Origin of the sequence: Anabaena sp. CCY 0017, from assembly GCF_963920885.1 — a bacterium.
GTDB lineage: Bacteria > Cyanobacteriota > Cyanobacteriia > Cyanobacteriales > Nostocaceae > Nodularia.
The window spans coordinates 1-115,343 of sequence record NZ_CAWUDG010000003.1; the positions used below are offsets into that span (position 1 = coordinate 1).

At 40.8% G+C, this 115,343-nt stretch carries 105 protein-coding genes, 4 pseudogenes and 1 riboswitch (1 of these 110 running past the window's edge); of the genes and pseudogenes, 51 read left to right on the top strand and 58 right to left on the bottom strand.

Going from position 1 to position 115,343, the window contains the following annotated elements:
• The 4 genes from ACM0OW_RS04455 to ACM0OW_RS04470 all read left to right on the top strand — a co-directional run bounded on the left by ACM0OW_RS04455 (position 1) and on the right by ACM0OW_RS04470 (position 3,124).
• A complete protein-coding gene (locus tag ACM0OW_RS04455; protein ID WP_414548842.1) occupies positions 1-321 on the top strand; it encodes a hypothetical protein in 321 nt (106 codons plus the stop codon).
• Between the two features lie 142 nt (positions 322-463).
• Entirely contained in the window at positions 464-628 is a 165-nt protein-coding gene (locus tag ACM0OW_RS04460; RefSeq protein WP_414548843.1) for a hypothetical protein, read from the top strand.
• Positions 629-827: 199 nt separating this feature from the next.
• The gene (locus tag ACM0OW_RS04465) at positions 828-2,060 is read left to right on the top strand and encodes an MFS transporter (RefSeq protein ID WP_414548844.1); all 1,233 of its coding nucleotides are present in this window, start codon (positions 828-830) and stop codon (positions 2,058-2,060) included.
• A gap of 215 nt (positions 2,061-2,275) precedes the next feature.
• Positions 2,276-3,124 carry an N-acetylmuramoyl-L-alanine amidase family protein gene (locus ACM0OW_RS04470; protein WP_414548845.1) on the top strand — a complete coding sequence of 283 codons (849 nt, stop codon included), beginning with the start codon at positions 2,276-2,278 and terminating at the stop codon, positions 3,122-3,124.
• Positions 3,125-3,285: 161 nt separating this feature from the next.
• Here ACM0OW_RS04470 and ACM0OW_RS04475 read toward each other — a convergent pair whose 3' ends face one another.
• The gene (locus ACM0OW_RS04475; RefSeq protein WP_414548846.1) at positions 3,286-3,423 is read right to left on the bottom strand and encodes a hypothetical protein; all 138 of its coding nucleotides are present in this window, start codon (positions 3,421-3,423) and stop codon (positions 3,286-3,288) included.
• Positions 3,424-3,669: 246 nt separating this feature from the next.
• Between ACM0OW_RS04475 and ACM0OW_RS04480 the strand changes: the two genes are divergently transcribed.
• From ACM0OW_RS04480 to ACM0OW_RS04490, 3 genes are all read left to right on the top strand, one after another.
• A complete protein-coding gene (locus tag ACM0OW_RS04480) occupies positions 3,670-5,406 on the top strand; it encodes an Hsp70 family protein (RefSeq protein ID WP_414548847.1) in 1,737 nt (578 codons plus the stop codon).
• A gap of 1 nt (position 5,407) precedes the next feature.
• Positions 5,408-6,922 carry a hypothetical protein gene (locus ACM0OW_RS04485; protein WP_414548848.1) on the top strand — a complete coding sequence of 505 codons (1,515 nt, stop codon included), beginning with the start codon at positions 5,408-5,410 and terminating at the stop codon, positions 6,920-6,922.
• Between the two features lie 297 nt (positions 6,923-7,219).
• Positions 7,220-8,272, top strand: a complete 1,053-nt coding sequence (locus ACM0OW_RS04490; protein ID WP_414548849.1) for a pentapeptide repeat-containing protein — start codon at positions 7,220-7,222, stop codon at positions 8,270-8,272.
• Positions 8,273-8,336: 64 nt separating this feature from the next.
• Here ACM0OW_RS04490 and ACM0OW_RS04495 read toward each other — a convergent pair whose 3' ends face one another.
• The 9 genes from ACM0OW_RS04495 to psaA form a co-directional block, all read right to left on the bottom strand.
• Positions 8,337-9,215, bottom strand: coding sequence for a WD40 repeat domain-containing protein (locus ACM0OW_RS04495; RefSeq protein ID WP_414548850.1), 879 nt, complete (start codon positions 9,213-9,215; stop codon positions 8,337-8,339).
• A gap of 13 nt (positions 9,216-9,228) precedes the next feature.
• A complete protein-coding gene (locus ACM0OW_RS04500) occupies positions 9,229-12,063 on the bottom strand; it encodes an NB-ARC domain-containing protein (RefSeq protein ID WP_414548851.1) in 2,835 nt (944 codons plus the stop codon).
• A 58-nt stretch (positions 12,064-12,121) separates the two neighbouring features.
• The gene (locus ACM0OW_RS04505; RefSeq protein ID WP_414548852.1) at positions 12,122-12,268 is read right to left on the bottom strand and encodes a plasmid partition protein ParG; all 147 of its coding nucleotides are present in this window, start codon (positions 12,266-12,268) and stop codon (positions 12,122-12,124) included.
• Between the two features lie 183 nt (positions 12,269-12,451).
• Positions 12,452-13,618 (bottom strand): 8-amino-7-oxononanoate synthase, encoded by a 1,167-nt coding sequence (gene bioF / locus ACM0OW_RS04510; protein WP_414548853.1) that lies wholly within the window; start codon positions 13,616-13,618, stop codon positions 12,452-12,454.
• A gap of 392 nt (positions 13,619-14,010) precedes the next feature.
• Positions 14,011-14,655 carry a Holliday junction branch migration protein RuvA gene (gene ruvA, locus ACM0OW_RS04515; RefSeq protein ID WP_414548854.1) on the bottom strand — a complete coding sequence of 215 codons (645 nt, stop codon included), beginning with the start codon at positions 14,653-14,655 and terminating at the stop codon, positions 14,011-14,013.
• Entirely contained in the window at positions 14,652-15,401 is a 750-nt protein-coding gene (locus ACM0OW_RS04520; protein WP_414548855.1) for a sucrose-phosphate phosphatase, read from the bottom strand. The genes ruvA and ACM0OW_RS04520 overlap by 4 nt, the downstream gene beginning before the upstream one ends.
• Positions 15,402-15,696: 295 nt before the next feature.
• Positions 15,697-17,085, bottom strand: coding sequence for a cytochrome P450 (locus ACM0OW_RS04525; RefSeq protein WP_414548856.1), 1,389 nt, complete (start codon positions 17,083-17,085; stop codon positions 15,697-15,699).
• A gap of 188 nt (positions 17,086-17,273) precedes the next feature.
• On the bottom strand, positions 17,274-19,505 hold the full coding sequence (psaB, locus tag ACM0OW_RS04530) for a photosystem I core protein PsaB (RefSeq protein WP_414548857.1): 2,232 nt from the start codon (positions 19,503-19,505) through the stop codon (positions 17,274-17,276).
• Positions 19,506-19,636: 131 nt separating this feature from the next.
• Positions 19,637-21,895 (bottom strand): photosystem I core protein PsaA, encoded by a 2,259-nt coding sequence (psaA, locus tag ACM0OW_RS04535; RefSeq protein WP_414548858.1) that lies wholly within the window; start codon positions 21,893-21,895, stop codon positions 19,637-19,639.
• A 545-nt stretch (positions 21,896-22,440) separates the two neighbouring features.
• Here psaA and ACM0OW_RS04540 point away from each other — a divergent pair.
• The 4 genes from ACM0OW_RS04540 (at position 22,441) to ACM0OW_RS04555 (ending at position 29,955) form a co-directional block, all read left to right on the top strand.
• A complete protein-coding gene (locus ACM0OW_RS04540; RefSeq protein ID WP_414548859.1) occupies positions 22,441-24,135 on the top strand; it encodes a hypothetical protein in 1,695 nt (564 codons plus the stop codon).
• 222 nt (positions 24,136-24,357) lie between these two features.
• Positions 24,358-25,875 carry a thioredoxin-like domain-containing protein gene (locus ACM0OW_RS04545; RefSeq protein WP_414549177.1) on the top strand — a complete coding sequence of 506 codons (1,518 nt, stop codon included), beginning with the start codon at positions 24,358-24,360 and terminating at the stop codon, positions 25,873-25,875.
• Positions 25,876-26,067: 192 nt separating this feature from the next.
• Positions 26,068-26,484, top strand: coding sequence for a KGK domain-containing protein (locus ACM0OW_RS04550; RefSeq protein WP_414548860.1), 417 nt, complete (start codon positions 26,068-26,070; stop codon positions 26,482-26,484).
• A gap of 348 nt (positions 26,485-26,832) precedes the next feature.
• Positions 26,833-29,955: a plasmid replication protein, CyRepA1 family gene (locus ACM0OW_RS04555; RefSeq protein ID WP_414548861.1), complete on the top strand. Its 3,123-nt coding sequence runs from the start codon at positions 26,833-26,835 to the stop codon at positions 29,953-29,955.
• An 81-nt stretch (positions 29,956-30,036) separates the two neighbouring features.
• On the opposite strand, the gene dusB is transcribed toward ACM0OW_RS04555, so the two are convergent.
• Complete coding sequence (gene dusB / locus ACM0OW_RS04560; RefSeq protein WP_414548862.1) at positions 30,037-31,089, bottom strand: tRNA dihydrouridine synthase DusB; 1,053 nt, start codon at positions 31,087-31,089, stop codon at positions 30,037-30,039.
• 56 nt (positions 31,090-31,145) lie between these two features.
• Positions 31,146-31,961 carry an Rpn family recombination-promoting nuclease/putative transposase gene (locus tag ACM0OW_RS04565; protein WP_414548863.1) on the bottom strand — a complete coding sequence of 272 codons (816 nt, stop codon included), beginning with the start codon at positions 31,959-31,961 and terminating at the stop codon, positions 31,146-31,148.
• Between the two features lie 542 nt (positions 31,962-32,503).
• Between ACM0OW_RS04565 and dnaK the strand changes: the two genes are divergently transcribed.
• Entirely contained in the window at positions 32,504-34,408 is a 1,905-nt protein-coding gene (gene dnaK / locus ACM0OW_RS04570; RefSeq protein ID WP_414548864.1) for a molecular chaperone DnaK, read from the top strand.
• 347 nt (positions 34,409-34,755) lie between these two features.
• Positions 34,756-35,406: an acetoacetate decarboxylase family protein gene (locus ACM0OW_RS04575; protein ID WP_414548865.1), complete on the top strand. Its 651-nt coding sequence runs from the start codon at positions 34,756-34,758 to the stop codon at positions 35,404-35,406.
• A gap of 71 nt (positions 35,407-35,477) precedes the next feature.
• On the opposite strand, the gene ACM0OW_RS04580 is transcribed toward ACM0OW_RS04575, so the two are convergent.
• Positions 35,478-37,079, bottom strand: a complete 1,602-nt coding sequence (locus ACM0OW_RS04580; protein WP_414548866.1) for a helix-turn-helix domain-containing protein — start codon at positions 37,077-37,079, stop codon at positions 35,478-35,480.
• Positions 37,080-38,058: 979 nt separating this feature from the next.
• On the opposite strand from ACM0OW_RS04580, the gene fdxB reads away from it, so the two are divergent.
• From fdxB to ACM0OW_RS04625, 9 genes are all read left to right on the top strand, one after another.
• Entirely contained in the window at positions 38,059-38,352 is a 294-nt protein-coding gene (fdxB, locus tag ACM0OW_RS04585) for a ferredoxin III, nif-specific (protein ID WP_414548867.1), read from the top strand.
• Between the two features lie 754 nt (positions 38,353-39,106).
• Positions 39,107-40,078, top strand: coding sequence for a cytochrome c oxidase subunit II (locus tag ACM0OW_RS04590; RefSeq protein ID WP_414548868.1), 972 nt, complete (start codon positions 39,107-39,109; stop codon positions 40,076-40,078).
• A 175-nt stretch (positions 40,079-40,253) separates the two neighbouring features.
• Entirely contained in the window at positions 40,254-41,903 is a 1,650-nt protein-coding gene (gene ctaD / locus ACM0OW_RS04595; protein WP_414548869.1) for a cytochrome c oxidase subunit I, read from the top strand.
• A 185-nt stretch (positions 41,904-42,088) separates the two neighbouring features.
• Complete coding sequence (locus ACM0OW_RS04600) at positions 42,089-42,676, top strand: cytochrome c oxidase subunit 3 (protein ID WP_414548870.1); 588 nt, start codon at positions 42,089-42,091, stop codon at positions 42,674-42,676.
• A gap of 151 nt (positions 42,677-42,827) precedes the next feature.
• On the top strand, positions 42,828-43,310 hold the full coding sequence (locus tag ACM0OW_RS04605; protein ID WP_414548871.1) for a hypothetical protein: 483 nt from the start codon (positions 42,828-42,830) through the stop codon (positions 43,308-43,310).
• Between the two features lie 23 nt (positions 43,311-43,333).
• Positions 43,334-43,501 carry a hypothetical protein gene (locus ACM0OW_RS04610; protein ID WP_414548872.1) on the top strand — a complete coding sequence of 56 codons (168 nt, stop codon included), beginning with the start codon at positions 43,334-43,336 and terminating at the stop codon, positions 43,499-43,501.
• A gap of 5 nt (positions 43,502-43,506) precedes the next feature.
• Positions 43,507-44,118, top strand: coding sequence for a cupin (locus tag ACM0OW_RS04615; RefSeq protein WP_414549178.1), 612 nt, complete (start codon positions 43,507-43,509; stop codon positions 44,116-44,118).
• Between the two features lie 51 nt (positions 44,119-44,169).
• Positions 44,170-44,634, top strand: a complete 465-nt coding sequence (locus ACM0OW_RS04620) for an ArsC/Spx/MgsR family protein (protein ID WP_414548873.1) — start codon at positions 44,170-44,172, stop codon at positions 44,632-44,634.
• A gap of 255 nt (positions 44,635-44,889) precedes the next feature.
• A complete protein-coding gene (locus tag ACM0OW_RS04625; protein WP_414548874.1) occupies positions 44,890-45,258 on the top strand; it encodes a four-helix bundle copper-binding protein in 369 nt (122 codons plus the stop codon).
• 77 nt (positions 45,259-45,335) lie between these two features.
• On the opposite strand, the gene cysK is transcribed toward ACM0OW_RS04625, so the two are convergent.
• Positions 45,336-46,295, bottom strand: coding sequence for a cysteine synthase A (gene cysK, locus ACM0OW_RS04630; RefSeq protein ID WP_414548875.1), 960 nt, complete (start codon positions 46,293-46,295; stop codon positions 45,336-45,338).
• Positions 46,296-47,250: 955 nt separating this feature from the next.
• On the opposite strand from cysK, the gene ACM0OW_RS04635 reads away from it, so the two are divergent.
• From ACM0OW_RS04635 to ACM0OW_RS04660, 6 genes are all read left to right on the top strand, one after another.
• Complete coding sequence (locus ACM0OW_RS04635) at positions 47,251-47,676, top strand: hypothetical protein (protein ID WP_414548876.1); 426 nt, start codon at positions 47,251-47,253, stop codon at positions 47,674-47,676.
• A 41-nt stretch (positions 47,677-47,717) separates the two neighbouring features.
• Positions 47,718-47,984 (top strand): hypothetical protein, encoded by a 267-nt coding sequence (locus ACM0OW_RS04640; protein ID WP_414548877.1) that lies wholly within the window; start codon positions 47,718-47,720, stop codon positions 47,982-47,984.
• 2 nt (positions 47,985-47,986) lie between these two features.
• On the top strand, positions 47,987-48,298 hold the full coding sequence (locus ACM0OW_RS04645; RefSeq protein WP_414548878.1) for a hypothetical protein: 312 nt from the start codon (positions 47,987-47,989) through the stop codon (positions 48,296-48,298).
• 241 nt (positions 48,299-48,539) lie between these two features.
• Positions 48,540-48,923, top strand: coding sequence for a hypothetical protein (locus ACM0OW_RS04650; RefSeq protein WP_414548879.1), 384 nt, complete (start codon positions 48,540-48,542; stop codon positions 48,921-48,923).
• A complete protein-coding gene (locus ACM0OW_RS04655) occupies positions 48,920-49,924 on the top strand; it encodes an LLM class flavin-dependent oxidoreductase (RefSeq protein WP_414549179.1) in 1,005 nt (334 codons plus the stop codon). Before ACM0OW_RS04650 ends, ACM0OW_RS04655 begins: the two co-directional genes overlap by 4 nt.
• Complete coding sequence (locus ACM0OW_RS04660) at positions 49,917-50,288, top strand: hypothetical protein (protein WP_414548880.1); 372 nt, start codon at positions 49,917-49,919, stop codon at positions 50,286-50,288. Before ACM0OW_RS04655 ends, ACM0OW_RS04660 begins: the two co-directional genes overlap by 8 nt.
• A gap of 105 nt (positions 50,289-50,393) precedes the next feature.
• Here the strand turns inward: ACM0OW_RS04660 and ACM0OW_RS04665 are convergent, their stop codons facing one another.
• From ACM0OW_RS04665 to ACM0OW_RS04725, 13 genes are all read right to left on the bottom strand, one after another.
• Positions 50,394-51,065 (bottom strand): Coq4 family protein, encoded by a 672-nt coding sequence (locus ACM0OW_RS04665; protein ID WP_414548881.1) that lies wholly within the window; start codon positions 51,063-51,065, stop codon positions 50,394-50,396.
• Between the two features lie 338 nt (positions 51,066-51,403).
• Complete coding sequence (gene hypB / locus ACM0OW_RS04670; RefSeq protein WP_414548882.1) at positions 51,404-52,255, bottom strand: hydrogenase nickel incorporation protein HypB; 852 nt, start codon at positions 52,253-52,255, stop codon at positions 51,404-51,406.
• 2 nt (positions 52,256-52,257) lie between these two features.
• Positions 52,258-52,587: a hydrogenase maturation nickel metallochaperone HypA gene (gene hypA, locus ACM0OW_RS04675; RefSeq protein ID WP_414548883.1), complete on the bottom strand. Its 330-nt coding sequence runs from the start codon at positions 52,585-52,587 to the stop codon at positions 52,258-52,260.
• Positions 52,588-52,841: 254 nt separating this feature from the next.
• Positions 52,842-53,939 (bottom strand): hydrogenase expression/formation protein HypE, encoded by a 1,098-nt coding sequence (gene hypE / locus ACM0OW_RS04680; RefSeq protein ID WP_414548884.1) that lies wholly within the window; start codon positions 53,937-53,939, stop codon positions 52,842-52,844.
• A gap of 49 nt (positions 53,940-53,988) precedes the next feature.
• Entirely contained in the window at positions 53,989-54,204 is a 216-nt protein-coding gene (locus tag ACM0OW_RS04685; RefSeq protein WP_414548885.1) for a tautomerase family protein, read from the bottom strand.
• 84 nt (positions 54,205-54,288) lie between these two features.
• A complete protein-coding gene (gene hypD / locus ACM0OW_RS04690) occupies positions 54,289-55,428 on the bottom strand; it encodes a hydrogenase formation protein HypD (RefSeq protein WP_414548886.1) in 1,140 nt (379 codons plus the stop codon).
• A 75-nt stretch (positions 55,429-55,503) separates the two neighbouring features.
• The gene (locus ACM0OW_RS04695) at positions 55,504-55,764 is read right to left on the bottom strand and encodes a HypC/HybG/HupF family hydrogenase formation chaperone (protein WP_414548887.1); all 261 of its coding nucleotides are present in this window, start codon (positions 55,762-55,764) and stop codon (positions 55,504-55,506) included.
• 60 nt (positions 55,765-55,824) lie between these two features.
• Entirely contained in the window at positions 55,825-58,167 is a 2,343-nt protein-coding gene (hypF, locus tag ACM0OW_RS04700) for a carbamoyltransferase HypF (protein ID WP_414548888.1), read from the bottom strand.
• 74 nt (positions 58,168-58,241) lie between these two features.
• The gene (locus ACM0OW_RS04705) at positions 58,242-59,420 is read right to left on the bottom strand and encodes a hypothetical protein (protein WP_414548889.1); all 1,179 of its coding nucleotides are present in this window, start codon (positions 59,418-59,420) and stop codon (positions 58,242-58,244) included.
• A gap of 77 nt (positions 59,421-59,497) precedes the next feature.
• Positions 59,498-60,331, bottom strand: a complete 834-nt coding sequence (locus ACM0OW_RS04710; RefSeq protein WP_414548890.1) for a NifU family protein — start codon at positions 60,329-60,331, stop codon at positions 59,498-59,500.
• A gap of 136 nt (positions 60,332-60,467) precedes the next feature.
• The gene (locus tag ACM0OW_RS04715) at positions 60,468-60,692 is read right to left on the bottom strand and encodes a hypothetical protein (protein WP_414548891.1); all 225 of its coding nucleotides are present in this window, start codon (positions 60,690-60,692) and stop codon (positions 60,468-60,470) included.
• Positions 60,693-60,700: 8 nt separating this feature from the next.
• Positions 60,701-60,967 carry a hypothetical protein gene (locus tag ACM0OW_RS04720; protein WP_414548892.1) on the bottom strand — a complete coding sequence of 89 codons (267 nt, stop codon included), beginning with the start codon at positions 60,965-60,967 and terminating at the stop codon, positions 60,701-60,703.
• 32 nt (positions 60,968-60,999) lie between these two features.
• A complete protein-coding gene (locus tag ACM0OW_RS04725) occupies positions 61,000-61,977 on the bottom strand; it encodes a hypothetical protein (RefSeq protein ID WP_414548893.1) in 978 nt (325 codons plus the stop codon).
• Between the two features lie 499 nt (positions 61,978-62,476).
• Between ACM0OW_RS04725 and ACM0OW_RS04730 the strand changes: the two genes are divergently transcribed.
• Both ACM0OW_RS04730 and ACM0OW_RS04735 read left to right on the top strand, forming a co-directional pair.
• Positions 62,477-63,439, top strand: coding sequence for a hydrogenase (locus tag ACM0OW_RS04730; protein WP_414548894.1), 963 nt, complete (start codon positions 62,477-62,479; stop codon positions 63,437-63,439).
• Between the two features lie 203 nt (positions 63,440-63,642).
• Complete coding sequence (locus tag ACM0OW_RS04735; RefSeq protein ID WP_414548895.1) at positions 63,643-65,238, top strand: nickel-dependent hydrogenase large subunit; 1,596 nt, start codon at positions 63,643-63,645, stop codon at positions 65,236-65,238.
• Positions 65,239-65,372: 134 nt separating this feature from the next.
• Here the strand turns inward: ACM0OW_RS04735 and ACM0OW_RS04740 are convergent, their stop codons facing one another.
• On the bottom strand, positions 65,373-66,047 hold the full coding sequence (locus ACM0OW_RS04740) for a DUF1294 domain-containing protein (protein WP_414548896.1): 675 nt from the start codon (positions 66,045-66,047) through the stop codon (positions 65,373-65,375).
• Between the two features lie 136 nt (positions 66,048-66,183).
• Here ACM0OW_RS04740 and ACM0OW_RS04745 point away from each other — a divergent pair, with 136 nt between their 5' ends.
• The 3 genes from ACM0OW_RS04745 to ACM0OW_RS04755 all read left to right on the top strand — a co-directional run bounded on the left by ACM0OW_RS04745 (position 66,184) and on the right by ACM0OW_RS04755 (position 68,578).
• Positions 66,184-67,245, top strand: a complete 1,062-nt coding sequence (locus tag ACM0OW_RS04745) for a WD40 repeat domain-containing protein (RefSeq protein ID WP_414548897.1) — start codon at positions 66,184-66,186, stop codon at positions 67,243-67,245.
• 255 nt (positions 67,246-67,500) lie between these two features.
• Positions 67,501-67,923, top strand: coding sequence for a hypothetical protein (locus ACM0OW_RS04750; protein WP_414548898.1), 423 nt, complete (start codon positions 67,501-67,503; stop codon positions 67,921-67,923).
• Positions 67,924-68,116: 193 nt separating this feature from the next.
• A complete protein-coding gene (locus tag ACM0OW_RS04755) occupies positions 68,117-68,578 on the top strand; it encodes a hydrogenase maturation protease (protein ID WP_414548899.1) in 462 nt (153 codons plus the stop codon).
• A 65-nt stretch (positions 68,579-68,643) separates the two neighbouring features.
• Here ACM0OW_RS04755 and ACM0OW_RS04760 read toward each other — a convergent pair whose 3' ends face one another.
• The 3 genes from ACM0OW_RS04760 to ACM0OW_RS04770 are packed head-to-tail and all read right to left on the bottom strand — an operon-like array spanning position 68,644 to position 70,774.
• Positions 68,644-69,018 carry a hypothetical protein gene (locus tag ACM0OW_RS04760; protein ID WP_414548900.1) on the bottom strand — a complete coding sequence of 125 codons (375 nt, stop codon included), beginning with the start codon at positions 69,016-69,018 and terminating at the stop codon, positions 68,644-68,646.
• A gap of 18 nt (positions 69,019-69,036) precedes the next feature.
• A complete protein-coding gene (locus ACM0OW_RS04765; RefSeq protein WP_414548901.1) occupies positions 69,037-70,323 on the bottom strand; it encodes a SagB/ThcOx family dehydrogenase in 1,287 nt (428 codons plus the stop codon).
• Positions 70,310-70,774 (bottom strand): ankyrin repeat domain-containing protein, encoded by a 465-nt coding sequence (locus ACM0OW_RS04770; RefSeq protein ID WP_414548902.1) that lies wholly within the window; start codon positions 70,772-70,774, stop codon positions 70,310-70,312. Before ACM0OW_RS04770 ends, ACM0OW_RS04765 begins: the two co-directional genes overlap by 14 nt.
• A gap of 775 nt (positions 70,775-71,549) precedes the next feature.
• A riboswitch (cobalamin riboswitch) is annotated at positions 71,550-71,757 on the top strand.
• Between the two features lie 21 nt (positions 71,758-71,778).
• Between ACM0OW_RS04770 and ACM0OW_RS04775 the strand changes: the two genes are divergently transcribed.
• The 3 genes from ACM0OW_RS04775 (at position 71,779) to ACM0OW_RS04785 (ending at position 74,599) form a co-directional block, all read left to right on the top strand.
• A complete protein-coding gene (locus ACM0OW_RS04775; RefSeq protein ID WP_414548903.1) occupies positions 71,779-72,207 on the top strand; it encodes a DUF1636 domain-containing protein in 429 nt (142 codons plus the stop codon).
• Positions 72,208-72,363: 156 nt separating this feature from the next.
• Positions 72,364-73,212 (top strand): class I SAM-dependent methyltransferase, encoded by an 849-nt coding sequence (locus tag ACM0OW_RS04780; protein ID WP_414548904.1) that lies wholly within the window; start codon positions 72,364-72,366, stop codon positions 73,210-73,212.
• Between the two features lie 250 nt (positions 73,213-73,462).
• Complete coding sequence (locus tag ACM0OW_RS04785) at positions 73,463-74,599, top strand: transporter substrate-binding domain-containing protein (RefSeq protein WP_414548905.1); 1,137 nt, start codon at positions 73,463-73,465, stop codon at positions 74,597-74,599.
• Between the two features lie 77 nt (positions 74,600-74,676).
• Here the strand turns inward: ACM0OW_RS04785 and ACM0OW_RS04790 are convergent, their stop codons facing one another.
• The 12 genes and pseudogenes from ACM0OW_RS04790 to ACM0OW_RS04845 form a co-directional block, all read right to left on the bottom strand.
• Positions 74,677-74,976 (bottom strand): 2Fe-2S iron-sulfur cluster-binding protein, encoded by a 300-nt coding sequence (locus ACM0OW_RS04790; protein ID WP_414548906.1) that lies wholly within the window; start codon positions 74,974-74,976, stop codon positions 74,677-74,679.
• A 274-nt stretch (positions 74,977-75,250) separates the two neighbouring features.
• Entirely contained in the window at positions 75,251-75,622 is a 372-nt protein-coding gene (locus ACM0OW_RS04795; protein ID WP_089092826.1) for a HesB/IscA family protein, read from the bottom strand.
• A 67-nt stretch (positions 75,623-75,689) separates the two neighbouring features.
• A complete protein-coding gene (locus tag ACM0OW_RS04800) occupies positions 75,690-76,490 on the bottom strand; it encodes a HesA/MoeB/ThiF family protein (RefSeq protein WP_414548907.1) in 801 nt (266 codons plus the stop codon).
• Between the two features lie 10 nt (positions 76,491-76,500).
• Positions 76,501-76,818 carry a nitrogenase-stabilizing/protective protein NifW gene (gene nifW, locus ACM0OW_RS04805; protein WP_414548908.1) on the bottom strand — a complete coding sequence of 106 codons (318 nt, stop codon included), beginning with the start codon at positions 76,816-76,818 and terminating at the stop codon, positions 76,501-76,503.
• Positions 76,815-77,033: a CCE_0567 family metalloprotein gene (locus tag ACM0OW_RS04810; RefSeq protein ID WP_414548909.1), complete on the bottom strand. Its 219-nt coding sequence runs from the start codon at positions 77,031-77,033 to the stop codon at positions 76,815-76,817. The genes nifW and ACM0OW_RS04810 overlap by 4 nt, the downstream gene beginning before the upstream one ends.
• A 293-nt stretch (positions 77,034-77,326) precedes the next feature.
• Positions 77,327-77,803: a NifX-associated nitrogen fixation protein gene (locus tag ACM0OW_RS04815; protein WP_414548910.1), complete on the bottom strand. Its 477-nt coding sequence runs from the start codon at positions 77,801-77,803 to the stop codon at positions 77,327-77,329.
• A gap of 19 nt (positions 77,804-77,822) precedes the next feature.
• Positions 77,823-78,212, bottom strand: a complete 390-nt coding sequence (gene nifX, locus ACM0OW_RS04820) for a nitrogen fixation protein NifX (protein ID WP_414548911.1) — start codon at positions 78,210-78,212, stop codon at positions 77,823-77,825.
• Positions 78,213-78,383: 171 nt separating this feature from the next.
• A complete protein-coding gene (gene nifN, locus ACM0OW_RS04825; protein WP_414548912.1) occupies positions 78,384-79,712 on the bottom strand; it encodes a nitrogenase iron-molybdenum cofactor biosynthesis protein NifN in 1,329 nt (442 codons plus the stop codon).
• A gap of 183 nt (positions 79,713-79,895) precedes the next feature.
• Positions 79,896-81,275, bottom strand: a complete 1,380-nt coding sequence (nifE, locus tag ACM0OW_RS04830) for a nitrogenase iron-molybdenum cofactor biosynthesis protein NifE (protein WP_414548913.1) — start codon at positions 81,273-81,275, stop codon at positions 79,896-79,898.
• A gap of 195 nt (positions 81,276-81,470) precedes the next feature.
• Positions 81,471-81,800, bottom strand: a complete 330-nt coding sequence (locus ACM0OW_RS04835) for a Mo-dependent nitrogenase C-terminal domain-containing protein (protein WP_414548914.1) — start codon at positions 81,798-81,800, stop codon at positions 81,471-81,473.
• A 237-nt stretch (positions 81,801-82,037) separates the two neighbouring features.
• Positions 82,038-83,573 (bottom strand): nitrogenase molybdenum-iron protein subunit beta, encoded by a 1,536-nt coding sequence (gene nifK, locus ACM0OW_RS04840; RefSeq protein ID WP_414548915.1) that lies wholly within the window; start codon positions 83,571-83,573, stop codon positions 82,038-82,040.
• 194 nt (positions 83,574-83,767) lie between these two features.
• Positions 83,768-83,929 (bottom strand): annotated as a pseudogene (locus ACM0OW_RS04845) (nitrogenase molybdenum-iron protein alpha chain); the annotation flags it as partial.
• 541 nt (positions 83,930-84,470) lie between these two features.
• Between ACM0OW_RS04845 and ACM0OW_RS04850 the strand changes: the two are divergent.
• The 3 genes and pseudogenes from ACM0OW_RS04850 to ACM0OW_RS04860 all read left to right on the top strand — a co-directional run.
• Positions 84,471-85,832: pseudogene (locus tag ACM0OW_RS04850) on the top strand (site-specific integrase); the annotation flags it as partial.
• Positions 85,833-85,969: 137 nt separating this feature from the next.
• Positions 85,970-86,362, top strand: coding sequence for a mCpol domain-containing protein (locus ACM0OW_RS04855; RefSeq protein WP_414548916.1), 393 nt, complete (start codon positions 85,970-85,972; stop codon positions 86,360-86,362).
• Positions 86,355-87,083: a hypothetical protein gene (locus tag ACM0OW_RS04860; RefSeq protein ID WP_414548917.1), complete on the top strand. Its 729-nt coding sequence runs from the start codon at positions 86,355-86,357 to the stop codon at positions 87,081-87,083. The genes ACM0OW_RS04855 and ACM0OW_RS04860 overlap by 8 nt, the downstream gene beginning before the upstream one ends.
• 140 nt (positions 87,084-87,223) lie before the next feature.
• Here the strand turns inward: ACM0OW_RS04860 and ACM0OW_RS04865 are convergent, their stop codons facing one another.
• Positions 87,224-87,430, bottom strand: a complete 207-nt coding sequence (locus ACM0OW_RS04865) for a hypothetical protein (RefSeq protein ID WP_414548918.1) — start codon at positions 87,428-87,430, stop codon at positions 87,224-87,226.
• A 320-nt stretch (positions 87,431-87,750) separates the two neighbouring features.
• Here ACM0OW_RS04865 and ACM0OW_RS04870 point away from each other — a divergent pair, with 320 nt between their 5' ends.
• The 3 genes from ACM0OW_RS04870 to ACM0OW_RS04880 all read left to right on the top strand — a co-directional run bounded on the left by ACM0OW_RS04870 (position 87,751) and on the right by ACM0OW_RS04880 (position 92,610).
• Complete coding sequence (locus tag ACM0OW_RS04870) at positions 87,751-90,726, top strand: diguanylate cyclase domain-containing protein (RefSeq protein WP_414548919.1); 2,976 nt, start codon at positions 87,751-87,753, stop codon at positions 90,724-90,726.
• Positions 90,727-90,803: 77 nt separating this feature from the next.
• Positions 90,804-91,784, top strand: a complete 981-nt coding sequence (locus ACM0OW_RS04875) for an alpha/beta fold hydrolase (protein WP_414548920.1) — start codon at positions 90,804-90,806, stop codon at positions 91,782-91,784.
• A 244-nt stretch (positions 91,785-92,028) separates the two neighbouring features.
• Positions 92,029-92,610, top strand: a complete 582-nt coding sequence (locus ACM0OW_RS04880) for a hypothetical protein (protein WP_414548921.1) — start codon at positions 92,029-92,031, stop codon at positions 92,608-92,610.
• A 317-nt stretch (positions 92,611-92,927) separates the two neighbouring features.
• Here ACM0OW_RS04880 and nifD read toward each other — a convergent pair whose 3' ends face one another.
• The 7 genes from nifD to nifB form a co-directional block, all read right to left on the bottom strand.
• Positions 92,928-94,310 (bottom strand): nitrogenase molybdenum-iron protein alpha chain, encoded by a 1,383-nt coding sequence (gene nifD, locus ACM0OW_RS04885; protein WP_414548922.1) that lies wholly within the window; start codon positions 94,308-94,310, stop codon positions 92,928-92,930.
• Positions 94,311-94,439: 129 nt separating this feature from the next.
• On the bottom strand, positions 94,440-95,321 hold the full coding sequence (gene nifH / locus ACM0OW_RS04890; RefSeq protein WP_414548923.1) for a nitrogenase iron protein: 882 nt from the start codon (positions 95,319-95,321) through the stop codon (positions 94,440-94,442).
• Between the two features lie 279 nt (positions 95,322-95,600).
• A complete protein-coding gene (locus ACM0OW_RS04895; protein ID WP_193998000.1) occupies positions 95,601-95,954 on the bottom strand; it encodes a group I truncated hemoglobin in 354 nt (117 codons plus the stop codon).
• Between the two features lie 194 nt (positions 95,955-96,148).
• A complete protein-coding gene (gene nifU / locus ACM0OW_RS04900; RefSeq protein WP_414548924.1) occupies positions 96,149-97,051 on the bottom strand; it encodes a Fe-S cluster assembly protein NifU in 903 nt (300 codons plus the stop codon).
• 139 nt (positions 97,052-97,190) lie between these two features.
• A complete protein-coding gene (gene nifS, locus ACM0OW_RS04905; protein WP_414548925.1) occupies positions 97,191-98,393 on the bottom strand; it encodes a cysteine desulfurase NifS in 1,203 nt (400 codons plus the stop codon).
• Complete coding sequence (locus ACM0OW_RS04910; protein WP_414548926.1) at positions 98,390-98,743, bottom strand: 4Fe-4S binding protein; 354 nt, start codon at positions 98,741-98,743, stop codon at positions 98,390-98,392. The genes nifS and ACM0OW_RS04910 overlap by 4 nt, the downstream gene beginning before the upstream one ends.
• A gap of 111 nt (positions 98,744-98,854) precedes the next feature.
• Positions 98,855-100,297: a nitrogenase cofactor biosynthesis protein NifB gene (gene nifB / locus ACM0OW_RS04915; RefSeq protein ID WP_414548927.1), complete on the bottom strand. Its 1,443-nt coding sequence runs from the start codon at positions 100,295-100,297 to the stop codon at positions 98,855-98,857.
• Positions 100,298-101,493: 1,196 nt separating this feature from the next.
• Between nifB and ACM0OW_RS04920 the strand changes: the two genes are divergently transcribed.
• On the top strand, positions 101,494-102,441 hold the full coding sequence (locus ACM0OW_RS04920) for an NAD(P)-dependent alcohol dehydrogenase (RefSeq protein ID WP_414548928.1): 948 nt from the start codon (positions 101,494-101,496) through the stop codon (positions 102,439-102,441).
• Here the strand turns inward: ACM0OW_RS04920 and ACM0OW_RS04925 are convergent.
• The gene (locus ACM0OW_RS04925; protein ID WP_414548929.1) at positions 102,432-103,841 is read right to left on the bottom strand and encodes a serine/threonine protein kinase; all 1,410 of its coding nucleotides are present in this window, start codon (positions 103,839-103,841) and stop codon (positions 102,432-102,434) included. The genes ACM0OW_RS04920 and ACM0OW_RS04925 overlap by 10 nt on opposite strands.
• A gap of 365 nt (positions 103,842-104,206) precedes the next feature.
• Here ACM0OW_RS04925 and ACM0OW_RS04930 point away from each other — a divergent pair, with 365 nt between their 5' ends.
• Entirely contained in the window at positions 104,207-104,590 is a 384-nt protein-coding gene (locus ACM0OW_RS04930) for a hypothetical protein (RefSeq protein ID WP_414548930.1), read from the top strand.
• Positions 104,591-104,756: 166 nt separating this feature from the next.
• Here ACM0OW_RS04930 and ACM0OW_RS04935 read toward each other — a convergent pair whose 3' ends face one another.
• The gene (locus tag ACM0OW_RS04935) at positions 104,757-105,608 is read right to left on the bottom strand and encodes an HIT domain-containing protein (RefSeq protein WP_414548931.1); all 852 of its coding nucleotides are present in this window, start codon (positions 105,606-105,608) and stop codon (positions 104,757-104,759) included.
• Positions 105,609-106,544: 936 nt separating this feature from the next.
• Between ACM0OW_RS04935 and cysE the strand changes: the two genes are divergently transcribed.
• From cysE to nifT, 6 genes and pseudogenes are all read left to right on the top strand, one after another.
• Positions 106,545-107,297 (top strand): serine O-acetyltransferase, encoded by a 753-nt coding sequence (cysE, locus tag ACM0OW_RS04940; RefSeq protein WP_414548932.1) that lies wholly within the window; start codon positions 106,545-106,547, stop codon positions 107,295-107,297.
• 2 nt (positions 107,298-107,299) lie between these two features.
• Positions 107,300-107,554 (top strand): Asr1405/Asl0597 family protein, encoded by a 255-nt coding sequence (locus tag ACM0OW_RS04945; RefSeq protein WP_414548933.1) that lies wholly within the window; start codon positions 107,300-107,302, stop codon positions 107,552-107,554.
• 59 nt (positions 107,555-107,613) lie between these two features.
• Positions 107,614-107,811, top strand: a complete 198-nt coding sequence (locus ACM0OW_RS04950) for a DUF2949 domain-containing protein (RefSeq protein ID WP_414548934.1) — start codon at positions 107,614-107,616, stop codon at positions 107,809-107,811.
• Positions 107,812-108,254: 443 nt separating this feature from the next.
• Positions 108,255-109,385 carry a homocitrate synthase gene (nifV, locus tag ACM0OW_RS04955; RefSeq protein ID WP_414548935.1) on the top strand — a complete coding sequence of 377 codons (1,131 nt, stop codon included), beginning with the start codon at positions 108,255-108,257 and terminating at the stop codon, positions 109,383-109,385.
• Positions 109,375-109,663 (top strand): annotated as a pseudogene (locus ACM0OW_RS04960) (nitrogen fixation protein NifZ). Before nifV ends, ACM0OW_RS04960 begins: the two are co-directional and overlap by 11 nt.
• A complete protein-coding gene (gene nifT / locus ACM0OW_RS04965) occupies positions 109,638-109,841 on the top strand; it encodes a putative nitrogen fixation protein NifT (protein WP_414548936.1) in 204 nt (67 codons plus the stop codon). The pseudogene ACM0OW_RS04960 and the gene nifT overlap by 26 nt, the downstream one beginning before the upstream one ends.
• Before the next feature lie 385 nt (positions 109,842-110,226).
• Here the strand turns inward: nifT and ylqF are convergent, their stop codons facing one another.
• From ylqF to ACM0OW_RS04990, 5 genes are all read right to left on the bottom strand, one after another.
• Complete coding sequence (ylqF, locus tag ACM0OW_RS04970) at positions 110,227-111,111, bottom strand: ribosome biogenesis GTPase YlqF (RefSeq protein WP_414548937.1); 885 nt, start codon at positions 111,109-111,111, stop codon at positions 110,227-110,229.
• A gap of 148 nt (positions 111,112-111,259) precedes the next feature.
• Positions 111,260-111,628 carry a VOC family protein gene (locus ACM0OW_RS04975; protein WP_414548938.1) on the bottom strand — a complete coding sequence of 123 codons (369 nt, stop codon included), beginning with the start codon at positions 111,626-111,628 and terminating at the stop codon, positions 111,260-111,262.
• Between the two features lie 16 nt (positions 111,629-111,644).
• A complete protein-coding gene (locus tag ACM0OW_RS04980; RefSeq protein ID WP_414548939.1) occupies positions 111,645-112,109 on the bottom strand; it encodes a CYTH domain-containing protein in 465 nt (154 codons plus the stop codon).
• A 283-nt stretch (positions 112,110-112,392) separates the two neighbouring features.
• The gene (locus ACM0OW_RS04985; protein WP_414548940.1) at positions 112,393-112,560 is read right to left on the bottom strand and encodes a hypothetical protein; all 168 of its coding nucleotides are present in this window, start codon (positions 112,558-112,560) and stop codon (positions 112,393-112,395) included.
• A gap of 335 nt (positions 112,561-112,895) precedes the next feature.
• Positions 112,896-114,722 carry a tetratricopeptide repeat protein gene (locus ACM0OW_RS04990; RefSeq protein ID WP_414548941.1) on the bottom strand — a complete coding sequence of 609 codons (1,827 nt, stop codon included), beginning with the start codon at positions 114,720-114,722 and terminating at the stop codon, positions 112,896-112,898.
• A 417-nt stretch (positions 114,723-115,139) separates the two neighbouring features.
• Here ACM0OW_RS04990 and ACM0OW_RS04995 point away from each other — a divergent pair.
• Positions 115,140-115,343: pseudogene (locus ACM0OW_RS04995) on the top strand (RloB family protein); its annotated part runs 153 nt beyond the window's last position; the annotation flags it as partial.

Genomic DNA, 115,343 nt, shown 5'->3' on the forward strand with positions numbered 1-115,343 from the left:
ATTATTAGCGATCGCTTGTTTTTTGTCCAAACTCACAAAATCGCGTTGCTCCCGATCGCACTGTTGTTTGGTTATCTGGTAAGCTGGGCTAAACCTAATTGGTTTTTACCGTTCACAATTATTGGCTATTGGCTCTCCAATGTGTTGGGAATTGTGATGATGCAAATGGGAGCAATGGATATGTTCCTCACAGAAGAGAAGCGGAACCTCAAAAGAGATTTACTGCTGGGTTTGGGTGGTTCAACTGTTTATACGGTAGTTGTTGGGCTGCTAGTCTATTTTCATATCCTGGAAATACCTGCATTTCTGCTAAATCCCTGATACTCCAGGACTATTTCATTCTAAATGTAGGCGCTATATTGAAGTCACTATTGAAACTCGTTATTACATTTCTTCATTTTAACAGCCCCAGAATTTGCCACGTGTATTCGTGGATATTGGGGTGTTGAAAATAAAGTCCACTATGTTCGAGGCTTTACCCAGGGCTTGGATGCATCAAGGAGGGCGATCGCACGCTTCGCAACTGTCTCAAATCAGCGATCGCACTTCTCATGATGGAGTTGATGTCGGCGTTATGCCAAAGGTAGCCGCAAAGCGATCGCTCTGGGAAAGTTTAAGAAAGCATTAACTTTAAGTTAACTTACTAAAGTTGCCTGGTGTAATTACTGGAAAATACGCAAACTAATCCCTAATACTGAAGCTGTCATGCATTCAAAAATGCAGTATTTGGGTCATTTTCCAAAATACTGCGTATAGGATTGCTCGTAGTGCCAGAGGCAAGAACGCCTGCGTAAACAAAAATTTTACTTATCTATAAAGATAAATTAATGACAAAAAAATTGCTCTCTGCCAAGATAATTCCAGCAGCATTAAAGTCAAGAAACTATCGTCTTTTTTTTATAGGACAAGGAATATCCAGAATTGGTACTTGGATGACGAATGTTGCAACTGTTTGGCTAGTTTATCAGTTAACACATTCAGCATTGATGCTAGGAATAGTAGGATTTATTAGTCAAATTCCTTGTTTTTTTTTGACACCCTTTGCTGGGGTTATACTTGACCGATGCAATATTCATAAGCTTTTAATTTTAACTCAAAAACTCGCAATGCTTGAATCACTGATTCTAGCCATCTTAACTTTAAGCAATTCTATTAATATTTGGTATATTGTTGGTTTAAGTTTATTTCAAGGTTTAATTGACGCTTTTGATTCACCTACTAGAGATACATTTATCAAAGAGGTAGTAGATAAACAAGAAGATTTACCTCATGCAATTGCACTAAATTTTGTCCTTGTCACTGGGACGCGATTAATTGGGCCTGCTGTTGCAGGTATTATTATTGTCAGCTTAGGAAGTGGATATTGTTTTTTGATTGATGCGATTAGTTACGTAGCTGTCATTTTTGCCTTATCGAGTATAAAGCTTCAGCCCCAGATAGTAGCTACCCAAAAGGCTAATTTTTGGCAGCAATTTAAAGAAGGATTCGCTTACACCTTCGCCAGTATTCATATTCGAGCCATATTACAGATGCTGGCATTATTTAGTCTGTTTGCAATGCCTTATCCTACAATCGTACCAATTGTTGCCAGTGAAATTTTACATGGTGATGCCAGTACTCTTGGTTTCCTAACAGCAGCAGCAGGACTTGGAGCGCTATTTGGAGGAATTTATCTGAACATTCGTCCCATTGAACTACATTCAGGAAAATTGATGCTGTTTGCTACAGCAATTTGTGGCCTTGGACTAATTGGTTTTGGTAGCTCCAATGTACTCTGGTTTTCTCTGTTAATGTCATTAGTTATTGGTTTTAGTGGCATTCTAGAAATTGCCTCTAGCAATACAATATTACAAACAATTGTTGAGAATGACAAACGCGGACGGGTGATGAGTTTATTTACAGTGACATTTGTAGGAATTCAACCTTTTGGCAATTTATTGATAGGTAGTTTAGCTCATAAAATTGGCGCTCCTAATACTTTAATTATCTCTGGTAGCTTTTGCCTAATCGGAGCTTTTTTGTTTGCTAAACACTTTCCTAGTTGGATACCTAAGCCATGATATCACCTTCTTGACTTGGTTAAAAAGTCATGGGTGCGATATGCCAAAGGCATTAAGCTTCGCTTATCGCATTTCTGGTGATGGGTGATGTGGGCGATCGCTCTCCGGATCTCCGAAAGGCTTAAGTTGCACTTAACTTGCTAAAGTTGCCTTGTGTACGTAAGGGAAAGTACGTAACGTGTAGCTACACAACTAGCAATTTTTCCAAGGATGATATGGGAACCATCTTTCTTTCAGCCGGTCATGGCGCTGGTGATCCTGGCGCAGTAGCCGGAGGTACTAAAGAAGCCGCAGAAATGAAGTTGACATGCGATGCAGTTGAGAAAGAATTAAAATCTAGAGGTTTAAAAGTATCAGTTGTACCTGAATTAAGAGTCAGACCAACGATTGATTGGATTAATAGACAAGCTAAACGCGGTGATGTGGCTTTAGAGCTTCATGCTGATGCCTTTAGCAATATCTCCGTAAGAGGTGCTAGTAGTTTTTATATTCGTAACAATGATGAGCGTAGACAAAATGCCAAATTGCTGTTAGAGGCTATGGTGTCTCAAGTTCCTGGTCTATCTACTCATGGTCAAGGAGTTAAACCAGATACACAAGCTGCTGTACGTAGATTAGGTTTTTGTTGTGATGTGAAAGTACCTTCACTCCTCATAGAATTGGGGTTTATCACTAACGCTGATGATAGAGCGCTCATACAAAATAAACGTGATTTATATGCAACAGGTATTGCAAATGGTTTAGATGCTTGGATAAATAAAAATGAGAAAATTATCCCACCTCCATCTTTTTCAACCATTAATGTTGATGTAAATGGTCAAGTATATGAAGGTAAGGGAGTTATAGTTAACAATAATGCGTATATACCTCTTGACTGGTGGGATAGTCTAGGTTCTATTAATGGGGTGGAAATTGATATCACTGAGTTATCGCCTAATATTAATCGTGTTAGTCAAGGCGACATAACTTACATAAAGGCTGTTGACCTTCAGGTATTTAACATATCTATTGGTTGGGAGGATGCGACAAGAACAGTTATTCTCACGTTGAAAGATCCAGGCTAGGAATTGTAGTGATCGCGCTTTTAGTGATGAGGTTGGTGTAGGCGATCGCACTTCTGATAATGGGGTTGATGTGAGCGATCGCATTTTTGATGATGGGTTAATGTAGCGATCGCACTCTGAGCAACTATGTCAAATAAGCGATCGCACTCTGAGTAATTATGTCAGATAGGCGATCGCACTTTTGATGATGAGGTTGATGTGAGCGATCGCATTCCTGATGATGGGGTTAATGTGAACGTTCTGACAAGAGTAGTAGCAAAGAGATCGCTCTCCCTGTCTCCGAAAGGCTTAAGTTGCACTTAACTTGCTAAAGTTGCCTTGTGTCAGTTGGGGAAAGTACGCAAACTGTAAAATGTAACAATCCCATCAAACTTTACAAATAAAAAGTTACAAGGAATTTAAAAAACTGCAACAAGAACCAGCTAATCTATTTAATTAAATTAATAAAGTAGATTTAAGTTTTTAATTAGCTATATATGCACGTTTCATATTATTAAGTGCATAAGCTAATTTCAGTTACACCTATTTAATAATGGAAAGGAAACATGACAATTGATAATCAATCTATTAGCCTAGTTATTGGAATTGATTTTGGAACATCAAGATCCGGCTATGCTTATGCTTTTACTGATGATACCAGAATTTATGGAAAAATCGATTGGTCAGGTGCGCCAGCCCCTTATCCAAAAACCCAAAGTCATCTCTTATACTCTCCAAATAGGGAAGTAATAGCTTGGGGTTTTGATGCTAGAAAAAAATTGGCAGAATTACAAAAAGACGCTGATAAACACAACTTTTTTCAAAACTTCAAAATGCAATTACGAGAGGGTAAACAAAAAAATGCAAATGGGCCTGTAATAACTACAAATAACGGAAAGGAATTTGCTGTAATTGATTTAATAGCAGATTATCTCAGACTACTTAAAGACCTTGCACTGAAAGAAATCAAAGAAGCAACTAAAGGATATTTACGTAACGAGCAAATTAGATGGTGTTTAACCATACCAGCTATATGGACAGATGCTGAGAAACAATTGATGCGATCCGCTGCACAACAAGCTGAATTAATCGGTTCGTCAGAGACTGAAGCGGAACGTCTTTTGCTGGTTTTAGAACCAGAAGCTGCTGCTCTCTATTTGCAAGAGAGAAAGAATTTGCAATTAGATCCAGGAACTCGTTTTATGGTGGTTGACTGTGGTGGTGGCACAATTGATATCACAGTTCATGAAGTTATCTCAGGAAAAGGATTGCAAGAGGTCGCTGAAGGAACAGGCGCTGCGTATGGTTCAACTTATGTAGATAAAAATTTTCAAGAATATTTAGAAAAGAAACTTACTGCTGAAGTTATCGAACGTTTCCATGATGAAGAACCTATAAATTACCTAGAAATGATGGCGGAGTGGGAACGAATCAAGTGTGATTTTGACCCTGAAAAGGGAAACAGTATAATTTACTTTCCTCTCCCACCAAAACTTTACAAAATATTAAGCAAAGACTACTCAAAAATTCTAGAAAATCTAGCTGCTGAACAAGATGGAGACGATAACACAATTCGCCTCAGCCATGAGATAATGAAAGGTATATTCGACCCCCTGCTACAAGGTTTAGTAGCAAAAGTCGAAGAAGAGTTTGCAAAGCTAGGTAGTCAAGGATGTGACTACATCTATCTTGTAGGAGGATTTTCTAAATCTCCTCTGTTAAGACAGCAAATTCAAAAAAGGTTTGGTGCTAGAGTCAAACAAATTTTTATGCCCACGGAACCAGGTGAGGCTATTGTACAAGGATCTGTGTCTTTTGGATTGAATCCTGAAACCATTCGTACAAGGCGCAGTCGTTTAACTTACGGTTGTGGTGTAAGCCTTCCATTTGATGTTGATAAAGATCCAGAAAGTAAAAGACTTATTGTACCTGATTATAAAGAAGCCATGTGCAATAATCGCTTTAAGGTTTTTGTTGTAGCTGGAGACAGTGTTGGTGTAAATCAAGCAGTCGTACACAATATAACACCTCTTCATCATAAGACTACAAGCATGCATTTACAGTTTTACGCAACTAAAAAACGAGAGGTTCGTTACACTGACGAGCCTGAGGTTGAGAAACTCGGAGAATTGACAGTTGAAATGCCAGATACTACAGGTGGAATCAACCGAGAGGTTGAGGTAACAATGTATTTTGGCAAGACAGAAATAAAAGTAGAGGCAAAAGATAAAACATCAGGGAAAAAGTGCGATACTACACTGCGCTTTTCATCAACTTACTCTCCAGAAATTTTAGGAGTTTAACATGAATACACAAATGCCAGAAGAACCCAAAAAAGAACAACAATCATTAAATACACCAATTAACGAGGGGGAAATAACTGAGAACAAAACTGAACAAGTCCCCACAGAAAAAGTATGCGACAGCGTGGGAATTGGAACAGGTAAATCAACTCAACAAGAAAAGACCGCCTTACAACCACAAATAACTGAAAACCCGCCTTCCGAATTGCAAACGTCAAGCGAAGGGAAAGAGTTCTTTAAACCAAGTCAAAATGACTTAAAACCAATATCAAATAAATTTGAAACTGCGATAGATCAAACTAACACATTGAAACATATAATTTCCGGATTGAAACAAATCTTGGGATGGCTGGAAAGTTTAAGTTTAAAAATTGGTAATAAACCGCACTATCAAGATATTGATAAAGTAGTAGGATTCATATCTTCGACAAACGAACGCTTAGGGTTGTGTACCAGTGTTTTTCAAGAACACGAAAAACTTAAAGAGAAGGTAGAACCCTTAGAGAAAAATGACGAAAAATTAGAGAAACCAGTTATAAAATTTCAGGAAGCAAATAATCAACAACTTAGTAAAGAAAGAGATAATTACGTTAGACCAATTCAAACAAATACACCCCAGCAACATTTGCGACAACTTGAAGATAAAATTAGGCAGAGTGAGGAAAAGTACAATGTTCTAAAAAACGAGCGGGATGAACTAGTTAGAGAAAAAAATAAAATACTAGGTGAACTAGCAGCACATAACAGAGATAAAACTACTACGTACACCACACATATAAGTGGTGATACTAAACCTCAACATCACATATTGTATCAGGAATTTAAACAACTCAAAAGCCAAGAATTTAATGCGGTTAGCGATAAAATATTTCATTACCTCTGTGAGCAAAATTCAGATTTGAAATCAAATCGCAAACAAGAAATTGCTAGAATTAAGTCGGTTTTTTCTGAAAAAATTATTATTAATGGAATGAAGATGTTTACAGGAAATAGCAGTTTTTCACCGGAAATATTAGAAAATGCTCTGAAAGTTATTAGACAGTCTTTTTATAGAGCTTTGGAAATAGAAGAGAATTCTCAAATCCCTGAAACACTTAGTAATAAACTTGAAAACTTAATTAAACAAGGACTGAAATTATTCGATAAAACAAGTAGTGCTGATACTACGGCACGTTTGCAGAATGAGGAGGAATTTACTAAAGCTATTAAAGACATCAGTCGATCTATTTATACTGCTCTACAAATGCCAGAGGAAACAAATATTTCTGAAGAAATTCGAGCTAATACTGATAGCTTAGTTAGAAAAGGTCTTGAGTTGGTGAAAAAAATTGCTAGTGCCGATCCTCCTGGTAATCTTTGGATAGAACAAAAAGGGAATGTATTTAAATCCGAAAAACATGAGGCTACGTTGGGTTGTGAAGAAGCTGGTCCAATTTTATGGACGGTTTATCCGGGATATCTTGTGGGCAATCGTATTTTTGAAAAAGCTCTTGTTTTTACAAGGCAAGAAAATTAGATGAGTTTTAGCTTGTCTCTCTTTTAACCATGCGAAAAATTGACCTAGATTGATAACTTTAGTCGTTAAAGTGTCTTGTAAATTAGATTTAGCTAACTCGATATAATGGCAGTGGCTTAATTCAAAAAATATCCTCTTTGAAAGATATTTCCTTTAATACCTGGATACAGTGCATACTGTTGGTAAAACTTTTCAGTTTTTTGTCACTCTCTAGCTTTTTGAATACCTTCGTAATCGGATTGTAAGCACGACTTACTCCTAACTAATTAATGTTATAGAATTTGTTTGTGGTGATTTATGAACGCACAGGACGAGAAGTTTACTAATTTGGTCAAGTACTTGTCCACTTGGCGAAAGCCATTGATACGAATTGCTGTCTTCGTTACCTTGCTTGGAGTGATCGCAATCTTCGCAAAACTTTATCCCTTTGAAGGAGTTGGCGAATGGACTGGTATTGGACAAGACTCAAATAAATCAGTAACTACAGAAAAAGAGATCAATCCCAAAACTCAAGAAGTTATTAAAATAACGAATAAGGAAACACAAAACTTCCAATCTGCCAAGACTTTATGGGATTGGTTGAGTTTAGGTGGTGTGATCGCTATTCCTTTCGCACTGCTTTACTTTGAAAGAGCAGAACAGAGGCGTTCTGAAAAGCAGGCTGACACTGAGAAAAAAATAGCAAATGGTAATTTGTGCGAGCAAGCTTTAGAGGCTTATATTGACCGGATGTCAGAACTGTTGATTGATAAAAACCTAAAAGTATTAATTGATAAAAAGTTAAAAGAAACAGATCCCGAATATCCTTTACTAGATGCAGCACTTGACATAGGACGCGCTAGAACATTATCAGTGCTAAGAAGGTTGGATCAAGACGGAGAACGAAAGGGAAGTGTTGTTAAATTTCTGATTGATGCAGAACTTATAAATAATCTAGACTTGAGTAGTGCTGACCTCAGCAGTGCCAATCTCAAAGATGCCAACCTCAGCAGTGCCAATCTTAAGGATGCCAACTTTAGCAGTGCTGACCTCAGCTTTACTAACCTCAGCAGTGCCAATCTTAAGGATGCCAACTTTAGCAGTGCTGACCTCAGAGGTGCCGACCTCAACAGTGCTGACCTCCGCAGTGCTGACCTCCGCAGTGCTAACCTCAGAGGTGCTGACCTCAATAGTGCTGACCTCAGATATATCAATCCCGACTCTAGCAGTGATAAAAAACTAACTCCTGAGCAAGTCAGGAAAGCTAAAAATTGGGAGAAAGCAAAGTATAGTGAGGCACTTCGCAAGGAACTGGGTTTACCACCAGAACCACAAACTAGACAAAAAAGCGACTTTCTACACTTAGGTTAATTTTGTAGCACCCCTGATGTTTATATCTGAGTTGAATCGCTCTCTTCCCAACTCTCCCAAAACCCTACCCCATACCTTCCACAGCCCCCAAAGCCAAGAGCGCCGATCGCTGTGCTGCTGTTAACCCAGTCACCCCCCTGATGTTCATCCCTTCATAAAGGCGATCTACCTTCAGGGTTTTCATGCACTCACCTGTTCCCACATCCCAAAGCTTAATTCCCTGATCTTGACTAACATGAACCAAGATATTACCAACAGAATTAAAGCAAACAGAACATACTCCACTACTATAAGTATCCAACACTTTTAAACAGGTAAAGTTATTGATATCCCATAAGCAAATTTTTTGATCAGAACTGGCGGATACCAAGGTGCAACCATCCGGACTAAAACTCAATGACCATACAGTAGAAGTATGTCCTGGCAACACTTTTACGCAAGTAAAGTTACTAGTATCCCACAATCGAATTGAGCCATCAATACTACCACTAGCAAGTATTTTACCATCTGGACTAAAACTCACTGACCAGACTGCATCAGTGTGACCTGACAAAGTTGTTATACATTTACCTTCACCCACATCCCACAACTTAACCAAGCAGTCCTGACTAGCTGTAGCTAAAGTATTACCATCTGGACTAAAGCTAACTGACCAGATTCCACCCGTGTGACCTGCTAATGTTTTTACACATTTATGCTTGTAAATATCCCAAAACCTCACGCTCCCATCCCTACCAGCACTAGCTAAGGTTTGACCATCTGGACTAAAGCTAATTGATGTTACTCCACCGCTATGACCATATAAGGTTGTAATACAATGACCAGAAATAACATCCCACAGCTTAATGCTTTTGTCATCACTGCAACTTGCTAATACAGCACTTCCTTCTGCTATGAGGTACACATAGCGGGCAAGATGCCCGCACCACAAGAGTTTTATCATTAATATCTGTACCTCATAACACCGGGAACTGCTGTATAGAACCATCTGGAGTAAAGCTAACTGACCATACCCAATCTGTATGACCTTGTAAAATTTTAGTAGAGTCCCCAGACTCAACATCCCATAGCTGAACTAAACCATCATAACTACCTGTCGCCAACAGACAATCAATCCCCTTCGAGGAAGCTGGGCTTTCACCGTAGGTTTGCCGCAGGCATACAGGGTTAAAACTGACCGAAAGCACCCCACTGGAATGACCCTGTAAAGTTCTCATGCACACTCCTTTAGTTACATCCCAAAAGCACAACCGAGAATCTCTACCAACACTAAATAAGATTTGATCATCTGCACTAAAAATAGCTGAGTACACCTCACTGGTATGTCCGTGTAAAATTTTCATACACGTACCTTGTAGCACATTCCACAATCTGACACTGGAGTCATTACCAGTTGTAGCGATGGTTTGACCATCTGAACTAAAGCAAACTGACCATACCCAATCTTTATGACCCTGTAAAGTTCTTACGCACAGACCTTTACTCACATCCCATAACCTGACACTGGAGTCATTACTACCACTGGCAAGAGTTTTACCATCTGGACTAAAACGAACCGAGCATACCCTATCATCATGACCTGGCAAAGTTTTTATACAGATACCTTTATTGATATCCCACAAGCGAATATCGCAATCTTGACTACCACTGGCTAGGATAGAACCATCAAGATTAAAACTGACTGAAAACACCCAACTATTATGACCGTGCAGTATTTTGAGACATTTACCTTTATTGATATCCCACAAGCGAATTGAAGTGTCTTGACTACCACTTGCTAAAGTTCGACCATCTGGACTAAAGCTGACAGACCAAACTATCCCTGTATGTTCATCGAAAGTTTTTAAACAATCTCCTGTCTGTGTATCCCACAATTTGATCAATCCATCAAAACTACAACTTGCCACAGTTTGCCCATCTGGACTAAAGGCGACTGTCCAAATAATGCCTTCATGTCCTTTAAATGTCATCAAGTTTTTTCCATCTGCCATTTGCCACAAATGAATTTGCCCATCCATATCACCTGTAGCCAACAGTGTTCCATCTGGACTCAAGGCAAGTGAATAAATACTTTTCAAGCTTTTAGCAAATACAGACTGATCAAAAGCAGTATTTTGGAAATTTACTCCAGCTAGATTTACACCCTGTAAGTCAGCTTGCCTAATGCTCAAATTTGAGAAGTCATACCCCTGTAAATTTATTTGCAAATGTGCTAACAAGTTGAGGACATTGCCCCCCGCATACCCAGTTAATATTGCAGCTTGATGTCTTTGCTCCTCCAGTACATCCTGCAATAAAATTACCAGCTTTTGTTGACTACCCATCTCCAACAACAATTGCTCAAGTAAGGGTTGCACAATTAATTGCTTTTGTGTCTCCCGGATGTAGTCTTTGGCTGTTGCCTTAATCAAAGCATGGGTTTGAAGTAAGCCTAGAGAAACAGACTTTTCTGCTACTAATTCTTTATAAATTTTTTCAATCAATCGCTGTATCACATATTCCATCACCACTGGTTGCAGGAAGAAATGCTCGCCGCTTTTTTCAATTAATGACCTTTGCCGTAGAGATTTAATTGCTGGCGGTAATTGACCTTTGGCAGCAGATGTGAAAATATCCTCAGCTAACTGGGCAAGGAATACTGGCTCTCGATTAATTGCCAGCCAATACATTACTTCCTCTTCTACCGCCGATAAACGCTGGAATTGGCGTTCTAACAAGTTGTGGATGTCCTCAAAAATTAGTATGCCCTGTTGCATATATTCCAAAACAGGGGTAATCTTACCATTGAAAAGCTCTTGGGTGCCGGCTGCGACCATCTTCAGCGCTAAGGGATTACCCCCATAATGCTCGATGAGTATTTGCCATTCTCGTTCTGTACCTATGAATTGTCCTTTTTGCTGAAATAACTTTTGTCCCTCGGTAGGATCTAATCCCTTTAATGGCAGAGATTTCACTCCTGTTCTGTCTCCTTCTAGAGTGACAATTTCTCTGGGTTTTTCTCTAGAGGTAAGCAAAACACAACTTTGATGAGGTACTTCCCCAACGCGCTTAAGTAATTGACCATATCCTTCGTAACCAGGATGATATTGCCCTGCTTGACGACCAGAGAGAATTGTCTCTACATTGTCTAAAATCAGCAAACATCGGTTTGATTGCAAACATTCCATTAGCTTTGAGAGTTTGCCATCAAAGCTTTCAGGGATTACCATCTCCTTTCGCAACGCCCACAGCAAAAATTGCAGTATGTTGGTTAATTGTTCCTCTACTGGTGGTGCATTTTGCAGACTTCGCCACACCACTACTTCAAATTCGCTTTGAATTTGCAATCCTAACTTGACTGCTAAAGTGCTTTTGCCAATGCCACCAATTCCTAATAACGCAACTAAACGACACCTTTGTTCTAATACCCACTGTCGTAGCTGTACCAGTTCCTCTGAGCGACCACAAAACACAGATACATCCGGTGCTTCACCCCAGTCATACTGAGGATTTGCCCGTCTGACTTCTAAATCGTCAGGGGGGCTAGGTCGGGTATAATCCGCTTTACAAAACTCCAAATTAAAGGCAGTAAAGGCAGACTGCAACGAACTTTTGTCTACAGGTTCCAAACGCCCCAATATTTTGGATATAGTATGCATAGCTAATTGTGTGCGATCGCCTAATTCTTCTAAAGAAAAACTCTCTCCAGCATTCTCTTCCCATTCTGCTTGAGCTTTGGATGTTTGAAGTTTATCCCAGCCTTGGAGGGTCAAGATTACGCCTCGATTGCGTCGAGCTTTTTGTGGTTGCATTCGTTTTATTTAGGTGAATTAACAATACTGCTGACAAACTTCAATTCACAGCAATGCTTCACCCCTTTAATTCACTAACCGATTGAGTTTCACTAGCCAACCATTGCTTGATTAACTGCACCACAACTTGACCCATCTTCAGCCCACGTAAAGCGCAAGCTGCATGAAACTGTTTCTTGATCTCATCTGGAATACTAATTTGCATAGCGGCTAGTCTAAATAGTGTGTACAAAACTACAAATGTACAGAACAGGATTCCAGACTGATATTAGCAGTCTCAATAGATTTACGATAGTAGTTCTGCGGAAGCAAGTCTAAATTTTTTAGCCAAATACTGGCTGTGTTCTGACTCAGCTTTTTTGCCTGAACGCTTACGCAAACGCTGAATTTATAAAATCTCGCTGAGAACTGATACCAATTTTTCAATATGTGCGGCTTCATGAGTAGCCATCACAGATATCCGTATCCGACTTGTAGGGACTGTGGGGGGACGAATAGCTGGGGCAAAAATGCCGTTACTTCTTAGCTGTTTACCAACACTGAGTGCATCTGCTGCACTGGGTAACTGTAAACAGATTATGGGTGATTCTGTAGGTAATAATTTCAGGTGAGGTAATTGTTCTGTAATTAACCTTTTTAAGTAGTCCACATTCCGCCATAGTTGCGTCAGACGTTGCGGTTCTTGTTGTACTATCTTAATTGCTGCTAAAGCTGCGGCGGTGTCTGCCGGTGAAAGTGCGGTAGTGTAAATCCAACTGGGGGCGCGATTTCGTAAATAATCTATGAGGTTGGCGCTTCCCGCTACATAGCCACCTAAACTGCCCAAGGCTTTACTTAACGTGCCAATTTGAATTAAGATCCTACCTGTGCTGTGAAAATGTTCTACGCATCCTGCACCAGTTTTTCCTAGTACTGCAGTACTGTGAGCTTCATCGATGAGCAGCATACAGCTAAACTCATCGGCTATATCTAATAATACTGGTAATGGACATAAATCACCATCCATACTGAAAACGCTATCAGTAATGATCAAACAACGTCTGTAGTTTTGGCGTTGCTGACTTAGTTGAGTTTTTAACGCTGCTACATCACAGTGGGGATATTCCAGGAATTCTGCACCGCTAAGAATCGCCCCATTTTTCAGACTGGAATGATTGTATTGGTCAGATAAAATTAGATCACGCTTACCTACTAAAGCTGCGATCGCACCCAAATTTGCTAAATACCCGGAACTAAATACTACCGCATCTTCTGTTTGTTTCCAAGATGCGATCGCCTGTTCCAACTCCCGATGTAATTCCCTATGACCACTGAGTAATCGAGAACCAGTGCTACCAGTCCCAAATTTTTCAACAGCATGAATTGCCGCTTTAATCAAGCGTTCATCCCCAGCCAATCCCAAATAATCATTACTGGCAAAATTAATTACCTCCTCTCCAGCCAAAAGCACAGTCGCACCGGGGCGACCGTCGATTGTCTGTACACAGCGATACCAGTTAGCTTTGTGAATAGTTGCTAGAGATGCTTCTATCCAATTGTAAGGGTCTTGGGGCATAGGGGAATGGCACTAAGATAAGCCGAAATCTCGTTAGGGCAGGGTGTTGGGGATAGGGTGTTGGGTGTAGTGTTTAATAAAATTGAATTTTAGTACGTTCATGTGTTCAACAACTTCTTAATTCCCCACACCCCACACCCCACACCCCACACCCAAAAGCCTTATAAATGGATTGATTTGCCGTTATCTTAGTGCCATTCGGGCATAGGGTACAGGGGAGCAGGGGAGCAGGGAGCAGGGAGCAGGGGGAAAGAGAATTTTGCAGTTTTTGCACGGATGCACAGAATGATAACTAATTAGGCGGACATGATATAAGCAGTACCAATAAAAATAGATGCAATCCTGAAAACCCAGACTTTCTTAATTACGAATTACGAACTACGAATTACGAATTACGAATGGGTAACTTCTTCGCTGCTGCTAAGATGAGCGATCGCTTGTTTAATCCAATCTTCCACGTAAGCGTCTTTTGTGAGTCCAATGTCTTCACTGACTACGTGTAAGGCGTGACTAACTTCATCGGCGCTATATCCCAAAGCGAAAAGAGTCATTTGCACTTCCTCTAAAATCCCTGGTGCGGGACCGCCTGTAGCGACGAAGAAGCCTGCTGATTTGCGCCACTCGACTAACTTGGTTTTCAGTTCCAAACAGATGCGCTCTGCGGTTTTTTTGCCTACACCAGGGGCTTGAATTAAGATTTGGGTATTGGCAGCGATAATGGCTTGGACTAAATCTGGAACTTCCAAAGTGTCCAAGAGTGCGATCGCACTAGCAGTGCCAATACCGCTTACAGTCAGCAATTGACGGAACAAATCACGTTCGGCGGGTGAAGCAAAGCCGTAGAGAAACGGCACTTCATCGCGAATTTGCAGATGGGTAAAAATTTGTGTCACTCCGCCCGACTCTGGCAATTGTTTTGCCAAGCGTTGCGGAACTTGCAAATCATACCCCAAATTATTAACTTCGAGAGTCAACATCATGCGACCCCCGCCAATTGTTTGAATACCAGCGACAATCCCTTTGAGATAGCTAATCATTCTAAGAAACCAAAGTACTTTAAACCTTCGAGAATTCCACCAGCACAAACAGCTTGTGCCAGGTAACGATAGTTAGCGGGATACTCGTTGTGCCACTGGAGTAACTCTGGACGTGCATTCCCAACTATGATTCCCCGTTCCTCGCCGACAGCGAATAAAGCAATATCATTACCTGAATCACCGCAGACAACTGTTTGTTCTGCTGCAAAGCTCCACTTTTGACGGAGGAACTGCATTGCCTGACCTTTATCGCTGGTAAGAGGCACAATGTCAAGGTCAATACCGCTACTATAGATTAATTTTATATTTAATTTAGATTTGAGTAACTCTGCCTCTAGTTGCGGTAAGACATTTACTGCTACCTCTTGTTTTAAGAAAAAACTGACCTTAAAAGCCCGTTGTTCTGAATCGGGTTGCAGTTCCAACTCAGGAAAAGACTGAGCGATTTTTAATACCAATTCACTATCCCATCCAGAGGAGAGGATTTCTGACCAACCAGCATCGGGGGTATCTTTACCATCCAGATAAATTTCCGTACCCACAGAGAGAACTAACGCATCCGGTTCCATAAGATTTTTTTCTTTTTGGAGTTCGCGGTAAAGTATAGGCGATCGCCCTGTAGCATAAACAATCTTAGTGCCGTATGCTTGACGATGTTGACCAAGTGATTTTGTCAATGCGGCTAAAGCGTTGTCATCACCTACAAAGGTGTTATCCAAGTCGGAGACAAAAAGAAATGGTTTCATGATTTTGACGTATCCCAAGTTAGTAGTTGCAACAAGACCTGACAATTTTAAACTGGACTATGCGTTCCGAGTTAATCTAGCAGATTTTAGCTCAAACAAAAAGAAGCCCCACGTCTGACATGAAGTGCAGGGTGGGGCAGAATAGTTAAGCGATGATATTTTTTTGTAGCTAAGGGACTTCCAAGAAATAAATTATCCAAATAAACGAACCACAGAGACGCAGAGGACACAGAGTCATGAGAGTTTGAGAGGTTTCTTGCGTTAGGTGGTTGGGTGTTTTTTTATTTGGAAGTCCCTAAAAAGAAGTTTCTACTTGTTGACGTTTCCCGTCCTGAGAAGCGTCTAACCCAATTTGCTTGAGTTGCACCTTCAGTCCATGTTCTGGACGCAAGGTAATTGAAGGCTGTGGCACAATGGGATAATCTGGAACTAAATCTATTTGGAACCTTTGAGCGATCGTTGCCAATAACAAAGCCGCTTCCATTTGAGCAAAACCTTTACCAATACAAATCCTTGGCCCATCCCCAAAGGGAATATATACTCCTTTAGGTAATTGCTTTTCAAACTCCTGTGTCCAACGTTCTGGTTGAAAAGCTTCAGGATTTTCAAAATACTGGGGATGACGATGCATCACCCACTGACTCATCATGACTGTCATCCCTTGGGGAATTTCGTAATCGCCAATCTGGGTATCAACTGCTGCTTCCCGCCCCTGTATAGATACTGGAGGGTATAACCGCATGGATTCTTTGATAATTTGCTGTGTATAAACTAATTGCCCCAGGTCTGCGAGTGTGGGTAATTTTCCTTGCAAAACTTGATTTAGCTCTAATTCTAATTTTTGGCGCACGTCGGGATTTTGTGCCAAAAGCATCCACGCCCAGGATAAAGCATTGGCAGTGGTTTCATGCCCAGCTAACATCAGGGTCGCTACTTCATCGCGGAGCAGTTTATCATCCATCTGCTGACCTGTTTCTTCGTCTTTTGCTTCCATAAGCATAGTCAACAAATCATCAGTTTGCTCCTGACTGTGGCGACGTTCTTGAATCAGTTTGTAGATAGCTTCATCCATTTGGGTAATAGCATGACGATAACGGATGTTTTCCGGTCTTGGGAACCACTCCCACACCAAAAAATTTTGCCGCCGCTTACTTTCAAACCACTGCATGGCTACATCTAGTGCATTAGCAACAACTTTGGCTTCCCCTTCATCCACCTCGGTGCTAAAGATGCACTTCATAATTATTTGCAGCGTCAACTGCATCATATCTGCATGAATATTATGAGTTTCACCATCGTGCCAAGTTTGCAGCATTCGGTTGGTGTACTCCACCATGACTTCGCCATATTTATTAATCCGTTTTTGGTGAAATACTGGTTGAATCAGGCGACGTTGCCAAAACCAGGATTCTCCTGCTGCGGTTAATAAGCCTTCTCCTAGTAAGCTTTTTAAGGCGCGGGAACCTCGGCTTTTAATAAAATCCTGGCGATTTTTAAGAACTTGTTCTACGTATTGAGGATGAGTCACTAAACAAGTGGGTGTTAACCCAAATTGTAAGGGAACAATATCACCATAGTCACGACAACGGGTGAGAAATCCTAACGGGTCTTGTCCAAGTTCAAGTAAATGTCCAACAATAGAGTTAACTGGCGGCGCTGGTAACTCGAATACATCGCGAACCATACCAAAAATCCTCTAGGTTTGTATGTATTCGAGAAGATTAACTCACAGTTAATTTTAAATTCTTCATCAAATAGAGAGATTTCTCATGGCGAAGGTTACAGCAATTTTCAAACATCATTCAAAACCATGAAAAAATCCCCCACCTTGCGGCAGGGGATTTTTATTAACCTACAAAACTAGTAGCCGAATTAACCGAACTTACCAGCAGTAGAGGCAATCAAGAACGCCGCGTAGGTAACGACGTAGCCGACAGTGAAGTGGGCTAGACCTACCAAACGAGCTTGAACGATAGACAGAGCAACAGGCTTATCTTTCCAGCGAACCAAGTTAGCTAGAGGAGTACGCTCGTGCGCCCAAACAAGGGTTTCAATCAACTCTTGCCAGTAGCCTCTCCAAGAAATCAGGAACATGAAACCGGTTGCCCAAACAAGGTGTCCAAATAGGAACATCCAAGCCCAAACAGACAGGTTATTCACGCCGTAAGGATTGTATCCGTTAATCAACTGAGCCGAGTTAGCCCAGAGATAGTCACGGAACCAGCCCATGAGATATGTAGAGTTTTCGTTAAACTGAGCAACGTTACCTTGCCAAATACCTAGATGTTTCCAGTGCCAGTAGAAAGTTACCCAACCAATGGTGTTCAACATCCAGAACATCGCTAGGTAGAAAGAGTCCCAAGCTGAGATGTCACAAGTACCGCCACGGCCTGGACCGTCGCAAGGGAACGCATAGCCGAAGTCCTTTTTATCGGGCATCAACTTGGAACCACGAGCGTCCAAAGCACCTTTAACAAGTACCAAGGTGGTGGTGTGAATAGCCAAAGCGAATGCGTGGTGAACCAAGAAGTCGCCAGGGCCAATTGTTAAGAATAGGGAGTTGGTACCAGAGTTAATGGCATCCAACCAGCCACCTAACCAAACGTTTCCGTAGTTAGGATAAGCTGTGTAGGCAATGCTGTCAGGGTTAGACAACAATGTGTCTAAACCGTAAAGTACTTTACCGTGAGCAGCTTGAATGAATTGTGCGAACACAGGCTCAATCAAGATTTGCTTTTCAGGAGTACCGAAAGCTACTACTACGTCATTGTGTACATACAGACCAAGGGTATGGAAGCCCAAGAATAGCGATACCCAGCTGAGGTGAGAGATAATCGCTTCTTTGTGCTGTAATATCCGGTCAAGTACGTTGCCTTTGTTTTGTTCGGGGTCGTAGTCACGTACCCAGAAGATGGCGGCGTGGGCAAAAGCACCAACCATCAAGAAGCCAGCAATATACTGGTGATGAGTGTACAGCGCTGCTTGAGTTGTGTAGTCCTTAGCAATGAATGCGTAAGGAGGCAGAGCGTACATATGCTGCGCTACCAACGAAGTGGCGGTTCCCAGTGCTGCTAATGCTAGAGACAACTGGAAATGCAGCGAGTTGTTAATGGTGTCGTACAAACCTTGGTGAGGCAGGTTGAATTGACCTTCACTCTTGCTACCAGGTACTAAACCAGATTTGGAATTCAGCATTTCTTTGATGCTGTGACCAATTCCAAAGTTAGTCCGGTACATATGACCAGCAATAATGAAGATAACTGCGATCGCCAAGTGGTGATGAGCCATATCGGTCAACCACAAGGATTCTGTCTGAGGATGGAAACCACCCAAGAAAGTCAGAATCGCTGTACCTGAACCTTCAGATGTACTAAAAATATGGCCAGCAGTATCAGGGTTAGCAGCGTAAACTCCCCAGTTACCTGTGAAGAACGGAGTCAAACCTGCTGGGTGGGGCAGTGTGGTGAGGAAGTTATCCCAACCAACGTGCTGTCCGCGAGATTCGGGGATAGCAACGTGAATCAAGTGACCAGCCCAAGCCAAAGAACTAACACCAAACAACGCTGACAAGTGATGGTTCAGGCGGGGTTCAGCACTCTTAAACCAAGAGAGGCTAGGACGGAACTTGGGTTGTAAGTGCAACCAACCAGCAAATAGGAATAACGCTGATAACAAGAGGAGGAACACAGAACCGGTATACAGTTCGCTGTTCGTCCGCATCCCGATTGTGTACCACCAGTGGTAAACACCAGAGTAAGCAATGTTTACAGGATTGCTTGCGCCACCTTGGGTAAATGCTTCAATGGCAGGTTCACCAAAGTGGGGATCCCAAATCGCATGGGCGATCGGGCGGATGTGAAGGGGATCTTTAATCCACTGTTCAAAGTTACCTTGCCAGGCCACGTGGAACAGGAGGCTGGAAGCCCACAGGAAAATGATTGCCAAGTGACCGAAGTGAGTGGCGAAAATCTTTTGGTAAAGATTTTCTTCAGTCATGCCATCGTGGCTTTCAAAGTCGTTTCCTGTAGCGATCGCATACCATATCCGACGGGTAGTCGGGTCCTGTGCGAGATCCTGGCTAAATTTTGGAAATTTCGTTGCCATAGGTTTGAGAAATCCTCTGACTTTTAGCCATCAGGTGTCATCTTTTGAAGTTCTGAGTTTTGAGTACTAGGTTTTGAGCTTTGATCACTCAGCACCCAGCACCCAGCCCCCAGCACTTCTGAAGTGAATTGCTACCCTACTGAAAGGATGTGTGCGTGGAAGAATGCCCAGGTGGTCACAATTCCTCCTAAGAGGTAGTGAGCTACACCTACAGCTCGTCCCTGAATGATGCTCAGAGCGCGAGGCTGAATTGCTGGTGCTACTTTCAACTTATTGTGCGCCCAAACAATGGACTCAATTAGTTCTTGCCAGTAGCCGCGACCGCTGAACAGGAACATTAAGCTGAATGCCCAGACAAAGTGAGCGCCTAAGAAGAGTAGACCATAAGCAGATAAAGCACTGCCGTAGGAGTTGATTACTTGTGAAGCTTGCGCCCACAGGAAGTCACGCAACCAGCCGTTGATGGTGATGGCACTTTGGGCAAAGTTACCACCAGTAATGTGAGACACATTACCTGCTGCATCTACTGTTCCCCAGACATCTGATTGCATTTTCCAACTGAAGTGGAAGATCACAATCGATAGGGAGTTGTACATCCAGAATAATCCGAGGAACACGTGGTCCCAACCAGATACTTGGCAAGTACCGCCACGGCCTGGACCGTCGCAAGGGAAGCGGAAGCCTAAGTTTGCCTTGTCTGGAATCAGACGAGAACTACGGGCGTATAACACACCCTTGAGCAGAATCAGGACGGTGACGTGAATGGTGAAGGCGTGAATATGGTGAACTAAAAAGTCCGCTGTACCCAAAGCAATAGGCATCATTGCCACTTTGCCGCCGACAGCCAAAATACCGCCGCCAAAAGCGTAACTAACTGGCTCTATAGCATTAGGAGCAGTACCACCAGGAGCTAGGGTGTGCAAGTTTTGCACCCACTGAGCAAATACTGGCTGCAACTGAATTGCCGAATCGGAGAACATATCTTGGGGACGACCCAAGGCACGCATTGTATCGTTGTGGATGTACAAACCAAAGCTGTGGAAGCCTAAGAAAATACACACCCAGTTCAGATGGGAAATAATAGCATCCCGGTGACGAATCACACGATCTAACACGTTGTTTTGGTTCACAACAGGATCGTAATCCCGCACCATGAATATGGCTGCGTGAGCCGCACCACCGACAATCAAGAAGCCACCGATCCACATGTGGTGGGTGAATATACACAATTGCGTCGCGTAATCCGTTGCCAAGTAAGGATACGGAGGCATTGCGTACATGTGGTGAGCAATGATGATGGTCAGTGAACCCAAGAAAGCAAGGTTAGTTGCCAACTGAGCGTGCCAGGATGTGGTCAGGTTTTCATACAAACCTTTATGACCTTCTCCTGTGAAGGGACCTTTATGGTTTTCCAGGATTTCTTTAATACTGTGACCGATACCCCAGTTGGTACGGTACATATGACCAGCAATGATGAACAGAACCGCGATCGCCAAATGGTGATGGGCAATATCGGTCATCCACAAGCCGCCTGTTACAGGGTTCAAACCGCCCTTGAAGGTTAGGAAGTCAGCATACTGACCCCAGTTCAAGGTGAAGAATGGTGTTAACCCATTAGCAAAGCTGGGATACAAATCTGTCAACAAGTCTTTGTTCAAAATGAACTCGTGGGGCAGAGGTATATCTTTAGCAGCTACACCCGCATCCATGAGTTTGTTGATTGGTGCTGACACATGGATTAGGTGTCCAGTCCATCCCAAGGAACCACAACCTAGCAATACTGCCAAGTGATGATTCAGCATTGACTCCACATTCTGGAACCATTCCAGTTTGGGAGCGCGCTTGTGGTAATGGAACCAACCAGCAAATAAGAACAATGCTGCTAGTACCAAGCCGCCAATAGCTGTGACATAAAGCTGGAATGAGCTTGTGATTCCCCAGCCGCGCCATACTTGGAACAAGCCAGAGGTGATCTGAATACCGCGGAATCCACCGCCGACATCACCATTTAAAATGTCTTGTCCCACAATGGGCCAAACTACTTGAGCGCTGGGACTCACATTTAGTGGGTCGCTTAACCAAGCTTCGTAATTCGAGAATTTAGCGCCGTGGAATAACATCCCGCTCAACCAAATCGCTACTACGGATAAATGTCCGAAGTGTGCCGCGAAGATTTTACGAGAAATGTCTTCTAAATCGCTTGTATGTGTATCAAAGTCATGGGCGAGGGCATGAAGATTCCAAATCCAGGTGGTGGTTTTGGGACCTTTGGCTAAGGATCTGTCGAAGTGTCCTGGCTTTGCCCATTTTTCAAATGAGGTAGGAACCGGATCTTTATCAACTATGACTCTTGCCTTCTTTTCCTCTCGCTCCGGAGGACTAATCGTCATTCGACCTCCTCTCTTAGTAAGGAATGAGGAATCATAAATACCACAAAGTTAAACCTAGTCGCAAACTACAGAAATTCCTGGAGCAGTGATGAAGACTCTATGTGGAAGTTTGTTTCTGTTGAATTATAGACTCATTACAGGTGCATTGTTAAAGACATTTTAACAATAATTCAAATTAGCTTCAAATTAGCTGAAATCATGGCCTTATAAGCCTTTTATATTCCAACTTTTGAGCTAAAAGTCAAGAGTTTCTCCATTTAATTTACAAAGGATAACAATTTGACAAACTTATCGTTTAACCCAATTAACCCCATTTAGCGGGTATTACAGCTTGATATACCTAATTTTTTTTATTTATGTTTCCATTGCTACGGCAAAAGCCTGTAAAAATTATTAATTATTTTAAAGTGAGCTGAAAACATCTAAAGAAAATGTTAAAGGGTGTAGAAAAAACTTTACCTTTTGGGCTATGGTGTCTGATGCACGGTTTAAGTCAAAATAACTTAATCAGTTACTGACGACCAACCATCACTAGGATGAAATGCATGAAATTGTGGCAGCCAGGGGTGCTAAAGCAAATATTTTCTCTGAGATTTACTATTTTTAAGTGGCTGATGACATTGGTGCTGGTATTGAGTTTAACCAGTTGTGGTGAAAAAGCTGGTAGCCAAGAAGTGCCTGTGAGCCAGAGAAATAACCCGCCTAAAATTTCTCAGATTTCTCCGCAATTTTCGGAAGTTTCGCCACCAGAGGTAATTCAGGAACTACGTCTCACCTTGGAAAATTATCGGCCACAGGTGACAATCCTATCCCCCCAACCTGATGAAGTTATTCAAGATAATACAGTTACAGTCAGCTTTCAGGTCAAGGATATACCAATATTTAAAGATCCTGAATTGGAATTAGGCCCTCATCTACACGTAATTCTCGATAACCAACCTTATATAGCTGTTTACGATGTCAATCAGCCTCTAGTTTTGCCAGATGTTTCCCCTGGTACACATACTCTACGCGTTTTTGCTTCTCGTCCTTGGCACGAAAGCTTTAAAAATGAAGGTGCTTACGCCCAGACAACATTCCATATTTTCACTAAAACTGAGGATAACAACCCTGATCCTACTCTGCCAGTGTTGACCTACAGTCGTCCTAAAGGCAGTTACGGAGCAGAACCAATTTTACTGGACTTTTATTTAACTAACGCGCCTCTGCGCCTGGTAGCTGAAGACAACCCTAACGATACAGTCAGCGATTGGCGCATCCGTTGCACTATTAATAATGAAAGCTTCATTTTGGATCGCTGGCAACCAATTTACCTCAAGGGATTCAAACCCGGTAACAATTGGGTAAAACTAGAATTCCTCGATAATCAGGGAAATCCTCTAAAAAATGCCTTCAATACCACAGCCAGACTGATTAATTATCAGCCCAAGGGTAAAGACACACTTTCGAGAATTGTCAGAGGAGAATTAAAAGCAGATCAGGCGCGTAGTATTGTAGACCCCAATTACACTGCTCAGAAACCAGTAGTTGAACCTACACCTACCCCCAGCGTTGAAACAACACCAGAATCACAGCCTCAGATTATTCCTAAAACTGAAGTTCCAGAAACACCCGTAAAACCGACACCCCAAGTTGAAGCAACCGAAAAATCAAAGTCTGAGGGATTCTTCAAACGTCGTGCAGTTCCGACAATAGAACCGTCACCGAGTTTACCCCCGACACTACCAGAGATTATTGAGTCACCTGCATCAAAAGCAGAACCTGAGATCATTCCCACACCTCAAATTCAAACACCGGAAAAATTAGCTAAACCAGAAACGCCAAAATTTGAGGGATTTTTCCAACGTCGTTCAGTCCCGACAACGGAACCATCAACCAGTTTACCCCCGACACTACCAGAAATTATTGAATCACCTGCATTAGAAGCAAAACCTGAGATCATTCCCACACCTCAAGTTGAAGCACCGGAAAAATTAGCTAAACCAGAAACGCCAAAATCTAGTGAGTCACCTACACAGGAAGAACAACCAGAGGGAATGTCAACAGGTGAATCAATACCGTTACCCACAAAAATTGCTCCCGACCCTGAAAAACCGTCATTAAAAAGATATTTCAACCCGCGACAGCTGCCAAAATTTAAATTATCTCCTAGTGAGTCTCCAGTAGTTCCAGAAACTACTCCTATACCAGAACAGGAACAAAGACCTGGAGAATACAAAGTTACCACTATGGAGAAATAACCAAAACACCAGTGAGGAGGGCAGATAAGAAGTAATTTGGCAGAAATACAGCAGTTTGCAAGTGAGTAGAGTTGATCAAAAAATAATCAACTACATCTGTACTTCATTTCAATGAAAACTGCTGAAAATCAACCATTTTGGGGGGTGGGTGGGCATCCTGCCCGCCCGGATTATGAGACAACTATATTAGTATCGCCTACCAATAAAACCAAAGGATACTCGATGACTCCCCGTGTCAGAGCGCCAGAATTACCGCAAAATTACACTTGGCTGAATACTGATCAGCCCTTGTCTCTCAAAGAACTCAGGGGTAGAGTCGTAATTTTGGACTTTTGGACATATTGCTGTATTAATTGTCTGCATATTCTGCCAGATTTGAAATACTTAGAACAAAAATATCCAGATAGCCTCACTGTTATCGGCGTACACTCAGCCAAATTTGACAACGAAAAAGGAATTGAAAATATTCGCCAAGCCATCCTGCGCTACGATATCGAACATCCAGTTTTAGTAGATAGAGATTTTCGGGTTTGGGAAGAGTATACTGTGCGTGCTTGGCCTACCTTGATGATTATTGATCCAGAAGGTTACGTCGTAGGTTATCTCTCTGGTGAAGGCAAGCGTGATACTTTAGACGAATTAATTCAGCAGTTAATTAGTCAACACCAAGAAAAAGGTACGATTAATTTGCAGGAACTCAGCCTAAGTTTAGAAAAGCAGCGTCAACCATTAATTACACCATTGGCTTTTCCCGGTAAAGTTCTCGCCACTCCATCCGGCTTATTCATCGCTGACTCTGGTCATCACCGTGTAGTGATGACTAGCTACAACGGGGAAATTCTGCACTTAATTGGAACGGGAAAATCTGGCTTAACAGATGGTGCATTTAACCAAGGGCAGTTTTTCGCACCCCAAGGAATGGCATTTGATCCAGAAAATCAGATTCTTTACGTTGCTGATACAGAAAATCATACCCTGCGACGAGTAGACCTCCAGCGTCAAATAGTAGAAACCATCGCCGGAACTGGTGAACAAAGCCGCAATATTTCTCCTCATGGGGGTGCAGGACTAGAAACGCCCTTAAATTCCCCTTGGGATATAGTGCTATTGGGACAAACCCTGTTTATTGCAATGGCTGGGGCGCATCAAATTTGGCAAATGAACTTAGAAACCAGTATTGTTAAAACCTATGCTGGTACTGGTGCAGAAGCTTGTATAGATGGTTTGCTTACCGAGTCAATATTTGCTCAACCCAGTGGAATCACCACCAATGGACAAGAATTATATATTGCTGATAGTGAAGTCAGTTCAATTCGTGGCGTAGGACTGAAAGAACCGCAACAAGTCATAAGCATTTGTGGTAGTAAGCAATTATTTGGTTTTGGTGATGTTGATGGACAAGGTGAGAATGTCCGCTTACAGCATTGTTTAGGAGTGGAATATGCCCAGAATTATCTGTGGGTAGCGGATACCTACAACCACAAAATTAAATTAGTCAGTCCCAGTACAGGCAATTGTCAAACAGTATTGGGAGATGGTTCTGCGGGTTTACAAGACGGTCAAGGTCAAAATACACGCTTTTTTGAACCGTCGGGACTAAGTGCTATGGGTGACTATCTATATATTAGTGATACGAATAACCATGCTATCCGGCAGGTAGATTTGAGTACGTTTGAGGTGACAACTTTAGAGTTTCTTGGTTTATGTGCGCCTGATGTGTGTGTTTCGCCTAAAAGTTAATTAATTCATGCAAAGATACGAATAAAAATTTTGCCCCTTTGCGGGAGATTTAATAAAAAATGTTTGCAAGAAATTAGAATAATTACTAATTAGGGTTAATTTCCGTATTTTTACTGACTTAATGCTAATTCAATTCGGTGTAATCTGGAATTTGGTTTAAATTATAATGTTTGTATTATTTCTAGTAATTGTATGAATAATAAATTCACACCATTAGATTGTGATGATGATGTAGTTCTTGTTGAACAAGATACCTTTAAAATAAGTAGATTAAAAGAGTTAGCTACCAACCATATTAGAAAGATGCTTGAAGGGAAAATTTATGATAGTCGAGGAAAATATTTAACACAAAATAATATTAGTGATTTTCAATATATACCTCTCGGCGAACACAGTATGACATCACATGAATTTAGATATAGTTACACAACAACTTGTAAAGTTCTCAAAATTGGTAGTCAAGGTTGGCAGCAAGGCAAACTTCAAGTTCAAGTAATTATATCACCATTCAAAAAAGAACTAGATAAAGTGTTGCTAGAATTTGCTCCTGATCAAGTTGATGAACTTGAATCACCTCTAGACGAGCTTCGCAAGCAAATACAAATATAAAAATAGTGTAGTTGTACCTTATTTGCAAATAACAAGAGACTGAGAAACCCGATTTCTGGAAGAGGTGGGGATATTTTTGTATAACAATAAATACTTTAATTAATCCTGTTTTAGGTAATTTTTAGAAAAATTACTGAAATATCAAAAGTAATATAGCATAAATATTACAATACAAGCTTATTACTTGAGCAGTTTACTCTCACAGAATCATCCACTTGATGACTCACCGATGTATTTACTGTAACGTAGTAGCAAAAGTATCTTTAAACCCTCGTAATATCTTCAATAAAAAATCAGCGAATGCGTGGTAAGTTTTAAATCCATCGTATTCCGTTCAAGGGTCGCCCAATGCATCTACACTATTTACACACCCAACACCTTGAGGAATTAGTCAAGAGTAGTAGTATAGATTTACACTTAGCGCAACTTAATTTTAAATCTCTCCAAGATGCGTCACCTTATGAGTATCTGTTAATTTCTGAGCATATTCCCCGTACCAACACTGGTATGGTGCGAAATGGTTGGTTACAGCGCTATAATCATGTCACTGCAGGCGGTTGGTGGTGTTCTGGTCTAGATCCTTTAAATAATTGGGAAGCAATGGAATGGGGATGTTTTAAACCAAACCAACCCCGAATTAATAAAAATGGTAAATCCATCAAGTACGAACATCCACCCAGCACACCCACACGGGTATTTTGTCTGCGGGTAACATTAAAAATTTGGCAGCAAGTATCTGAACGGTATAATCTAGCCATACCCAGCAGTATCAACGTTGATGCTCATGGAGAAGCTGAGGGGTTTTGGCAATGGGTAATAAAACAAAATATACCTGTGGTTATCTGCGAGGGTGTGAAGAAAGCAGCAGCATTATTAACACAAGGATACGCTGCGATCGCCATTCCGGGAATTACCAGTGGTTATCGGGTTGTCAAAGATATATTTGGTAAAGTCACAAGTCGCCAACTAATTCCCGACTTAGCAGCATTTGCAATCACAAAACGCCCCTTTTATATTTGTTTTGATTTTGAAACTCAACCGAGAAAAGTTGCTGCTATCAATAACGCCATTTCCCAACTAGGTTGTTTATTCCAAGAAAAAAACTGCCCTGTTAAAGTTATCGAACTTCCCGGAATAGAAAAAGGTGTTGATGAGCTAATTGTTGCTAAAGGTGCAAGTGCTTTCGATAAAGTTTATCGTCAAAGTATTGATTTAGAGATTTATTTAGCCCAAAGCAAACCCCATACTCAGTTAACTATTCCGGCTGCACTCACAGTCAACTGTCCTTACTTAGAAGATGTGAGTTACCCCACTGCGGGATTAGTGGGAGTAAAATCAGCCAAAGGAACAGGAAAAACCACAGCACTACAAACTATTGTTAATAAAGCTAAAACTTCAAATCGACCCGTATTGTTAATTACTCACAGAATTCAATTAGGTAGGTTTTTGTGTGAGAAGATTGGTATTCAATGGGGATTTGATAATCACCAACATTTAATGCAAGCAGATAAAACGTTACCTATTATCAGCGAAGCATTAAAAAAAAGTAAGTCTTTCGGTTTATGCGTTGATTCTATTTGGAAACTCAACCTCCAAGATTGGCAAGGGGCAATATTAATTCTAGATGAAGTAGAACAATCCTTGTGGCATCTACTCAACAGTGATACTTGTAAACATAAAAGAGTTAAAATTTTAAAATTATTTCAACAACTAATTTCTACAGTTTTGACAACTGGAGGGTTAGTAATTGCCCAAGATGCTGACTTATCAGATGTATCTTTAGAATATTTGCAAAAATTATCAGGAATTAAAATAACACCTTGGGTGCTGTTAAATCAATGGAAACCGCAGAAAGGCTGGAATGTGACTTTCTATGATTCTCCTAACCCCACACCGTTGATTCATAAACTAGAATTAGATTTAATAGCAGGACGTAAATGTTACGTTACTACAGATAGTCGTTCTGGGCGTTATAGTTGTGAAACAATTGAAGGCTATCTCAAAGAAAGATTAGAAAAATTACGACAGCAATTTCCCAAATCTTTAGTAATAAGCAGTCGTACAACCAGCACACCTGGTCATGCAGCCGTTGATTTTGTTGGAGATATTAATCAAAAAATTCCTGAATACGATACCGTTTTTGTTACTCCTAGCCTTGGTACAGGAATTAGTATTGATGTCCAACACTTCGACCGAGTTTATGGCATTTTTCAAGGGGTAATTCCTGACTCAGAAGCACGACAAGCATTAGCCAGAGTCCGAGATGATGTTCCTCGTATTGTCTGGTGTGCCAAGAGAGGAATAGGGTTAATTGGTAGTGGTAGTACAAATTATCGCTTACTATCTGATTGGTATCAAGAAAATCAAAAGGAAAACTTAGCCTTGCTGAGTCCTTTACATAAAATAGATGTAGATTTACCATTAGTTTATGACCCGATGCATTTGCGGACTTGGGCAAAGTTATCTGCTAGGGTAAACGCTTCGATTCGTCTCTATCGCCAATCAATGCAAGATGGTTTAATAGCAGATGGGCATCAAATTTGGTTACGAAGTAATGCTGTTCACAATAATATTGTGAGAGATTTACGCCTAGCATTTTTGGCAACAGATTCTGATGATGTAGAAAACCGAAAAAGATTAGTTGTAGAAATTGTTAAAGTGCAAAGAGACTGGGCAGAGAAGCGTCAGAAAGCTAAAGATATTAAATGCCAAATTAGAGAAATTAAGCACCAACATCAATTATTAGCCGCGACTGCTGTAGCCAAAGCGAGAGATATTAATGATCTAGAATATGACCAATTATTAAATAAACATTCTCTTACAGAATCGGAACGTCACCAAATTGATAAATATAGCCTTAGACAAAAATATGGTATTCCCGTTACTCCTAAATTAAAATTACGGGACGATAAAGGATACTATTTTCAATTACTTATTCACTATTATCTTACACATGAAAGTGAGTATTTTCATGTCAGAGATCAACAAGAATGGCATCAACAATTACTGTGGGGTGATGGTAAAGTTTTTCTGCCAGATTTAAAAACTTATACTGGCAAAGTTGAATCTATGAGAGCATTAGGGATGCTGCAATTTTTAGAACTAGAAAGAAAATTTACAGAACATCATCCTGATTTAATCTTGCTGAAAGATGTTGCATCTCAGCATAGTAAACATATTAAAAGAGTGCTGGGTATTGATTTAGTGAGGGGAAAAGAAAGTATTTCAGCTATCAAAATACTTGGTCGCCTATTAAACTTATTAGGGTTGAAACTAAAAAGAGAATATGAAACATATCAAATAGATACAGATACATTATATGATGGTAGGGAGAAAATATTTACAGTTTGGCATCAACGCGATGAATTAATGTTGGCTGGCATCAATAATTTTGACTCTAGAACGGCTAATAATTATTCAAAATTAAAGGTTGGATCTGGGAAGAATAAATATGTCGGGGTAAACAATTAAAGAACCTCACCCCAACCCTCTCCTTAGTAAGGAGAGGGAGCAACAGTCTGCTTTCTGCTTAATAAATGGGGCTGATTTAGATTAAGCAACTTGAAAATCTTTTGCTTCCTCCATTGGTTCATAACTATGATTTAACTGTTCAATTCCTCGGTCAATTAAATCTAAACCTTGCTGAACTGTTTCAATTAAACTTAGCTTTCCCCGTAACTCAGCCGCACCGACAAAACCTTTCGCGTACCAAGTCATGTGCTTACGGGCTTGACGGACACCGCGATCGCCTTTATATTCCCATAATGCTTGTAAATGATCTCTGGCACATTCCAAAAGCTGAATTGAGTTTGGTGGCGGTAACATTTCGCCAGTTTTCAAGAAATGGTCAATTTCTCCCACCAAAAAGGGATAACCCAAAGTCCCACGAGAACACATCACCCCATCAGCGCCAGTTTCTTCCAAACATCTCACAGCAGCTTCCACTGAAAAAATATCCCCATTCCCAATTACCGGAATAGAAAGCACTTCTTTCACACGGGTAATCCACTCCCAACGGGCATTACCATTGTACCCTTGAGCGCGGGTGCGTCCATGCACTGTAATCATTTGCGCCCCAGCATCTTCCATCCGCTTGGCAAAATCAAGAATCGTGATTTCCTGGTCATTCCAGCCAATGCGGGTTTTTACCGTAACTGGAACATTAACAGCTTTCACTACCTCTCGCACAATCGCTTCAGCAACTTCTGGTTGTCGCAATAAAGATGAACCGCCACCATTCTTAGTAATTTTATTGACCGGACAGCCCATATTAATATCAATAGTATCAGCACCCTCCGCAACAGCCTTAATTGCGGCTTCTGCCAAAAAATCCGGGCGACAATCAAATAATTGAATGCTGATTGGTCTTTCTCTAGGGTCAACCTCCATAATTTTGGGTAACTCTTTCACATAGTGCAACCCCGTAGCATTTACCATTTCTGTATATAACATCGAATCTGGCGCATAGCGACGCACCAGACGACGAAATACCATATCTGTCACCCCAGACAAAGGCGACTGAAGAACTCGACTTTTTACCTCAAAGGAGCCGATTTTCAGGGGCTGAGAGAGTTTAGCTTTTAAAGTAGGAGATAGTGTAAGCATAGAATTTAAATTTGTGAAAATTGAAAATGATGGCATTTAGACCTATTTATGTGCGTTTAATCTCCTTGTGCAGCTTGCCTAACTTGTTCTAAATTCAAATCTAACGCCTGGGCAATTTGTTCAACCGTCAAACCCAACGCCAATAGTCGAGACACGGCCGCTAATTTCGCTTTCAAACCACCTTCCTGTATGCCTTTCTGCTTCCCTTCTTGTAAGCCTTCTTCTTTAGCTTCTTGATAAACTCGTGTCTGCTTCAAATCGCTTAACCCAAACATTTCTTCAATCTCCTTTCGATTCATTTTGGGAAATTTGTAAACCAAGATTGTCTCTATTAATTGTAGTAACTGCTGCCGTTTTGGTTCAGCGTTAATCTCTTGCTGGCTTCTGTCTATTAACTCCCTGGTAGTTACAATTGCTGTATCTTTATTCTCAACTATTAATTTAATAGTAGCAATCCCAATCGGCAATGATACTGTCTCCCCTAATTCATCAAGATAAATACGGGTAACACGCTGGCTAGTAAAAAATTCGTTGTAATGATTGATATCTGAAGTATCGAGGCTGCGCGTGGGATAAATTATTACTCCTCGCCATGAGTTTTTAGGTTGATTTTGCCGCAAATATAAATATATTTCGGAAAACAGGCGCGAATAAATTTCCGTATCATTTTGAAACTGAACCTCAACAAAGTAAATGGGATTTTGTTCGCCTTGTGTCGGCAGAAAAACGCCATCTATACGAAATGCAGTTTGCTTAATTTCTATAGAAGAGAATGTGTAAGTCTCGGCAACCTGGGGGGAGTTCCCAATTAATTCAAAAAAGATACTGGGCAATTCTTGAAAAAGGCGATAAAAAATACTGTCGGTTTTCACTCTTGATGTAGTGCGGAGATTTGCATTCTTGGGATTTTACCTCTGATGGGTGAACATTATCCACTTATGCACCTAAATAGTATCAATGTACTAATTCAAATAATTTTGTATAGCATGACTGTCATTTAACAGTGTTATTGGGGATATAGCGCCTTTTTATGGCTATTTATCCTGAGTAAATCTAGGGTTTGTTACACCTAAAGACGGCAAACACCACTTTGAGATTACGGTTCACCCTAATTGCTGAAAGTATTAATTCTCATACATTAGACAGAGTGAAAGTAAATTTCTCAATGAACGAACTAAATACATCCTTTAAAATTAACCGTCCCGTCCAAGGTTCGGGAAACCCTCCTTCATGGACTGGCTATAACTGAAGTTCTCAGTATATATATCAGGATAACTTGAGGTTTTAACCCCAGGAAACCCGAATTAAAGGTTGTGAATGCTGAACTGACTTTTCTTTGACACCAGTTGGTTCCAGATTTAGCCCCCTATAATCCCATTCATTCATTTGTAGTTATACGGAGACAATAATTAAAATGGCAAAAGTTGTTGGAATTGACTTAGGTACCACAAACTCTTGCGTAGCAGTTATGGAAGGCGGTAAACCCACCGTTATTGCTAACGCCGAAGGTTTTCGGACAACACCATCAGTAGTGGCATTTGCCAAAAATGGCGATAACTTAGTTGGTCAAATCGCCAAACGCCAGGGCGTAATGAACCCTGAAAATACGTTTTACTCAGTCAAACGCTTTCTAGGAAGACGCTACGACGAAGTTGGTAACGAGTCTACGGAAGTTTCTTACAAAGTCCTGAGCAGCAACGGTAATGTTAAGTTAGATTGTCCGATAGCTGGTAAACCCTTCGCTCCCGAAGAAATTTCTGCAAAAGTTCTTCGCAAACTCGTTGAAGATGCCAGCAAATATCTGGGTGAAACTGTAACCCAAGCTGTAATCACTGTTCCAGCATACTTTAATGACTCCCAACGACAAGCTACAAAAGACGCTGGTAAGATAGCAGGCATTGAAGTTTTGCGGATTATCAACGAACCTACAGCCGCTTCTTTAGCTTATGGTTTTGATAAGAAGAGCAACGAAACCATTCTGGTATTTGACCTTGGTGGTGGTACTTTCGACGTATCCATCCTAGAAGTAGGCGATGGTGTATTTGAAGTGTTAGCTACTTCTGGTGATACTCACTTGGGTGGTGACGACTTCGACAAAAAAATCGTTGATTTCTTGGCTGAACAATTCAGAAAAGCAGAAGGAATTGACCTACGTCAAGATAAACAAGCCTTACAACGTTTGACTGAAGCCGCAGAAAAAGCCAAAATTGAGCTTTCTAGCGTTTCCCAAGCGGAAATCAACCTACCATTTATCACTGCTACCCAGGATGGTCCGAAGCACCTGGATACAACTCTAACCCGTGCTAAGTTTGAAGAACTCTGCTCGGATTTAATCGACCGTTGCCGCATTCCTGTGGAAAACGCAATCCGGGATGCTAAATTAAGCAGAGCCGATATTAATGAAGTTGTATTAGTGGGTGGTTCTACCCGTATTCCCGCCGTGCAACAGGTGGTGAAGAAGGTATTAGATAAAGACCCCAACCAAAGTGTTAACCCTGATGAAGTGGTAGCAGTTGGTGCGGCTATTCAAGCAGGTGTACTAGCGGGTGATGTCACAGGCATCTTACTATTAGATGTTTCCCCACTGTCTTTGGGTGTAGAAACCTTGGGCGGTGTGATGACTAAAATTATCCCCCGGAATACCACAATCCCCACCAAAAAATCGGAAGTCTTCTCTACAGCCGTGGATGGACAAACCAATGTGGAAATTCACGTCCTTCAAGGTGAACGGGAATTCTCAAACGATAACAAGAGCTTAGGAACCTTCAGACTTGATGGTATTCCTCCCGCACCACGTGGTGTACCACAAATTGAAGTGACCTTTGATATTGATGCCAACGGTATCCTGAATGTCACAGCTAAGGACAAAGGCACTGGTAAGGAACAATCTATTAGCATTACTGGCGCTTCGACTTTGGATAAATCCGACGTTGACCGCATGGTGCAAGAAGCTGAAAAAAATGCTTCTTCTGACAAAGAACGTCGGGAAAGAATTGAACGCAAAAACCAAGCTGATTCCTTGGCGTACCAAGCCGAGAAGCAGCTGCAAGAATTAGGTGATAAAGTTCCTGAAGCTGACAAGACGAAGGTGGAAGGTTTGGTGAAAGATGTACGTGAAGCTGTCGCCAAAGAAGACGACGAGCAAATCAAGAAGTTGACACCAGAATTACAACAAGCATTGTTCGCTGTTGGTAGCAATATCTATCAGCAAGCTGGTGGTGATGCGGCTGCGGCTGGTGCTGAACCTCAAGATGGTGGACCTACTCCTCCTGGTGGTGGTGATGATGTAATTGACGCAGATTTCACTGAAACCAAGTAGTTTTAAAGCTTGCCCCATTTAGTATTTTTACCCATCCAAGCTGATGCCTGGGTGGGAATTTTTTTAAGGGGTGAGAAGATAAAATGAAACCTTTCCCCTAACCTCTCCCCGCAAGCGAGGCTACGGTGTACACACAAGTGATCTGATCCCCCTAAATCCCCCTAAACCCCTTCGGGGATGCGCCTTCGGCGTAGAAAAAGGGGGACTTTGATTCTAGTTCCCCCCTTATCAAGGGGGGTTAGGGGGGATCGAAACGCTGTTAGGCAACTTGATAAGACTTGTGTGTACACGGTAGGCAAGCGAGGAGGGGAAGAACTGAAATCTGTTTTTTTACTTTGAGTTCTTTTATGTCATACCCTTCAGCCCCTTGGATTCTTAAAGGTAATGCTATTCAAACTCTGCATTTGGTGAATATTGACCGAGTAAGGCTGCTTGTGCCGCCAGAGTTAGATATTATTTCTGTATGGCCTGGTAAAACTATCGGTGGTGTGTATTTATCCAAATATGGCTCAGGTTCGGTGCTGGAGTACAATGAGTTAATTTTTGCCTCGGCTGTGGTGATTTATCAAGGTAAAATCGGCATTTGGGTATCTCACATTTATGTAGATAATGTAGATTCTGTGGCTGGTGGTCGGGAAATTTGGGGACTACCCAAGGAACTCGCTGATTTTAGCTGGGAAGAAAAACGTGTTACTGTCCGTCAAGGCGATGTCTTGCTATGTACTCTGAACTATGATCAGCAAAGTTTAGGATGGCGACAAGGGTTAGGCGCTGCTAGTTTCAGTACAATGGGTACTAATTTGCTCAAATTTGACTTTGACTTTGAGACTCGTTTGGGTTTGGTGGGTTCTAAGTTAGAAGTGGGTGTTGACAGTCCTTTTGCGGGGATAGGTTTAAGTCAGCCTTTTGCAACTGTGGGTTGTGAACAGATGACTTTACGGGTGGATGCGCCTAAAGTTGTAGGACACACCACAGGTTACGGAACACCAAAAAATTAATTACCCAAGAATTATAGCCGATAGTGGTGGGTTACGGACTATCGTCCTAACCCACCCTACAAATTGGGGACTTAATCAATATTTAGCACTTTCCGTAAAAGTGCTTGGTCTTCGGCTTTAACTTTCAAACGACCATTTTCTACATCGCGTATCCAGCTTTGGCTTTTACCTGTTAACTTTGCTAATTCCCTCTGGGAAAGTTGCAAATTTTTTCGCGCCTGTAAAATCTGTTCGCCGGGTAAATCGCTGATGGTGTTGGTTTTTCTTCTACTTTTTACAGTTCGCCTTGGCTTTTTTTGTAGTTGAGAGGTGCGCTGTTCCCATTCTGCTGGTAGTTCAAAAGACAAAATTCGCGCATTCATCAATAGATTCCACTTACCACGGGGGCCGGAATCTGTAAGGCGGTTGTTACCTCCACCGTCATTAGTCCAAAATTCTAAAGCTTCCTCTGGATCTTCGGGAATACCCATTAACTTCGCCCACAAAGGTTGAATTTCTAACGGGTAAGTTACTGGATCAAAATTGGGTTTAATTCCATGATGATTAAGAACTTCTAAATCACTTTCAAAAGTTCGTAGTAAACGTTTACGTTCTTCTCTTTGTCTAGAGGCAATGGTAACTTTTTCTTCACCGTAAGCAATGCGTAGTAATGTAGGGACAGTGATGCGTTGTTCTTTGCCCATTTTGGTTTTAAACAGCAACCACAGCATTAATCTGACTGCTCCTTCATGTTGCTGCCAAATGCTCATAACAGTAGTTAATAGCGTTTTTGGTAAACTGCCATATTGATAAAATGCAGTTCGCTCTTTACACGCTTGTTTGTTTAAGAAATACTGCGCCCAGATTCCGGCTTTTACTTTAAAAGTTAATCCTACTAAATATTTGCACCCCAAATCATCTTCCTGAAAGTGATGTTGAATATTGATTAGATGCCACAAACGGCTACCTGTAACTGAAAATCCGGGAATACGACCTTGCTGAGGCCAGTCAATGGAAATCATCAATGAACAAGCTTGCTGGACAATATTTTTGATTAAAGCTAGCTTGGCATTTTTACTTAAGTCCTTGCGCTTCTCTAAGCCTAAATATTTCTCAATTTGGCGTTCATCAATGGCAAACTCCTGTTCCCAAGGTTGATCTGAGGAGGTAGCATAAGCAGCAAACATGAGATGAATGCAAGTAGCTCTAATATCAAGGGCTGCAATTGCGGCTAACTCAGTTATACTTTTACTAGCGTGAGCGCTGACTGGAAATGGATCTTCGAGATGAAAGGCGATCGCACCCCGTCCTTGTTTCACTTTTCTGCCATAAGATAAGTGACCTTCTTGATTGATTTCCCAATTCAGGGATGTGCGTTGTGCTAATACATTACAAGCTTCCCAAATCACAATCGCCGAAGCAAAGGGATTATTTTGACCATTGGCAAATAAATCCGGGCTAGGTGCATCTCTCGGTTCAACTTTACATCTGCCTTTTTTGGCTTGCCAAGGTATGGGCGAATTAGTGGGACACACTATGACACATTGCGGTTCAGGATAATAGCCCTCACAGTTATTACAAAGATTAGGATCGATCCAGTATTCATCGTTCTCGATTTTGATTGCACCCGTAGGACATTGGGGGCGGCAGTTGTCACATCCATCGCAATTGTTGTTAGGAATTGTATAAGGCATACGGCTATCGGGCTTCTTCCCACTCTAATTGTTGAGATGTTTGGCTTAAGTCTCCCCTGGATATTTTTTCGCTATTTATCAATGGACACCAAATTATATTTTCAGCAAAAATCATCTCTGCTTGCTGTCATAATTCCCCACATCCATATTCTAATTACACATCCAACTACAAGATATTTTCAATGTTTAAATTTAGCTTCTTATTAGTTCTTTATTAACTATACATTTCATAAATGATTAGAGGGTTTTGTTCATAATGAGCCTAGAAACTTTTCTTAAGACTTTAATTAAAGTTAGGCTATAAAGTGTTTTTATTAATCTTATAACTTTACTTCGAGTGTTTTTGTAGAACATATATGTGTTTAATTAGGAGAAGTAATTTTCTTTATTAATAATTTTAATATTTACTATAGGGAATTTTTCTGTTGTTAGATATACATTTTGATATATGGATGAAAAAAGGAATAAGATATTTTTAAAACTCTAAAAAATAAGTTGCTTCAATTTATTAAAAATGTGCAATTTTAATTTTATAGCTAACAAAATTAAAATTATTCACTGTAATAAATAAACATATAAAGGGTATTTATAAATACACATATTAATATATTGGTTATTCGTATCAAAGAAAAAATGTCATTATTTTTAATATCAATTTAATTTGCAACATAGTAAACAGTATTAATTTATATTGGCTAACACATAGGCTTAATGCTGGTAGAACATAAAAGCCAGAGAGGCTCATGGAGATTTTACAGGACGTAACTTATTTTTCATCAGTAATTGACTACTAAATCAACCTGCGAATTATTGATAATGAATTTCATTTAATAATTAATAGGGCTAATTTTACAGAAGAAATTCCAAAAAGTCAGGGAATTTTAATTAGACAAAAAATAATTGTTTGACAGTAAAACTAGATAATAATATTAGGTTAGTATGATGATTAAAGTACAAACAAATTGGTAGGCATTTATTCATGGCACAACTAACAGGATTGACATTTGGCGGTAATCCCTGGACACCTAAATTTGCCCAGGAAATTGACTACGAAAAATGTATCGGCTGTGGCAGATGCTTTAAGATATGTGGTCATAATGTATTAACCTTGAAAGCTCTCAACGAAGAAGGGGAATTTGTAGAGGATGAAGAGGATGATGAAATTGAGCGTAAAGTAATGGTTGTGGCTCACCCAGAAAACTGTATTGGTTGTGAGGCTTGTTCACGGATATGTCCCAAGAATTGCTACAGCCATACCGTATTAGACAATTAAGGCTGTGGTAATTTGCTTAAGGTTTTTCTGGTTATAAAGGGTACTCTGAAAATAAAGCACGAAAGCACAAAGCAAGGTAAATAGAGGGGAATTATATATATTTACTGTAACTAGCAAAAAGTTCACAGTAAACAGAATGGTAAATCGTAAATTGTTAGTTATTAACAAATTAATACTTGCGGCTAAACTAGTACAGCATGGCGTAAATAGACCAATCATTCCAAGTCAATGAAAAGCCTATACAATAAGCTTTTTTACCCTTCAACTAAGCTCAGGGTAAACTTTTGACTTTGAACTTCCGCCCTGCGGTGCTAGTCTGATCAATATTAAGGCTAACTGTGTCATCTGGGAGTACCTAACTTTTTTTGTAGTAGCCGTATCTGGCGTGACAGAAATTTAAATATAATCTTAAGTCTTGGGGGTAAGGATATGAAATTATCTGGAAAATTCCCCCAAATTTTGTCAGAGTGAGATAGAAAGTTAATAAGTGAAGACAAAAAACGCTGACCTGTGAAAATGTAAAAACCAGTAGCCACGAATATGGTAAAAATCATCAAAATACAAGATAAAAAGTAAAGCATTATCTTGTTTGGCTAGGGTGATACATCGAAAGTGCAGGATGCGATCAACTGGGAGTGAGGAGAGACGCGATGAATCGCTTCTGTGCAAGAGAGAGTATCTAAATACCTAATCACAATCTCCTGATCCCAGAAAATCACACCTTTAATGACCGCTTAAAGAGCAGGTAGCATATATGCAAAAAGTTCCTGTTTCACTATGGACTCTGGTTGCTGGAGTTGTAATTACAGCAATTAGTATTTGGTTAGGACAAAATCACAATCTACTACCAGTACAAGCATCTCAACAAGCGCCTTTGGTAGACGGATTTTTCAATGTCATGTTTACCATTGCGATCGCACTGTTTCTGATTGTAGAAGGAACTATTGTCTTATTTTTGGTTCAATACCGTCGCCGTCGGGGTGATGATACCGATGGTGTACCCGTAGAAGGTAACGTTCCCTTAGAAATCTTTTGGACAGCAATCCCCACAGTGATTGTAGTCGCTTTGGGCATCTACAGTGTAGATGTTTACAACCAAATGGGCGGATTTGAGCCTGGGAGTCATCCCCATGCTGCGGCTCATGTTTCCCATGTGAGTGGAACCGCAATCGCAGCAACTCTTGATGGCAGTTCCGCATCTGGAAGTACCGCGAATATTGGTATTGGTGCGTCTCCCAAATCACAGGGTAAACAAGCCGATTTGATTGTGGATGTCCAAGGAATGCAGTACGCCTGGATATTTAACTATCCCAATAGTGGAATTACCACTGGCGAGTTACACGTTCCCGTTGGTGCTGATGTGCAGTTGAATCTTTCAGCCATTGATGTAATTCACTCCTTTTGGGTTCCACAATTCCGGTTGAAACAAGACGCGCTTCCCGGTATCGCTACCCAACTGCGATTTGTCGCCACTAAACCAGGTACATATCCTGTAGTTTGTGCGGAATTGTGCGGTGGTTATCACGGTTCGATGCGATCGCAAGTAATTGTCCACACACCAGAAGAGTTTGATAGCTGGTTAGCAGAGAGCCAGATTGCAGCAAAGCAAGACCTCAACCAAGCGGTTGCAGTTAATCCGGCTGAGTTATCAACTTCAGAATTTCTCGCTCCCCATGTTCATGATTTGGGGATGAATGCAGCAACTCTCGCGCAGCTTCAGAAGTAGTCGTTGGTGATGACGACTGACTTAGGACAAATAGGACTTACACAAAATCAGGAAGAAACGTTCGCGAAGCGTGCGCGAAGCGCATACCACACAGACACAGAGGACACAGAGCCATAAGAGGTTTAGAAAGTTCTTGTGTAAGTCCTGATCAAGATAAATTGTCGCAAAATAGCTTATGACACAGGTAAAGTTTCCAGGGAATGTGCCGACTGGGGGAAATCATCCCCAGGCGTGGAAATGGCAGGACTATTTTACATTTAATGTTGATCACAAGGTGATTGGAATTCAATACCTGGTGACAGCATTTGTGTTCTATCTCATTGGTGGATTGATGGCGGTGGCTTTGCGTGTGGAATTAGCAACGCCAGAGTCAGACTTCCTCGACCCCAATCTGTATAACGCCTTCATGACTAACCACGGGACGATCATGATCTTCCTGTGGATTGTCCCCAGTGCTATTGGGGGATTTGGGAATTATCTCATCCCTTTGATGCTGGGTGCTAGGGATATGGCCTTCCCGAAGCTGAATGCGATCGCCTTTTGGTTGAACCCAGTCGCCGGATTACTAGTTTTAGCTAGTTTTATCTTCGGTGGTTCCCAATCTGGTTGGACAGCTTACCCACCATTGAGCTTGGTAACAGCACCAAATGCTCAAACCCTGTGGATACTAGCGATCGTTTTAGTCGGAACTTCCTCAATTTTGGGTTCGGTGAACTTTGTGATCACCATCCTGATGATGAAGGTTCCTAGCATGAAATGGGATCAATTACCCTTATTTTGCTGGGCGATTTTAGCAACTTCTGTCCTGGCTTTGCTTTCTACACCTGTATTAGCTGCGGGTTTGGTGCTGTTGTTATTTGACCTCAACTTTGGCACATCCTTCTTTAAACCAGATGCAGGCGGTAACGTTGTTATTTACCAACATTTGTTCTGGTTCTACTCCCACCCCGCAGTATATTTAATGATTCTGCCCATTTTCGGCATTATGTCGGAAGTAGTTCCAGTTCACGCCCGTAAACCGATTTTTGGTTATAAAGCGATCGCCTACTCTAGTGTAGCTATCTGCGTCGTCGGTTTGTTCGTCTGGGTACACCATATGTTTACCAGTGGGACACCCGGTTGGATGCGGATGTTCTTCACCATCTCCACCCTCATCGTTGCTGTGCCGACTGGCGTAAAGATTTTCGCCTGGGTTGCTACCCTTTGGGGTGGTAAAATTCGCTTCACCAGCGCCATGCTATTCGCCATTGGCTTATTGTCGATGTTCGTTATGGGTGGCTTAAGTGGCGTAACAATGGGAACCGCCCCCTTTGATATTCACGTCCACGATACCTATTATGTAGTCGGACATTTCCACTACGTTCTCTTTGGTGGTTCAGTGTTTGGCATTTATGCCGGTATTTATCACTGGTTCCCCAAAATGACCGGACGGATGCTGAATGAAACTTGGGGACGGGTTCACTTTGTCCTTACCTTCATTGGTACTAACTTGACTTTCTTACCCATGCACAAGTTGGGTTTGCAAGGAATGCCCCGCAGAGTGGCTATGTATGACCCCCAATTTGTTGACCTGAATCTACTTTGTACCGTTGGTGCATTTGTTTTGGGGATATCAGTAATTCCTTTCACCATCAATATTATTCAAAGTTGGCGGAAAGGAGAATTGGCGGGTGATAATCCTTGGCAAGCTTTGAGTTTAGAGTGGACAACCAGTTCACCACCGATAATTGAAAACTGGGAAGTATTACCTGTTGTGACTCATGGCCCTTATGACTACGGCCATAGTGATACAGAAACATCTGGGACAGCAGAAATTAGCGCCTAGTTAATTCTTTGTGTCTTCGTGTCTTTGTGGTTGATATGATGTCCGCCAAATCATTAGTAGGGGCGGGTTTATTCAGATTATTGTTGGTAATTGAGCATATCTGTGAACCCGCCCCTACATATTAACTGGACATGATATCAAAACACCAAGGCACAAAGATTGATATTTGTTAAAGGGTAAACAATATGACCGTAGCTACGACGACGGAACATCACGAAGAACATCATCCAGATTTACGCATCTGGGGACTGTTAACGTTTCTGTGTTCTGAATCACTGATGTTTGGGGGCTTTTTTGCCACTTATTTGTTCTTTAGAGGCATTACAGAAGTTTGGCCTCCAGAAGGAACAGGAGTAGAATTATTTTTGCCTGCGATTAACACCGTTATTCTGGTATCTAGTAGTTTCGTCATTCATTTAGGTGATGTGGCGATTAAAAAGAATAACGTCGTAGGAATGCGGTTTTGGTATCTTGTCACCGCACTCATGGGGGCTATTTTCTTAGTTGGTCAGGTTTATGAGTACATGAATCTAGGCTATGGCCTGACTACTAATGTTTTCTCCAACTGCTTTTATCTCATGACTGCGTTCCACGGTTTACACGTATTTGTGGGACTGTTATTGATTTTAGGTGTAGTTTGGCGATCGCGTCGTCCCGGTCATTATTCTGCTACCAAACATACTGGCATCGAAATGGCAGAAATGTATTGGCACTTTGTAGACATTATCTGGATTGTGCTATTCACATTGGTGTACATTCTCACGCTGTTTTAAAGTAGTGTCGGCGGGTTGCGGGGGCGGGTTTAGTTATATCCTCGTTGATATTGAGTCATATCTGTAAACCCGCCCCTACAGAGGACTGGATAAAAATACCCTTTATTTCCCCAATCCTCAATTACGAATTACGAACTACGAATTACGAACTATGCTTGACTCAAATCAATTCTCATGGTTTCAGGTTCCAGATGATGTCAAAAATTTATTAATTTTGGCAGCACAAACTTGGGAAAATACTTCGGAGTCAGAAAAGTATATTCATCAAGCTTTAGCTAAGGCTGGGGATAATACTGAAATTTTGGTATCAGCATATAGATTTTTTTATTATAAAAATAATTATCCACTAGCGCTACAAACTGCAATTAAAGTTTTAGATAAAATTAAAGAAGTAGAAAAGTTTCCAGATGATTGGGAACAACTCCAGCCCATATTAGTTAAACGGCTAGAGGAACCCAGAATCAGATTGTACTTAAATGCTTATGCCGCTTCTGGAATGGTATTAGCAAATTTAGGGGAAATTGAGCAGGCGAAAGAAATCAGTATTCGAGTCAAACAAATTGACGAAGATAATAATTTTGGAGCCGCAATCCTTTGGGATATTTTGACACGTCCACCAGATGAAGACGATTAATTAACTAAAAACAATCAACAGCCATGAATAGTTTTTCTATCTACCAACCTATTTCGGTATCGGAAACTTCTGAGCCTACTCCTTATCTGCCTGTGATTACCATCAATCCTTTGCCCCCTAGTCCCGGCATCCCTAGTAATTTTACTCCCCCTAAATTGGTCGTATCTCAGTCTTCTCCATTAATGATTTAATGATGATCCAAGGTAAGGATTGGCTTGTAACTGGAGATGGTGAATATCAGCCTTGTAAATCCGTGAGAGCATGGGATTTATTGAGAGAAAATTATCGTCTATATCGGTTTTTAACTGAAGTAGAAGATGTTCTCAATGGGGTGGAAGACGAATCGAGTTGTCTGCCAGAAATCCGAATGCTTGTGAGGCGTTTGATTGTAAATTCCTACTGGGTACAAAGTCAATATTCACAACCTGATCCTAAAACGGGAAACTCTGTTTTACTCCTGTACGATGAATTGGGTTTTCCATTAACTGTGCAAACGGTAACATTTGCACCGGGAACTCGTTCAACTATTCATAATCATGGGACGTGGGGAGTTGTGGCTGTGTTAAAAGGTCAAGAAAAAAACACTTCATGGCGACGTACCCACAGCCCCGATTTTGTTGACAAAATTGCACCTACGGGAGAGATAACTTTATTTCCCGGAGATATTGTCAGCTTGACTCCCGATGCAATTCACAGTGTGGAAGCAGTGGGTGAGGAACCAACTGTGACTTTTAATGTTTATGGAGAAACTGACCCGCAGGAAAGGTTTGAGTTTGACTCATTTACCCATACAGCTAGGAAGTTTTGATGAGGGGAATAAGGGAGAGAAATGAGTATTTAGTAATTTGGGAGTAAGTCAATGGCTAGAGTGATTTTCTATGAAAAGCCAGGTTGTAAAGGTGGTGTCAAGCAAAAAGTTTTGCTCACTGCGGCTGGTCATGAAGTTGTCGTGTGCAACCTGTTGAAAGAACCTTGGACAATTGAGCGCTTGCGGTCATTTTTTGGCGATCGCCCCGTTGCTGAATGGTTCAATCGTTCTGCTCCCAAGATAAAATCTGGGGAGGTGGTTCCGGAAAAAATTGATGCCCAAAAAGCTTTAGAACTAATGCTGGAAGACCCTTTGTTAATTCGCCGTCCTTTGCTAGAAGTGGACAGTCGCCGTGAGGTAGGTTTTGATGTGGAAGCAATTGATGCTTGGATTGGTTTAAAGCCTGTGGATGAGTCTTTGCGAGCAGTCAGTGAAGGTCTCACGAGCCAGAATTTACAAGGTTGCGCTCACGGTCATAGTCATGATCATCATCATGATGGTGGTTGTAAGCATTAGGGCGAACTGGTATTTCCATTGAAAATTGGTGAAAACCTGATCTAACTGGGTGTTGTTGCAAAGTCAGTTCTACGTAACTCTTTCAGCAATGCCTTTTTCATGCTGTGTATCACTTCGGATAGAATCCTGCTCATTCAATAGTTAGATGTAGTCTTTATTACATTAGTTAGAAGTAATTGCATCCACAAACTTTTAAGGTGAGTCAGGAGGTAATCACACCTCATAAGTCAACTTAAAAAGTTAAGGATTTATCTCATGGCCATCGAACAACTGAGCTTAAACCAAGTTAACCGTGATCTCAAGGAGTGTATTCAAAACTGCTTGGATTGCCATAGCATTTGCCTAAATACTGTGACATATTGCCTACAACAAGGTGGTCGTCACTCAGAACCAAATCATATCCGCCTGATGCTTGATTGCGCGGAAATTTGCACCACCAGTGCTAATTTTATGCTCCGAACTTCAGATTTACACACTCGCACCTGCGATGTTTGTGCTGTACTGTGTGAACGTTGTGCAGATGACTGCGATGATATAGGTAGTGATGGTCAGATGAAAGCCTGCGCTGATATGTGCCGTCGTTGTGCCGAATCTTGTCGAAGAATGGCCATGACAGCAGCGTAAATCATTGTAGGCGAGAAATGAATCATCACTTCTTGTTGATATTTTTGAGAAGTGATGATACTTCTTGCTCATTTCTTTTAACGCAGATCAGCAGTGTTCAAAGACAAATCTTGAAACATGGGCGTGCTGAGATAACGTTCTCCAAAGGAAGGTTGAATCATGACGATTAATTTGCCGGCATTTTCTGGGCGTTGCGCGACTTGGATTGCTGCACATAAGGCTGCGCCGGAGGATATACCAGATAATAATCCTTCTTCTTTGGCTAAACGTCGCCCATAAGCGATCGCTTGTTCGTCACTAACTCGAATCACTTCATCAAGCAATTCCAGACGCAGCACATCAGGGACGAATCCCGCGCCAATACCTTGAATTTTATGAGGACCGGCTGCACCACCTGAGAGAATGGGGCTATTGCTGGGTTCAATTGCGATCGCTTGCAAACTCGGCTTGTATTCTTTTAATACTTCTGCAATCCCTGTAATCGTCCCACCAGTCCCGACTCCAGCAATCACGATATCTACTTCTCCGTCAGTATCTGCCCAAATTTCTTCGGCGGTAGTTTCTCTGTGAATTTTGGGGTTAGCTGGGTTGCGAAACTGTTGCAGCATCAAAGCGTTGGGAGTATTGGCCACAATAGCTTCAGCTTTATTAATCGCCCCTCGCATTCCTTCCGCGCCTGGTGTTAATTCTAACTTTGCACCGTAGGCTTTGAGCATAGAACGTCGTTCTTGGCTCATTGTCTCTGGCATTGTCAAAATTAAACTGTAGCCACGTGCTGCTGCTACCATCGCTAAAGCAATGCCTGTATTTCCGGAAGTTGGTTCCACTAAAATGGTTTTTCCTGGCTCAATTAAACCCTCTGCTTCTGCCGCCAAAACCATACTAATTCCAATCCGGTCTTTAACTGAAGCGGCTGGGTTCATGCCTTCGAGTTTGACAACTATCCTGGCTCCCACTCCCTCAGCTTGAGGAATTTTATTCAGTTGAACTAAAGGCGTTCTACCAATAAGTTCTGTAATATCTTTAGCAATTCTCATAAATTAACTCCTATGATTTTACGTCTAGAACCAACTATTACGGATCAAAATCAACGTGTATGTATTTAATTTATATTCAGTGTAAGTAAATACGTAAATTATCTACTCTTGCTAACCGGACAAAAATGATTGTCTAAATAATCAATTTGAAGTAATTTTATCACTTATCCTTCACCCGCGATGTTTTTTAGTTACCATAATCTACTTTAATAGCTAAATTCATTTGTCTGTGGTTGACTCAATAAGTTTTACTAAAAATGAATTTCCGCAGAAAAAAGTTATTCATTTAACTTTCAATAATTTATAATTAGTATATAAGGCTGCATTTACAGTCAAAGATTAATAGATTATTTGTGAAATTTATTGTACACTCACCACATAATCTATTTGCTTGAGTACAAACTTTGAACATCAAAAATTAGAATAAAAACGGCTTTCTAGTATTGCCCCATATAGCTTTAAGCCTGAGTGCAGAAATCCTAGTACCCCACCTCATAAATACTCGTACCTCATCTCATAAATACTCGTACCCATCCCCCAAAAAAATTATCTAAGCCTGATGAGATAGCCGTTATAGGCTTTGAGTACAACTTTAATAAATTTAATAATCTTAATTTCGCTAGATTAAACTCGGCTCAAAAGGGACGACTGCTATAAATTTTGTAGGATTTACGCAGAGATTCCCCTCTACCCCCCGAAGTTCCTAGGGTTTTACCCAACGAATTAGGGGGGACTTCTTAACTCTTGTAGTTACGAAGATGTTAGTCCTCAGTTGATAATTATAGCTTTTGTGGAAAAATCAGTAACTTTTCAGTAGTCAGTGAACAAACTGAAGGCTGATAAATGGTTAAACTTTAGTATTAGAAATGTTTGAAAAGTGGAAAGCAAAAACTGGTTAGGTAAACAGCAACAGAAATTTGTCTGGGTGCATACTATCTAACACAGGAGAGCAAATATGAAAGTCAAACTTCTTAATGTTCTCACAGTTTGTTTAGTTACCTTAGTAGTGCTTTCTCCAGGGTTAGTAGTATTTAGCATAGTTTGGGGACGACATATTGAGTTCGTTAAGATGCAGAATTTAGCCTGTGAAGTCAACAAAAACAGTACAGCCAATTCTGCCCTTGTTTACCCAAAAATAGCTAAAACTTTATCTCAATATCAGACAAAGAACGAAATCTCTGATCGCAATCTTGTGAACCGATTATTAATTGCTGCCGAGCAATATAGACTTGCAAGCATTTTGCAATGGTTTGTCTTAATCACCCCGATTTTTGTAGGATTAGGGATTATTGTTTACGACAGATATCTTGTTTATCGTGCTGCTATCTTAAAACAACAAGTTGAAATGTTGGAAAGGCTTTGGCAGCAAAGTATCGAGTAATCCTCTCTGCAAATTTTACTCATTAAAGAAGCGAAATTACCATGACAGAAGAACGCCAAATCCAATATTTTGATCTCATTGACCAGTTACTTAAATGTCCCAATGGTCAAGAACCAGAAGTTTTAGAAGCACAACCAGAATTAATTGATGCTCCTTTTGTGGAAACAATGCTACAAGTAGCATCTAGTTTTGCTCATGGTGGTAATCAAGAAGGCGCTCAGTTTTTATTCTTTGTAGCTCGTGAATTAGCAAAGCAACTGGGCTTATATCCTGAAGTTCCAAATTCTGAAGTTGCAAGTAAGGAGTAAATATGCTGCTGACTGAAACCGACGCTGGACAAATTGCGTTAGAGTTCCTCATGGCAGACTGGAATATCTCAGAAGATCATCGAGAGTGGTTTGTGATGTTAGGCTCTCGGCTGATTGGCGAGAGTTGGTACATTGTAGAATTGGGTGTAGAAGGGTTTCCAGATCGTTGGTTTATTGAAGTCTATGATACGGGAATGTGTGACCCAAACTATACATTTATATCACCGATTCCGGCTTCAGAAGGATTTTCAGATTTTGTAGATGTTCCAGAAATGGTGGCTGAAGTTTTAGTAGCAGAGCGTAAAGCTCGTTAATCAACATTAAAATTCAAAATTCAGAATGTACATTAATTAAAACTGAAGATTTTGAGTTTGCTATTTAAAGCTTTCAACCGAGCTAAGAAACCAGACTTCTGAAATTTGTCACAATTAAAGCCGAATAATATATGAGGTGAGGCTAAACTCTAGCACACCTCATTTTTTAATAGGAAAAAAGAAAGAAATCCTGTGAGTTGTCATGCTTAATTGACAATTATATGTTATATTAAATAGCGTGATGAGCGCTACAGAAATATCAGTTGATATGATTGCTGAACATATCCTAGCTAAAGAATTCACAAGAGTCGTCACTCACTATTACCCCACACTTGGAGAATTACTAGACGGGTGTCATGTGAAAGTCATTACCTGTTTTTGGGGACGGCCAGCTAGACGTTTGCAATATATAGGGATTTATTGCTCGGAAAAAATGCTTCCCTATGTACAAGCCCAAAAAGATGTACTCAGAGAACTAGCAGATAATATGGGACTAATTCAAGTAGTCTGTATGAACGGGTCACGATTGCTACGCGATCCCATGTCTAAACTCAAGCATACCAATCCCCGTTTATGGTTGGAGTTGCAATGGGTGACAACTTTAAATTGCGATCGCCTACAATGAAAACTGGAATTTTTTGCAATTACGAAAATCATCATCAGAATAGCCGCCGGACAATCTTTGAACAAGTCGCGCTAGTGCAGCAGGCGGAAAGCTTAGGTTTTGACTCAGCCTGGGTGAGTGAACATCATTTTAATGAATTCAACCTCAGCTCGTCTATGTTGCTGTTAATGGCGCACCTAGCGGGGCTTACGTCAACGATTCAATTAGCGACGGCGGCGGTATTATTGCCATTTCATAACCCGATTCGGGTAGCAGAAGATATTGCTACTTTGGATAATTTGTGTAATGGCAGATTATTATTTGGGGTGGCAAAGGGAGGGCCTTTCCCTCAGCATAATAAGCATTTTGGCACACCAATGGGTGAATCTCGCGCCAAAATGTTAGAAGCGATCGCCTTAATTCAAAAGCTGCTATATGATGACAACGTGTCATTTGATGGGCAGTATTATCAATGCGATCGCTTGACAATTTACCCCAAACCATTGCAGTCTCAAATTCCAGTTTACATCGCCACTGGTGATGATCAAGGCATAGAATTTGCCGCCCAAAATTCCTTCGGCTTAATGGGGGGTCCGCCATTCTCCTTAGAGAGATTGAAAAATACAGTGGCTAAATATCGAGAATTCAATACTAGTGGCTCCGAAAAACTTGTATTGGCGCGCTTCTTTTATGTTGGTAAAACCTACGATGAAGCAGTGAGTGAGGCATTACCATTCATTCGCAAATTCAGCCAAAAAATGCAAGCCAATTCGGCTGAAGTCATGGAGAAAAGCAAGAATCCCAACCAGAAACCATTTGACCGTACAAATATTTGTTTCGATGAAGACTATTTAATTGAGAATTCAATTATTGGTGATGTGAGGACTTGTCGAGACAAAATCAAAAGATTTCAATCCGAGTTAAATATCGGTACATTAGCGCTCAAACCCTCTTCTTTTGTGCTGCAAAAGAACTTAGAAAGTTTAGAGCGCTACAACCAAGAGGTTCGGAATTATGTCTAAACTGCACCAGCTTCCTCCCGATGATTTACCACCAACTGAGGTAACGAAACAGGATGGAATGCTGCATTTGGAGTTAGAACGATCCACTGGCAGATGCTTTTTTCACGCTTGCGATCGCATTACGCAAGTCTTATTATCAAACTGTCAATGGTATCTTACCAAGAATAGCACAACCCTAACGCTCATAATTGACTGCCCTGATATAGTATCTTACTGGCATATAGTCAGTAATATTCCCCAGTTAGGGAATAGGCTAGAGAGGTTTACTCATAACGCCAAAATCCGCGTTTATCCTCCATTTGGTAAAGGCAAGCCATTTGAAATCAGTGTCAATGAAATTTCGGCTTATCGGGATTGGCTTTAATAGCAGACCTCTCGATTGCCTAATATCATATTACTCTTCCCCGCCTCCGGGGAGGGAATTAAAACAGACATAACTCTAGGAAATTTGTAGCTAAATCTTACTTGTTTAAATAGTCTTCATTCCCAAATTAGCCCGAATATCACTAATTTGTACATCCCAATATTTATCCCATTTTTGAGCGATAAACTTAGCTGAAGTTTGAGAACCAAGATTATAACCACGGGAAATTTCGGACATTAAATATTGGGTTTTATCTGGTTCATAAAGACAAATTCTCACCAGGGCAAAACTCACCATTATAGAGCTGATAGGAATAGGTGTTTGAGCAAGCAAGAAAGATTGTACTCCAACTTCACCAATTTCATCAGTACCAAATCCACCCACTATATGATAAAAATCATGGGTAGTTCTCCAAAGCATATTGAGATAAGATATATCATCAACTACAGGAACTGTCTGATAGAAAGAGATTTTAAAGCCCTTGGACTTAATATGATCAGCGTAAAGCTGACCTAAAGTACCCTCTGGAAGCTGGCTTAACTCATCCAAATTAAAAGGAGCTGGTAGCCACCGTTCTTTAAACATGATATTGACTTCTGGAATTTTCTTTAGCTCATTAACGGCTGTCTGTGCCATTTCCGTTTTATCAAGTGCGTCTTGAAACTGGCTCACTTTATCAATGCTTATGTCCGGACTTGTTAGTTTATTAGATGCTAGAAATTGAATAATGTAAGAAATGAGTCCTTTCTCGGCGTTACGAGTAATTATATTGACCATAGTGATGTTTACCTTGTAATATAGGTTTGCTAATTAAGACCTAAAGGGCATGATTTAAAATTCAAAAATTGCCAGTAAAAGAATAGTATGCACTATCTATTTTTTATCAAAATAAATATTTTTTTCATGGATCTTCAGAAGGATTACAGAAATTAGTACCTTGCTGTTTATTTAAAGATTAAATCAAAATATCAAGACTAAAATGATGCACTTTGTGTGTAAATTAGATACTTTGCAAATTAGTAAAAACACGAAAAAACACAGATAAACAAATATATCTGTGTTCGTTGAAATTGACTTTTCGACTGATAATATTTACCCAGATTCAGGTATAGCAATTAAACAGAAATTGGAATCGATAAATTCGACATTCTTGCAGATAACCACCCATACCAACGTTCTAGACCAGCACCAGTAGTCGCAGAAACCTGAAAAATCTTAATTTGGGGATTAACCTGTCGAGCATAATCTATACATTTTTGCACATCAAACTGTACATAAGGCAGCAAATCAACCTTAGTAAGAATCATGATGTCACTAGCACGAAATATGTGGGGATATTTGATCGGCTTATCTTCGCCCTCAGTTACCGAGAGAATGACAACCTTAGCGTGTTCTCCCAAATCAAACAAAGCCGGACAAACCAAATTTCCCACATTTTCAATCATCACCACCGAATCGAGAGGTGGGTTCAATTGTTGTAAACCCCTGTCAATCATAGAGGCTTCTAAATGGCAACCAGTACCCGTATTAATTTGTACAACCTTACAGCCTGTTTCCTGAATTTTTTGGGCATCATTAGCGGTTTCTTGGTCGCCTTCAATTACACTAATAGGTAACTGATGTTTTAAATCATGAATAGTCCGAGTTAACAGAGTTGTTTTCCCCGAACCAGGAGAACTCATTAAATTTAAAGCTAAAATATTGCGTCCTTTAAACCATCCCCGATTTTGGGCTGCTATCAGATTATTTTTCGCTAAAATATCCTGTTCTAAAGATATTGTTGTATTATGTATTTTGGCATGAACTTGAGAAGCTTCATGCTGAGTATCATGATTATGAGAATGAGTGATTATAGTACCATCAGGTAAAGTGTGAGTATGATCATGGTGATTGTGTTCAACCTCACCAGTTTCTAAATTAGTAATTGTGCTTTCAGCATCATCAGAACAACCGCAAGTTACACACATAATTACTCTATTTCGATTTCCTTAATTTTCAATTCTTCACCAGCTATTAAGTCTAATTGCACGCTACCACAGTCACATACACCAAAAAGTTTATTTAAATGTATTTCTGCACCACATTGACGACATCGTGCTAAACCCGGAATTTCCCTAATTTCTAATATCGCCCCGACCAAAACTGTACCTTGAGTACAGATATCAAAACAGAACTCAATAGCATCAGGTAAAATTGCCGAAAGTTGACCAATTTCTAACACCACCCGTTGAACCTTTGCACCTTGGGCGTGTTCACTAACAATAGCCACAATATTTTGCGTAATTCCTAGTTCGTGCATAAAATTAAGTGCTGAGTTTACTAAAAACCTCTCTCCTACAAGGAGAGAGGCTTTGAAACACCCATTCCCTTGTAGGGAAGGGGAGAAAGGGGGTTAGGTTTATAAAATTTTTGGGTAATAAACAATACTTTTCAAACATCCTCTAAATAATCATTCTTTCTTCCTTGGCGACCTTCTCCCAAGGGGAGACGCTACGCGAAGGCGACTTGGCGGTATGCGCTGCGCGCACGCTACGCGAACGTTATTCCAAAAAATCAACAAATCCGGGGTAATTGTTCACCCACCAACATATCTACAATTCTTTCAGTCCCAAAAGCAGTTCTTAACAACACAATACCCGGAGGCGAAGCAATCACCTCACCAATTACACAAGCATCCTTCCCGGCTGGGTGAGACTTCATAGCTGATAAAACAGTTTCAGCATTCTCACTTCCTACCACCACAACTAACTTACCTTCATTAGCCAAATACAAAGGATCTAGACCTAGTATTTCACAAACTCCTTTAACTTCTTCCCGCACAGGGATAGATTCTTCATCAAGACGAATACCTACACCAGAACTCACAGAAAATTCATTTAAAACTGTCGCTAAACCGCCCCGTGTAGCATCGCGCATAGCGTGAACATCAGGACAAACACTCAGGATATTTTCTACTAAACTATGCAACGGTTGACAGTCACTTTCGATATTAGTTTCTAATGCTAATTCCCCACGGGCGATTAAAATTGCTGCACCATGATTTCCCAATTCGCCATTAATAATTACTACGTCTCCCACTTGGATATTATGGGCTGAGATGTTAATTCCTTGAGGAATTACCCCAATACCTGTAGTATTAATAAACAGTTTATCAGCAGCACCACGTTGAACAACTTTTGTGTCACCTGTGACAATTTGCACGCCAGTTTTTTGGGCGGCTAATTTCATACTAGCAACAACACGCCGCAAGGTTTCTACTTCTAATCCTTCTTCTATAATAACGCTACAAGTGAGATATAAAGGTTTAGCACCGCTGACGGCTAAATCATTAATAGTGCCATTAATTGCTAATTCGCCAATATCACTACCGGGAAAAAATAAGGGGTCTACAACGTAAGAATCTGTGGTAAATGCTAGTCTATCTCCCTGTTGGGTGAGACTAGCTAAGTTTAAACTGGCTTGGTCTTCTAATTGGGAGAGAATCGGATTATCAAAGCTATTAACAAAAATATCGTCAATTAAATCGCGCATGGCTTTACCGCCGCTACCGTGGGCGAGGGTAATATGAGTATCTCGTGTTTTATTTTGGCGGGGTTTGCCGATTTTTTGTAATAGAGGATTTTGGGTTTTGTGTTTGGGGGAAATATTCATATTAAAAAACGAACCACAAAGTGCGCGAAGGAAGAGAGGAAGAGGAAGTTTAGATGCCTTTTTCTTTATGTCTACCGCTATGTTTATCTATATGTAGTTGACCGCCAACTGCCCAATTTTCTCGCTCAAATTCATCAATATGTATGGTTATCCATTCGGGTTTAGCACCCAAGGTTTCAATTAGTGTATCGGTTAGTGCTTTGACTAATTGGCGCTTTTTTTCGACTGAGTGACCTTTGGCTATTTGTACTGTGATGAATGGCATATATTTTTTCTCCTAGTTTGTGTAATAAACCCCACCCCCAGCCCCTCCCCGCAAGCGAGGAGGGGAGTTAGAGAATGATTCTGTTTATTTGGATGTGGCTAGTTGTTGGGCTTTTTTACTAATTGCGGAAAGTCTGCCATATTTGTAATAGGCTGCACACGCACCTTCTGAGGAAACCATGCAGCTTCCAATGGGTGTTTCTGGTGTGCAAGTTGTACCAAATACTTTACATTCCCAAGGTTTTAAGACTCCTTTGAGGATTTCTCCACATTTACAAGCTTTGTGGTCGGCTACTTTTAAGTTAGGAATAATAAATTTCTGTTCGGCATCGAATTGGGCATATTCAGCCCGGATCTTTAAGCCAGATTCTGGTATTTCACCTAAGCCTCGCCAATCAAAGTTTTCTCGCACTGCAAATACTTGGTTCATGGCTTGCAATGCTATTAAGTTTCCGGCTGGTTCTACTAATCTGTTATATTGGTTTTCTACTTCACAACGATTTTCTAATAGTTGCTGTAAGATCATCCAAATTGATTGCAGTATATCTAATGGTTCAAAGCCGGAAATTACTATGGGTTTATGATATTTTTGGGAAATAAATTGATATGGTTCTGTTCCAATTACCATGCTGACATGACCAGGCCCAATAAATCCATCTAGCTGTAAATCTGGGTTATCTAGTAGGGCTTGAAGGGCGGGTATAACAAGAACATGGTTGGAAAACATACTAAAGTTGGTAATGTTTTCGGCTGCTGCTTGCAAGATGGTGAGGGCGGTACTGGGGGCGGTGGTTTCAAAGCCGAGGGCGAAGAAGACTATTTCTTTGTCTGGGTTGTCTCTGGCGATTTGCAAGCTATCCAGGGGGGAGTATAGCATGCGGATATCTGCACCTGTGGCTTTGGCTTGGAGGAGGTTGGTGGTGGAACCGGGAACTCGCATGGTGTCGCCAAATGTGGCGAGAATAACGTTATGATTTTGGGATATAGCGATCGCATCGTCTAATCTCCCTTTTGGCATGACGCATACTGGACAACCAGGCCCGTGGATGAGTTCTAAATTGGGGGGAAGGATGTCTTCTATACCGTATTTAAATATGGAGTGGGTATGTCCACCGCATATTTCCATCAGTTTTATGGGTTTTTTTAGTTGGTTGCTTAGTTGGGTTATTTGGTTGCTTAGGGCTGCGGCTTTTTCTGGTTCTCGAAATTCGTTGACGTATTTCATGGGGGATTTTCGCTTTTTGTTGGGGGAGTTTCTAACGAACCGCCAAGTCGCCAAGTACGCCAAGGAGGAGGAGTTTTAGGTGGTTATTTGTGCTTGGGCGGTTGCTAGTTCTTCTAATAGTTTTAATGTTTCTGCTGCTTCTTGTTCGTTGATACGATTCATGGCGAAGCCGACGTGAACTAGTACCCAATCTCCTATACATTTTTCGGGGGGATGTTCTTCGTTGACTATGCAGGCTATGTTTATTTGGCGTTTAACTCCAGCTATGTTAACTATGGCTAGTTTATGGTTAATGTCGCTAATTTCTACTATTTGACCTGGGATTCCTAAGCACATTTTTGTTTTCCTGGAATTTATGAATCGAACCACAGAGGCGCAGAGAACGCAGAGGGAAGATTAAGAGTTAGGGGTTAATTGGGCGGCTGTAATTACTGCTTGTCCTAGTGATATATTGCCGTCGTTAGCAGGGAGTAAACTGTGAGTTAATACGGTTATTCCTAAATTTTGTAAATCTTGGGTAACTTGTGTTAATAAAATGCAGTTTTGAAACACTCCTCCTGTTAAGATGACTTGATTAATTAGGTTTTCTTGAGCAAGATGTTTAACTACATCAGCAATAATTTTAGCTAAACTCTTATGGAATTTTGTGGCTATGTCTGATTGGGAAATCGGTTTTTGCAAGTCTTGAAGCAGGGCTTGCCACATTGGTTTTGAGTCTATATAATAAATGCTATCGAAAAAGTTAAAATGAAAAGGATAATTTAGCGTTTCTTCATAATTATTTAAGTTGCTAGGATTTACTAAGGCTTCCATTGCGATCGCACTTTGTCCTTCATAGCTACATTCTTCTGGATAAATGCCTATAGCCGCAGCTACTGCATCAAACAACCTCCCTACGGATGAGGCTGGGGGCGAGTTAATTCCTTTATCTACAGCTTGTTTAAGTAGCTTTAATGGTTGTTGTTGCAAAAATTTGATAATTTCTAACTCAGGATATTTTTGTTGGCAATCATCCCAAATTTCGGCACTGAGTAAGTGGGCGTAGGTGTTACGCCAAGGCTGATAAATTGCTTTTTCACCGCCAATCATCGCCACTGGCTTAAATGTTGCAAGGCGCTGAAATTGACGATAATCTGCTAACAGAAATTCTCCTCCCCAAAATTTGCCGTCTTCGCCATAACCTAATCCATCTAAAGCAATACCTAAAACTGGAGGAGAATCTAAAGGAATCCCATTTTCTGCCATACAAGCAGCAATATGGGCGTGATGATGTTGGATAGGATGAAGTTTAAATTTATTAACAAATGCGAGTTCTTTACCGAGTTTTGTGGAAAGATATTCTGGGTGCTTATCGATAGCGATCGCTTGTGGTTGATGCTCAAATAAATTTAAATATAAATTGAGTGTATCTTGATAAGCATGAAAAGCCGCAGCATTTTCTAAATCTCCCAAATGTTGAGAAAGAATTGCTTCATTGTCGCGCAATAAACAAAAGGTATTTTTTAACTCACTACCCATCGCTAAAATAGGCGTTACCTTCTCAAATCCCGGTGGTAAAATTATCGGTGCTGGTGCATATCCCCTAGCCCGGCGAATGATTTTTACTTGATTATCAATCACCCGCACAACAGAATCATCTACTCGATTCACAATATCCCGATTATGCAAGAGAAAATAATCCGCAATATGATCTAACTTTTCTCTAGCTTCTTCATTATCAATACATTGCGGTTCATCAGCAATATTCCCACTTGTGAACACAATGGGGCGATTCATCCGCCGCAAAATTAAATGATGTAAAGGCGTATATGGTAACATAAAACCGAGATAATTTAGTCCCGGTGAAACTGAAGGCGCAATTATACAATCAGGATTTTTCTGTAACAATACAATAGGCGCAGCAGAACTTGCTAATAATTCTTTTTCCTGAGTATTAACAGTACAATATTCCTCAATTACTCCTATATCTCGCGCCATTAAAGCCAACGGTTTATGATAACGCCGTTTACGCTGACGCAATTTTTGTACAGCAGCTTCTTGAGTTGCGTCACAAGCCAGATGAATACCACCCAACCCTTTAATAGCGACAATTTCGCCTTTTTGTAACAGAGTACAAACAGCATCAACATCATCCATCATCGAAAACATCGAAGCCGTCACAGGTTTACCATCAGCCCGTTCTAACCAAGCTTTCGGTCCGCAAGTATGACAAGCTACAGGTTGGGCGTGAAAACGACGATTCTCCACATTTTCATACTCCCGTTCACATTCAGCACACATAGCAAACGCAGACATACTGGTATTGCATCTATCGTAAGGAATCCCACGAATAATACTGAAGCGAGGACCGCAATGAGTACAATTAGTAAAAGGATAACGATAAAAATGACTAAAAGGGTCAAAAATTTCCTGTTGACATTGGGGACAAATCGCCGCATCAGGAGTAACTTCTGTATTTTTAGAACTACTCACACTACGAGAAATCACAAAATCAGTAAAATCCCCACCACCTTCATAACTAACTCTCGTCAACTCCTGAATTTTACCCAAAGGAGGACATTCAATATATAGTCTCCTCACAAACTCAGTAATAGCCTCCTCACTTCCAGAAACCCGAATTAAAACACCCTCACCATCATTACAAACATCACCAAACAAACCACAAACCTTAGCCAGACGATAAACAGTAGGACGAAAACCCACACCTTGAACAGTCCCCCGAACCCTCACTTCTTCCATTCTTCTTACTTTGCGCCTATTAAACAGCTAAAATTACCCTCTTCCTTGGCGAACTTGGCGACTTGGCGGTTCGTTTAATAAATCAACCCCCACAACAAAACGCGATTATTCCCCGAATCAGCAACCACCGCAGTCTTACCACAAACCTTCACCCCATAACACCAATTCAAAGTATCTCGCCCAGGTAAACCAAAATCACGATTTTCACCCTTACATTTAAAACTAACTTGTCCCACCAAAGCATCAGCAACCGCCCCAGATAATAATTGAGACTCCGGCTTTCTCCATCCTAACAAACGAGAATTTGCAGTATCAGCAACCAGCAAACAATCATTACCAACCGCTACACCATAAGGCATACTTAAACTACTAGCACTAGGAAAATAAACACCTTGATTCATTTCCACAGAATCAAAACTTTTTTGTCCTAAAACCACCGCACAAGGGGCATTATTTTCTACAGGTATTCCCTCCCAAATCATCACTCGATGATTACCTGCATCAGCCACAACTAAATTGTCTCCCCAAACAGTAATATCATGACACCAACGCATACTCGCCGCAGTCGGAGAACTCCCGCCATTTTCGTCGCGAGATATCATATCTGGTTGTCCCAAAACTAAATCCGCAGGTTGACCATTTTCTGTAGGTAATTGTTGCCAAATTAATAATCGACGATTTCCCGTATCAGCTACAAATAGCTTTCCCTGATGATAGAAAACACCATAAGGCCAGTGCATAGTATTTGCAGCCGCTTGATGAGTTCCTCTATTTGGTTCATTTTGGCTAAAATCAGCTTGTCCTAACACCAAATCTGCGGGAACATGACTATCTTCTGGGACATTTTTCCAAATCAATATCCGATGATTCCAAGCATCAGCTACCGCTAAACCTGTACCACAAGCACAAATGACTGTTGGGACACTAAAAGTATTGCTTCTCGGTGTACCTTTAGCATTTTGTCCTTCATGATAAAAATCCGGTTGTCCAATTACCCAATCAGCCGGTTGACTATCTTTAGTAGGTACATTTCGCCATCCCAATAACCGATGATGTCCTGTATCTGATACCCATAAAGAACCAGTTTCAGATAACAAACAAGCACCACGAGGCCCAAACATATTTATAGGACTAGGTGCTATGGGTATAGCTAATATTTCTGGTTCAATAATATTACCTAAAATCACCTCTGCCCCATGAGATAATAAAGGTAATAAGTCTAACGCAGGATTAAGATTTATGGGTATATCCATTAACCACAAATGAACACTGATAGCTATTTAAACTTATTAGTAGATATCAACGTGTATCGATGGTGGCAGTTTTTCAATTAAATTGAATATTTTGGCAGTTTTACAAAAACTTTCTCTCCTTTAAGCTGTACTGGATAAGACTGCAATAGCACATCAGCAACAGTTAAACATTCCCCAGTTTCTAAGTTATACTGAAATCCATGTGATTTACAAGTGAGAATATTATTATCTAATTTACCCATATCTAAAGGAGTCGCTAAATGTGGACAAGCATTTAGGTAACAAGTAATATTTACACCTTGACGATATAAAATTAGAGAATTTTTGCCAACTTTACCTGTCAATATCCCAGATTCAGGAATTTGATCACTTGTTGTCAGTTTAACCCAAGTAGCGGTATCTTCTGGAGTAAATGGATTGTTTGCAGTAGAAGTATGATTGACTGCTACAACTTTAGTAATTTCAGGACAATGATTTTTTATTGCCTGTTCTACACTCTGAGTTAAAGTTAAGGTTGAAGTGGGACAACTGCTACAATTTCCAATTAATTTTAGTTCTACTGTATCTGGTGGTTTAATGGCGACAAATTCTACATCGCCATCATGGCTTTTTAAGCCTGGGCGAACTTCTTCTAGGGCTGTTTGAATTCTTTCTATTAATGGTGCTTGTGGTGGTTTAATTAGTTCGTGATAAAGCAAAACTGAATATACTATTTCATCGTCTACGGCTTGGCGCAAGGCTGACATTGATTCTTGTTTCAGGCTTTTGATTAAATGCGTTAATGCTGCTTTATGTAAGTCTTCTATTGCTCTTTTTAGTCCTACTGCTACACATCTTTGGCTTTCATCCCATTGGGCTATAATTGCTTCAAAACGATTAATTTCTTGAATTAGTTCTTCCAGTTTTGTCATTATTATTATTTATTGGATGGTAATTAGGAATCAGTTACTGGTTTAGGGATTTACGAACCACAGAGGCGCAGAGGACACGGAGGAATGAGGAAGAGAAAGAGAAAGCTTTTTATTGGAGGTTTATCTGTAAGGATATCTATTTCATTTTGAAATCTTTCAGGAGAAATGGCATTATTGTACTTGTGACTAAACTAGCTACTGTTATTGGTAGCCAAAAGGGTAATTTTGTTTGTGATAATGATAGGATGATCATGGAACCGATACTTGTACCAATCACAATTTGTTTGAAAAAATATTTGGGGTCGCGTAGTAGTTTTCCTTTGAAAAATAATTTCGCTGAAAGCCATCCAATTTCAAACATAATGTCTCCTAATAATTGGTGAATAATTTTAGTACGGCAAAACTTAAGATTATGGCGGGAATTACGCCAGCCGGTCCAAATAATGCGCCTAATGTTGCTGCAAATTGATAACCAATGTCTTTTCCAGCTAACAGCATTGCGCCAATAGCACCACCAATCATCGATAAGGCTGTGGCTATGAATATCCAGGCGAATTCTGTAGCGATGTTCAATTCACCTGCTAGTAAATTTGTGAAAAAATCTCTGATGTCTGGGTTGTTCAAAATGTCTGTCATGGTAGTTGTAAAATGAGGGGAAAAATGCAAATTTAATCCATACCTACTCGCATTTCTACTTCTACATCTTGTATGGCTTGGGCGACGGCTTCTGCTTGTGCTATTTGCTGATTTTGGGTGAATATTCCCCACGCTTCTTGATAGTAAGTATATGCTTTTAGGAGGTTTTTAGGATTGCCAGCTTCTGGTTTTTCTATGTCATCTGGTAAGTTGAATAAGGCGTTTGCTTTGTTAGATATGGTGTTAGCATATTCTAATGGTGTGTCTCTGGAATTACGCACTTTTAAGGCTTCGTCGTAGGCTGCGATCGCACGTAAGTTATTATCTACAGGATGGGAACTGACTAAATATTGCAACGCGTTACCCAAGTTGTTCTGTAACATCGCATATTCCCTGGGATGGTCAATTAAGTTAATATGCTTTAATGCCACTTCAAAGGATTGCACTGCTAAACCTTGACGCAAGTATTCCCGTTCTGATGACATGGGCATGGAGAGGTAGGCGATCGCAATATTATTGTATAAAATCGCGTATTCTTGTGGGTAATCCTCCCACGTAAACACCTGCAAAGCCTCGTGATAAGCTTTGATACTGTCCGTCATGCGTGCCAAATTAAATGGTACTAATGACTGCAACACCAACCCAAAATTCATCTGTGCCTCTGCTAATTCTTCGGGCAAAGCTAATTGTTGTAAAATTGGCAAAGCCTCTTCATAACTGGCTTTCGCTTGCAGCAACAGTTGAGAACCTTCATCAGGGATACTCTGTAACGTGCCTGCCATCCCCACCAAGGCGCGGGCTTTCAATAGGGCGGACTCCTCACCACACATCTGATATGCTCGGTAATATAGCCCCACTGCGTTCCGCAAATCTTGGGCGGTTTTAGGCTGCTTATGAAAGCCTTGTGCCATTTCGATCAGCATCTCGATTTTTTCTGCTGCTGTCGCTGACTCTGATTTGATAGCTGCGATCGCCGCCTTAACTGCTGAATCTGTAATGCTGGGGTTCATAACTGCCTTAATTTTGTCAACGCCCATGAAGTGGGTTTATTAACTAAGCGGATTTACGCAGATTTGGAATCCCATACCCTTGTAGAGACGCAATTCATCGCGTCTATCAATTTTTTTACTATAGAACAATCTATTTCTCAAATTCTATGGGGAAATTGCTAATATTAATGTCAGCTTTAAACACATAAAATATTTTGATTTCGAGTATTAATTATATTTCCCCACAAACCTACACCATTTCTTTATGAGGCTGCGCCTAATTTCCTTTCCTTATCTTTCCTTTCTCGGTGTCCTCTGCGTCTCTGTGGTTCATTTATCTTTAAATTGAGAGCATCTTTATACAGAATTGGTATTACATAATAATTAATTTTTATTTAATGAACAATAATTATTTTAAAACCTAGATTATACTGGTTAATAAATATTGATAACTAGGTGATACTCTACAAGTCTGATCACCTACCTCTACCATGATCAACAATAGATAAATGTGTAGCTAATGACTAATGTACTATGGCTGCAAGGTGGTGCTTGTTCAGGGAACACCATGTCATTTCTCAACGCCGAAGAACCGACAGTTTGCGATCTGATTGCTGACTTTGGTATCAAGTTACTTTGGCATCCCTCCTTGGGATTGGAAATGGGTAACGATTTGCAAACCCTGCTGCGGGATTGCGTTTCAGGCAAAATACCCCTAGATATCTTAGTGTTTGAAGGCAGCGTTGTGAATGCCCCCAACGGCACTGGGGAATGGAATCGGTTTGCCGATCGCCCCATGAAAGATTGGTTAACAGACTTATCCCAAGCGGCTAAATTCATTGTCGCCGTGGGAGACTGTGCAACCTGGGGAGGAATCCCAGCCATGTCACCCAACCCCAGCGAGTCACAAGGTTTACAATTTCTCAAGCGTGAAAAAGGCGGCTTTTTAGGCAAAGACTTTGTTTCCAAAGCCGGCTTACCTGTAATCAACATTCCCGGATGTCCCGCCCATCCCGATTGGATTACGCAGATATTAGTAGCGATCGCCACTGGACGCATAGCAGATATCGCCCTCGATGAATTGCATCGTCCTCAAACCTTCTTCAACACATATACCCAAACAGGCTGTACCCGTAACGTCCACTTCGCCTACAAAGCATCAACCGGCGAATTTGGTCAACGTAAAGGTTGCCTATTTTATGATTTAGGTTGTCGTGGTCCCATGACACATTCATCCTGCAACCGTATTTTGTGGAACCGTGTTTCCTCCAAAACCCGCGTGGGGATGCCTTGTTTAGGTTGTACAGAACCAGAATTTCCCTTCTTTGACCTCCAGCCAGGAACCGTATTTAAAACCCAAACAGTCATGGGGGTTCCCAAGGAATTACCGCCAGGTGTCAAACAGAAAGATTACGCCGTATTGACAATGGTCGCTAAAGATGCAGCACCAGCTTGGGCAGAAGAAGACTTTTTCACAGTTTAGAAGTCAGGAAAAAACTAACCACAGAGGCACAGAGGACACAGAGTTATGAGAATTTGAGCGCTTTTTTGCGTCAGTCTGATTATGCCGTTCTGTACAGGTAGGGTGTGTTATCGCGTAGCGTAACGCACCAATTCTGATTTTAGGTGCATTAGAAAAAATGTCTGTAACGCACCCTACTAATTAATTAAAAGAGAGGAGAGAGAATGACAATTCAAACACTGGATATTTCGCCTGTTGGTAGAGTCGAGGGCGATTTAGATGTGCGCGTCGATATCGATAATGGGCGAGTAGTTAACGCCTGGACACACGCCGAACTGTTTCGCGGATTTGAAATTATTCTCCGAGGTAAAGACCCCCAAGCCGGATTAATTGTCACACCCCGGATTTGTGGTATCTGCGGTGGTTCCCATCTCACGAGTGCATCTTGGGCATTAGATACACTTTGGGGTACAGAAGTTCCTCGCAATGCGATTTTGGCGAGAAATTTGGGTCAAATTGCGGAAACAATGCAAAGTATTCCTCGCTATTTTTATGGACTGTTTGCCATTGACTTAACTAATAAAAAATACCGTCGTAGTCGCTATTATGATGAAGCTTGTCGTAGGTTTGCCGCTTACACTGGCAAGTCTTACGAAATCGGTGTAACAATTTCTGCCAAACCTGTAGAAATCTACGCCCTTTTAGGGGGACAATGGCCTCACAGCAGTTATATGGTTCCTGGTGGTGTGATGTGCGCCCCGACTTTGACAGACATTACCCGCGCTTGGGCAATTCTGGAATATTTCCGCACTAATTGGTTGGAACCCGTGTGGCTGGGTTGTTCATTGGAACGTTACGAACAAATCCACACTTATGATGATTTTATGGACTGGTTGGATGAAGACCGCAATCATCGTGAGTCAGATTTGGGTTTTTATTGGCGCATGGGTTTAGATATCGGTTTGGATAGATATGGGGCTGGTGTGGGTAAATATGTGACTTGGGGATATTTAGCCCATGAGGACAAATACCAAAAGCCGACTATGGAAGGGCGCAATGCGGCGATGATTATGAAGGGTGGTGTGTATGACAGTTTCAGTGATACTCACTCTTTGATGGATCAGTCTTTTCTGCGGGAGAATACTACACATTCCTGGTACGATGAAGGTACAGCAGATATTCATCCAAGCGATCGCACTACTAAACCCACAGCAAATAATACCAAAGACTTTGATAATGCCTATTCTTGGTCGAGTGCTGTCCTGCACAAAGACTTCGGACGTTTAGAAGCAGGCCCCTTAGCGAGGCAATTAGTAGCTGGTGGTCATCACGGTGAATCTTGGCAACACCAAGACGGGTTTATTTTGGATGCTTTTAAAAGTATGGGCGGTGCTAACGTTCATGTGCGTCAGCTAGCACGAGTTCATGAACTTGTCAAGTTATATCGCCAAGCTGAACACTGTTTACGCGAGTTTAAGTTAAATGACCCTTGGTATATTAAACCTACAGAAAGAGATGGTAAGGGTTGGGGTGCAACGGAAGCGGCGCGCGGTGCTTTGTCTCACTGGGTTGAGGTAGAGGGCGGTAAGATTAAAAATTACCAAGTGGTTGCCCCTGGGACTTGGAATATTGGCCCCCGTGATGGTGAGGGTAAACGCGGTCCCATTGAGGAGGCTTTGATAGGAACACCAATTTACGATTCTAGCGACCCTGTGGAAGTTGGTCACGTGGCGCGAGCTTTTGATTCTTGTTTGGTTTGTACTGTTCACGCCCATGATGCAAAGACTGGTGAGGAGTTGGCGCGTTTTCGGACTGCGTAGAGAAGGGGGGAGTTTAAACGCAAAGGTGCGCGGAGGTTAGCGCAAAGGTTCGCAGAGAGTTTTTGAGGAGTTAAGGAGGTGCTAATGGCTAGTTGTTTTTTGGTTAGTCATTAGCTTTTTATGTATAGTTTTATTTATCCTATACTGAGAAACAGATTTATTAATGTTTTATTAAAAAGTAGCCAGACTAACCAAAATACAAGATGAAGAATTACTATTATCCGAAACTCAACTTGATAAGAAGCTTTGCTACTTTTGTGATGTAATTGGCGTTGGGCAACAAATGCACCTAACCAACCACCCATGAATTCGCATAGATGTAAGGTCTTTTCTTGCACTCTCCATCGTCCTTTCTTTGCACGAGATTTATCATCAGCGTACAGTGCTAAGGTAATTAAACTCATACAAGGATAAAGGATGAGAGGAATTGGGATGCCTGTAGTCAATAAAAAATGGATGGAACCCAAGCCAGGTAGTAGAGATAAAAGTAATGTCTCGAAGACTAATGATGACGATTTCACCATAGGTTTGGATTTCAACTTCATCGGTGTGTTAGAAGATGAGGACCCAGATATAGGTTTTAATACCATCATCCCTTCAATCGAAGCATTACACGCGCGTAACTTGCCGTTTTGCTCAACTGCGAGTTGATAACAAATAATATCACCAACTTGGGGACGACGGTTAATGTCTTTAAATGCGCTGATGTGAAGAAATACTTCTTGACTACCAGCGCTGGACTCTATAAAACCAAAACCCCGATCATCTTTCCACTTAATTACTCGTCCTTTACGTATAAAAGGTTTCATATACACGTTGTACTATACCTGCTGTATAGTATGCCCTTATTTATACTTACAGATCACAGCAATTCAAATTTTGCATATTTATTGTAAAAAATCGTAAGTTAATTTGCGATAGTGAAATTTGAGTTGGAGAAAGCTGATGAAAAATTTAAAGTCCGGTAACTGGAAGGTGCAAGTTTTATGGATTGTGGTAGCCATCGCTCTAAGTTTGATTCCTGGTTCTCCGGAGGAAGTTTTTGCCTTTATTCGATACAGGGATAAGTACTGTTCCGAGGATACTAGTGAATCTACGTACTGCAATTTTTCCGTGCTTCGCACCCTAGAAGGACATCCTACCGCATCTGCTATTGTGATCAGTGCGGACGGTCAAACTCTAATCAGTGGCGGTCAAGATAAAACAATTAAAATCTGGGAACTGCAAACAGGAGAGTTGAAAAAAACGCTACGGAGTGATTCAGGTGCAATTAATGCTTTGGCGATCGCACCTGATGGTAAAACGGTTGTTACTGGTAGTGGCGATCGCATCGTTCGCATCTGGGACCTTACCTCAGATCGACCTCCTCAAATACTCAAAGGTCACTCTGGTCGTGTGACTAATGTTGATATTTCCTCTGATGGCAAAACTATTATTAGTGTTGATCATGGTATGGAGGCTGAGATCAAGGTCTGGGATATGGCCACAGGTAAACAAAAAGCAGCATTACCATCATTCTATTTCGATGACATTAGTCTAGATGGCAAAACGGTAATTTTCACTTCGGGTAATAACAATAAACTTATAGCGTGGGATGTCGCAACAAACCAGCAACAAGTCCTGCAAAAATCTTTTCACCCTTGGCGGTTAGTACGCATTAGTTTAGATGGGCAAAGACTGGTTAGCACCAAACGAACCGGAAAACGCTCTTTTGAGGTGCAAGTCTCTGATTTAAAAACAGGACAAATAACAGCCAAGGAACGCTTTAATCGTCGCATATTTAAACCATCTTCTATTGCCCTGAGCCGTGATGTTCTGATTGGTAATACAAAGAAGTGGCTGACGGTGTGGAATCTGCAAACAGCCGAGATAGAAGCAATTCTGGACGAACAGCAAATTAAGCAAATGAACAATTTGGTTGTCAGTCCTGATGGCAAAATATTAGCCGGAATTATCACTGATTCAAATAGTAGTAACAGAAAAATTCAAGTGTTGCAACGTCCCTAAAATTCAAATCTCAACCGAATAATATTGTTTTGATAATTACGGTTTTAAATCCATTCTTTAGGTTAAAGGCAAGGACACAATCATTTTATATGATATGCTTATTTATACCGAAAAATAGTAGTGATTTAATCTCCCTATATTTGTATTATAAATATTTATGGAACTCTAGTAGCATAACACACTAAAACGAATAGAGCTAATGCGTTAGTCTAGCTGTGATGCACTTCAAAAAACATAAATTTATAAGGTAAGCTTGTGCCTGATATAGCGTTACATAAATATCTCCCTCTTCTTCCTGAAGCAGCACTGCAAGAATTCATAGAATGGTGTGTTTTAGAACAGGCAAAAGCCGCAGGTTGTAATTTTACTCCAGACCAAAGTAAGTTAAATAACTTGCCACCAGCAGAGTATGTTCCTAAGCTAATTGACCAGTTTATGAAGGTTAAGCCAGACCCAATTAAAGCCGGGTTAGTAGCTGCAATTGCTGGTAAGGAAGCTGACAAACATGGTTTATCTGGTTTAGCTGTTGTCGCCGATTTTATCGCACTTTACGTCAAGTATTTAATTCCTAAAGAAGGTAATACTCCAGAACAAGCAGAAATGATATTAACTGACGCATCACAAAAGCAATGTGAAAAATTCACAGAAATTGCTCACAAATATGATGTAAAGTTTTAAAATTTTTGGGCGATTAGAAATCGCTACTACACAAACATGACGCGTAGCGGCTTCCCTACGGGAAGTTCGCCTGCGCGGACTATAAAGAAACTCAAAGTTTTAAACCCAGGTCGCTGGGTTTTGTCTGTGTAGCTGCGACTTCCAGTCGCCAAGACTTTACTTTAACAGATGTATAAAAAATTAATAATATCCGATGCTAACTATCATTGGTTGCGGTAATCTTAACCGCAGTGACGATGCTGTAGGCGTAATTATTGCCCAACGCCTACAACAATATTTAGCTGCAAATCCTCATCCTGATGTGCGAGTGTATGACTGTGGAACCGCAGGGATGGAAGTAATGTTTAAAGCCAGAGGTAGTAAAACATTAATAATTCTTGATGCTAGTTCCACAAATTCAGAACCAGGTGCTATATTTAAAGTCCCAGGAGAAGAACTAGAAGCTTTACCAGAACCTAGTTATAATTTACATGATTTTCGCTGGGATAATGCTTTAGCTGCTGGAAGGAAAATATTTGCAAATGAGTTTCCCGAAGATGTCACAGTTTACCTAATTGAAGCCGCAAACCTTGATTTAGGACTAGAATTAAGTCCCATAGTCCAACATTCTGCTGACTTAGTATTTAAACAATTAACTAACCTAATCAGGCAGTAAAATCAATTACGAATTACGTTAGCGAAGCTCCTCTGAAAGAGGCACTATGAATTACGAATTATAGCTTATGCCCAATCACGATAAACAGACAGTTCATCTACTCTCATTTCAAAGGGTATACCTTGACTATCTGGGGGACAAACACGGATTTTAGCACTGGTAATGATGGAGTTTAGTAACGTTCCCATTGGTACGATTTGCTGCAAAACTCGCCAATTAGTCACTTGATCAGGACATTCAATTACTAATGTCATTGCATTAGCAAGGGTTGTGACATACCAGCGACAATTAGACAGCAGGTTTTGAATAGTGCGATCGCACCCTTCATAAAAATACCTACTAATAGAATACTCTAATTGTTGACGCAGTATAATATCTGCCGATGTCGGCTGCTTAGGACGAGAATCATCACTATTAAAATAAAAATTATTGTTCGCCATCTCTCTTTATGATCCTAGTTATTTGCCAATAGCCATCCCATAGAGAACATCTTTATCGGTTTGTAATAATTCTTGGGTTTCATCATCGTAAAAAGCACCAATTCCACTACAATCAATTCCCAAATAATTACTCACCAAATAAATTCTTTGTCCGAAAAAACCAGCTAATTGCATAGCGGTTTGATAATTGATATAGTTAGATACAAAGAACAAAGTTACAGCACAATCTCTCGCGATCGCTTGATTCACGCATAAGTAACCCGTCCGTTCCCCGAAATTACCTGCTTTTAGCAGATGCGTACCTTGATATAATCCCGGCGATATCCCCTCAACTCGATGCACAACAGAGTAAATTTCTATTTCCTCAAAATTTTCTGTAGGTATCGATTGTGCAATTTGTCGCCAGATATATAAATAGTCTTCTTGAGAAATAAACTGCTTCCGGAAACGTCTAATGGAACGTCTATTCCAAACAGCTTGATAAAATTTATCCTGATCAAAGTTAAACTGTGGCTGTACTAGTGGCTGTGTTGCACTTTGCTGTACAGATGTTAGTTCATAGCTATGTTCAATAAATTCATTAGCTTCAAAATAATCTGTCCCACAGACAAAAGGAACCTTTAGCCTTAAACGTCTGACTGGCTTTTCTTGCACCTCACCAGAGATTACCCCCGCAGTGATAAACTCTTTATTTTCAAAGCCTAAAACTGCATTGAGAGCAAGTTTATCAAAATCAAAAATCAGTTGTATATCTTTGTTATGCAAATAGGCTGATGCTGCGATCGCACCTAAATGATGACCGCTATCTAAAAAGCAATATCTCAGGCTTCTATCCTGATATTTCCAGCTAGACCTATAATAAACGCAACTAATTAAAAAGATGTACCCCTTGATACTTTTCCCCGGTATAATATAACTTTCTAACCCATCATCAATTAATTCGTAAATGAGAGTTAGACAATTATTCTCAACTTCCAGATGATATATCCCATCTATCATTCCCGACATCCCGCGCACTTGGACATACACTTCTGTCGGATATAAAGCCCCTGCTGAGGGATTTACTCGGAGTTTATAGGGTACATCTTTATAAGCTTTTTTCAGCGTAACTGCACTGGTTAACCAAATAAACGAATGCAGAGGATTATTGACATTTAATTTCACCCGCCGATAAAACTTGGGATAAACTTTAAATGCAGTTGGCTGGGTTGAAGCATCTACATAATTGGGATTAATCTGTACAGATAAGTAAGAATGCTTGGTTGCATCGTGGTAAGCTGTCTTTAAATTCTTACTTTGAGGCATTTCTGAGTAATCCTAAAATCTCGATATTGCTAGCGAAATCTATCGCTTTATAGTCGTCTAAATTTCTGATATCCAAATTAGGATTGTGTTGTAAAAGTAATTTAGCCACACCTGTTTTTCCTGCTGATGCTGCATACATTAAGACAGTTGCGCCGTTATCATTTTGATTATTAATGTTAATTCTTGCAGCTAGAAGTAAGCTAATTAACTCATAATGATTGCCGAAACAAGCAAACCATAAAGCATTATTCCGATCATGGTTTTTAGCATTAATATTTGCCCCCAAATCAATTAATTCTTTGACAACTGCATAAACTCCTTCTCTGGTAGCTTTCATCAAAGCCGTATCACCATTTTCACCTTGTTGATTTAAATTTTGGGTATTATAGCCGTTTGCGAGCAGCCATTGCTTGGTGACTTCACTCATTTTTTGCTTTTTGATCTGATTCATAACTCATCCTTGATATTTCTAAATTGACTCAGCAATGTGAATAGTAGGGATAGCCTACTATTTATAAATAAAAAATTATGGCATTCCTAATGATGGGAGTCGTTAAAAACTCTAGCTAGGAGATTAATTGGTAGCTTGAAACACCCCATGACCTCAGTCTGGCATTTATTTGTACCTAAATAAATTAGGTTAAATTTAGAAGAATATTTACGCAGATTTTCGCTATCTTATTCTTGCACCTATCTTAATTTCTGCCTAATTTTTAACTGAACAAAAATTAAAATAGAAATGTCGGAAATAATCTATAATCGCTTTTTCTTGAAGATTAGGTTCAAGAGCAACAATTTAGCTTATTTATATATTATCATTCTGATAACTTTAAATTATGAATCATTTATAAAGATTCCAAGACATCTTAGAGTTGATTTGCAAAAGGAAACTTAAAAATGCAGCTAAAGCTACACTTCAGTTTTAAAATATAATAAATTAGACATCTAGTGAAAATAAAATAAGGGTTATCTGGAACCTTTGTAGAGACGTTCCATGAAACGTCTCTACATTCTTTGTCGGAGATGTTTATTAGACATTAAGCAAATTTAGATATGCTTTTTAACACATCCTCGTAGGTAAAATACCAATACGGTTTAGTTAAACAAGCAAACTTTTTGTCAAGTACACAGTAATTTAGCTTACCTACTGTTATCAGTGTTGTTACTCCTAGACCAGTTTCTATGAATTTTATAATTCATAATGTCATAAATTTGACGAAAGTATGATAGATTCTCATATATCCGGTTCTAATAGAAATCAGCTATTAGAGGTAAGGGGGAAAGTCTGGTGTAAATCCGGCACTGTCCCGCAGCTGTAAACCAATTTTAGAGTTTTAATTTGAGATATAAGATTGCATCGAACAGTCTAAAATCCCCAAGTTGAAATTTAAAACTGCGTAAGTCAGAATACCCGCCGATATAAAAGTAACTTTAGCTAAAATCTACGAGGCATAGATGACAGCAGAACATACAATATTTGTTTGCACCACTTGTGCGAGTAAGTGGGAAGATGGTAAGCGTGTGGGCGAAAGTGGCGGAGAGCAGTTGCTCAAACACTTACAAGCACATTATCCCAATTGGGAATTGAACACAGAATTTATTCTTCAGCCAGTGAACTGCATGAGCGCTTGCGATCGCTCTTGTGTGGTATCCTTTGCTGCATATAATAAATCTACATATCTTTTTGGTGATATTTCTCCTGATTTGTCACCCGCAGCAGTTGCTGGAGTATTCGAGTGTGCGAGTAAATATTATGCTCACCCAGAAGGTTTATTACCGTGGAGTGAACGCCCAGAACCATTGAAGAAAGGAATTTTGGCAAGAATTCCAGCAGTATCTACGCCCTCTCTGATAAAATCTCCAGAAAAAGAACTCTGTAATTAAAAATACCAGATTTCCAAACTAATTAGGCGATCGCATCTCATATCTTCCTCTTTGCGTCTGGTGCGCCTCTGCGTGAGACAGCAGGCGAAATTTGGTATTTGATCAGAATAATGTGATTAAATACCAATACCTTCGCCAAGCTGACCTTAACCCTAAATGCAAAAATCAAAGTCAATTAAGATTTCCAAAGCAACACGCTACCAAAATGCAGCCATAGATTACTATATGGGACTCACAGGTTCCTCCTATCTACATTATGGCTATTGGGAAGTAATACCAAATATTGATGAAGAATTGACCATAACTCAGCTGCGTACAGCACAAGAAGCCTATACAACTAAACTGTTTAGTTTCATCCCTGAAGGAACCAAATCTGTACTGGATGTAGGCTGTGGTATTGGTGGTAATGCAAAATTACTATGGGAACGTGGACTGAGTGTTGAAGGACTAGCACCCGATGCAATCCAAGAAGAGAAATTTATTCAAAATACTAACGGTAAAATACCTTTCTACTTAACGACATTTGAAGAATTTCAGACTTCACATTCCTATGATTTAGTTCTATTTAGTGAAAGTAGCCAATATATGGCTGTGGAAGATTTAGCCCAAGGTGCTGCGCGTTTACTTAATAGTGGTAGTTACTTACTAATAGCAGATATGATGCGCTTGGATGCCGAATACAAAGAAGGAATTTTTTCTAACTGTCATGTTGCTGATGACCTCCACGCAGCTTTAGAAAAGGCTGGATTTAAATTAATTAAAAGTGAAGATATTTCTCAATCAATTGCACCAACAATTGACTTATGTCTGAGTAATTTTCGGACTTTTGGATTAACCACATTTAAATATATTGCTGATGTTGTTAAAATAGCAGTTCCACCTATATATAAAATAGGAAGTTGGGCTTTTAAACGTTGGTTAGAGAAACCAATTGCCGAGGGTCTAGCTGCACGAGAAATTTTTGATAATCATCTTTGTTACCAAATTCAACTTTGGCAGTTATAAAAAGTTTTGAGACGTGATAAATCGCGTCTGAACAAGAGAGTGACGTGATAAATCGCGTCTGTACAAGCAAGTGCGGAGTAAAGGTTTGAAAAGGTGATTAACTTGAAGATGCGGTGGCTGAGGAGTTATCATCCAGACATTGTTCAGGAAATAATATCACCTTTTTTAAGTTTGATCGCACGAGTATATCAGGAGTCAACCACTCATGAAATTTTGCCACTTCCCACATTCACAGCCACTGCATAGCATTTTGTCTGTATCTATTTTTCGAGTCCGCCAGAGTTTTGCCGCCAAATATAATTGCTTGACTGGGGTAGCTGTCGCTTTAGTTATTTCTATCCCAACTTTAGCCTCAGCCGCACCTTTGCGAGTCGGGGTAGCTGGTTCGGCTCCTTTCGTGGTTAGCAAAGATCCAGAAACGAATGGCATTAGTGTGGAAGTTTGGGCAGAAGTAGCTCGATCTCAAAATATAGAGTATGAATTAATACCTCAATCCAGCGTTGCCAATGCCCTAGACGTTGTAGAACAGGGAGACTTGGATTTATTGATAGGCCCTATCACAATTACTGCTCAACGCCTACAAAAAGTTGATTTTACCCAACCTTATTTTTCTACAGAAATTGCCGTCTTAACAACATCTGAAGACCCCAGTATTTGGAGCCGGGTTAAACCTTTTTTTGAGACTGCGGTGTTAACTTCTTTGGGCGTATTAGTTATTCTGATGTTCGTCGTCGGGAATTTGGTGTGGTTAGCGGAACGAAATAAAAATAGTGAACAATTCCCCAAAAATTATCTTCAGGGAGTGGGTAACGGGATGTGGTTTGCACTGGTAACATTAACTACAGTGGGGTATGGCGATCGCGCACCTGTTACCCGTCTCGGTCGTTTCATCGCTGGGACTTGGATGGTATTGGCTTTAGTCACAGTTTCTTCCTTAACAGCCGGACTAGCTTCCGCCATAACCATCGCTTTGTCTGGTGATTCTACTGAACGATTTACCAGTCCTTCCAGCCTGCAAAATGCCAGATTAGCAACCGTCAAAGGCTCATCCAGTGTTGAGGTAGTGCAGAACTATAGTAATCGAGTTCAAGAAGTCGCCACTCTAGCAGATGCTGTAAAACTATTATCTGCCAAATCAGCAGATGCAGTAGTATTCGACCGTCCCGCGATGGAATATTATCTCACGCAAAATCCCGAATTGAACGTAAAATTAACTAACTTGTCTTTGGGAACCGAGCTTTATGGGTTTGTTTTACCCATCGATAGTCCTTTAACAAAAGACCTCAACATTGAATTGCGACTAATGTCTGAAAATGGCTCTTTAAAAGACATTGCTAATCGCTGGCTCAGTTATATATCAGAAGATACTAAAAATTCTGCAATATAGCAATTCCAAATAAAAAATATCCCCGAATTCTCAAAGAATTCGGGGATCTAAACCTCCTTAGAGGTTAAAGCAATACTCTACACAAGATATGGTTCTTGGTGAGTCTTAATTGTGCAATTAGAACGGGGATAAGTAACGCAAAGTAAAGCGAAACCTTTATCCATTTGCTCATCATCTAAAAAGATTTGATCAGATTGATCAATTTCACCTTCAACGACTTTTCCCACACAACTAGAGCAAGAACCTGAATGACAAGAGAAAGGTAACTCAAGACCATTTTCTTCTGCTGCGTCTACAATGGTAGTCTCTTCATCAACTTCAATTGTGGTGTCGAGGTCTTGCTTTTTGTTGATTAATCTAACTTGATAGGTAGCCATTTTCCGATTCTCCTCAAAATTTATACGATCAGATTGATTTCACGAAGTTTATGAGTTTCTGTTACTTAGTGAACTCCAAACTTCGAGAAGCAGCGCGGAAGAGGACACTGCATTGATGGGGTTCCTCCGGCTGTAGGCGAACGCAAGTAGTATCGGCTTACGAACTTGCGATTTTTTCCAAACCCGTAAATTAGCAAGTGTCCATCATTTCTACGGGAAACTTTGAAAGCTCAATTACGAATTACGAATTACGAATTACGAATTCACAACACTACTAGCTGCAAGGTACACCAGTGGGTGTGCCATCATCTGTTTTGAATGACTTTCCGCAACCGCAGGTATCACTTGCATTAGGGTTAGTGAACTTAAAGCCACTTTCCATCACCCCTTCTACAAAATCGACCACAACCCCGTCCAATAACGGCGCACTTTTAGCATCAACGTAAATCAACACATTACCTTGTTGAATTACCAAATCATCTGGTTGTGGTTTGCTAGTGACATCAATTCCATATTCATAGCCATTGCAACCACCATCTTTTACAGATATACGGATGCCTTTTGAAGCGTCATTATTGTCAGAGGAAGAACCTCTGATAAATGCCCGCAGACGAAACTCTGCTTTTTCTGTTAGACTAACAGCCATTACGTCTCCTGATGTGTCGCGATGAAGTTTTATTGAATGCAGGTGTCAGTTATCAAATGACTAATGACTACTTTGTACAATTACTGGTAGGTTCCATTGATGGGGGTTGTCCGTATCTCCAGGGTGCAGTGTTACCACATACGGGACAAGCGCGATCGCGTTGAGAACGACGCTTGGCAAATTCCATCCGATTCAAGTCAATTGTTAATAACTGCGATAACAGAGGTTGACTGAATCCAGTGATCAGCTTAATCGCCTCCAACGCTGTCAGACAAGCAAGTGTCCCAGAGACAGCGCCCAGAACAGAGAAAGCACGTCTATCCCATTCCGGCTTTTCTGGAAACAGACAGGATAAACAAGGAGTCACACCAGGAATAATCGTAGTCAGGTAAGCCTCCATCCCGTCCATTGCAGCCTCCACCATCGGTTTACGCCAACGGACACAAGCTGCATTCAGCAAGTCGCGTTCCGTAAAATTATGGGCGCAATCCAACGCCATATCAGCCGATTGTACTAAGGAGTCTACATTTTCAGCAGTGACATAATCATGAACTACATCAACCTTGATATCAGGATTGATAGCTTCCAGAGTTTCTTTAGCTTTGAATACCCTGGGTTTACCTACCCAATCATCAGTCATTAAAATCTGACGGTTCATGTCATCCAATCGCAAGTCACCACCCCGGACTAAGATTAGTCGCCCAACGCCCGCTACTGCTAAGTAAAGCGCCGCCGTACCGCCTAATCCCCCCACACCTGTAACTAAAACTGTCGCTGACTTCAGGCGTTTCTGAGCTAGTTCGCCAAAATTTGGGAGCATCATTTGGCGACTATAGCGTTCTAATTCGGTAGGCGTTAGGTTGATCAATTTTTACCTCCTAATCAGAAGTGATTTCTGTCAGCGTAACTACATTCTTCGGCTTATCATTAAACACTTTGAACAGCTTTTCTTCATAAGCTGTTGATTCCAAGAAAAGGTCATGAGCTTTTTGCAAAGCTAACGAATATTGCTGGAGTATTTCTGCTGAAGTCAAACCATGAGCATTATCATCAACTTCTGCCATAAATTGCGAAAATTTCTTCAAAATATGCAGACGATTGACATTCACATTTTCTTTGTCGTAGGGCAGATTGAAGAACTGAAAAAATTCTTCTGCATCTACAAGCTTTTTGAATTGATTCATAGTTCCAGTCATTGAACTTTCTCCATTGTTTTTAGCTGTTGCTTAAGCTCATCTAGCTGTTGATAGATTTGATAAGTTGCAGCCGCTACATCCATCAGGGTTTTGTAATCTGTGGGTAGACCTTCTGCTAAATCATGCAGATCCATTTTCATTTGACCTGCTTTACTATTCAGCCGCTTAATTTTGGTTTTGATTTCTTCAATACTTGTTTCGCTGACTTGCGCCATTTATTACTCCTAATTATTAATTTTTACAAGAACATTAAGATTCAATACAGTTCAGTTAAGCCTAAAAGTCAACGTCTACGTAGGTTGGGTAGAACGAAGTGAAACCCAACCTACAATTTTCTTAACTGAACCGTATTGCACTAAGATTAGGGACTTACTCGAAATAAATTATCCTAATAAACGAACCACAGAGACACAGAGGACACAGAGTCATGAGAGTCTGAGAGGTTTTTTCGTTAGGTGATCGAGTATTTTTTTATTTGAAAGTCCCTAATTTAAGTTTTTAAGTAGTCTTAAATGTTGCCTACTTCGGAGAAATTTTTGCCTAATTCAACACCTTTTTTGACGTAGTTTTCGCCTTCTTCTGCTAATTTTTCCATTGAGTCAAAACCGAAGCGATGAGCATCACGCAAGGCTTTTTTAGTTAGCAAAAGACGACCAGAAAAAACCAGCGCCCAGCCAAATCCTTCATGGCTCAAGTCAATTACAACCTGAGAGATTAGACCTGTTTCCTGTTCAATAGCAGCCGCTACAGCCCGGAAAAATGCCATAATCCGCGCCTGAGTAATCGGGTCAACTTCACCCTCAAGTGAAATTTCGCGTTTCTTTTGTTTGGTAACAACGAAGGGTTTAAGAATTAATTCATCCGACCAATTACGATAAACTCCATAAGTATCTTGTCCCCGAATTTGTTGGACTAATGTCTTGAGGAAAGGAGAGTTCAAGACTGCTGAATTAGGGGTTTCGTTCACACTATTATTTGTAGTCATACGTTGCTTCAACTGGAAATTAGTCTACAAAGTTGGGAGTAGTTTGTCTTAAAGCTTTACGCAACCAAGGTGGAGGATTACCTTTGAGGGTTTTCACGAGTTTATTCAGGACTTCACTAATTTCCTCTTCTTCTGATTTGGCTTTGACTGGGGTAACGCCTTTTTTAATTAAGCGAGCTGCGGCGCTACCACCAATTGCTGTGACATAAACGATGGTACAATCAACTAAAGCATCAAGTTTAGGATTGATTTTATCTTCGTTACCATCTTCTTTTAGATCACCATCAAATTTCAGCGTTTCGAGAAATTCATATCCCTCGTCGGATATTTCGTAAACATCAATTTCTCTCGCCCATCCGAAGTGAGCATTAATGTGAATTCGGTCACTTGTCGTAAAGGCTATTTTCATTGTGTTTTCCTGATTTGCGTTTTGGAGGTATTAGGTATTGAAGAAGAAATTGATTCTGTCTTGGTGAATCAGAGTATAAAAATGCCAAAATCACCCTTCTTTTTCTTCTTACCTTTGCGCCTACCCTGCGGGAACGGCTTCGCCGAATGCGCCTTTGCGTGAAACAAATTCTTATTCCTCAGATACCAATTCCCATAAGTGTTTAACTCTTTCTTCTTCGGCTTCTAAAAATAGATTACCGATGCCAAATAAAAGCTCCATTGTGCCTCGATATCCAACTTTCGTGAAGTATCCATTTCCTAAACGGTCGTAAATGGGAATACCTAGACGATAAAAAGGCATCGAGAGACGTTTAGCGATCGCACCTACGTTAGAATTACCAATGAGTAAATCAGAACCAGCTGCTAGTTGCTCAAAGTCATCTAAGTCGCCGATGGTAACACTTTTAACAGGGAGTTTTTCCAACAGTGGCGATCGCGTCGTCGTCACCACTGCATGAATTTGAGTCCCCATCGATTGCAAAAAGTTCACCGTTGACCATAACAAATCCGGTTCCAACGCCAAAGACACTCGTTTTGCACCAAAGTAAAAATGAGTATCTAGCATCGCATCTTGTAGCTGGCGACGTTGACGGCGGTATTTTTCGGGGACGCTATTACTACTCAGAATCGCCAATGCTTGCAGAAACTCATCCACAGCTTCCAATCCAGTCAGTTCACCAAACACCTCGTAAGGGATGTTAAAGCGCTCCTCTAGGATTTTGGCGGCATCTCGCATACTTTCGCCCAAAGCGATGGTAAAGGCGGAACTACCTATGTCTCGTAGCTGTTTTATGGTTGTGCCACTAGCTGTAACCGAACTATAGCCATCTTCTAAATGACCATCGAGAGAAGCACCAATATCAGGAACAATAATTGGCACTAATCCAAAAGCAGTCACCATTTCCTTGATTTCCTGCAAATCCCCTGGTGTTAGAGAAGAACCAGCCAAAATTGTGACTTGCTCAGTTCTAATCCCACCAGCCTTGGGGATTTCCCTAACTATACTTTCCACAGCCGCAGCAAAACCATCTTGCAGCGCCCCCTTGAAATCTGGAGTAGGAGCAAATACAATCGGTAAATGATCTAATTCCGGATGGCGATCGCGGATATCCTTAAGAAAACGTTCCAGATCATCTCCTCTAGTTTCCGTCAGCCCCGTACTACATAGACCAATAATTTCCGGCTGCACCTTCTCCACCAGAGTCAGAATAGCCTGTTCCACATTTTCTTCGCCACCCAAAATAGTAGAAACTTCAGTCATGGCTGTAGTGGCTAGGGGAATAGCTTCCCGAAAATGCCGTACAAGCACAACTTTAGCGAAGGCAGTACAACCTTGGGAACCGTGGAACAGAGGAATCATCCCCTTCAACCCCAAAAAGGCTAAAGATGCACCCAAAGCTTGGCTTTGCTTCAGAGGATTAACAGTCAGTGGTTTATTGGGAAGATTAACAATCGCCATTATATTAATACCAAGTTACGTGATTGGGGACTGAAGATTAGGTACTGGGTACTGGGGATTGGGTACTGGGTACTGGGGATTGGGTATTGGGTATTGGGATGGAGAATTTTCTTCCCCCCTGCTCCCTGCTCCCTGCCCCCCTGCCTCTTCCCCCCTGCGCCCTGCGCCCTGCCCCCCTGCCTCTTATCCCTCCAACTCTTCCCAAGGAGCAGGCTTGCGTATTTGTTCCCAAATAGGGCTATAAAGAGCCTCATACAATTCCCGTGCCATCTCAACCATCCCCGAATAACCTGCATAAGGATGGTGACGTTCTTGATTAATATCGAGAAAAGGAATCCTGGCTTTCAGAGCAGTATATTGGTTACGACCACCAGCAATTAACATATCAGCGCCAGTTTCCTTCACCAGCCGTAACAACTCCTGAGCATTACCCTTCTCCATCATGATGCCATCATTACCAATCAACTTCTTAATTCGGGCTTTATCTTCCTCAGTGCTTTTCCTCGTACTGGTAGCAACAACTTCAATGCCCAAATCCTTAGCCGCCGAGATAATCGACCAACTTTTAACACCGCCGGTATACAAGACAACCCGCTTACCTTTAAGTCGAGCGCGATAGGGAGCCAAAGCCAAATCAAGAGCCGCAGTTTCTTCAGCAATTAGCTTTTCTGTGCGTTCCTGCAAATCCGCATCACCCAACTTAGCCGCAATATTCCGTAGACAACGATTCATATCATCAATGCCATAGAAAGACTCTTCAATGAAAGGAATGTTGTAGCGTTCCTCCATTTTCCTGGCCATATTGAGCAAAGCGCGTGAGCAGATCATCACATTCAGCTTGGCACGATGGGCATAACGAATATCATTGTAACGAGCATCACCCGTAATTTTAGATAAAACCCGAATGCCTAATTTTTCTAAAAGTGGAGTGACTCCCCACATTTCACCGGCGATGTTATATTCACCTATCAAGTTAATATCATAAGGCGTAGTTGTTTCTGGTTCTGCTGTACCAACTACATATTCCAGCAAAGCTTCACCACCAAAGCGGTTCCCCAGGTTCTTACTACCAATAAAGCCCGGAGCAATCACCGGAATCACAGGAATACCAGTTTTCTCAGTTGCAGCCTTGCACACAGCATCCATATCATCGCCAATCAAAGCTGTTACACAGGTAGCATAGACGAAAATTGCTGGTGGCTTGTAGCGTTCATGAAGTTGTAAAATTGCCTGATATAGCTTTTTTTCACCCCCGAAAATCACATCATTCTCAGTCAAATCAGTAGTAAAGCCCGTCTTGTAGAGTAAAGGCCCAGAGGAGAGACTACCACGACTACCCCAAGAATTACCAGCACAGGCGATCGGCCCGTGGACTAAATGAGCTGCATCAGTAATCGGCACAAGAGCAATCATTGCACCATCAAAAGCACAACCACCTTGAGCAGCACCTGGTTGAGCTTGTTGGGTACAAGATTTGTTTTTCTCTTCTCCTTGTTTGTGCTGATTGTGTTCACATCCTGATTCACTGAGCAGCTCGTTAATTTTGCCTTGGGTATTTTTCATCTCTCTTCTCTTCTCTTGCTGGATCGACAGTGTTAATATCAGTTATTAGCCTATTTACTGAGTAATAGACTTTTTGCAAAAATCTTCTTTAGTCCACATTTACACCAAATAATTTATTAGTGTAAATTTGTGGTATAGTTCTCATAAAATTGACTTTTGCAAGATGCTTAATGAGTCATAAATGGAGACAAGTAGCTAACAAATGTATTTCGTGACATCCTCTCCACACTCATCAGCAAGATAAGATAAAGCGCGAAAACGCATTCCCACAAACTCGTCATAGAAGGGATTGAGCTTACACAGGGGTGGAATATGCAAAGTTCGCCCAAATAAACTAATACTGCGCTCAAAGGGACAACAACAAGGAATTACCTGGCAAATTACATGAGCAATCCGGTAATTTTTAACCGGCATTCCATCCAGCCAATTACGCACAGGATTGAGAAGTTTGGAAAACCAGCCTGATTTTCTATTGTTAGGTGGATGGTAATTAGGATGAGAGTGAGTGTGATTGATACTTTCCATAATAGATATCTCAGGTAAATGCTAGAAAGAAACAGAAAAAAGGTAAGTTAGGGATTGAGTATTGGGAATTGGAAATGGGTATTGAGAAATAAACTTATTCTTAGTCCCCAGTAGGGGCGGGTTCTCAGATATCATTCAATATCAACGAAGATATTCCTAAACCCGCCCCTACAATCCCTCAACCCCAGTCCCTACTCCCCTTACTTACCCTTAATTAGCACGCTGCGTAACCAATTCTTAACGAATCAAGTCGTAAGAAATATCAGTCTTAGAAGGAATATTGGTGTTGCGGTCGATGTCTTCAAAGATTGTATTAACAATCCAGTTGAGCAAGTTGATTACACCTTGGTAGCCGATGGTGCTGTAGCGGTGTAAGTGGTGGCGATCCATGATAGGATAACCAATTCTGACGAAAGGAACCTTACAGTCGCGCCATAGGTACTTACCGTAGGAGTTACCGATGAGCAAGTCTACGGGTTCGGTGAACAACAAGGAACGCATATGCCATAGGTCTTTACCGCCCCAGATGGTTGCGCCTTGACCAAAAGGACTAGAATCTAGTAAAGCTTGAAGTTCTTTCTCAAATACTTCGTTGGAGTTGTTAACTAGAATGTGGACAGGTTCAGCACCCATTTCCAACATGAAGCCAACTACGCTGATGACTAAATCTGGCTCACCAAAGATAGCAAAGCGCTTACCGTGAACCCATGAATGAGAGTCAGTCATGGCATCAACTGCACGTCCCCGTTCAATTTCTAGCTCTTCGGGAATGGCTTTACCACTTAGTTCGCTGAGTTTCATCAAGAACTCATCAGTACCCTTGATACCCCAAGGGCGAGAAACTGAAACATCTTGCTTCCATTCCTTGGTGATATACTCGCGGGTTTTGGTGGTAGAATATGCTTGCAGAGCAATTGTAGCTTTACCATTAATTGAATCTGCTGCATCTTCTAACTTTGTACCACCTGGATACATATCAAACTCACCTGTGTTGGGTGAATCTAAGTAGTCGCTGTTGTCAGCAAGAATGGTGTAGTCAAAGCCGAACAAGGAAGAAATGCGTTTGATTTCCCGGTTGTTGCCTACATAGGTATCAAAACCTGGGATGAAGTTGATTTTGCCATTGCTGGTAGCTTTCTTCTTACCTGCGGTCAGGTTAGAAAGAATCCCCTTCATCATGTTGTCGTAACCAGTGATGTGGGAACCAACAAAGCTAGGAGTGTGAGCGTAAGGGACTGGGAAATCTTGAGGAACTGAACCAGCTTCCTTAGCGTTGTTGATGAATGACTGTAAGTCATCACCAATTACTTCTGCCATACAAGTTGTGCAGACAGCAATCATCTTAGGCTTGTACAGTTGGTAAGAGTTCGCCAAACCGTCAATCATGTTTTGCAGACCACCAAACACCGCTGCATCTTCAGTCATTGAAGAAGACACACCAGAGAATGGTTCTTTGTAGTGACGGGTTAAGTGGGTACGGAAGTAAGCAACGCAACCTTGAGAACCTTGAACGAAAGGCATTGTGGCTTCAAAACCAACAGCCGCAAAGATTGCACCTAGTGGTTGACAGCCTTTAGCTGGGTTAACTGTTAAAGCTTCACGAGCGAAGTTCTTTTCACGATATTCCCAACCTTTGGTCCATTCTGCAACCCGTGTAACTTCTGCGGGGTCGTGACCGTTTTCAAATTCCTTTTTGTTTTGGAATAGTTGTTGGTATTCTGGTTGGTGGAATAACTCAACGTGGTCTTGAATATTTTCTGGATTTTGAGGCATTTCTACATCTCCAAGCTTTCTGAAATCTTTCGTTACTCATCGAGGAATTATTTGGTGGGAGTGGGAATCTGACTCAAAACTCAGAATGCAAAAATCAAAAGAAACTTTTAATTTTTGAATTTTGAACCTTGAATTCCCGACTCCCCCTGGGGCTAAAACCCCAGGCTATCCCTATCTATCCCTTTGCTATTTCCCTAAGCTGTAGCTTTAGCCTTAGCCTTTTTAGCTTGAGCTGTCTTGTTCCAGGGAGCGCCAATTAAACCCCAAGTTGGGCTGTTGAGTGCCAAATCCATATCACGAGCGAAGATAGCGAAGCCATCATAACCGTGATAAGGACCGGAGTATTCCTGGTGATGCTTTAATAGTTTTGAATATCTGAATGTTTGCAGTAAGCAGTGTCAGCGATAAACATTGTTCGTGGAACACAAATTTATTTTTAGGCTAAATATAGGCTAAATCATAGCGATGCATAATCAGGGTAAAGACACGTTCGGTTAATTAGTTACGCCACAATGCACCCCACCCCCTCCCCGCAAGCAGCTACGGTGTACACACAGATTAAATTACTCCAAATCTTTTTTTGTAGGGTGTGTTGTCGCGTAGCGCAACGCACCATCCTAGATTTTCGGTGCGTTAGGACTAAAGTCCATAATGCACCCTACTGGCGTGGCAAGCTTAAAATGTTGCAAAAAATTGTAGGTTGGGTTGAACGAAGTGAAACCCAACATCATTGGCAGCGTTGGGTTTCGTTCCTCTACCCAACCTACAATTTTTTGCACTATTTTAAGCTTGTCAATCCACTACGCAAATAAAGATTTTCAGACTTGTGTGTACACGTTAGCGGCAAGGGGAGAGGAATGGAAGCGAGGTTTGGCGGGTTTCCAAGTTTAATCATTTTCATCTACCAACAGCAGTTTTCTTGGTTGAAGTCTGCAAGCACACCAGCAAAGAGAACAGATGAGAACAAAATTACTATTAGAGTTAGAGCAAGTAAATCTGCGTTTGAAATCTGCAAAGGCAAAGGTAACGGTGAGAGCATCCAATGGAAGTCTGCAATTACGGGCGACGTTACCAATTAAACCTGGAGACAACAACACCAGAGGAACGGGGAAAAAGCAATATAATCTCAGCTTGAATATTCCCGCCAACTGGGATGGACTCAAAACGGCTGAGGAAGAAGCTTATGAATTAGGAAAGTTAATCGCTCGTAAAAGTTTTGAATGGAATGATAAATATTTAGGTAATGAAGCAATTAAAAAACAATTTAAAACTATAGGTGAGTTACTCGCACAATTTGAAGCAGAATATTTTAAAACTCATCAGCGCACAACTAAAAGTGAACATACTTTTTTTTATTATTTTTCTCGCACTAAGCGATTTACTAATGCTCAAGATTTAGCAACACCTGAAAATCTCATCAGTTCAATTGAGAAAATTGATAAAGCATGGGCAAAATATAACGCTGCGAGAGCTATATCAGCTTTTTGTCAAACCTTTAAAATTGAAATTGATTTATCGCAATATTCAAAAATGCCGGAGAATAATCCCCGGAATATACCGAGAGATGCAGAAATAGTCGCAGGAATTATCAAGTTTGAAGATTACTTAAAAAACAGAGGTAATCAAGTTAATCAAAATGTTAAAGATAGTTGGCAACTTTGGCGTTGGACTTATGGAATGTTAGCAGTTTTCGGTTTACGTCCACGGGAATTATTTATTAATCCTGATATTGATTGGTGGTTAAGTCAAGAAAATACAGATTTAACATGGAAAGTCCATAAAAATTGTAAGACGGGTGAAAGGCAAGCATTACCATTACATAGGCAATGGATTGCGGAGTTTGATTTAAGAAATCCTAAATATTTAGAGATGTTGGCAACCGCAATTAGTAAAAAAGATAATACTAATTATGCTGAAATAACGGCTTTAACTCAACGAGTTAGTTGGTGGTTTCGTAAAATTGGTTTGGATTTTAAGCCTTATGATTTACGTCATGCTTGGGCGATTAGGGCGCATATTTTATGTATACCAATTAAGGCGGCGGCGGATAATTTGGGGCATAGTGTGCAAGTGCATACGGAAACGTATCAGCGTTGGTTTTCTCTGGATATGCGGAAGTTGGCGATTAATCAGGCTTTGAGTAAGAGGAATGAAGTTGAGGTGATGAGGGAGGAGAATGGGCGGTTGAGGCTTGAGAATGAAAGGTTGAAAATGGAGGTTGAGAAGTTGAGAATGGAGTTAGTTTATAAGCGGAGTTAAGATATATATATGGTGTGTTGCACTGCGCGACAAAATACCAGACTTACTTTTGTGAAGAAATTTCCAATTTTTCGACAGAATAATCCCAAATTAGTGTAATATTTCAAAAATATTGTCTGGAAGAGAAATAGTAAATCGTGGATTCTGTAAATGAAATGTTTTTAGCAGTTGATGGTGATGATGTCGGTCATCGTCTTGAATATTTTATGTTGGTTAACGACAGTGAGGCTCTTGTTGAGTTCTCCAAGATATTTCAAAGTGCTATGAATTGGCTGGAAATAAAATTAGTGAGCGACTTTGGAGCAAAACTTATCTTTAACGGAGGAGACAATCTTCTGGCAAGCATACCTGTAGACAATTCTTCATTGGAAGTCCTCGAAAAATTGAGGGCAGAATTTGCAGAACAAGCCCGCAGTACTTTATCAATTGGACTTGGAGAAAGTCCAAGGCAAGCTTACTTTGCCTTGAAACTAGCAAAAACAAGTGGCAAAAATTGCATTCGTCGGTTTCAGGAGCTTGTTAATGGCTAGAACTCTATTTCTATTTTTATTCTCCGACCGAGTAGATACGTACATTAATGCTATTGCATATAGTTATGATAATCTAGAAATAGAATCAGTTAGGCTTGTGCATGTAAAAGGTACGAAAACTGGTTTAACTGACACTCAAGCAATTTCAGTATTCAACCAAATATGGAATCGGTTAGAAAAGCTTGCATCAAGCACAACAGAAATTTATAAGCGAATAAATGAACGCTTACTTGACCGTCAGCTCATCCCTATTACCTACTCAAATCTCAAGAATAGTTTGGAGCAGTCTATCAAGAAGCAGGGTGGCTCCCGTAATTGTGTCATTGATATTACCAGTGCCTCAAAGGTGCCAAGCATTGATGTCTTTACTGTCTGCCTTGCACTAGGTATTAAATCTATATACACATTCGAGTTGATCATAAAATATGACTCCAAAAATCCAGACAAGTTTCTTTACCATGCAATGTGTGAAAATGACTATTCTTACACCTGTTTAAGCAATACAGAGCCAGTTAGAGCCAGCCAGTCAGCCCTGCTGAGAAAATCAGCATTTTTGTGGTATATGGGTGCAATATCGCTTATTGTGATGGTTCTTTCGTTGTACATTCTGGTTGCGATTGGTCCAAATAGTACATTTGTGCAAGGTTTGAACTTAATGGCAGCAGTAGTTGGTTTACTCTCACCTGCTCTTGCATTAGTCGAACAACGACGTAAAAGCTAACCGCCTTCAATGCTCTGCGCCTCTGCGTGAGACAAAAAAATGTAGTTCATTTACCCGAAAATTGCTGTAAATGCTCCCAAAATCTGCGTTGCCAGAGGTTTCCTTCTTTTCGCTTCTGACGCGATCGCGAAATATGAACATCAAGCCCTAACTGATTCCCATAGTATTTGGTTACAAACCTTTTGATTAACAGCAGCACGCAGGGCAGTACGTCCAGTATCGGAGCAAAGCCACGGTTGCCCTTGGTAGGTAACTTGGGTGATCAAGTAGGTTCCGCCGGAAATTTCCGGTCTGCGGTAGTTGGGCATGGATGTGAGAAAATAGGGTTTGTTTTCTAGGATGCCCATGATTGATCAGGTGCGTTGCGCTACGCGACAACACACCCTACAAGAAGATATTATATTTTTCCTTGTTTTTCCTTCTGAGGCGATCGCCTAATCTCAACATCAAGCTGTAAATTATTTGTGAAATGTCCAAATAATTTGCTGAAATCTTAATCTAATTTTAATATCTTAGCCAGTATAAAATTACTATATATGGACTTTATTGCTAAGTATGAAAAATTGCGTTATGGTTTTAAGTTACCTATAAATTGGAAAGTCCAAATAAAATTTAACTGTTTTTTACAATTTGTGGCAATAAATAAAATATAGTTTTTTGTATCGCTATGCTCTTCAATGACCTATCCGGTACTGAAACTAACTTACAGCATATCTTATATCAAATTAGGATGTTGGTTGTAAAAATTCACCAATCACGGGAATTGAGTGAAATTTTCAACATAGTTGTTAGTACAATTAAAAAAATCTTAGAAAGCGATCGCGCGATCATCTATCGTTTTCTACCAAATGGAGGTGGAGTAGTAACGGCAGAATCGGTAAGTTCCGAATTCGCACCAATTCTAGGACAATTAATTTATGATCCTTGCTTCAATGCTAAATCGGTAGAACAGTATCGAGGGGAATGGATTCATGTTATTGAAGATATTCATGCTAAACCCATTGACCTTTGTTACAAAAAGCTATTAACTAAGTTGCAGGTTCGAGCTAACTTAGTCGTGCCAATTTTAGTCAAAGATATTGATGAAACTTCTAGTGCCTCTCCTCAAGTGTGGGGTTTACTCATTATTCAACAGTGTACTAATCCGCGCGAGTGGAGTTCCTTAGAAATTGAATTTCTCCAACTAGTAGCCACAGAACTAGGAATCGTTATTCAGCCAGCACAACCGCATCAGTCTCTACCGCAATTTCATCATAATCTCAATCATCCGATAGTTCAGCCAAAGCAAAAGTTACGGCTAACAAAAAGAACTCTGCATAAGAATTACAAAAAAATTCTGGACAGGGATATTACTCAGCAGCAAACTTGTCTCAAGGAACGCCAGCGTGTTGAGGAGCAGCTACGTTGGCAAGAAGCTCTGCTACGTTCGATGACAGACACTTCTTTGCTGGCATTTTTCGTAGTTGATAATCGCACAGACGAAATTCTTTACTTCAATCACCGCTTTTGTGAAATTTGGAGTCTGGAACATCTAGAAGCCCGAATGCAACTGGGGATGATGAAAAACAATGACATCATTCCTGATTGCATCACCTTAATTGCTGATGTGCCAGCATTTGCCGAAACTTGTAAACCATTACAGTCTGAAGAAAATTGCTGCACGATTGAAGATGAAATTGAATTTGTGGATGGGCGCACAATTCGTCGCTTTTCCAGCCAAATTCGGGATAGTCAAGATCGATATTTTGGCAGATTATACATTTTTGAAGACATCACTTCTCGTAAACAAATCGCAGCTGCACTCAAAACCAGTGAAGAAAGATGGCAATATGCCCTGGAAGGAAACGGTGATGGGGTTTGGGACTGGAATGCTCAAACTAATGAAGTCTTTTTCTCTCGCAGTTGGAAGGAAATGTTAGGTTTTGCAGAACATGAGATTGGAAATGCGCTCAGTGAATGGGATCAACTGGTGCATTCAGATGATAAAGCAGGGGTTTACGAGAAGATTCAGCAGTATTTTCGCGGTGAAACTCAACAATATGTCAGTGAACATCGTGTCAAGTGCAAAGATGGAACTTATAAGTGGGTTCTAGATCGGGGGAAAATTTTTAGTCGTACAGATGATGGTCTTCCCTTACGGTTACTGGGAACCCATACTGATATAACTGAACGGAAGCGGATGGAAGAAGCGCTGCGAGAGAGTGAGAAACGCTATCGTTCAGTAATTTCAACGTTGGCAGAAGGTATTGTGTTACAGCAAGCGGATGGACGTATCAGTGCTTGTAACGAGAGCGCCGAAAGAATTTTAGGGTTAACCGCCGACCAAATGATGGGGCGAACTTCTATTGATCCGCGATGGAGAGCCATTCATGAAGATGGTACTTCTTTTCCTGGCGAAACTCATCCGGCCATTGTCACACTACGTACAGGAGAACCCCAATTTAATGTGATCATGGGGGTTTATAAACCTGATGACAGCCTCAGTTGGATTTCGATTAATTCTCAACCATTGTTTCAAGCAGATGAGTTAAAACCCTATGCAGTAGTCGCATCATTTACAGATATTACAGCCCATAAACAGGCAGAACTGTCACAGCAAAATCAGATCAGACAGGAGCGAATGGTGGCGGCGATCGCACAGCACATTCGCCAGTCCTTAGATTTAGATCAAATATTGAACACCACTGTTGCTGAAGTCAGACAAATTCTGCAAACTGATCGCGTGATTATCTACCGCTTTAACCCAAATTGGAGTGGTGTGATTGTCACCGAGTCTGTGGGTGAAGGCTGGAAGGCAATTTTAAATATGGAAATTATAGACAGTTACTTTGCCGAAACCCACGGACATTTATATCAAGATGGTATAACTAAAGTCACTCCAGATATTGACAGCGCCGGACTGACTGCTTGTCATCTAGAGTTATTACAAAAATACCAAGTAAGAGCCAAGCTAGTTGTACCAATTTTACAAGGCGATCGCGTTTGGGGTCTGTTGGTTGCTCATCATTGTAGCGCCCCTCGTGAATGGCAATCTTGGGAAAGCGAACTCCTTCAACAACTAGCTACGCAGGTGGCGATCGCGATTCAGCAATCAGAACTTTATCAACAATTACAGCAAGCTAACCAGCAACTTGAAAATATGGCGTTGGTAGATCAATTAACTCAAATCGCCAATCGCCGCAGTTTTGATCACAAGCTTCATGATGTATGGCAAAATCTTTTACGAGAACAAGGTTTTGTTTCTCTACTTTTATGTGACATTGATTATTTTAAACAATATAACGATACTTATGGTCATACTGCGGGGGATGATTGTTTACTCTTTGTTGCCCAAGCTTTGCAACAAACTATCAAACGTTCTACAGATTTAGCGGCACGTTATGGTGGCGAAGAATTCGTAGTTATTCTCACAAATACTGACACAGAGGGAGCTATTCAAGTTGCCGAAGAAATTCGTACAGCTATGCAACAGCTAAATATTCCCCATGCGGCCTCGGCTGTGAAGGGGTATGTCACTTTGAGTATTGGAATTGCGACGTTAATTCCTACGCCTGATATGGTTCCTTTGGATCTGATTTCAGCAGCAGATCAAGCCCTTTATCAAGCCAAAGCTCAGGGGCGTAATCGTTATTTTTTAGCATGATTTAACTGATATTTCTGAGGCTATGATGCTTATCAGAATTTTTTATCCTATAAATAATCAGATGGTAAAAGGATGTAATGATTTCGAGTCTAATCAAAATTTTTCTACCAGTTGCTACAAGTATTTATCAAGCGATCGCATCTTGGCTGGAAGACCGACAACCACCGCCAGGTAAGCTGTTTGACATAGGTGGATATTGTCTACATCTCCACGTTGCGGGAAAAGGTAGTCCCACCATTGTTCTAGACCATAGCCTGGGGGGAATAGAGGGTTACTTACTAGTGGAAGAATTGGCGAAGCTAACGCAAGTCTGCATTTACGACAGAGCCGGCTATGGGTGGAGTGATCACAGCCCACATCCCCGCACCAGCAAACAAATAGTATTGGAATTAGATAAACTCCTCACCCAAGCAGGAATTGCGCCACCCTATATTTTAATAGGTAATTCATTTGGCAGCTACAATGTCAGATTGTATGCTCATCGGTTTCCTGAGAAGGTTCTGGGAATAGTCCTCACAGACGGATTACATGAAAAAGGAATGCTGAAAATGACTGTTCAGTTACAAGCTTTAAAGCTCTTTTTTATCTCAGGATTTGTGATGTCTATTATCGGCTCAATGCTGGGAATTATTCGGCTATTAAGAATATGCGGCATATTTGAATTGTTAAAACCTGAATTACGCCAGTTTTCGGAACATTCTCTGAATTCAGTGAAACGTTCCTTCTGTCGTGCTAAACACTGGATGATGATGATTCGGGAAATGTTAAATCTAAATCACAGCGCACGTCAGGTTAGTGTTGCTAGCCAATTTGGATCTATGCCTATTGTGAGCATCAAAGCCAGTTCTTTTTTCAAACCTTCCTTTTGGACTCTTTTTATTCCTTTGCGAGGTTCTAATCGATTACGGGATAAAATGCACATTGATTTATGTAATCTATCAACAGATTGTTTGCAAATACCAGCAGAACAGAGTGGTCATTTTGTGTGGGTAGACCAACCTGATGTAATTGTCGATGCTGTCAAGCATATTTTAGCTAAAGTTGATTCTGCTGGATAAAACCATGAATATTTGCAATTTAGCACGATTAACAAAGTGTGCGATCGCCTGGCTGATGATGGAGTCAAAGCGATAGCACCCTTGTTGGCTAACTTTTATGGATAAATTTTATCCATATCAGGAAAACAATTAACCCAGTGTGTATTCCTTGTTAGAGATTATTCATCCATCTTTACAGTGTCAGCAAAGACTGTAGAGGAAGAATAGTCTTAAACGTTAAACAACATTTTTGGAGTTTGCAGTTATGGTCAGAATGAGAGTAGAACTAGTAGACGTACATTGCCGTGATACTGAAGATGTCACAGGTGCTGATGAATTCTATATAGTAGGTGCAGTGGGACTTGCACCAATGGGAAAAAAAGAAAATGATGACCTAAAAATCAGAGGTGTATTAACTCGACCAATTTCGATTAATGATAAACAGACGAAGAAATTTGGCCAGGGCGGTGGTACTGTATTTGATAGTGATGTTCCAGAAAATCGGATTTTACAGATTGCTTTAGTAGCCTTTGATGAGGACTCGAATAAAGATTGGTCGAATCATGGTGAAACAGTTACAAAAATAGGAGCTGGTGTCTCTACTGCACTACTCGCTACGAGTGTCCCTCCAGCCCAGGTAGCAGGACTGATTCTTCCAGTTGCCATCGGTGTAGTTGGTGGGATAATGAAGATGGATAAAGATGATGAACTTGGTCAGCATCTACGTGAATTCCCAGTACAATCACTACCAAATGGTAGCCATTTACAAATTTGGAACTTCAAAAAGCGAGGAAATTGGTATTCCAGTTGGGATTATACTGTGCGCTATAAGATTCACAAGGGCTAAGATATAAATAAATTTTAAAGACAATTAGCGATCGCCTGGCTGATTATGGAGTTAAAGCGATCGCATCCCTGGTCTTTGATCATCCATCATGCGATCGCACTATTTAAGCTAAAAAAATAGCATCTAAAATAGTCTTTGCTTTTACAGTTTTAATTTCAGCAAAATTTAACCAAATCCTCAAAACTATTGCAGATAAGAGTTATATTATTTAAAGCATCAAAAATATATAGTTTATAGATTCTCCTAAAACTTGCATTTAGACTAAAAATATATTGTTTTTTATATCAGCGCCGAAAACATCTTGCTGTCATTGACTTTCATGCACTATGGCTAGGTTCGGAGTAATCCCAAGAGTGCATTTGACGGAAAGGCAGACCCATCTTTTGGAAGACGTACTTCTCTTTCACACCAGAAGCTACAAGGTCAGGCTTGAGGGCTTTGATAAACTCCTCAAATTCATAAGCGGTCACGTCATCGTAAACGATAGTACCATTTTCGATGTAGTGAGTGGTACGTTTGTAGTCGTCGTTGTGAGCGAACTCATAACCAGTACCAATCATCTTCATGCCCAAGTCTTGGAAAGCTGGGACAACGTGACGAGGACGTAGACCACCAACCATCATAGCGACAGTCTTACCATCTAAACGGGGGCGATACTTGTTAACGATCGCATCCATTGTAGGCTGATACTTAGCAATAACCTTCTCAGCGTTTGCTTGGATTTTTTCGTCAAACTTAGAAGCAATTTCCCGTAAAGATTCAGCAATCTTGGTAGGACCGAAGAAATTGTATTCCAACCAGGGAATACCATATTTTTCTTCCATGTGACGGCTGATGTAGTTCATCGAGCGGTAACAGTGGATGAGGTTCATCTTCACGTTGGGGGTCATCAACATTTCGTTGATAGTACCATCACCAGACCACTGAGCAACTACACGCAAACCGATTTCTTCTAGAAGAATACGGCTCGCCCAAGCATCACCACCGATGTTATAGTCACCAATGATTGCTACGTCATAAGGAGTAGAATCAAACTTCAGTGAACCATCAGCTTTAGCTTTATCGGATCTGGGGAATACCCAGTCACGAATCATGTCGTTAGCGATGTGGTGTCCCAAGGACTGAGAAACACCCCGGAAACCTTCGCAACGAACTGGAACAACAGGCTTGTCAATTTCTTTTGCAGCCTTACGAGCTACAGCTTCGATGTCATCCCCAATTAGACCGATGGGACATTCAGATTGAATGGATACACCACGGTTAAGAGGGAAGAGGATTTCCAATTCTTGGATCAATTTCAGTAGTTTCTTGTCACCACCAAAAACGATGTCTCTTTCTTGGAAGTCAGAGGTGAAGTGCATAGTACCAAAGGTATCAACACCTGTAGTACCAATGTAGTAGTTACGACGACCAGACCAAGACCAGTAACCGCAACCAACAGGTCCGTGACTGATGTGGATCATGTCCTTAATAGGACCCCAAACCACACCCTTGGAACCTGCATAAGCACAACCACGAGCGGTCATTACACCAGGAAGAGATTTGACGTTAGATTTAACGCCGCAATCGCTCTTACCTTCTTCAAATACATTTAAGTGCTTTTCGCGTTTTTTCTTAGCTTTATCTGGGTAAGCACTGAGAACTTCTTTAATAAGTTCCTTTCTTTCTTCAACAGTCTTGTTGTTTTCTGGAGGTGTCATTTTATCCTCTCCGATTCGTAAGGTTCTGGGAATAGGGGACTTAGAGTCCCCTCTAGGTTTAGTAGGGGGAGATGCAAGGGTGAAGGTCGAAGGTAAGATATAAAATTCTTCCTTTTTCCTACGGTATTACTATTTACCAGCTGGTTTACCAACCAACATTGCAGCGTTTTCATCGCTTTCGAGAATACCGAATTCAATCAACAATTCTTCTAGTTCTTCCATTTCGATAGGTGTAGGAATAGCTAGGTTTTTGTTGTTGATGATCTTGGTAGCCAATGTGCGGTATTCGTTAGCTTGATTGCTTTCGGGTGCGTACTCGTTAACTGTCATCCGACGCAATTCAGCGTGTTGAACGATGTTGTCACGGGGTACGAAGTGAATCATTTGGGTGTTCAACCGTTTTGCCAAGGTTTCGATTAATTCGATTTCTCGGTCAGTGTTACGGCTGTTACAGATCAAACCACCCAAACGCACGCCACCGGTGTGAGCATACTTAAGAACACCACGAGCGATGTTGTTAGCAGCGTACATCGCCATCATTTCACCTGATGTCACGATGTAGATTTCCTGTGCCTTACCTTCACGGATAGGCATAGCAAAACCACCACATACAACGTCACCTAGTACGTCGTAAGATACGAAATCTAAGTCTTGGTAAGCACCATTTTCTTCTAAGAAGTTGATGGCGGTGATAATACCACGACCAGCACAACCTACACCGGGTTCTGGACCACCAGATTCTACGCAACGAACGTTACGGAAACCGGTCAGCATTACTTCTTCGATTTCGATATCTTCTACTGCACCACGTTCAGCAGCCAAGTGAAGAACTGTTGTTTGAGCTTTACTGTGTAGCATCAAACGGGTGGAGTCAGCTTTAGGGTCACAACCAACGATGAGGATGCGTTGACCCATTTCTGCCATAGCTGCTAAGGTGTTTTGGGAAGTGGTAGATTTACCAATACCACCTTTACCGTAGAAAGCTATTTGTCTAATTTTTTCTTCAGTCATGATTGTTTATCTCCTGCAATTGGTTGGTTAGTGGGTCTGTTGGTTGACGTTCACGCCTGTTGAGCTACAGCAGTGAGCGGATGTAGAACGTCGCCGGGGGCGATCGCTCCACAGCAAAATCGAAGGGTTTTGGTGTCATAATAGTTCGGGTTAATTTTTTGTTTATTTGGTTTCCTTTGCCATTTGTCTAGTAAATGACAAAGGAATTACACACTGTACAAATATGTGGAGATAAGAAGCAGGACTTGACGTAATTATTCGTCAATCAATGCCCAAGTCCTATTTGTTCAAAATAGAAGCCTTTAAACCAGAGACTTTAGCCATTGCAGCGCTGCTGTTTTCTGCGGATACTCCGGCTGAGGCCATTGCTGCACCCAGATGCTTGGAAACTGCATCAAAGTGTTGGTCGTTGAGCTTCATACCTGTGTGGGTTTTTTCCATTGGACGACCAGCATATTGGTTTGGTCCGTCAAATATCTGAGAGAAGAAAGCAATTTGATGAGCGCGTTGTTTGGCCATATCGGTTTTAGCGAAGTAGCCTTTGAGGCTACCGTCTGCCATCACGCTTTTGTGAAAGGCATCAACTACTTTTTCAATAGTTGGTTGTCCACCAATGTTTTCGTACAAACTCATATCCTGATTCCTTTGAAGCGAGTGGGATAATGCAATTGACAATTAGGTGTTTAAAACTTTCACCTATGTGCGGTTGCTGTGTGTTTTCAGTAGGAATGAAGCATTGATGGGGCGAAAATTATCTTTCAAATCCTACTTACTGTTCCTGCTCAATGAATAACAGGCTCTATTTGTGCAGTGTGTAAATCTTAAAGTTATGGTTGGACTGCTACAACTACCAGGTTCTTGCTGACACGATCTTGTAACCTGGCTTCGATCGCAATCTTTAAGGTGGCTGTACTGCTAGAACAAGAACCACAAGCTCCTTGGAGTACGACTTTGACTTTATCGCCTTCGACATCGTAAAGTTCTACGTCTCCACCGTCTGCAATCAGCACGGGTCTGACTTCTTCATCGAGAACTTTTTGGATGAGTGCAATTCTCTGCACGTTGGTTAGAGGTTTTTGTAATTGCTGCCCAGAGTTAGCAACTCCGACGCTGTGTTTGTTGAGAGCAGGTACGGCGGCTTTCTCCTTTACTTCTCTTATAATATCATCAATATTCGCTAAACAGGAACCGCATCCGCCACCAGCTTTTACATAATTTGTTACCTGTTCAGCATCAGTGAGATGATTTTCTGCAATTACACGGCGAATTTTGGCTTCGCTGATACCAAAGCAGCTACAAATTAATGCGCCTTCGTCATCGTCGTCATGGGTAGCGAGAGGGATGCCACGATAGTTATAAATAGCGGCTTCTAGCGCTTCTTGCCCCATGACAGAGCAGTGCATTTTGGCTTCTGGCAATCCGCCGAGGTAATCTGCAATCTCTTTATTAGAAACTTTCAAAGCTTCATCTAGGGTTAAACCTTTGACCATTTCGGTTAAAGCACTGGAAGAGGCGATCGCACTAGTGCAGCCAAAGGTTTGAAAGCGTGCATCTAAAATCGTATCAGATTCTACTTCAACTTTCAAATGTAATCTTAGGGCATCACCACAGGCAATACTACCAATTTCTCCCATTGCCAGTTTCACACCAGGTTCGTCGGTTTCTTCAATAGCTCCCTGGTTTTTGGGATTGTAAAACAAGTCTAATACTTTATCTGTGTAGTCCCACATGGTCGATTTTAGATTTTAGATTTTGGATTTTGGATAGCGCAGCGTTAGCGAGTCCGCGAGCGTCTTTTAGATTAGGCACTAGGGCGGGATGAGGGATGAGGATAATTTTCCCAATACCCAGTACCCATTACCCATTACCCTATCTATGAATTAATGCTTGTTCTTGTTCTTGTAGCCAACCCGCATCATCATTTTTGAAGGGGGACATGGCGCGTAAACGTTCGATAATACTGGGCATTACTTCGATAACTTGATCGATTTCGGCTTCTGTAGTGTAGCGACACAGGCTGAAACGAATGGAACCGTGTAAGGTGGTGTAGGGTAAACCCATAGCCCGCAGAACGTGAGAAGGTTCTAAGGAACCGGAAGTACAAGCAGAACCAGATGAGGCACAGATACCGTATTTGTTCAGGGAAAGCAGAATTGCTTCACCTTCTATGTACTTAAAGCCAATATTCGTCGTGTTCGGCAATCTCTGCGTTGGGTCGCCATTCACTTCGCAGTCGGAAATTTTAGCGAGTAAAGTTTGTTCCAGGCGATCGCGCAATTTTCTTTCTCTTGTGGTAGCCTCTTCTAAATGCAAGAGTTCCAATTCTGCCGCTTTACCTAGAGCAATAATCGCTGGGACATTTTCTGTTCCCGCCCGACGACCACGTTCTTGGTGTCCCCCAATTAACAAGGGACGAAACCGCACACCGCGCCGGATATACAAAGCCCCAATTCCCTTGGGAGCATGGATTTTGTGACCGGACAGAGTTAACATATCTATCGTGCTGGTCTTCATGTTGAGGGGAATTTTTCCCACTGCTTGCACTGCATCGACATGAAAGATAGCGCCAAATTCTTTAACTCTTAACCCAATCTGCTCAATGGGGAAAACCGTACCGGTTTCGTTATTGGCATACATAATTGTTACCAAAGCAGTGTTACCAGTCAGCGAAGCTTCGAGTTCAGCTAAATCTAGCTGTCCCTGATGATTTACCGAAAGATAGGTAACAGTGTAACCTTGGGTTTCCAGTTGTTTGCAGACATTCAAAACGGCTGGGTGTTCAACCTGTGTTGTGATGATATGTCGTCTTTCTGGGTGTGCTAACAGTGCGGCGCGAATGGCAGCGTTATCTCCCTCTGTACCGCAACTGGTGTAAACAATTTCTGACTCTTCAGCACCGATGAGCGTTGCTAATTGTTGGCGTGCTGTTTTCACGGCTTTGCCAACTTGTCCACCAAAGGTGTGCATACTAGAAGGATTACCGTAGTAGTCCCGCAGATAAGGCAACATCGCCTCTAAAACTTCTGGGTCTACCTTCGTTGTCGCATTATTGTCTAGATAAATGATGCTCATCCTGATACACCTATGACTTCGCTCTGATGGCGAGATAATTGTTCAGAGAATTTTGTGGAATAATAGTTAAACCAACGTTCCCAGTAATCTTGTTTGTTAGTTAATTTTGCTAAAGAGCGATTGTAATTAGCAAACCAGCTTTCCCAATAATCGTTGGGTTGTTTCACACAACCGGTGCAGGTGGGACAACCAGCTTGACACTGAGGAACGGAATAAACACTACCAACGCAGTTTGTGCAGAGTTCGGGGTCAATCCAATGATTACCGTCAATTACCTTCACTGCATTAGTGGGACATACAGACAGACAAAGATCACAGGAAATACATTGGCTAGTGACTTGATAAGCCATGATTATTCTCCTTTTGAAGATGGGGGAGTGGGGAGTGGTAAGGGATGAGTGGGGAGTGGTGAGTGGTAAGTGGTAAATATTCCCTATTCCCTACTCCCTACTCCCTATTCCCTAATTTCCTAACTCCTTTACATATTCCTCGTAAAATTCCAAAGCAACTTTTTCAATCACATCGTAAGCTTCGACGGTCTGTATTCCGGCTTCTTGCAGTTTCTCTTGAGGACAGTTACCAATCTTGGAAACTAAAACTGCTTTGCAATCCGCGATCGCTGCCATGATATGTTCAAAAGTGGCTTCTTCACTAAATCCACCTTGACAATACTGGTCAATCTTGCGATGACTGACAAAAGTAACTTGATTACCATCCACTTCGTAAATCTGGAATTCCTTCGCATGACCGAAGTGTTGGTTAACTAATCCACCGCCTTTGGTGGCGACTGCAACTAATATTTTGGGATTATTGGCAAATTTCTTGCCGGCGCTAGCCTTGTCCTTGGCTATTTTCAGTTCTTCTTTAAACTTCTCAATTCCTTCGTGAACAAGGGTGCGTTGTTCCAAGTCATATTCTGGAGTCATTTCCAAGAATTTATCTTTAGTAAATTCCTGACTGCGGTCTTCTCCTAATAATCCTACCGCATCGGCTCGACATTGGCGACAATGGCGCATCATTTTCATGTTGCCGGCACAATTGTCTTGAACTGACTTGACTTCTTTGGGTGTGGGGCCACGTTGACCTGTTAAGCCGAAATGTGTGCCGTGTTCCGGTGCAGAAATCAAAGGCATGATGTTGTGCAGGAAAGCACCATTTTCACGAATCATTTTATTGACTTCGATCAAGTGCTGATCATTAATTCCTGGAATCATCACGGAGTTAACTTTGCACAGAATATCAGCTTCTCTCAAAGCTTGCAAGCCTTCCATCTGCTTCTCTAGCAGAATCTTAGCCCCTTCAACACCTCTATAACGTTTCCGTTTGTAGTGAACCCAAGAATAAATCTGAGCGCCGATTTCTGGGTCAATGGTATTTAGAGTGATAGTAACGTGATCGATATTTAGTTGTTTAATGCGGTCAATGTATTCTGGTAACATTAAACCGTTAGTTGAAAGGCAAAGCTTAATATCTGGTGCTTTGTCTGCAATCAACTCAAATGTGCGGAAAGTCTTTTCAGGATTCGCCAATGGATCACCAGGCCCCGCAATTCCGACCACTGTCATTTGGGGAATTTTGCCTGCAATCACCAAAGCTTTGTGTGCAGCTTCTTCTGGTGTTAGCAATTCGCTAACTACTCCAGGACGACTTTCGTTAGCACAGTCGTATTTGCGGTTGCAATAGTTGCATTGAATGTTACAAGCTGGTGCAACTGCAACGTGCATCCTAGCGTAGTGGTGATGGGCATCTTCACTATAACAGGGATGTTGGGCGATGCGTTCTTGGAGCTTTTGATCCATTTCGACGGTGGTGCTGCTGTCGCATCCGCAGCCACCTGATTTTGCTTGGGTTGATGCTGCTTCCTGATTGGAGGAGGTGAGGAGTCCGTTAGACGGTAGTATCATTGAATTTCGCAAGGGTCAGTGGTGGGCTAAATGCCACAGTGGGAGATGCCGTTGCTACTGTCTTTACCTAAGAATTGAAGTCGCGTCTTGTAATCAGTTAACAGTTAACAATTATTACTTTGTTTACTGTTGACTGATATATAGCTGGTCTGTCTGAAATTTAGGATCTATCTGGGGTATTTGTGTGTGAGTACAGCCGCGACTTCGATTCACTTAAGGCATGGTGCTATCTCATCCCTCCACTCACTTGGCGCTTTTGCTTTTGGCTGGGCGTTGAGTGATTGGCGATATAAGATTTATAGCAGTCGTTCTCAAATGGTCGGCGCGTTTATGAAGTATAGAATTTATTGGATTTATTACGCTTGTACTCAAATCTGCAAACCCTATCTGTGTGGGTTTTACAAACATTAAATATTTATTTTTCGGGTAGGGGTGCTAGTATTTTTCAGTTGGGGTACGAGTATTTAGCAATAGGGGTTCAGGATTTCTTGGTACTCATCTGCAACCCAGTTGTAGAAAGGGTCTTAATCTATTTTCTCTTAGTTTTTCGGTACATAAATCTGTACTCAAATCAGCCTGAAATCCCATTTAAAACGACAAATACTAGGGAATTAAGGGGTGAAAAACTGGGACAGATTGATGTCGTACTACTCCAGAGCCGTCAAATGTCCCATTCTGTATCTAACATATCATTTTTTTTGAGGTAAAAATGCAATTTATATTTATTTAATTTTTTTTGCAGAAAATCAAGAATTAATCATTAAGAAATTGCCGGGACAGGATAATAAAAGGATTTCTGTTAATATTCATCATACACTTATTGATAATTTATAGCTACAAGGGCATAATGTGAATAATTGCCTACTGGATTTACTTGTTAAGGGCGAATGGATTGAGGATTTCGCAAAGTTAAAATTGAGATGTCGAGCATATCCGATTATGTATCTAACCTAGCATTTTTTTAGAGGAAAAAATGCGTTTTATATTTATTTTATTTTTGAGAGATAAAAATACCTATTCATTAAGCCTGGGGCTAATTGAAGAAACCTCACCCCAACCCTCTCCTTAGCAAGGAGAGGGAGCAGGAGTAAGTTGTTGACGATAATTCTGCCCAAAGATACTTTCGCCCTGTCCTGTAAACTGGGTTAATGGTTGACAAGAAGCTTTTTAGTTCAACAGGGTGGCAGGAGAAAAGCATGAAAGCGGTAGTTATCCGTCGGTATGGGTCGGCTGAGGTGTTGCAGTACGAAGAGGTGGCGCAACCGCAAATCAAGCCGAATCAGTTGCTTGTGAAGGTTCATGCAAGTAGCGTTAATCCCATTGACTGGAAAACCCGCCAGGGTATGCTGAGTTTGCTCTCAGGTAATAACTTTCCCCTGATTTTGGGGTTTGATTTGGCTGGGGAAGTGGTCGCTGTTGGTTCCCAGGTGAGAAGTTTTCAGATAGGAGATGCTGTTTATGGTAGTACTAGCTTCCCTGGAGGTGCTTATGCAGAATTTGCAGCTGTACCAGAAAATTTAATTGCTTCCAAGCCGACGAATTTGACTTATGAGGAAGCGGCTACTGTGCCTTTAGCGGCGCTGACGGCTCTCCAAGCGCTGCGCGACCAAGGAAATATCAAATCAGGTCAAACTGTGCTAATTAATGGCGCTTCGGGTGGGGTAGGTATGTTTGCAGTGCAGATTGCCAAGGCTTTGGGGACAGAAGTTATTGGTGTTTGTAGTACCAGAAATTTGGAGTTTGTGAAATTTCTAGGGGCGGATAGAGTAATTGATTATACTCAAGAAGATTTTACAGAAAATAGTAGACAGTACGATATTATATTTGATGCGGTGGGTAAGCGATCGCTCTCTAATTGCAAACGAGTCCTGACACCTAACGGGATTTACATTTCGACTTTACCTACACCAGAAGTTTTAGTCCAAAGTGTGTTAACAGCTTTCCTTCCTGGTCAAAAAGCCAAGTTTGTAATTGAAAGGCCTAACACTGAAGACTTGGTTTATCTGAAAGAATTAATTGAGGCGGGTAAACTGGGAACCGTGATTGACCGGAGTTTTCCTTTGGCTGAACTAGCTGCGGCTCATAATTATAGTCAGAGTGAACGGACTGTGGGTAAAATTGCCATAGTCGTGTTTCAAGATTGATTGAGCCAAGTTTGAATTTCATTAACTAACCAACCACATTCTTCTTCAGTTAAACGCCAATCTAAGTGCATACGATGACGATATGTACGGATAACTACTTGCCATCTGTGTTGGTCTGAGGAATTTTCACTTTGTTGACATACATAAATAGAGCGAATATTTGTAATGAAATCAGAGCTTGACTCAAATTTCCCAAACCAGCAGTTATTAAATAAAAAATATTTATCTTTGGCATCAAAACGAATATAACCACCATAGTGATTTTTATTAATCAAATCAACATCTCTATTTACAATTTTTTTAATTAATACATCAATTTCTTTGTTGGTGGAATCGTCTAGTATTTTCCATCTAAGTACTATCCATACTAATAGAATAAATCCACTAATTCCCAAGAATTGAACTCCCCCAATTAAAAATAAAAATAATGGTATCAATATTAACAATTTTTTGTAGTCTACTGGTTCTTTATATCGATAAATTTCTAATTCTTCTGGAGAGTTTTTAGTTACTACAATACAAGGTCTAATAAAGTGTATAGCTGGCTTTTTTTTGGTGGAAAATGTCTGAACAGAATTAGATTTAACTTCCTGAAAAAGTAACTCAAGAGATTCATTCGCAGTAGCAAATCTTTTTTCTAAAGCTGGGTCGGTTAATTTTTCAATCCAACTTACAAAATTGGCGCTCACATTGGTATAACCTGCAAATTGAATTCGCAAATTATTCTGAGGTAAATCAGCAGGGGCTACACCTGTGAGTAAATGAATTAAAGTAGCTCCTAAACCATATAAATCAGAAGCTGGTACAGCTCGTCCCCAAAACTGCTCCATTGGAGTATAGCCCACAGTACCCACTACAGTGAAGGTTAATCTGGTGACAGCCATTCGGTCTTGTACCGCACCGAAATCCACCAGATATATCTGTTTATCTTCACCCTGAATTAAGTTACTGGGTTTAATATCCCGATGGAGAACGGCTGGATTTAATTGATGGAGATAAATCAAAATTTGCAAAATTCCTTTGGCAATTTGTTTAAGTTCTTGCTCAGTAAATTTTGTACCTTTTGCTAACAAATCTTGTAAAGTGGAACCAGGAATATAATCTTGTACCAAACACCACCAACTTAGACCTGAGCCTGGCTGCTGGTCAACTAAAAAGTAGTCTCGGTACCGGGGTATTCTCTCGTGATTGAGATTTTGTAAGACTTGGGCTTCTCGCTCAAATAGTTTTAAATCTTCCCATTGAAATTCGGCACTAAAAACCAGAAGTTTGAGAATAACTAACTCATGATTTTCATTATCTAAATCTTTTGATAGCCAAGTCTGACGACCTGCCATAGTATGACCTAACTGTTGTTGAAGTTCATATCTTTTTTGCAATATTTGACCTGAGTTAAACACAACATCACTCCTGTTTTTATTTAAGGCTATGACTGCGCGAATTACTTTTATTTATGATGAATTAAGCTGATTTATAAATAAAAATAACTTTTAGCATATAGGTACAGATTCGGTTGAAATTTTGTAATAAATTTACTCTTAATTGTAACATTGCATATTTGAAATTGTGTTATTTGAAATAAATTGTAAAACTAATTACTTTTAATATTAAAGTTTCCAGTAAAAATACTTTGAAGATGGACGAGATTTATATGTGTTTGTAGATGCGATCGCATACTATGGACTTAGGCTGATATTAGCAACCAGCAGAATGTTTTACTAACCGAAAATCTTCTAATTGATAATGGTTTTATTGCAGCAGGCACATGATCTTTCTAAATATACCTAATGGTACTCGTGTTACTGAACGTACTAGCCAGTGGACGTTTGATGGTGATATTTTAGGTATCATGTCAGACAGTAGAGGTAGACTTGAAGCAGCTAGTAATAGTATTTTAGGTGCTACGGGTACAACATACCCTGGTTCCTTCAATGCTAGAGGTTTTGAAAATGGTTCTAATAGTGGTGATCAGTATTCATTCTCAGGTAACACTTTAGATTTAAGAATGAGAGTGACTCAACCTGGAGACTGGATTCGTGTAGTTACGGCTGCTACCTCAGTACCCGAACCTTTTTCAGTATTAAGCTTATTAGGTATTGCCGGAGTTTTTGGTTATGGCATCAAACGCAGAAAAAATTCACTAAGTTAATTCAATACTTTTCGGTTAAGGAGTGTAGAGACGTTTCATGGAACGTCTCTACAAGGGTTTTCGGCTCACGAATTTGCTTAACCGAGTAGTATTGCTACACATCTACGTATCTGTAAGTGCAAAGAGCCGGCTATGCCAATAAAAATTAAGTAAGAATCCTATATAACTATTTGCTTTTAGGAATAACTTTCCTAATACCACTTTTACCAACAGCATCACCTTTGTAACGAGGGATGACATGAATGCTGGTGTGCATAACATTCTGCCCGCCTTCTCGATTAATGTTCATTCCTACATTAAAACCATCAGGGGCAAATTCTGTCTTGAGCATTTCTTGGACTTTATTCACCATGAACCAGCAAGCAGACTGTTCTTTAAATGGTAAATCAAAATAATTGCTGACATGACGTTTAGGAATAACTAAAGTATGTCCTTTACTTATAGGGTAGCCATCCAACATAGCATAGGCGGTGGCTGATTCCGTTAATAATCTGAGATGTTTATGAGGATTGCAAAATATACAATAATTAGTTGAATTTCGTTGTTGATTATAATGAACGTACTCATATACTTCCCGCATCTCATCTGAGTGTAATGAATGAAAGGGAAGTTTAGCTAAACATTGATATGTAGGCTTTTTGTGGACATAATGTTCTCTAAATCCTTCTCTTTTAATATCCCTTCTCACAGCATAATAAGCTTTACCTCCTGGTTTTAATAAGTGGGATACTTCCATAAGGATATTAGCTTGTTCTTCAGGGAATACAACATTTAAAACATAAAAGCAAATTATTGTATCGAATTTACCTTGAGGATATTGGTCAAAATAATGCGGGTCATAGCCTGTAATATCCAACCCTTTTTGAGCTAACATTTTAACATCATTGCCAAAGCCACAACCAAAATCTAGGATTTTTCCTTGAAGCAGGTTTTGATTTAATAAAAACTGTGCTGGAAATGATAAATAAGTTCTTTCTATGGCGGTGAGATGGCTAAATGTATTTTTTTGCTGTTTCATGGAATCTGGAGATGCACACCATCCAGTCTTAGCACAGTTGATACTTAATCGCCTTAAGTGCTATCACTTAAACACCAAAGACGGGCAAGATGCCCATCGGGCGCATCCCAGTTTTTATTTGTCAGTAAAAGAATAATCTTGTCATTGCGTTCGCGTAGCGACTCGCAGAGAGGAGGAACGACGTAAAGCCTTCGGCATAGCTAGAGCCTCCGGCACGCTAACGCGAACGCTTACCGCGTAGCGTGCGTGTCGCCTTGCGACTCAGAAATCGCATGGACTCGTTTTTAGTGAGAGATTTTGCGATTGCTTCACTCCACTTCGTTCCGTAAGTCCTTCGGACACGCTACGCGAACGCAATGACGTACTAAAAAAGTGGGATGCTCCCATGCCCATCCCACAAAATGGGATAATTTATTTTATAGTGTTCTCTGAAGCAATTGGTGTAAGATATGTGTTTAGAAAAGTCATTATCTATATTTACAAAACGTATATATACACACAGACAACAAAACCTAAAATAAAATAAAGAAACCTGTTTTTTCCTCAGCTAAATATTAGAATAAGAATCGTAGCTGAGTATACAGATATATCATTTGTTGTTCTCTCTACCTCATCTTGGCGCGCAAGTGAGTACAACTTAATAAATTGCAAAATAACTTGCCTAATTCGCTGCAAACTCTTACAGGTAAAGTTCTTTGTGGTGAGTACAATAATTCTGAAGCCTCTACCCTAAAAACACCAGTACCCCCATTATTAAATACTAGCACCCCCACCCCAAGGGAAATTTTAAGTTTATCTTAAATCAGGGTTTGAGATGCTTGAGTACAACTGTAATTAATCCAATAAATCCAATCGGCGTTTAATGTACTGTCCAGTTGGGAGTCACCTGATATAAGCATAAAAATAGCACATGGCTCTTTGAACCAAACACTACCGATGCAACAGTCATTAAACAGTATCAAAAACCGTCAGGCTGCAATCAAACCACGTTCTCCAAAGACATCTTTGCTAAAAAATCTGTTCTCTGGTGCTTTTTTAGAACCACTTTTGAGTGATTTTAAAATCATCTTTGAACGCGACCCAGCAGCACGGAATTGGCTAGAGGTGGTGTTTTGCTACCCAGGGTTACACGCTCTGTGTTTGCATCGTCTCGCCCACTGGTTACACTGTCGGGGTGTGGGTTTCATTCCCCGTCTGATTTCTCACTTGGCGCGATTCTTGACAGGAATTGAAATTCACCCAGGTGCAGAGATTGGTAAAGGTGTGTTTATCGACCACGGTATGGGTGTGGTGATTGGTGAAACTGCCATTGTGGGCAACTATACGCTAATTTATCAGGGTGTGACTCTGGGCGGTACTGGTAAGGAAAGTGGTAAGCGTCATCCTACGGTGGGTAACAACGTTGTGGTGGGTGCGGGTGCAAAAGTTTTGGGAAATATTCAAATTAGCGATCGCGTCCGCATTGGTGCTGGTTCTATTGTTTTGCGTGATGTTCCCCCAGATGCAACTGTCGTCGGGATTCCTGGTAGAATTATCTCTCCCAAACCAAACGCTAACCTGCATCCCCTAGAACATGGAAAACTCCCCGATGACCAAGCGACAGTAATTAGTTCTTTACTCTCCCGCATCGAGAAACTAGAACAGCAACTGCAAACCCAGGACAAAGAACTGTTGACCAAAAATCGTTAATCATGTCCCCACCGAATAGTTCTGACCCCCTTGGCGATCAAGTTTTGCAGATTCCCTTGTGCGATCGCTGGCGAATTTCCCAACGTTTACAAGAATTAAAGATTCCCTGCTGCTGTCACAGCGATGGTTCCCTACGAGTCAAAGTCAATAACCTCCTAGAAGCCATTCTCATCCGCAGTACCTTAATGCAATTTCTCGCCTCTCGCCACGAATTAGTAGATTGGCTAGAACGCTGCTGGAATACAAAAACCTCCTAAACTCTCCCTCTGCGCCTCTGCGTGACACGAAACACAATCAATACCTAGCAAACGCGACTATGACCACCTGTAACAGCGAGAGAAAATTGCTCAATTTTTTACATCAAGAACTCGAACTGACAAATGCAGATATCGCTGTAGCCCAAAGACATCGTAAATTTGATAATGGTCCCTTACCCATGCTCCTTTGGCAATATGGATTAGTCAACTTAGAGCAACTAGAGCAGATTCTCGATTGGCTAGATGACCATCACTAACAAATTTTTTGTCTAACTTCCAGTGTATTAGCTTGCCCACATGATCACAACTAAATGCCGTGTCATTATTCGAGCAAAGGACTATATTGGTTAACTTTATTGCCATATTTGCTATTCTGCTGTATTGAGAATTTGCTAATAGTTACCTTAATGACTCGCTATTATAAAATACTTGATTTAGCAATAGTAAAAATGATTCTAAAATATACCTATATTTGGTTCTCTTCCATACAGATATGATGTAGGAATTTAGCTATGATTTAATAATCATGAACATGAACTATTAAATCTGAGAGTTTATAGCATTTACCATTCATCATAATGGCTACGCCAAGCTAGCTATCAGCATTTGTATTAGGCATTTACCATTACAGAATTTTCAGCTAAATAAGTTCCCAAAGCAGAAAACATATTAAGAATAATTCCTAAAAGGGATGTGTGAGATGAATGAAATCTTAATTAATGACACTACACTACGTGATGGTGAACAAGCGGCGGGTGTTGCATTTACCTTTGAAGAGAAAATAGCGATCGCACAATTTCTCGATGCGATTGGCGTTCCCGAACTAGAAGTGGGAATTCCCGCAATGGGCGAAGCAGAAACCCACGCTATTCTAGCAATTGCTGACTTGGGTTTGCAAGCAAGTCTTCTCGGTTGGAACCGGGCGGTGATTTCCGATATTAAAGCTTCTATCACCTGCGGGTTGAAACGAGTACATATTGCGATCCCCGTTTCTGGAATCCACATCGCCGCTAAATTTCATGGTCAATGGCGGGTAAGTTTGCAGAGACTCAAAGACTGTATTAGCTTTGCGGTTGATCAAGGTCTTTGGGTAGCAGTAGGTGGCGAAGATTCTTCTAGAGCTGACCCCAATTTCCTGTTAGATGTCGCCCTGAATGCTCAAGAATGGGGCGCATCAAGGTTCCGCTTCTGCGATACTGTGGGAGTTCTCGACCCCTTCAGCACCTACGCCAAAGTCAAACAGCTAGTTTCGGCTTTGTCCATTCCCCTGGAAATCCACACTCACAATGATTTTGGCTTGGCGACTGCTAACGCCTTAGCTGGTATCAAAGCGGGAGCCACATCTGTAAATACCACAGTCAACGGGGTAGGCGAAAGGGCGGGAAATGCAGCTTTAGAAGAAGTTGTCATGTCTATTAAACGCATCTATGGGATCAATTTAGGGATTGATACTCGCCGTTTGGTGGAACTATCGCAACTGGTAGCTTCAGCATCCAATTGTCATGTCCCACCTTGGAAAGCAATTGTAGGTGAAAATACCTTTGCTCATGAATCGGGAATCCATGCTCATGGCGTACTGCAAAACCCCCTCACTTACGAAGCATATGCACCCGAAGAAGTAGGTTGGGAACGGCGTTTAGTCGTGGGTAAGCATTCTGGAAGACATTTGGTGACCAGCTTGCTACAGCAAAATGATATTTTCCTCAACCCAGAGGAAACCCAGTCTGTTTTGGATGCAGTCCGCCAGCAGTCGGTAAAGCAAAAACGCAACTTAACCGTTGAAGAACTTTTGAATTTGGTAAGAGAACAGAGGTACTCTCATGCAACCTGATGAATTAGAGCTAAATTTACCGCCTGTTTTTGAAATTGGTCAAAAAGTCAGACTTCGCAAACTGATCAAAAATGATGGGACGTTTGCTGGTAGAGAAGTCGGGGAGGTTTTAGGGAACAAAGGAGATATTGGTTACATAGCAAGTATAGGCACTTATCTACAAAATTCCTATATTTATGCGGTGCATTTTTTGGAGAAAGGGTTCGTTGTCGGTTGTCGGAAAAGAGAACTAGAAGCGGTTGAGGAGAATTCATGAAAGTAATGTTGCGGATGAATGATGCAGGAACTTTGGTGGCTTATGTTGCTAAAAAAGACCTGGAAGAAGAAGTTGTTAAACAAGCAGATAGTAACGATGGCGTGGTTCTCACTTTAGCAAATGGTTGGGAATTAGAATTTAGTGCATTACCAGATAAAGCAAGTTTACCGTTAACTGTGGAAGCTAAACGGTTGTCTTAAAAATAAATTTTGTCAGGGCTTAAATTGAAGGATAATGGTGGGTTACGGACTACCGTCCTAACCCACCCTACTGGAATAATATCATCAGTGGGTCATGTCATGTAAGGCTATGTTAATTAGTTCTTCACTCACTCCATGACGTTTTAAATTTTCAATAAAAGTGGAAATTTCCTGATTACGACTTTCTAAATAATATAAAATTGCTGCTATGGGAGATGAGTGAAAATTAATTTCGTATTTGCAGTCTGTTGTTAAGATAATAGCAAAAAAGCGATTCTTACGGAGCGCTTCGCTCTCTCTTCATCCTAAAAATCGCCTCTTATTTTATATCCAGCAGTGCGATATCAGAGCGCTCTAATATCGCACATTCCCAGTTAGCTTGTAATCAAAGGCTAGGCGGTAATTCCAACGGGATTGTGCCTAATAAGCCTTTACGAAAATCTGTTAACAGGTGTCTGGCGGTGCGTTCTACGTCGCCTTTGTAACGATGTTCTGCTAAAGCGTGTAAATAACTTTCTCCGGTGTACATTACGGGGTCAAGTTGGTAGCGGGTATATAAGGGTGATGGTGGTAATAAATGTCCGGCTGTCTCTTGCAGTTCGTTGAGTAAATCTATGAAGGCGGCGGCTACTAATTGATTATCATAAGATGCTTGACCAATATCATCACAAATTGCTAATTTAATAGCTGCTTCTTGATTTCCCATTCTCAAAGGTATAATACCAGGAGAATCTAGTAATTCTAAGTGTTCGGAAATTCTCACCCAACGTAAGGAACGAGTTACCCCCGGACGGGCTGCACTTTCGACGACTCGCTTTCCTAGAAGACGGTTAATTAAGGCTGATTTACCAACGTTGGGAAAACCAATAACTACAGCCCGGACTGGACGAGGTAACATTCCGCGATCGCGTCTTCTTTGATTTAGTTGTATTCCTGCTGCTTGGGCGGCTTTGGCGATCGCTGTTATACCTTGACCTTGTTTCGCATTAGTAGAATAGGCGACTTCACCGTGACGCTTAAACCAATCTACCCACTGCGATCGCACTTGGGGCAAAATCATATCTAATCGGTTTAATACCAATACCCGTGGTTTATCTCCCACCCATTCATCTATTTGGGGGTGATGTGTCGCCAAAGGAATTCGCCCGTCTCGGACTTCTAGTACCACATCTACCCGCGTTAGCTGTTCTTTCAGCTTCTTTTCCGCTTTAGCAATATGACCTGGATACCATTGGATCAGGTTTAATTTATAGTTTTGAGTTAAAGACATACTTAATTACCAATAACCACTAATTATAACATTTTTTTAAGAAGTAAACCAACCACAGAGGCACAGAGGACACAGAGAAATCAGGAAGAGAGAGGTTTATTGAGTTAGGTTTTTGGGTGTTTGTTTATTTGGAAGTTATTGATTGCGTCTATTTTTGATGTAAGATCAAGCGATTGCCGTCGGGGTCATAAGCGTAAATTTCTCTACCGTGGGAAGCTGTGGAGATTTCGCCGGGGGGTGGATAGCCTAAGTTTGTCAAGTGTGCGATCGCTTGTTCTAAATTATTCACTTCTAAACACAAACTTATCTGACTGTTTGCTGAGTTGGCAAATTCAGATGTATGGTTTTTTTGAGGTTGAAAAATCCCTAATCTTACCCCAGGAAGTTGAAACTCTGCATAAACATTGGGGATAAAAGATGTTGGCTTTTTATCAAGTAATTGCGTATAGAACTTTACCAGATTTGCAAAATTAACAGATGCTATGGTAACGAGTGCTTCGGTATATTTAAAAAACATATTTAATTAGTCACAATTACCATTGTGAAAAGGGATTTGTTACCAAATAGCTGTTGAAATATCTCGGATCATGAGATACTTCTTCACCAATCCAAGGTGGTAGTGAAATCTGTTGATTTATATCACTGAGTTCGACTTCTGCTAAAATCAGTCCTTTATTCAGACCATCAAACTCGTCTATTTCCCAAATCAAACCGTCCCATTCTACTTTGTATCTAACTTTTTCGATAAAAGGTTTTTGACACAATGTATTCAGCATTTCTTGAGCATCTTCTACTGGAATGGGATACTCAAATTCTAATCTTGAACATTCAACACTAGGCCCTTTAATGGTTAAGTAACCTTGATTTCCGACTATCCGCACTCGGACAGTAGTTTTATCTTTTGTAGCAATGTAACCTTGACAATATACACTGCCTTGAGCTAATTTTCGCCAACTATCATCTTTGAGTAAATATTTACGCTCTATTTCTTTAGCCATTTTGTTAAATGATTCTTATTTTTGGCCAAATATGAAAAAATTAAACAGGTTTAAAGTTTATAATAAATTGGCTCTGGTGTCTATGAATAAAGTATAATATAAAACAACAGGCCATCAAGTTGTAAATGACCTGAAATTAATGATTAATGCGATCGCTTGGCAAAATTCTGGCTCATGGTATGATTTCCAGAACAGAGTATTAGCGACCGCATTGCTTAATTTCTCTCATGAATATTTTAGTAATTACTCAAATGAGAGAACATTCAACTTAATTAAGGCGGATTTAGCAACCGCGCCCGATGCGTCCTGATCCACGGTCAAAGTTAAGTCCACCGTCATAGATATAGTTAGAAGGAGGTAGGTGTTTAGCACTATCGTTTCTCTGAGAAATAGCCAGAGAGGACATAGACGCTTGCAAACCTACAAACAAGCCAGAGGTGAAGCGATTCATAATGTTAGTTTGGTAAGTTGATCGTAATTTCTACAAGCACAGGAAGTTTACGAAGAGAAGATTCCACAAAGCTTTGAATATATTCTAGCAAAGTTATGAGCTATGCAACAGCATTACAAGCCACATTAGCAGAGCATGATAACCAAACAATAATAAAAAATAGACAATTCTCTACAATTATTTCGGAAACAACTGGTGAAAAAATGCAGAGAAGTTACATATACAGCAATGTGCATTGACATAAATTACAGATTTATTTCGTGGCTGCATCTGTGGTTGATTACTTTTTGATGTATTACATACATTCGGAAATTACTGTAATTTGTTTAGAAAAATTATGAATTTTCAATTTGTGCGATCGCCTCAATAATTTGTTGATAATATTCTATATTTCCATCTCTATTATAAATATCCGCAGATTTTTGGAAATCGGCAATCGCGCCATGATAATCTTCTAGCCGACGGCGGATATCACCCCGCAGCATTAAGGCTGAAGCCCAATAAGGCTGACGTTGAAGGGCTTGGTTCAAATCAACCAAAGCGGCGGTTAAATCTCCCAGCATCGAAAGGCTACGTCCACGGTTATACCAGTCTTCAGCTCTACTAGAGTCTATAGCCAGAGCTTGATTATAATCTTTGATGGCTCCTTGATAGTCTTGCAGAGCATAGAGAGCATTGGCGCGATCGCTATAAAATGTTGCTGATTGAGGATTTCTTTTTAATACTTGGGTGTAATCTGCAACTGCACTCTGATAATCTTTCAGTGCATAGTATAAAGCAGCCCGATTGTAATAAGCTTCGATCAGATCAGGATTGCTTTCTAATGCTTGATTGTAATCCGCCATTGCCTGCTGTTCATTTCCTAAAAAACGATGAGCATTACCACGGTTACAATAGGCTTGGGAAAACTCCGGAAACAGCTGAATGGCTTGAGTATTATCGGCGACTGCGGCCAAGAAATCTTGCAAAATCTCGTAAGCAATTCCCCGACCATAATAGGCTGGGGCTAAATCAGGATTAATCTGCAATGCCATTGTATAGTCTTGAATAGCCCCTTGATAATCTCCTTGACTCCGACGAGTTGTAGCGCGATCGCAGTATCCTTGGGCTAAATTGGGGTCAAGTTGTAAGAGTCGATTACTATCATCAATTGACCCTTGGTAATCTCCCAGTAGACGACGCACATTAGCCCGATAGCCGTATACTAAAGCTAAGGTGGGATTTTTGTGTAATGCTTGGCTATAATCCTCCAGAGCTTGGTGATAGTCTCCTAAAGCTTCTTGAACCAAACCACGTTCACAGTATGCTTGGATATCATCCGGGTTCAATATCAGCGCTTGGTTAAAATCAGTTAATGCTTGCTGAAAATCTTTTAGACGAAAATAAACCAGACCCCGATTGTAGTATGCTTCTGCAAAATTGGGATGAATTTTTAAAGCCTGACTGTAATCTTTGATAGCGCCGTGATTATCTTGTAGAGCATAGCGGGCATTACCCCGATTATGGTAAACTTCGGCTAAATTGGGATCTAGTTGTAAGGCACGGTCATGTTCAGCGAGCGCTTGCTGATAATCTCCTAAAATATGATAGATATTACCCCTACTGCTGTAAGCTGGGGCAAAATAAGGATGCCATTGTAAAGCTTGTTGAAAATCAGCGATCGCGCCTTGATTATCGCCACAATTGCAACGCGCCACACCCCGATTATGTAAAGCTTTGGCAATATCGCAGTTAATTTGGGTAGCTAACTGAGGACTATTTTCGATTGCTTGTTGATAATCCGTGATCGCTTGGTTGTATTTTTCTAAAGCTAAGTAGGCATTACCCCGACTGTGGTAAGATTGGGCAAAATTGGGTTTGATTTGTATGGCTTGGTTATGGTCAGCGATCGCACCCTCATAATTGGCTAAGAAGTAACGCCCATTTCCCCGGTTGCAATATGCTTCAGCAAACTGGGGATTAATGTCTATTGCTTGATCAAAGTCAGCGATCGCGCCATGATAATCTTTGAGTTCAGCACTGAGAATCAGACCCCGATTATAGTAAGCTTCGGCGTAGTCTGGATGTAGCTGAATCGCTTGAGTATAATTTGCGATGGCTTCTTGATAGTCACCTTGCAAATGTTTGTTAAATCCCTGTTGGAAAAATTCGTCCGCATTCATCTAAGTTTGTCTGGGTTATGACACTCCCGACACTCATTGTAAGCCGATCTTAGTTTCACATCAATTTATTTGAGTTTGTTTGTGCGATCGCCTCCCTGGATCATCACACAACTAATCATCTATCCCTGTAAAGACAAATAAAATGTAGGGTGTGTTGTCGCACAGCGCAACGCACCATCAACACTTCGGCTGCACTCAGTGTAAACACTTCAAAGTACGGTAGCCCTACAGTTAATTTATATTTCTTCATATACATCTAATTTTTTCATTTGTATTCATTTTATTAGTGCGTATGTACTTATAAATTTATCGGTTGAGAATATATCCATAACCGCTATGCTTAAACAAGATATTTGTGAAATTCTCACGAATATGTCCTTTAGGAATAGAACTTAACTATGCTCTTGGTGCGTATTTGACCGAGATGATTGCCTGAAGCAAGATTTTAACAATGCAATAGAAAATGCTAATAAAGCAGGGTTTAAAGTTGCATATTCTAATGAGGCATTTGAATTATGGTATTTATTGCATTTTCAATTTCTCAATACTGGACTTCCTCGCCAAGATTACATTCCTAAGTTAAATAAATGTCTGAAAAACCCATATCAAAAAAATAGCGAT

Bases quoted from the DNA above. Each gene is read 5' to 3' on its own strand.
- ACM0OW_RS04460 (WP_414548843.1), top strand. From the start codon at position 464: ATGTTCGAGGCTTTACCCAGGGCTTGGATGCATCAAGGAGGGCGATCG.
- ACM0OW_RS04465 (WP_414548844.1), top strand. From the start codon at position 828: ATGACAAAAAAATTGCTCTCTGCCAAGATAATTCCAGCAGCATTAAAG.
- ACM0OW_RS04470 (WP_414548845.1), top strand. From the start codon at position 2,276: ATGGGAACCATCTTTCTTTCAGCCGGTCATGGCGCTGGTGATCCTGGC.
- ACM0OW_RS04480 (WP_414548847.1), top strand. From the start codon at position 3,670: ATGACAATTGATAATCAATCTATTAGCCTAGTTATTGGAATTGATTTT.
- ACM0OW_RS04485 (WP_414548848.1), top strand. From the start codon at position 5,408: ATGAATACACAAATGCCAGAAGAACCCAAAAAAGAACAACAATCATTA.
- ACM0OW_RS04490 (WP_414548849.1), top strand. From the start codon at position 7,220: ATGAACGCACAGGACGAGAAGTTTACTAATTTGGTCAAGTACTTGTCC.
- ACM0OW_RS04495 (WP_414548850.1), bottom strand. From the start codon at position 9,215: ATGATAAAACTCTTGTGGTGCGGGCATCTTGCCCGCTATGTGTACCTC.
- ACM0OW_RS04500 (WP_414548851.1), bottom strand. From the start codon at position 12,063: ATGCAACCACAAAAAGCTCGACGCAATCGAGGCGTAATCTTGACCCTC.
- ACM0OW_RS04505 (WP_414548852.1), bottom strand. From the start codon at position 12,268: ATGCAAATTAGTATTCCAGATGAGATCAAGAAACAGTTTCATGCAGCT.
- bioF (WP_414548853.1), bottom strand. From the start codon at position 13,618: ATGCCCCAAGACCCTTACAATTGGATAGAAGCATCTCTAGCAACTATT.
- ruvA (WP_414548854.1), bottom strand. From the start codon at position 14,655: ATGATTAGCTATCTCAAAGGGATTGTCGCTGGTATTCAAACAATTGGC.
- ACM0OW_RS04520 (WP_414548855.1), bottom strand. From the start codon at position 15,401: ATGAAACCATTTCTTTTTGTCTCCGACTTGGATAACACCTTTGTAGGT.
- ACM0OW_RS04525 (WP_414548856.1), bottom strand. From the start codon at position 17,085: ATGGTTCGCGATGTATTCGAGTTACCAGCGCCGCCAGTTAACTCTATT.
- psaB (WP_414548857.1), bottom strand. From the start codon at position 19,505: ATGGCAACGAAATTTCCAAAATTTAGCCAGGATCTCGCACAGGACCCG.
- psaA (WP_414548858.1), bottom strand. From the start codon at position 21,895: ATGACGATTAGTCCTCCGGAGCGAGAGGAAAAGAAGGCAAGAGTCATA.
- ACM0OW_RS04540 (WP_414548859.1), top strand. From the start codon at position 22,441: ATGAAATTGTGGCAGCCAGGGGTGCTAAAGCAAATATTTTCTCTGAGA.
- ACM0OW_RS04545 (WP_414549177.1), top strand. From the start codon at position 24,358: ATGACTCCCCGTGTCAGAGCGCCAGAATTACCGCAAAATTACACTTGG.
- ACM0OW_RS04550 (WP_414548860.1), top strand. From the start codon at position 26,068: ATGAATAATAAATTCACACCATTAGATTGTGATGATGATGTAGTTCTT.
- ACM0OW_RS04555 (WP_414548861.1), top strand. From the start codon at position 26,833: ATGCATCTACACTATTTACACACCCAACACCTTGAGGAATTAGTCAAG.
- dusB (WP_414548862.1), bottom strand. From the start codon at position 31,089: ATGCTTACACTATCTCCTACTTTAAAAGCTAAACTCTCTCAGCCCCTG.
- dnaK (WP_414548864.1), top strand. From the start codon at position 32,504: ATGGCAAAAGTTGTTGGAATTGACTTAGGTACCACAAACTCTTGCGTA.
- ACM0OW_RS04575 (WP_414548865.1), top strand. From the start codon at position 34,756: ATGTCATACCCTTCAGCCCCTTGGATTCTTAAAGGTAATGCTATTCAA.
- ACM0OW_RS04580 (WP_414548866.1), bottom strand. From the start codon at position 37,079: ATGCCTTATACAATTCCTAACAACAATTGCGATGGATGTGACAACTGC.
- fdxB (WP_414548867.1), top strand. From the start codon at position 38,059: ATGGCACAACTAACAGGATTGACATTTGGCGGTAATCCCTGGACACCT.
- ACM0OW_RS04590 (WP_414548868.1), top strand. From the start codon at position 39,107: ATGCAAAAAGTTCCTGTTTCACTATGGACTCTGGTTGCTGGAGTTGTA.
- ctaD (WP_414548869.1), top strand. From the start codon at position 40,254: ATGACACAGGTAAAGTTTCCAGGGAATGTGCCGACTGGGGGAAATCAT.
- ACM0OW_RS04600 (WP_414548870.1), top strand. From the start codon at position 42,089: ATGACCGTAGCTACGACGACGGAACATCACGAAGAACATCATCCAGAT.
- ACM0OW_RS04605 (WP_414548871.1), top strand. From the start codon at position 42,828: ATGCTTGACTCAAATCAATTCTCATGGTTTCAGGTTCCAGATGATGTC.
- ACM0OW_RS04610 (WP_414548872.1), top strand. From the start codon at position 43,334: ATGAATAGTTTTTCTATCTACCAACCTATTTCGGTATCGGAAACTTCT.
- ACM0OW_RS04620 (WP_414548873.1), top strand. From the start codon at position 44,170: ATGGCTAGAGTGATTTTCTATGAAAAGCCAGGTTGTAAAGGTGGTGTC.
- ACM0OW_RS04625 (WP_414548874.1), top strand. From the start codon at position 44,890: ATGGCCATCGAACAACTGAGCTTAAACCAAGTTAACCGTGATCTCAAG.
- cysK (WP_414548875.1), bottom strand. From the start codon at position 46,295: ATGAGAATTGCTAAAGATATTACAGAACTTATTGGTAGAACGCCTTTA.
- ACM0OW_RS04635 (WP_414548876.1), top strand. From the start codon at position 47,251: ATGAAAGTCAAACTTCTTAATGTTCTCACAGTTTGTTTAGTTACCTTA.
- ACM0OW_RS04640 (WP_414548877.1), top strand. From the start codon at position 47,718: ATGACAGAAGAACGCCAAATCCAATATTTTGATCTCATTGACCAGTTA.
- ACM0OW_RS04645 (WP_414548878.1), top strand. From the start codon at position 47,987: ATGCTGCTGACTGAAACCGACGCTGGACAAATTGCGTTAGAGTTCCTC.
- ACM0OW_RS04650 (WP_414548879.1), top strand. From the start codon at position 48,540: ATGAGCGCTACAGAAATATCAGTTGATATGATTGCTGAACATATCCTA.
- ACM0OW_RS04655 (WP_414549179.1), top strand. From the start codon at position 48,920: ATGAAAACTGGAATTTTTTGCAATTACGAAAATCATCATCAGAATAGC.
- ACM0OW_RS04660 (WP_414548880.1), top strand. From the start codon at position 49,917: ATGTCTAAACTGCACCAGCTTCCTCCCGATGATTTACCACCAACTGAG.
- ACM0OW_RS04665 (WP_414548881.1), bottom strand. From the start codon at position 51,065: ATGGTCAATATAATTACTCGTAACGCCGAGAAAGGACTCATTTCTTAC.
- hypB (WP_414548882.1), bottom strand. From the start codon at position 52,255: ATGTGTGTAACTTGCGGTTGTTCTGATGATGCTGAAAGCACAATTACT.
- hypA (WP_414548883.1), bottom strand. From the start codon at position 52,587: ATGCACGAACTAGGAATTACGCAAAATATTGTGGCTATTGTTAGTGAA.
- hypE (WP_414548884.1), bottom strand. From the start codon at position 53,939: ATGAATATTTCCCCCAAACACAAAACCCAAAATCCTCTATTACAAAAA.
- ACM0OW_RS04685 (WP_414548885.1), bottom strand. From the start codon at position 54,204: ATGCCATTCATCACAGTACAAATAGCCAAAGGTCACTCAGTCGAAAAA.
- hypD (WP_414548886.1), bottom strand. From the start codon at position 55,428: ATGAAATACGTCAACGAATTTCGAGAACCAGAAAAAGCCGCAGCCCTA.
- ACM0OW_RS04695 (WP_414548887.1), bottom strand. From the start codon at position 55,764: ATGTGCTTAGGAATCCCAGGTCAAATAGTAGAAATTAGCGACATTAAC.
- hypF (WP_414548888.1), bottom strand. From the start codon at position 58,167: ATGGAAGAAGTGAGGGTTCGGGGGACTGTTCAAGGTGTGGGTTTTCGT.
- ACM0OW_RS04705 (WP_414548889.1), bottom strand. From the start codon at position 59,420: ATGGATATACCCATAAATCTTAATCCTGCGTTAGACTTATTACCTTTA.
- ACM0OW_RS04710 (WP_414548890.1), bottom strand. From the start codon at position 60,331: ATGACAAAACTGGAAGAACTAATTCAAGAAATTAATCGTTTTGAAGCA.
- ACM0OW_RS04715 (WP_414548891.1), bottom strand. From the start codon at position 60,692: ATGTTTGAAATTGGATGGCTTTCAGCGAAATTATTTTTCAAAGGAAAA.
- ACM0OW_RS04720 (WP_414548892.1), bottom strand. From the start codon at position 60,967: ATGACAGACATTTTGAACAACCCAGACATCAGAGATTTTTTCACAAAT.
- ACM0OW_RS04725 (WP_414548893.1), bottom strand. From the start codon at position 61,977: ATGAACCCCAGCATTACAGATTCAGCAGTTAAGGCGGCGATCGCAGCT.
- ACM0OW_RS04730 (WP_414548894.1), top strand. From the start codon at position 62,477: ATGACTAATGTACTATGGCTGCAAGGTGGTGCTTGTTCAGGGAACACC.
- ACM0OW_RS04735 (WP_414548895.1), top strand. From the start codon at position 63,643: ATGACAATTCAAACACTGGATATTTCGCCTGTTGGTAGAGTCGAGGGC.
- ACM0OW_RS04740 (WP_414548896.1), bottom strand. From the start codon at position 66,047: ATGAAACCTTTTATACGTAAAGGACGAGTAATTAAGTGGAAAGATGAT.
- ACM0OW_RS04745 (WP_414548897.1), top strand. From the start codon at position 66,184: ATGAAAAATTTAAAGTCCGGTAACTGGAAGGTGCAAGTTTTATGGATT.
- ACM0OW_RS04755 (WP_414548899.1), top strand. From the start codon at position 68,117: ATGCTAACTATCATTGGTTGCGGTAATCTTAACCGCAGTGACGATGCT.
- ACM0OW_RS04760 (WP_414548900.1), bottom strand. From the start codon at position 69,018: ATGGCGAACAATAATTTTTATTTTAATAGTGATGATTCTCGTCCTAAG.
- ACM0OW_RS04765 (WP_414548901.1), bottom strand. From the start codon at position 70,323: ATGCCTCAAAGTAAGAATTTAAAGACAGCTTACCACGATGCAACCAAG.
- ACM0OW_RS04770 (WP_414548902.1), bottom strand. From the start codon at position 70,774: ATGAATCAGATCAAAAAGCAAAAAATGAGTGAAGTCACCAAGCAATGG.
- ACM0OW_RS04775 (WP_414548903.1), top strand. From the start codon at position 71,779: ATGACAGCAGAACATACAATATTTGTTTGCACCACTTGTGCGAGTAAG.
- ACM0OW_RS04780 (WP_414548904.1), top strand. From the start codon at position 72,364: ATGCAAAAATCAAAGTCAATTAAGATTTCCAAAGCAACACGCTACCAA.
- ACM0OW_RS04790 (WP_414548906.1), bottom strand. From the start codon at position 74,976: ATGGCTACCTATCAAGTTAGATTAATCAACAAAAAGCAAGACCTCGAC.
- ACM0OW_RS04795 (WP_089092826.1), bottom strand. From the start codon at position 75,622: ATGGCTGTTAGTCTAACAGAAAAAGCAGAGTTTCGTCTGCGGGCATTT.
- nifW (WP_414548908.1), bottom strand. From the start codon at position 76,818: ATGACTGGAACTATGAATCAATTCAAAAAGCTTGTAGATGCAGAAGAA.
- ACM0OW_RS04810 (WP_414548909.1), bottom strand. From the start codon at position 77,033: ATGGCGCAAGTCAGCGAAACAAGTATTGAAGAAATCAAAACCAAAATT.
- ACM0OW_RS04815 (WP_414548910.1), bottom strand. From the start codon at position 77,803: ATGACTACAAATAATAGTGTGAACGAAACCCCTAATTCAGCAGTCTTG.
- nifX (WP_414548911.1), bottom strand. From the start codon at position 78,212: ATGAAAATAGCCTTTACGACAAGTGACCGAATTCACATTAATGCTCAC.
- nifN (WP_414548912.1), bottom strand. From the start codon at position 79,712: ATGGCGATTGTTAATCTTCCCAATAAACCACTGACTGTTAATCCTCTG.
- nifE (WP_414548913.1), bottom strand. From the start codon at position 81,275: ATGAAAAATACCCAAGGCAAAATTAACGAGCTGCTCAGTGAATCAGGA.
- ACM0OW_RS04835 (WP_414548914.1), bottom strand. From the start codon at position 81,800: ATGGAAAGTATCAATCACACTCACTCTCATCCTAATTACCATCCACCT.
- nifK (WP_414548915.1), bottom strand. From the start codon at position 83,573: ATGCCTCAAAATCCAGAAAATATTCAAGACCACGTTGAGTTATTCCAC.
- ACM0OW_RS04860 (WP_414548917.1), top strand. From the start codon at position 86,355: ATGGCTAGAACTCTATTTCTATTTTTATTCTCCGACCGAGTAGATACG.
- ACM0OW_RS04865 (WP_414548918.1), bottom strand. From the start codon at position 87,430: ATGGGCATCCTAGAAAACAAACCCTATTTTCTCACATCCATGCCCAAC.
- ACM0OW_RS04870 (WP_414548919.1), top strand. From the start codon at position 87,751: ATGCTCTTCAATGACCTATCCGGTACTGAAACTAACTTACAGCATATC.
- ACM0OW_RS04875 (WP_414548920.1), top strand. From the start codon at position 90,804: ATGATTTCGAGTCTAATCAAAATTTTTCTACCAGTTGCTACAAGTATT.
- ACM0OW_RS04880 (WP_414548921.1), top strand. From the start codon at position 92,029: ATGGTCAGAATGAGAGTAGAACTAGTAGACGTACATTGCCGTGATACT.
- nifD (WP_414548922.1), bottom strand. From the start codon at position 94,310: ATGACACCTCCAGAAAACAACAAGACTGTTGAAGAAAGAAAGGAACTT.
- nifH (WP_414548923.1), bottom strand. From the start codon at position 95,321: ATGACTGAAGAAAAAATTAGACAAATAGCTTTCTACGGTAAAGGTGGT.
- ACM0OW_RS04895 (WP_193998000.1), bottom strand. From the start codon at position 95,954: ATGAGTTTGTACGAAAACATTGGTGGACAACCAACTATTGAAAAAGTA.
- nifU (WP_414548924.1), bottom strand. From the start codon at position 97,051: ATGTGGGACTACACAGATAAAGTATTAGACTTGTTTTACAATCCCAAA.
- nifS (WP_414548925.1), bottom strand. From the start codon at position 98,393: ATGAGCATCATTTATCTAGACAATAATGCGACAACGAAGGTAGACCCA.
- ACM0OW_RS04910 (WP_414548926.1), bottom strand. From the start codon at position 98,743: ATGGCTTATCAAGTCACTAGCCAATGTATTTCCTGTGATCTTTGTCTG.
- nifB (WP_414548927.1), bottom strand. From the start codon at position 100,297: ATGATACTACCGTCTAACGGACTCCTCACCTCCTCCAATCAGGAAGCA.
- ACM0OW_RS04920 (WP_414548928.1), top strand. From the start codon at position 101,494: ATGAAAGCGGTAGTTATCCGTCGGTATGGGTCGGCTGAGGTGTTGCAG.
- ACM0OW_RS04930 (WP_414548930.1), top strand. From the start codon at position 104,207: ATGATCTTTCTAAATATACCTAATGGTACTCGTGTTACTGAACGTACT.
- ACM0OW_RS04935 (WP_414548931.1), bottom strand. From the start codon at position 105,608: ATGAAACAGCAAAAAAATACATTTAGCCATCTCACCGCCATAGAAAGA.
- cysE (WP_414548932.1), top strand. From the start codon at position 106,545: ATGCAACAGTCATTAAACAGTATCAAAAACCGTCAGGCTGCAATCAAA.
- ACM0OW_RS04945 (WP_414548933.1), top strand. From the start codon at position 107,300: ATGTCCCCACCGAATAGTTCTGACCCCCTTGGCGATCAAGTTTTGCAG.
- ACM0OW_RS04950 (WP_414548934.1), top strand. From the start codon at position 107,614: ATGACCACCTGTAACAGCGAGAGAAAATTGCTCAATTTTTTACATCAA.
- nifV (WP_414548935.1), top strand. From the start codon at position 108,255: ATGAATGAAATCTTAATTAATGACACTACACTACGTGATGGTGAACAA.
- nifT (WP_414548936.1), top strand. From the start codon at position 109,638: ATGAAAGTAATGTTGCGGATGAATGATGCAGGAACTTTGGTGGCTTAT.
- ylqF (WP_414548937.1), bottom strand. From the start codon at position 111,111: ATGTCTTTAACTCAAAACTATAAATTAAACCTGATCCAATGGTATCCA.
- ACM0OW_RS04975 (WP_414548938.1), bottom strand. From the start codon at position 111,628: ATGTTTTTTAAATATACCGAAGCACTCGTTACCATAGCATCTGTTAAT.
- ACM0OW_RS04980 (WP_414548939.1), bottom strand. From the start codon at position 112,109: ATGGCTAAAGAAATAGAGCGTAAATATTTACTCAAAGATGATAGTTGG.
- ACM0OW_RS04985 (WP_414548940.1), bottom strand. From the start codon at position 112,560: ATGAATCGCTTCACCTCTGGCTTGTTTGTAGGTTTGCAAGCGTCTATG.
- ACM0OW_RS04990 (WP_414548941.1), bottom strand. From the start codon at position 114,722: ATGAATGCGGACGAATTTTTCCAACAGGGATTTAACAAACATTTGCAA.